The sequence below is a fragment of the Hominimerdicola aceti genome (genome assembly GCF_025567495.1).
In the GTDB taxonomy this organism is placed as follows: domain Bacteria; phylum Bacillota; class Clostridia; order Oscillospirales; family Ruminococcaceae; genus Hominimerdicola; species Hominimerdicola aceti.
Map to the genome: position 1 here is coordinate 288,358 of NZ_JAOQJZ010000001.1, position 115,343 is coordinate 403,700.

98 protein-coding genes and 1 other annotated feature (2 of these 99 only partly in view) are annotated in these 115,343 nt (G+C 42.9%); of the genes, 60 read left to right on the forward strand and 38 right to left on the reverse strand.

Annotated elements, in window-relative coordinates; translation table 11 throughout:
- The 14 genes from OCV57_RS01520 to OCV57_RS01585 form a co-directional block, all read left to right on the forward strand.
- Window positions 1-447, forward strand: partial view of a hypothetical protein gene (locus OCV57_RS01520; RefSeq protein WP_022287064.1) — the final stretch only. The gene continues 888 nt to the left of window position 1, outside the view; only the last 447 of its 1,335 coding nucleotides appear in the window; the start codon falls outside the window, past its left edge; it ends in the stop codon at window positions 445-447.
- A 21-nt stretch (window positions 448-468) separates the two neighbouring features.
- Window positions 469-1,173: a response regulator transcription factor gene (locus tag OCV57_RS01525; RefSeq protein WP_022287063.1), complete on the forward strand. Its 705-nt coding sequence runs from the start codon at window positions 469-471 to the stop codon at window positions 1,171-1,173.
- A 34-nt stretch (window positions 1,174-1,207) separates the two neighbouring features.
- Entirely contained in the window at window positions 1,208-2,713 is a 1,506-nt protein-coding gene (locus OCV57_RS01530; protein WP_117863256.1) for a HAMP domain-containing sensor histidine kinase, read from the forward strand.
- A gap of 29 nt (window positions 2,714-2,742) precedes the next feature.
- A complete protein-coding gene (locus OCV57_RS01535; RefSeq protein WP_267300277.1) occupies window positions 2,743-3,705 on the forward strand; it encodes a DUF1385 domain-containing protein in 963 nt (320 codons plus the stop codon).
- The gene (prmC, locus tag OCV57_RS01540; protein ID WP_267300278.1) at window positions 3,699-4,520 is read left to right on the forward strand and encodes a peptide chain release factor N(5)-glutamine methyltransferase; all 822 of its coding nucleotides are present in this window, start codon (window positions 3,699-3,701) and stop codon (window positions 4,518-4,520) included. The genes OCV57_RS01535 and prmC overlap by 7 nt, the downstream gene beginning before the upstream one ends.
- Window positions 4,521-4,634: 114 nt before the next feature.
- Window positions 4,635-5,885 carry a recombinase RecA gene (gene recA, locus OCV57_RS01545; protein WP_051706859.1) on the forward strand — a complete coding sequence of 417 codons (1,251 nt, stop codon included), beginning with the start codon at window positions 4,635-4,637 and terminating at the stop codon, window positions 5,883-5,885.
- Window positions 5,886-5,888: 3 nt separating this feature from the next.
- Window positions 5,889-6,509, forward strand: coding sequence for a regulatory protein RecX (locus OCV57_RS01550; RefSeq protein WP_117863259.1), 621 nt, complete (start codon window positions 5,889-5,891; stop codon window positions 6,507-6,509).
- Between the two features lie 11 nt (window positions 6,510-6,520).
- Window positions 6,521-7,369, forward strand: a complete 849-nt coding sequence (locus OCV57_RS01555) for a hypothetical protein (RefSeq protein WP_267300279.1) — start codon at window positions 6,521-6,523, stop codon at window positions 7,367-7,369.
- Between the two features lie 309 nt (window positions 7,370-7,678).
- Window positions 7,679-9,007 (forward strand): 30S ribosomal protein S12 methylthiotransferase RimO, encoded by a 1,329-nt coding sequence (rimO, locus tag OCV57_RS01560; RefSeq protein WP_117903626.1) that lies wholly within the window; start codon window positions 7,679-7,681, stop codon window positions 9,005-9,007.
- A 16-nt stretch (window positions 9,008-9,023) separates the two neighbouring features.
- A complete protein-coding gene (gene pgsA, locus OCV57_RS01565; protein WP_195387773.1) occupies window positions 9,024-9,602 on the forward strand; it encodes a CDP-diacylglycerol--glycerol-3-phosphate 3-phosphatidyltransferase in 579 nt (192 codons plus the stop codon).
- Between the two features lie 250 nt (window positions 9,603-9,852).
- Window positions 9,853-10,569, forward strand: a complete 717-nt coding sequence (cysE, locus tag OCV57_RS01570; RefSeq protein WP_325206966.1) for a serine O-acetyltransferase — start codon at window positions 9,853-9,855, stop codon at window positions 10,567-10,569.
- Between the two features lie 25 nt (window positions 10,570-10,594).
- A complete protein-coding gene (gene cysS / locus OCV57_RS01575) occupies window positions 10,595-12,010 on the forward strand; it encodes a cysteine--tRNA ligase (RefSeq protein ID WP_117927021.1) in 1,416 nt (471 codons plus the stop codon).
- A gap of 11 nt (window positions 12,011-12,021) precedes the next feature.
- Entirely contained in the window at window positions 12,022-12,903 is an 882-nt protein-coding gene (locus OCV57_RS01580) for a peptidylprolyl isomerase (protein WP_022287052.1), read from the forward strand.
- 467 nt (window positions 12,904-13,370) lie between these two features.
- Window positions 13,371-14,807, forward strand: coding sequence for a glycoside hydrolase family 26 protein (locus OCV57_RS01585; protein WP_267300280.1), 1,437 nt, complete (start codon window positions 13,371-13,373; stop codon window positions 14,805-14,807).
- A gap of 155 nt (window positions 14,808-14,962) precedes the next feature.
- Here OCV57_RS01585 and OCV57_RS01590 read toward each other — a convergent pair whose 3' ends face one another.
- The 8 genes from OCV57_RS01590 to OCV57_RS01625 all read right to left on the reverse strand — a co-directional run bounded on the left by OCV57_RS01590 (window position 14,963) and on the right by OCV57_RS01625 (window position 24,075).
- The gene (locus OCV57_RS01590) at window positions 14,963-16,555 is read right to left on the reverse strand and encodes an NAD(P)/FAD-dependent oxidoreductase (RefSeq protein ID WP_267300281.1); all 1,593 of its coding nucleotides are present in this window, start codon (window positions 16,553-16,555) and stop codon (window positions 14,963-14,965) included.
- A 60-nt stretch (window positions 16,556-16,615) separates the two neighbouring features.
- Window positions 16,616-17,887: a CdaR family protein gene (locus OCV57_RS01595; protein ID WP_267300282.1), complete on the reverse strand. Its 1,272-nt coding sequence runs from the start codon at window positions 17,885-17,887 to the stop codon at window positions 16,616-16,618.
- Window positions 17,875-18,756 carry a diadenylate cyclase CdaA gene (cdaA, locus tag OCV57_RS01600; protein ID WP_041337229.1) on the reverse strand — a complete coding sequence of 294 codons (882 nt, stop codon included), beginning with the start codon at window positions 18,754-18,756 and terminating at the stop codon, window positions 17,875-17,877. Before cdaA ends, OCV57_RS01595 begins: the two co-directional genes overlap by 13 nt.
- Window positions 18,757-18,918: 162 nt before the next feature.
- A complete protein-coding gene (locus OCV57_RS01605) occupies window positions 18,919-19,779 on the reverse strand; it encodes a YitT family protein (protein ID WP_267300283.1) in 861 nt (286 codons plus the stop codon).
- A 30-nt stretch (window positions 19,780-19,809) separates the two neighbouring features.
- Window positions 19,810-21,279: a DUF2130 domain-containing protein gene (locus tag OCV57_RS01610; protein ID WP_195220221.1), complete on the reverse strand. Its 1,470-nt coding sequence runs from the start codon at window positions 21,277-21,279 to the stop codon at window positions 19,810-19,812.
- Window positions 21,280-21,415: 136 nt separating this feature from the next.
- Entirely contained in the window at window positions 21,416-22,978 is a 1,563-nt protein-coding gene (gene hcp / locus OCV57_RS01615) for a hydroxylamine reductase (RefSeq protein WP_267300284.1), read from the reverse strand.
- 67 nt (window positions 22,979-23,045) lie between these two features.
- Complete coding sequence (locus OCV57_RS01620) at window positions 23,046-23,564, reverse strand: spore maturation protein (RefSeq protein WP_267300285.1); 519 nt, start codon at window positions 23,562-23,564, stop codon at window positions 23,046-23,048.
- Entirely contained in the window at window positions 23,551-24,075 is a 525-nt protein-coding gene (locus OCV57_RS01625) for a nucleoside recognition domain-containing protein (protein WP_267300286.1), read from the reverse strand. The genes OCV57_RS01620 and OCV57_RS01625 overlap by 14 nt, the downstream gene beginning before the upstream one ends.
- A 254-nt stretch (window positions 24,076-24,329) precedes the next feature.
- Here OCV57_RS01625 and OCV57_RS01630 point away from each other — a divergent pair, with 254 nt between their 5' ends.
- On the forward strand, window positions 24,330-24,578 hold the full coding sequence (locus OCV57_RS01630; protein WP_046440767.1) for an AbrB/MazE/SpoVT family DNA-binding domain-containing protein: 249 nt from the start codon (window positions 24,330-24,332) through the stop codon (window positions 24,576-24,578).
- A 110-nt stretch (window positions 24,579-24,688) separates the two neighbouring features.
- Here OCV57_RS01630 and OCV57_RS01635 read toward each other — a convergent pair whose 3' ends face one another.
- The 10 genes from OCV57_RS01635 to OCV57_RS01680 all read right to left on the reverse strand — a co-directional run bounded on the left by OCV57_RS01635 (window position 24,689) and on the right by OCV57_RS01680 (window position 35,017).
- On the reverse strand, window positions 24,689-25,552 hold the full coding sequence (locus OCV57_RS01635) for a glycoside hydrolase family 25 protein (protein ID WP_267300287.1): 864 nt from the start codon (window positions 25,550-25,552) through the stop codon (window positions 24,689-24,691).
- Complete coding sequence (locus OCV57_RS01640; protein WP_022288277.1) at window positions 25,524-25,982, reverse strand: RrF2 family transcriptional regulator; 459 nt, start codon at window positions 25,980-25,982, stop codon at window positions 25,524-25,526. Before OCV57_RS01640 ends, OCV57_RS01635 begins: the two co-directional genes overlap by 29 nt.
- Window positions 25,983-25,998: 16 nt before the next feature.
- Window positions 25,999-27,099 (reverse strand): RNA polymerase sigma factor RpoD, encoded by a 1,101-nt coding sequence (rpoD, locus tag OCV57_RS01645; RefSeq protein WP_022288278.1) that lies wholly within the window; start codon window positions 27,097-27,099, stop codon window positions 25,999-26,001.
- Window positions 27,100-27,141: 42 nt separating this feature from the next.
- Window positions 27,142-28,905 (reverse strand): DNA primase, encoded by a 1,764-nt coding sequence (gene dnaG, locus OCV57_RS01650; protein WP_267300288.1) that lies wholly within the window; start codon window positions 28,903-28,905, stop codon window positions 27,142-27,144.
- Between the two features lie 23 nt (window positions 28,906-28,928).
- A complete protein-coding gene (locus OCV57_RS01655) occupies window positions 28,929-29,924 on the reverse strand; it encodes a deoxyguanosinetriphosphate triphosphohydrolase (protein ID WP_267300289.1) in 996 nt (331 codons plus the stop codon).
- Between the two features lie 119 nt (window positions 29,925-30,043).
- Entirely contained in the window at window positions 30,044-30,664 is a 621-nt protein-coding gene (locus OCV57_RS01660; RefSeq protein WP_041337241.1) for a YigZ family protein, read from the reverse strand.
- 55 nt (window positions 30,665-30,719) lie between these two features.
- Complete coding sequence (rpmE, locus tag OCV57_RS01665; protein WP_022288282.1) at window positions 30,720-30,920, reverse strand: 50S ribosomal protein L31; 201 nt, start codon at window positions 30,918-30,920, stop codon at window positions 30,720-30,722.
- Window positions 30,921-31,343: 423 nt separating this feature from the next.
- Window positions 31,344-32,006, reverse strand: a complete 663-nt coding sequence (gene pyrE / locus OCV57_RS01670; protein ID WP_041337243.1) for an orotate phosphoribosyltransferase — start codon at window positions 32,004-32,006, stop codon at window positions 31,344-31,346.
- Between the two features lie 45 nt (window positions 32,007-32,051).
- Complete coding sequence (locus tag OCV57_RS01675; RefSeq protein WP_267300290.1) at window positions 32,052-34,304, reverse strand: beta propeller repeat protein; 2,253 nt, start codon at window positions 34,302-34,304, stop codon at window positions 32,052-32,054.
- A gap of 11 nt (window positions 34,305-34,315) precedes the next feature.
- Entirely contained in the window at window positions 34,316-35,017 is a 702-nt protein-coding gene (locus tag OCV57_RS01680) for an ABC transporter ATP-binding protein (RefSeq protein WP_178086268.1), read from the reverse strand.
- Window positions 35,018-35,166: 149 nt separating this feature from the next.
- On the opposite strand from OCV57_RS01680, the gene OCV57_RS01685 reads away from it, so the two are divergent.
- A complete protein-coding gene (locus OCV57_RS01685; protein ID WP_267300291.1) occupies window positions 35,167-35,703 on the forward strand; it encodes a nitroreductase family protein in 537 nt (178 codons plus the stop codon).
- 212 nt (window positions 35,704-35,915) lie between these two features.
- Here the strand turns inward: OCV57_RS01685 and OCV57_RS01690 are convergent, their stop codons facing one another.
- The 3 genes from OCV57_RS01690 to glgB form a co-directional block, all read right to left on the reverse strand.
- Window positions 35,916-36,914, reverse strand: a complete 999-nt coding sequence (locus OCV57_RS01690) for a GGGtGRT protein (protein ID WP_022288287.1) — start codon at window positions 36,912-36,914, stop codon at window positions 35,916-35,918.
- Between the two features lie 15 nt (window positions 36,915-36,929).
- Complete coding sequence (locus tag OCV57_RS01695; RefSeq protein ID WP_022288288.1) at window positions 36,930-37,622, reverse strand: iron-sulfur cluster assembly scaffold protein; 693 nt, start codon at window positions 37,620-37,622, stop codon at window positions 36,930-36,932.
- A gap of 119 nt (window positions 37,623-37,741) precedes the next feature.
- Window positions 37,742-39,526, reverse strand: a complete 1,785-nt coding sequence (gene glgB, locus OCV57_RS01700; protein ID WP_267300292.1) for a 1,4-alpha-glucan branching protein GlgB — start codon at window positions 39,524-39,526, stop codon at window positions 37,742-37,744.
- Window positions 39,527-39,713: 187 nt separating this feature from the next.
- Here glgB and OCV57_RS01705 point away from each other — a divergent pair, with 187 nt between their 5' ends.
- The gene (locus tag OCV57_RS01705; protein ID WP_022288290.1) at window positions 39,714-40,274 is read left to right on the forward strand and encodes a TetR/AcrR family transcriptional regulator C-terminal domain-containing protein; all 561 of its coding nucleotides are present in this window, start codon (window positions 39,714-39,716) and stop codon (window positions 40,272-40,274) included.
- Between the two features lie 120 nt (window positions 40,275-40,394).
- Here the strand turns inward: OCV57_RS01705 and OCV57_RS01710 are convergent, their stop codons facing one another.
- The 3 genes from OCV57_RS01710 to galT form a co-directional block, all read right to left on the reverse strand.
- Window positions 40,395-42,914, reverse strand: a complete 2,520-nt coding sequence (locus OCV57_RS01710; RefSeq protein ID WP_267300293.1) for a YfhO family protein — start codon at window positions 42,912-42,914, stop codon at window positions 40,395-40,397.
- Entirely contained in the window at window positions 42,901-43,713 is an 813-nt protein-coding gene (locus tag OCV57_RS01715; protein WP_267300294.1) for a PIG-L family deacetylase, read from the reverse strand. The genes OCV57_RS01710 and OCV57_RS01715 overlap by 14 nt, the downstream gene beginning before the upstream one ends.
- Before the next feature lie 62 nt (window positions 43,714-43,775).
- Window positions 43,776-45,281 (reverse strand): UDP-glucose--hexose-1-phosphate uridylyltransferase, encoded by a 1,506-nt coding sequence (gene galT, locus OCV57_RS01720; protein WP_267300295.1) that lies wholly within the window; start codon window positions 45,279-45,281, stop codon window positions 43,776-43,778.
- 287 nt (window positions 45,282-45,568) lie between these two features.
- Window positions 45,569-45,802 (forward strand) — a binding site (T-box leader).
- Window positions 45,803-45,890: 88 nt separating this feature from the next.
- Between galT and OCV57_RS01725 the strand changes: the two genes are divergently transcribed.
- A complete protein-coding gene (locus tag OCV57_RS01725) occupies window positions 45,891-47,561 on the forward strand; it encodes a 2-isopropylmalate synthase (RefSeq protein WP_267300296.1) in 1,671 nt (556 codons plus the stop codon).
- Between the two features lie 87 nt (window positions 47,562-47,648).
- Here the strand turns inward: OCV57_RS01725 and ppk1 are convergent, their stop codons facing one another.
- Together ppk1 and OCV57_RS01735 are read right to left on the reverse strand one after the other, a co-directional pair.
- Window positions 47,649-49,793, reverse strand: a complete 2,145-nt coding sequence (ppk1, locus tag OCV57_RS01730) for a polyphosphate kinase 1 (RefSeq protein WP_267300297.1) — start codon at window positions 49,791-49,793, stop codon at window positions 47,649-47,651.
- Between the two features lie 167 nt (window positions 49,794-49,960).
- Window positions 49,961-50,242 (reverse strand): hypothetical protein, encoded by a 282-nt coding sequence (locus OCV57_RS01735; protein ID WP_117923088.1) that lies wholly within the window; start codon window positions 50,240-50,242, stop codon window positions 49,961-49,963.
- Between the two features lie 310 nt (window positions 50,243-50,552).
- Here OCV57_RS01735 and OCV57_RS01740 point away from each other — a divergent pair, with 310 nt between their 5' ends.
- The 9 genes from OCV57_RS01740 (at window position 50,553) to OCV57_RS01780 (ending at window position 62,594) form a co-directional block, all read left to right on the forward strand.
- Window positions 50,553-50,996 carry a MarR family transcriptional regulator gene (locus OCV57_RS01740; protein WP_022288297.1) on the forward strand — a complete coding sequence of 148 codons (444 nt, stop codon included), beginning with the start codon at window positions 50,553-50,555 and terminating at the stop codon, window positions 50,994-50,996.
- 9 nt (window positions 50,997-51,005) lie between these two features.
- On the forward strand, window positions 51,006-51,200 hold the full coding sequence (locus OCV57_RS01745) for a DUF6472 family protein (RefSeq protein WP_022288298.1): 195 nt from the start codon (window positions 51,006-51,008) through the stop codon (window positions 51,198-51,200).
- A 517-nt stretch (window positions 51,201-51,717) separates the two neighbouring features.
- Window positions 51,718-51,954 (forward strand): hypothetical protein, encoded by a 237-nt coding sequence (locus OCV57_RS01750; RefSeq protein WP_267300298.1) that lies wholly within the window; start codon window positions 51,718-51,720, stop codon window positions 51,952-51,954.
- Window positions 51,941-52,543, forward strand: coding sequence for a signal peptidase I (gene lepB / locus OCV57_RS01755; RefSeq protein ID WP_022288300.1), 603 nt, complete (start codon window positions 51,941-51,943; stop codon window positions 52,541-52,543). The genes OCV57_RS01750 and lepB overlap by 14 nt, the downstream gene beginning before the upstream one ends.
- A 122-nt stretch (window positions 52,544-52,665) precedes the next feature.
- A complete protein-coding gene (locus OCV57_RS01760; protein ID WP_267300299.1) occupies window positions 52,666-58,338 on the forward strand; it encodes a Cna B-type domain-containing protein in 5,673 nt (1,890 codons plus the stop codon).
- 34 nt (window positions 58,339-58,372) lie between these two features.
- Window positions 58,373-59,959, forward strand: a complete 1,587-nt coding sequence (locus tag OCV57_RS01765; protein ID WP_267300340.1) for an isopeptide-forming domain-containing fimbrial protein — start codon at window positions 58,373-58,375, stop codon at window positions 59,957-59,959.
- 131 nt (window positions 59,960-60,090) lie between these two features.
- A complete protein-coding gene (locus OCV57_RS01770) occupies window positions 60,091-60,945 on the forward strand; it encodes a class C sortase (protein WP_394804260.1) in 855 nt (284 codons plus the stop codon).
- The gene (locus OCV57_RS01775) at window positions 60,935-61,915 is read left to right on the forward strand and encodes a Cna B-type domain-containing protein (protein WP_267300301.1); all 981 of its coding nucleotides are present in this window, start codon (window positions 60,935-60,937) and stop codon (window positions 61,913-61,915) included. The genes OCV57_RS01770 and OCV57_RS01775 overlap by 11 nt, the downstream gene beginning before the upstream one ends.
- Window positions 61,916-61,958: 43 nt before the next feature.
- Complete coding sequence (locus OCV57_RS01780) at window positions 61,959-62,594, forward strand: sortase (protein ID WP_267300302.1); 636 nt, start codon at window positions 61,959-61,961, stop codon at window positions 62,592-62,594.
- 39 nt (window positions 62,595-62,633) lie between these two features.
- Here OCV57_RS01780 and OCV57_RS01785 read toward each other — a convergent pair whose 3' ends face one another.
- Entirely contained in the window at window positions 62,634-62,810 is a 177-nt protein-coding gene (locus OCV57_RS01785; protein ID WP_195246244.1) for a hypothetical protein, read from the reverse strand.
- Between the two features lie 349 nt (window positions 62,811-63,159).
- Here OCV57_RS01785 and OCV57_RS01790 point away from each other — a divergent pair, with 349 nt between their 5' ends.
- Window positions 63,160-63,837, forward strand: a complete 678-nt coding sequence (locus tag OCV57_RS01790; RefSeq protein ID WP_046440726.1) for a TVP38/TMEM64 family protein — start codon at window positions 63,160-63,162, stop codon at window positions 63,835-63,837.
- Between the two features lie 46 nt (window positions 63,838-63,883).
- Here OCV57_RS01790 and OCV57_RS01795 read toward each other — a convergent pair whose 3' ends face one another.
- From OCV57_RS01795 to OCV57_RS01805, 3 genes are read right to left on the reverse strand one after another with little or no spacing between them, the layout of a single operon-like run.
- Window positions 63,884-64,480 carry a manganese catalase family protein gene (locus OCV57_RS01795; protein WP_118159827.1) on the reverse strand — a complete coding sequence of 199 codons (597 nt, stop codon included), beginning with the start codon at window positions 64,478-64,480 and terminating at the stop codon, window positions 63,884-63,886.
- The gene (locus OCV57_RS01800) at window positions 64,480-64,743 is read right to left on the reverse strand and encodes a spore coat protein CotJB (protein ID WP_195387745.1); all 264 of its coding nucleotides are present in this window, start codon (window positions 64,741-64,743) and stop codon (window positions 64,480-64,482) included. The genes OCV57_RS01795 and OCV57_RS01800 overlap by 1 nt, the downstream gene beginning before the upstream one ends.
- Window positions 64,727-64,969 carry a spore coat associated protein CotJA gene (locus tag OCV57_RS01805; RefSeq protein ID WP_117876544.1) on the reverse strand — a complete coding sequence of 81 codons (243 nt, stop codon included), beginning with the start codon at window positions 64,967-64,969 and terminating at the stop codon, window positions 64,727-64,729. Before OCV57_RS01805 ends, OCV57_RS01800 begins: the two co-directional genes overlap by 17 nt.
- Before the next feature lie 313 nt (window positions 64,970-65,282).
- Here OCV57_RS01805 and OCV57_RS01810 point away from each other — a divergent pair, with 313 nt between their 5' ends.
- The 6 genes from OCV57_RS01810 (at window position 65,283) to OCV57_RS01835 (ending at window position 70,858) form a co-directional block, all read left to right on the forward strand.
- Window positions 65,283-66,485: an ABC transporter substrate-binding protein gene (locus OCV57_RS01810; protein WP_022286763.1), complete on the forward strand. Its 1,203-nt coding sequence runs from the start codon at window positions 65,283-65,285 to the stop codon at window positions 66,483-66,485.
- Window positions 66,486-66,705: 220 nt separating this feature from the next.
- On the forward strand, window positions 66,706-67,587 hold the full coding sequence (locus OCV57_RS01815; protein WP_041337265.1) for a branched-chain amino acid ABC transporter permease: 882 nt from the start codon (window positions 66,706-66,708) through the stop codon (window positions 67,585-67,587).
- Between the two features lie 143 nt (window positions 67,588-67,730).
- Window positions 67,731-68,750 carry a branched-chain amino acid ABC transporter permease gene (locus OCV57_RS01820; protein ID WP_081856082.1) on the forward strand — a complete coding sequence of 340 codons (1,020 nt, stop codon included), beginning with the start codon at window positions 67,731-67,733 and terminating at the stop codon, window positions 68,748-68,750.
- Window position 68,751: 1 nt separating this feature from the next.
- On the forward strand, window positions 68,752-69,510 hold the full coding sequence (locus OCV57_RS01825; RefSeq protein ID WP_267300303.1) for an ABC transporter ATP-binding protein: 759 nt from the start codon (window positions 68,752-68,754) through the stop codon (window positions 69,508-69,510).
- A 13-nt stretch (window positions 69,511-69,523) separates the two neighbouring features.
- On the forward strand, window positions 69,524-70,234 hold the full coding sequence (locus OCV57_RS01830) for an ABC transporter ATP-binding protein (protein WP_022286767.1): 711 nt from the start codon (window positions 69,524-69,526) through the stop codon (window positions 70,232-70,234).
- A 12-nt stretch (window positions 70,235-70,246) separates the two neighbouring features.
- Window positions 70,247-70,858, forward strand: coding sequence for a cytidylate kinase-like family protein (locus OCV57_RS01835; RefSeq protein WP_138338869.1), 612 nt, complete (start codon window positions 70,247-70,249; stop codon window positions 70,856-70,858).
- Window positions 70,859-70,917: 59 nt separating this feature from the next.
- Here the strand turns inward: OCV57_RS01835 and OCV57_RS01840 are convergent, their stop codons facing one another.
- Entirely contained in the window at window positions 70,918-72,297 is a 1,380-nt protein-coding gene (locus OCV57_RS01840) for an NAD(P)/FAD-dependent oxidoreductase (protein ID WP_022286769.1), read from the reverse strand.
- 105 nt (window positions 72,298-72,402) lie between these two features.
- On the reverse strand, window positions 72,403-73,770 hold the full coding sequence (gene mgtE / locus OCV57_RS01845) for a magnesium transporter (RefSeq protein WP_267300304.1): 1,368 nt from the start codon (window positions 73,768-73,770) through the stop codon (window positions 72,403-72,405).
- A 435-nt stretch (window positions 73,771-74,205) separates the two neighbouring features.
- Here mgtE and OCV57_RS01850 point away from each other — a divergent pair, with 435 nt between their 5' ends.
- Window positions 74,206-75,450: an adenosylhomocysteinase gene (locus tag OCV57_RS01850; RefSeq protein WP_138338875.1), complete on the forward strand. Its 1,245-nt coding sequence runs from the start codon at window positions 74,206-74,208 to the stop codon at window positions 75,448-75,450.
- A 152-nt stretch (window positions 75,451-75,602) separates the two neighbouring features.
- Window positions 75,603-76,049, forward strand: coding sequence for a putative ABC transporter permease (locus OCV57_RS01855; protein WP_267300305.1), 447 nt, complete (start codon window positions 75,603-75,605; stop codon window positions 76,047-76,049).
- Between the two features lie 186 nt (window positions 76,050-76,235).
- Here OCV57_RS01855 and OCV57_RS01860 read toward each other — a convergent pair whose 3' ends face one another.
- Together OCV57_RS01860 and OCV57_RS01865 are read right to left on the reverse strand one after the other, a co-directional pair.
- On the reverse strand, window positions 76,236-77,204 hold the full coding sequence (locus OCV57_RS01860; protein WP_267300306.1) for a glycoside hydrolase family 113: 969 nt from the start codon (window positions 77,202-77,204) through the stop codon (window positions 76,236-76,238).
- Window positions 77,205-77,207: 3 nt separating this feature from the next.
- Window positions 77,208-78,059: a methyltransferase domain-containing protein gene (locus OCV57_RS01865; protein ID WP_267300307.1), complete on the reverse strand. Its 852-nt coding sequence runs from the start codon at window positions 78,057-78,059 to the stop codon at window positions 77,208-77,210.
- 149 nt (window positions 78,060-78,208) lie between these two features.
- Here OCV57_RS01865 and OCV57_RS01870 point away from each other — a divergent pair, with 149 nt between their 5' ends.
- From OCV57_RS01870 to OCV57_RS01915, 10 genes are all read left to right on the forward strand, one after another.
- Window positions 78,209-78,358, forward strand: coding sequence for a hypothetical protein (locus OCV57_RS01870; RefSeq protein ID WP_181979654.1), 150 nt, complete (start codon window positions 78,209-78,211; stop codon window positions 78,356-78,358).
- Between the two features lie 54 nt (window positions 78,359-78,412).
- Window positions 78,413-81,070 carry an alanine--tRNA ligase gene (gene alaS, locus OCV57_RS01875; protein ID WP_117923100.1) on the forward strand — a complete coding sequence of 886 codons (2,658 nt, stop codon included), beginning with the start codon at window positions 78,413-78,415 and terminating at the stop codon, window positions 81,068-81,070.
- Between the two features lie 62 nt (window positions 81,071-81,132).
- Window positions 81,133-81,474, forward strand: coding sequence for a histidine triad nucleotide-binding protein (locus tag OCV57_RS01880; RefSeq protein ID WP_022286776.1), 342 nt, complete (start codon window positions 81,133-81,135; stop codon window positions 81,472-81,474).
- Between the two features lie 63 nt (window positions 81,475-81,537).
- Entirely contained in the window at window positions 81,538-83,535 is a 1,998-nt protein-coding gene (locus tag OCV57_RS01885; RefSeq protein WP_267300308.1) for a ComEC/Rec2 family competence protein, read from the forward strand.
- On the forward strand, window positions 83,504-84,562 hold the full coding sequence (gene holA / locus OCV57_RS01890; protein WP_041337271.1) for a DNA polymerase III subunit delta: 1,059 nt from the start codon (window positions 83,504-83,506) through the stop codon (window positions 84,560-84,562). The genes OCV57_RS01885 and holA overlap by 32 nt, the downstream gene beginning before the upstream one ends.
- Before the next feature lie 3 nt (window positions 84,563-84,565).
- Window positions 84,566-85,189, forward strand: coding sequence for a ribonuclease M5 (locus OCV57_RS01895; RefSeq protein ID WP_267300309.1), 624 nt, complete (start codon window positions 84,566-84,568; stop codon window positions 85,187-85,189).
- Entirely contained in the window at window positions 85,182-86,570 is a 1,389-nt protein-coding gene (locus OCV57_RS01900) for an MBOAT family O-acyltransferase (RefSeq protein WP_267300310.1), read from the forward strand. Before OCV57_RS01895 ends, OCV57_RS01900 begins: the two co-directional genes overlap by 8 nt.
- A gap of 20 nt (window positions 86,571-86,590) precedes the next feature.
- Complete coding sequence (locus OCV57_RS01905) at window positions 86,591-87,688, forward strand: DHHW family protein (protein WP_267300311.1); 1,098 nt, start codon at window positions 86,591-86,593, stop codon at window positions 87,686-87,688.
- Window positions 87,689-87,797: 109 nt separating this feature from the next.
- On the forward strand, window positions 87,798-88,886 hold the full coding sequence (gene pyrB, locus OCV57_RS01910) for an aspartate carbamoyltransferase (RefSeq protein ID WP_041337276.1): 1,089 nt from the start codon (window positions 87,798-87,800) through the stop codon (window positions 88,884-88,886).
- A 208-nt stretch (window positions 88,887-89,094) separates the two neighbouring features.
- The gene (locus OCV57_RS01915; protein ID WP_022286783.1) at window positions 89,095-90,105 is read left to right on the forward strand and encodes an N-acetylmuramoyl-L-alanine amidase family protein; all 1,011 of its coding nucleotides are present in this window, start codon (window positions 89,095-89,097) and stop codon (window positions 90,103-90,105) included.
- Between the two features lie 69 nt (window positions 90,106-90,174).
- Here OCV57_RS01915 and OCV57_RS01920 read toward each other — a convergent pair whose 3' ends face one another.
- Window positions 90,175-90,474: a hypothetical protein gene (locus OCV57_RS01920; protein ID WP_242989570.1), complete on the reverse strand. Its 300-nt coding sequence runs from the start codon at window positions 90,472-90,474 to the stop codon at window positions 90,175-90,177.
- Window positions 90,475-90,668: 194 nt separating this feature from the next.
- On the opposite strand from OCV57_RS01920, the gene OCV57_RS01925 reads away from it, so the two are divergent.
- From OCV57_RS01925 to OCV57_RS01945, 5 genes are all read left to right on the forward strand, one after another.
- Window positions 90,669-91,664 (forward strand): LacI family DNA-binding transcriptional regulator, encoded by a 996-nt coding sequence (locus tag OCV57_RS01925; protein WP_267300312.1) that lies wholly within the window; start codon window positions 90,669-90,671, stop codon window positions 91,662-91,664.
- A gap of 87 nt (window positions 91,665-91,751) precedes the next feature.
- On the forward strand, window positions 91,752-93,212 hold the full coding sequence (locus tag OCV57_RS01930; protein WP_267300313.1) for an alanine/glycine:cation symporter family protein: 1,461 nt from the start codon (window positions 91,752-91,754) through the stop codon (window positions 93,210-93,212).
- Window positions 93,213-93,448: 236 nt separating this feature from the next.
- Entirely contained in the window at window positions 93,449-94,876 is a 1,428-nt protein-coding gene (locus OCV57_RS01935; protein WP_267300314.1) for an ABC transporter substrate-binding protein, read from the forward strand.
- A gap of 177 nt (window positions 94,877-95,053) precedes the next feature.
- On the forward strand, window positions 95,054-95,761 hold the full coding sequence (locus OCV57_RS01940) for a response regulator transcription factor (protein ID WP_267300315.1): 708 nt from the start codon (window positions 95,054-95,056) through the stop codon (window positions 95,759-95,761).
- A complete protein-coding gene (locus tag OCV57_RS01945; RefSeq protein WP_267300316.1) occupies window positions 95,736-98,213 on the forward strand; it encodes a sensor histidine kinase in 2,478 nt (825 codons plus the stop codon). Before OCV57_RS01940 ends, OCV57_RS01945 begins: the two co-directional genes overlap by 26 nt.
- Window positions 98,214-98,301: 88 nt before the next feature.
- Here the strand turns inward: OCV57_RS01945 and OCV57_RS01950 are convergent, their stop codons facing one another.
- The 3 genes from OCV57_RS01950 to OCV57_RS01960 form a co-directional block, all read right to left on the reverse strand.
- Window positions 98,302-100,824 (reverse strand): heavy metal translocating P-type ATPase, encoded by a 2,523-nt coding sequence (locus OCV57_RS01950; RefSeq protein WP_267300317.1) that lies wholly within the window; start codon window positions 100,822-100,824, stop codon window positions 98,302-98,304.
- A 14-nt stretch (window positions 100,825-100,838) separates the two neighbouring features.
- Window positions 100,839-101,168, reverse strand: coding sequence for a metal-sensing transcriptional repressor (locus OCV57_RS01955; RefSeq protein WP_022286791.1), 330 nt, complete (start codon window positions 101,166-101,168; stop codon window positions 100,839-100,841).
- A gap of 166 nt (window positions 101,169-101,334) precedes the next feature.
- Window positions 101,335-102,717 carry an LCP family protein gene (locus OCV57_RS01960; protein WP_046441454.1) on the reverse strand — a complete coding sequence of 461 codons (1,383 nt, stop codon included), beginning with the start codon at window positions 102,715-102,717 and terminating at the stop codon, window positions 101,335-101,337.
- Window positions 102,718-103,081: 364 nt separating this feature from the next.
- Here OCV57_RS01960 and OCV57_RS01965 point away from each other — a divergent pair, with 364 nt between their 5' ends.
- From OCV57_RS01965 to OCV57_RS02005, 9 genes are all read left to right on the forward strand, one after another.
- The gene (locus OCV57_RS01965; protein WP_022286793.1) at window positions 103,082-104,710 is read left to right on the forward strand and encodes a CTP synthase; all 1,629 of its coding nucleotides are present in this window, start codon (window positions 103,082-103,084) and stop codon (window positions 104,708-104,710) included.
- A gap of 181 nt (window positions 104,711-104,891) precedes the next feature.
- Window positions 104,892-106,928 carry an ATP-dependent DNA helicase RecG gene (recG, locus tag OCV57_RS01970; protein ID WP_195220279.1) on the forward strand — a complete coding sequence of 679 codons (2,037 nt, stop codon included), beginning with the start codon at window positions 104,892-104,894 and terminating at the stop codon, window positions 106,926-106,928.
- An 87-nt stretch (window positions 106,929-107,015) separates the two neighbouring features.
- Window positions 107,016-107,582: a hypothetical protein gene (locus tag OCV57_RS01975; RefSeq protein WP_022286795.1), complete on the forward strand. Its 567-nt coding sequence runs from the start codon at window positions 107,016-107,018 to the stop codon at window positions 107,580-107,582.
- Between the two features lie 287 nt (window positions 107,583-107,869).
- Window positions 107,870-109,066: a type II secretion system F family protein gene (locus tag OCV57_RS01980; protein ID WP_046441446.1), complete on the forward strand. Its 1,197-nt coding sequence runs from the start codon at window positions 107,870-107,872 to the stop codon at window positions 109,064-109,066.
- Window positions 109,067-109,168: 102 nt separating this feature from the next.
- Window positions 109,169-110,653, forward strand: coding sequence for a pilus assembly protein PilM (gene pilM, locus OCV57_RS01985; RefSeq protein WP_267300318.1), 1,485 nt, complete (start codon window positions 109,169-109,171; stop codon window positions 110,651-110,653).
- Window positions 110,654-110,655: 2 nt separating this feature from the next.
- Complete coding sequence (locus OCV57_RS01990) at window positions 110,656-111,378, forward strand: type II secretion system protein M (protein WP_267300319.1); 723 nt, start codon at window positions 110,656-110,658, stop codon at window positions 111,376-111,378.
- Between the two features lie 147 nt (window positions 111,379-111,525).
- Window positions 111,526-113,730 carry a hypothetical protein gene (locus OCV57_RS01995; protein WP_267300320.1) on the forward strand — a complete coding sequence of 735 codons (2,205 nt, stop codon included), beginning with the start codon at window positions 111,526-111,528 and terminating at the stop codon, window positions 113,728-113,730.
- A gap of 17 nt (window positions 113,731-113,747) precedes the next feature.
- Window positions 113,748-114,557, forward strand: a complete 810-nt coding sequence (locus tag OCV57_RS02000) for a type II secretion system protein (RefSeq protein ID WP_041337284.1) — start codon at window positions 113,748-113,750, stop codon at window positions 114,555-114,557.
- Window positions 114,558-114,575: 18 nt separating this feature from the next.
- Window positions 114,576-115,343, forward strand: the beginning of a protein-coding gene (locus OCV57_RS02005) for a prepilin-type N-terminal cleavage/methylation domain-containing protein (protein ID WP_267300321.1). 1,050 nt of this gene lie beyond the right edge of the window; only the first 768 of its 1,818 coding nucleotides appear in the window; its start codon is at window positions 114,576-114,578; its stop codon lies off the right edge, out of view.

A 115,343-nucleotide genomic window follows, 5' to 3' on the forward strand; every position in this document is an offset into this window, starting at 1 on the left:
GACGGTGATGTGGAGATACCGTCAACTTCGCCTATGGTGGGTTATGAAAACGCTGTGGCAGACGAAATGCTCTATATGACTACATGGAGCGTTTACGAGGATTTTTATGATCTGAAAACAAAATACACAGGCTATTATGCCATATCTGACGGATATTTTGTAACGTTCCCAAAACGCTGGAACAGTTCTGTTACGGTGAAAAAGGACAGCGACACAAACGAGCTTGTTTTCTATAAATACACGGGAGATATAAACGAGAGCAACGAGGAGATAATGCGTATCGCTGTGTCTTCAAAGAATGATTCGGAGGATTATATCTCTGACGGATATGAGCTTATCGACAGCAAGGGTCAGCTTGATTATTTTGTGAAGCTTCCTCTTGACAGGCGTGAAAAGCTCATACCGACTATTGACGAAATTCAGAATAATTTTTACATAATAAACTGATCTTGGAGAGGAGTAAATGTAATGAAAAGAGTTTTGGTTTGCGAGGACGAAGATTCAATTAGAGAATTTGTGGTCATAAACCTTGTAAGAAGCGGTTACGAGGTAGTTGACGTAAACTGCGGTGAGGACGCTCTCAAAGCCTATGACGAAAAGGACGGCGGTTTTGACGTTGCTCTGCTTGATATTATGATGCCCGGCATCGACGGAATGCAGGTGTGCAAGAAGATAAGAGAGAAAAGCAACACTATCGGCATTATCATGCTTTCGGCAAAATCACAGGAAATGGATAAGATATCATGCCTTATGAGCGGTGCTGACGATTATATCACAAAGCCGTTCTCTATTTCTGAGCTTATTGCAAGAGTTGACGCTGTTTGCAGGCGTGTAAATCGTTCAGGCTCTAAGCCTGAGGAGGCTTCACAGATAGTTTCAGGTCCATTTACCCTTAATCTTAAGAGCAGAACTGTTTTCAAGAACGGTGAGCAGATAGACCTTACACAGGTGGAGTATCAGATAATGGAGTATTTCTTCAAAAATCAGAATACTGCACTTGACCGTTCAAGTATACTCAATCACATATGGGGAGAGAGCTATTACGGCGACGATAAGATAGTGGACGTGAATATCAGAAGAATAAGAATGAAGATAGAGGACGAGCCTTCTAATCCTAAGTATATCCTTACTATATGGGGCTTTGGCTACAAGTGGGCAGGCGGCTCTAACTGAGCTGTGAAAACATGATGAACGGAGTTTTTATCAGTTGAGCGGAAAAAAAAGAAAAAGCGGCAGACTAAGTATCACACAGCACTGGCTGAGGAACAACCTCGGGGTGGTCGTGGGAATACTTGTGGTGCTTGAAATACTGCTTATCGTGGTGGTGAGAAATTATTACTACAGTTCCACAAGGCAGTATCTTACATCTAAAATGAAGATAGTCACCACGGCGGTAGTGAACGCTTCAGGTGACGAGCAGACTAACTATAATTCTCAGATACGCTCCCTTGTGGAAAGCTATGACGAGAAAGACAAGATAGAGCTTATGGCTATCAAGACCGACGGTGAGGTCGATGTTACATCATCAGGCTTCTCTCCCTCGGAGAATGACAACATGACCGATTATGAGGACGCAAAGAAGTCCGACACGGGAATAGGCACACAGATATATGAGCTGTCAACAGGGGAAAAGGTCATGGCGATAACATCAGTCATATCTCCGAAGGGAAGCGAATATGAGGCACTGAGAATGTTGTCTTCCATGAAAAATATCGACCATCAGATCTTTATTATGTCTATGATAATCACGGCTATCGTTGTGGCTGTCATAATGCTCATGTTTTTCTCGGGAATGTTTTTTATCAAATCTATCGTTTTGCCTATAAGAAGCATAAACAGCATAACAAGGCGGTATGCTACGGGAGATTTCAGCGAACGTCTTGAAAAGAAACGAAATGACGAGCTTGGCGAGCTTTGCGACTCTATCAACTACATGGCGCAGGAGCTTTCTAATACAGAACAGATGAAGAACGAGTTCATATCCTCTGTATCTCATGAGCTGAGAACTCCGCTTACCGCTATAAGGGGCTGGACGGAAACTGTTACCAGTATGTATGAGGACAAGGAAACCTTCAAGAAGGGTATGAGGGTCATCACAAGTGAAACGGAGAGGCTTTCGCAAATGGTCGAGGAGCTTCTTGACTTTTCCAGGATACAGGACAACAGACTCACGCTTATTATGGATACTATAGATATTCTTGCGGAGCTTGGGGAAACTGTGCTTATCTATCAGGAGAGGGCCAAGGCGCTTGGTATAACACTCAATTACTACGAGCCGAAAATGCTGCCGTTTGTTTACGGCGACAAGAACAGGCTTCGTCAGGTATTCATAAATATTGTGGACAACGCTATCAAATACTCCAACAAGGGCGACACTGTATCGGTGGAGGCTTATGAGGAGGACAATGAGGTATGTATTTCCATTTCCGACACGGGTATGGGAATATCAAAGGAAGACCTGCCAAAGGTCAAGACGAAATTCTTCAAGGCAAACCACACAAGACGTGGTTCGGGAATAGGTCTTGCGGTGGCAGACGAGATCATTCAGCGGCATGGCGGTACGCTGGAGATAAACAGTGAGCAGGGAGTAGGTACAACAGTGATGATAACGCTCCCTTGTATCGAGCAGAAGAAAAAGCCTGACAATCAGGCAACTGTAGACGTGGAGCTTATTTCTTCTGAGCCTATCGAAAACAACGACAACGTGCAGTAGACGCACACACCGCCTTGAAAGGAAAGAAAATGAGCAGTAAAGCACAAAGCAAGGAAAAATTTAAGTCAAAGATCGGTGGACAGGCTGTTATCGAGGGCGTTATGATGCGTGGCATCGATAAGGCGGCTATGGCTTGCCGTCTGCCTGACGGCACCATAGACCTGGAGGAGTGGGCTATAAAGGGCGGGAAAGATACGCCTTGGTACAGGAAAACGCCTTTTGTGAGGGGCATTTTCAGCTTCCTTACTTCTCTTATAGACGGCTACAAGTGCCTTACAAGATCGGCTGAAAAGCAGATGACGGAGGACGATAAGGAGGAGCAGACCAAGTTTGAACAGTGGTTGGACGATAAGCTTGGGGAAAAGCTCGGTCCTATCATCACGGCGATATCTATGGTGCTGGGTGTGGGTCTGGCGATATTGCTGTTTATGTATCTGCCGTCGGTTGTGTCTAAATTCATAAGCAAGTTCGTTCATCTGTCGGCATTCGGAAAGAATCTTATCGAGGGAATACTGAAGATAGCTATATTCATAGGCTACACGGCTTTGACTGCTCTTACTAAGGATATAAGGCGTACATATGAGTATCACGGTGCTGAGCACAAGACTATTGCTTGCTATGAGCATGAAGAAGAGCTGACGGTTGAGAATGTGAAGAAATACACACGTTTTCACCCACGCTGCGGAACGAGCTTTATTTTCCTTGTGCTGTTTATAAGCATTTTTGTAAACACAATATTCAGAGTATCATGGGCAAGCATTTTTCTGAGAGTTGTTATAAAGATAGCGCTTCTGCCTATCGTTACGGGTATTGCTTACGAGCTTATAAGGCTTGCGGGAAAATATGACAATATTTTCACTAAGATAATCTCTGCACCGGGTCTGTGGATACAGAGGATAACTACAAGCGAGCCTGATGAAAGTCAGATAGAATGTGCTATAGCGGCACTGAAAGCTTGTATACCTGAAAATAAGGAAGATGACAAATGGTAAAAAAGGAACTGTTTGATAAATGCGTGGGACTGCTTGAAGAAAGCGGTCTTGGCGAGAACGCTGCTTGCGAGGTCACATGGGTGTTTGAAGATGTGGCTGAGGGGGAGGATATCACTCCTGAGCAGGAAAAGCGTATAAGCGACATTGTCACACGTCGCTGTGAGGGCTATCCTTTGCAGTATCTCCTTGGACAGTGGGAGTTTTATGGTCTGCCTTTCAAGGTGGGCGAGGGCATGCTGATACCACGTCAGGACACGGAAACTATTGTTGACACGGCTTTGAAGATGTTTGCAGGCAAGAAGGATATCACTGTTATAGACCTTTGTTCAGGCTCGGGGTGCATTGGTATCGCCCTTGAAAGGAAGCTTGACTGCGGTCGGGCAGTGTGTGTGGAGAAGTCTGAAAAGGCGGCAGAGTATCTCCGTGAGAATATAAGTCTGAACGGCTCGGGGGCTGAGATAGTCATGGGCGACGTTACAGACGAAAAGCTTGTGGAGGATATGCCTGAGGCTGACCTTATAGTGTGCAATCCCCCTTATCTCACAACAGAGGACATGGACGCTTTACAGCGTGAGGTCACTTTTGAGCCTGCGGAAGCTCTTTTCGGCGGTGAGGACGGCTTGGACTTCTATCGTGAGATAGTTCGCAAGTGGAAGAAAAAGCTTAAAATCGGCGGCGTTATGCTCTTTGAGATCGGTATCGGTCAGGAGGACGAAGTAATGCGGCTGATGATACAGCACGGCTTTAAGAACGTGAGATGCAGGAAAGACTTGTGCGGTGTTTACCGCTGTGTTTCGGGCATTTATGAGAAATAGTACGAAAATTTGTACATATAGATAAATTGCGGTTACTGTACAGACAAACGGACAGTTAGTGTGATATGATATAGATACGGATAAAACACCGATAAGATAGGGAGGTCATATAAAATGGCGATAGACAAGAAGAAAAAAGAAGCCGTTAAGACGGTAGTAAAAATAACTGACGCAGAGGAAAAGAAAAAGGCTCTTGACACAGCGATAGCATATATTGAAAAGCAGTTCGGCAAGGGTGCGATCATGAAGCTTGGCGAGGCTAAGGCTATGGATATTGAGGCTATACCGACAGGCTCAATGACCCTTGATATGGCGCTTGGTATTGGAGGAGTGCCGAGAGGAAGAATTATTGAGATATACGGACCTGAGTCATCAGGTAAGACAACGGTCGCACTTCATGTTATCGCAGAAACACAGAAAATGGGCGGAGAGGTAGCTTTTATCGACGTTGAGCATGCTCTTGACCCTGTTTATGCAGGTCAGCTTGGCGTTGATATAGACAATATGCTTGTTTCTCAGCCTGACAGTGGTGAGCAGGCTTTGGAGATAGCCGAGGCTCTGGCACGTTCAGGTGCTATCGACTGTATCGTTATCGACTCGGTTGCGGCTATGGTAACAAAGTCTGAGATAGACGGTGAAATGGGCGACACTCACGTTGGTCAGCTTGCAAGACTTATGTCTCAGGCTATGAGAAAGCTCACATCTGTTATCGCAAAGTCCAATACAACGGCCATATTTATCAATCAGGTCCGTGAGAAGATAGGTGTTATGTACGGAAACCCTGAAACTACTCCAGGCGGACGTGCTTTGAAGTTCTACGCTTCTGTAAGAATAGAGGTCAGACGTGGAGAGCAGATAAAGAACGGCTCTGAGGTCATTGGTAACAGAACAAAGTGCAAGGTGGTAAAGAATAAGGTAGCACCGCCGTTCAAGGAGTGCGAGTTCGATATCATGTACGGCAAGGGTATCTCCCGTGTGGGCGAGGTGCTTGACATGGCGGTCGATCTTGATATCGTTAAGAAGGGCGGAGCTTGGTTCAGCTACAACGATATGAAGCTTGGTCAGGGACGTGACAACGCTAAGGAGTTCCTGCTGAACAATCCTGATATCATGGACGAGATAGAAGCCAAGATAAAGGAACATCAGGCGGAGCTTGTGCTTGCGGCGCAGAAAGATAAAAAGGCCAAGAAGCTTGAAGAAAAGGCTAACGCAGGTGCGGCGGCTCAGAGTGCAAATGAGGATATGGCTGCTGACAAGCCTGAGAAGAAGATACGCAAGGCGGCAAGCGACAAGTCTGTTGTGGCAAAGCCTGAGGAGGACTTCGAGGAGTTCGCTCCTGTTGACATAAGCGAGCTTGGTGACTGATAAATGCTTAAAATAACGGGCGTTTCAAAATACAAGGGCAGTACATACATGATAGAGTTCGAGGAGGGCGAAACGGCTTTTCTCAACTACGAGATAGTGTCTGCCTATGGTCTGAGAGCAGGGCTTGATATGCCTGAGTCTGCTTGGGAGAAGATAGTTTTTGACAACGAGTTCAGAAAGGCTAAGGAAAGGGCTTTGTATCTCCTTGATTACAGGGACTATTCCTATGTGGAGCTTTATAAAAAGCTTGAAAAGAATTACAGTGAGGAGATATGCGACGCTGTAATGGATAAGATGCTGGAGCTTGGGACGGTCAACGACAGGCGGTATGCTCAGGGGCTTGCGAGGACTTATGTGGAAGTGCGTAAATACGGATATTACCGTGCTTATCAGCAGATGAGACAGAAAGGGCTTACGAAGCCTATAATAGAGGAAGCTCTGGAGGAATACAGCGAGGGTACATACGAACGGCTGTATGAACTTGTGGAGCGAAAGTATCTCAGATATCTTGACGGAGAAAAGGGTGACATAAAGGTAAAAAACGCCCTTGTGCGTTTGGGGTATTCATACGACATAATAAAAGAGGTGCTTGCTGACATAAAACAGGAGTACGGCGACGAATAAAGGAGCAAAGAATGAAAAAGATCATTTTTGCGGTGGCTATACTGAGTGCGGCGGTCATGACAGGCTGTTCGCTGAGCTTTGACGGCACAGACAGCTCTCAGCCTGCGGAAAATGTTCAGGGCAGTGAGAACGCTGTGACAACGCAGGGAACTGATACGGAAAGCGAAGAAGCCGCTGACCCGCTTGAAGAGGCAAAGGACGTTGCGGCAATGTATCTTAAAGCCGCAAACGCTGAGTTTGACCAATCAATGGTTAAGCTTATGACAGACGATTATGCCGCTGACTATGAATATATGAAAAAGAACATGGGCGGCGACAATGAATACGGTGAGGACGAGCAGATAAGCGGAGTAAGATATAGCTTTGACAAGGATAAGTGCGGCTTTATCGACAAGGTGAACATCTCGGAGGAGTATTCAAAGGCGGCTGAGCTTTATGTGACCATAGCTTATGACAGCTCTGAGGGAGAGGTCACGTCATCGCAGTATATTCTTATGGTGCTTGATAAGGACAATGATTGGAAAGTTTGCTTTGCAGGCTCTAAGGCACAGGCTTACGCAGACGGCATAATCACTGACGAAAACTCGGAAAAGGCTGAGGCTAACGCTCAGGCGGTATATGAGGCGGCAGAAAAGGCGGTCACGGAGCTTTCAAAAGACAAGAGCTACAAGTTTGAGTACATGAACTACATTTCCACAGAGACGGATAAGTTCATAGAAAAGATAAAGGAACAGCTTCCTGAGGAGCTTAAGGATACATATTTCACTGTTTTTATTGATGAAGGAAAGCTTGATTATGTTGTTTGGTCGCAGGAAGCAGGGTCAGAGATAACTGTTACTTACCCTGAGAAGAAAAACTGACGGTGCAAAAGTGCTTGACAAAATAAATGGCGTGGTGTATAATATAGGTAACCACGAGATTGATCGTGTTCACAGTGACACACAAATGAAACCCCCGAAAGTTGCAGCTTTCGGGGATTTCTTTTGGGATCATGCCGGACTTACTTTCTGTATGCTTTTGGCTTTGTGGAAATTTCATAAATATTTTGATTTTTGTCATACAATAGTGACTAAAAGGGCTTGACAAAACTGTGTAAAAGTGAGATAATAAGATAGATTATTGTGATACTTTATGCCGTCCATTGGCGGTGTAGGATTGGAGATTTTTTCATGGCAACTAGAGTGGGAATGGTTTCTCTCGGATGTCCTAAAAATCAGGTGGACGCTGAGCATATGCTCTATGATCTGCGCAAAGAGGGTTTTCAGATAGTTTCTGACGCAGCCCTTTCTGATGTGGTCATTATCAATACCTGTGGATTTATCGAGTCGGCTAAACAGGAGGCTATAGACACTATACTTGAGTTCTGTACTCTCAAGCAGGAGGGCAGGATAAAGGCGGTAATAGCTACGGGCTGTCTTGCTGAAAGATACCGTGACGAAATGAAAAAGGAGATCCCTGAGCTTGACGCTGTTGTGGGAATAGGCTCTAACGGAAAAATTTGCGATATCATAAGAGAGATACTGCTGGATAAGCAGGCAGTCTGTTCTTATGGCGCAAAAACTGAGCTTTCCATGGAGGGCGGAAGAATTATTTCTACTGAGCCTTTCTATGCATATATAAAGATAGCCGAGGGTTGCAGCAACAACTGCACTTACTGCGCTATCCCGTCTATAAGAGGAAAATACAGAAGCAGACGCATGGAGGATATCGTCAAGGAAGCCAGATGGCTGGCTGAGAACGGCGTTACGGAGCTTGTAGTTGTGGCGCAGGATACAACACGCTATGGCGAGGATATATACGGCAAGTCTATGCTCCCTGAATTGCTCACTGCACTTTGTGAGATAGACGGCTTCAAGTGGATAAGAACGCTTTATTGCTATCCTGAGAGGATAACGGACGAATTGCTGGACGTTATCGCTAAAGAGGACAAGCTTGTAAAGTATCTTGATATGCCTATACAGCACTGCAACAAGACCATACTTAAAAGAATGAACCGCCATGGGGACAGAGAGACTCTTACGGCGCTTATAAAGAAGATAAGAGAAAAGATACCGAACGTTACGCTGAGGACAACTCTTATCACAGGCTTCCCAGGGGAAACTGAGGAACAGTTTGAAGAGCTTTGCGAGTTTGTAAAGGAAATTCGCTTTGAAAGGCTCGGCTGTTTTGCTTACTCGCCTGAGGAGGGTACGCCTGCGGAGAAGTTTGAAGATCAGGTGCCTTTAAAGGATAGAGAGCGCAGAGCGGAGATAATAATGGAAGAACAGATGATTATTTCCGACAGCCTTAATGAGGCTGCTCTCGACAGCGAAGTCGAGGTGGTTTGCGAGGGCTTTGACAGATATGCCGAGTGTTACTACGGCAGAAGTCAGGCGGACGCACCTGAGATAGACGGAAAGATATTCTTCCTGAGCGAGGATAAAGTTAGGGTCGGCGAGTATGTCAAGGTAAAAATTGACGATACTATGGATTATGACCTTATCGGCTCAAAAATGTAGATGAAAGGAATTTGATATGAACCTGCCAAATAAACTTACAGTGCTTAGAGTAATATTGATACCGTTTTTCCTGCTGTTCGTGCTGCTTTTCAAGATACCGCATCACATGGTGTTTGCGCTTATCGTGTTCGCTGCGGCTTCAATTACAGACTGGTTTGACGGCAAGATAGCAAGAAAGCACAATCTTGTTACAACATTCGGAAAGTTTCTTGACCCGCTTGCAGACAAGCTTCTTGTTATGACGGCGCTTATCTGCTTCACATTTGAACGTTGGATAGACCCTGTTGCGGTGGTACTGATACTTGCGAGAGAGTTTATGGTAACGGGTCTTAGACTTGTTGTGGCTAGCGAGGGCGTTGTGGTCGCAGCAGGAATATGGGGCAAGCTGAAAACTGCTTTCACCATGGTTGCTCTTATTGCTATAATGGTGCTTCAGATAATTAATGATACGCCAAAGGGTAGTCCTAATTACACATGGGGAACACCTGTGTTTATCGTAAACGAGATACTCATTTGGATAGCTGTTGTGCTGACAGTCATTTCTGGCGCAGTTTATCTTAAGGGATACTGGAAGTATATAGATTCGGGCAAATAATGTGGCCTGCCGACGTGTTGCGGCATATGATAACTTAATATATAAATGCGTATCAGCAAGAGTAGCTGTAAGGTAATTTTCAGAGAGGAGCCGTTTGGTGCAAGGCTTCAAGGACTTTCAGTGAAGTGCGGCTGACAGCAGGGAGCGAACAACGGCGAAAGCTTAGTATTCCTCTCCGTAGGGTCTGCGTTAAAGATATTGAGCTGTACAAAATTTTGTGCAGGAAATCGGAGTGGGACCGTAGATCATAATCTGCCTCCGGAGTGGTGAAACGCCATTCCGGAGGTTTTTTCTTAGAAAGGGAGAGATAGATATGACGATTTTGGAAAATATAAAGCATGATATTCAGACTATAAAGGACAGAGATCCTGCGGCAACTAGCACGCTGGAGATCCTCACATATTCGGGGCTTCACGCTGTGGCTTTTTACAGGGTGTCGCACTGGTTCTATGTTCACAAGCACAAGGTCATCGCAAGATGTATTTCGCAGTTTGCAAGAATGTTGACAGGTATCGAGATACACCCAGGTGCTAAGATAGGCAAGGGTCTGCTTATCGACCACGGCTCGGGTGTTGTTATAGGTGAGACCGCTGAGATAGGCGATTACTGCCTGCTGTATCAGGGCTGTACCCTTGGCGGAACAGGTAAAGACCACGGTAAAAGACACCCGACTCTTGGAAACAATGTTATGGTAGGGTGCGGTGCAAAGGTGCTTGGACCATTCACTGTGGGGGACAATGCAAAGATAGCCGCAAATGCGGTAGTTCTTGAGCCTGTGCCTGCAAACTCAACGGCTGTGGGCGTGCCTGCAAGGATAGTTAAGCAGAACGGCAAGCGCACCTGCGACCTCGATCAGGTGCATATCCCTGACCCTGTGGCTCAGGAGCTTTGCCAGACAAGAATACAGATAGCTAAGCTGGAAAAGAGAGTGGCTGAGCTTGAAAAGATTGGAAAGAAAGAGCAGTAAAATATAAGGAAAGAGGTAAAGATAAATGAACATTTATAACACGCTTACTCACAAGATCGAAAAATTTGTACCAAACGAGCCGGGCAAGGTGTCAATGTATACCTGCGGTCCTACAGTTTATCACTATGCCCATATCGGCAATCTGAGAAGCTATATAATGGAGGACGTTTTGGAAAAGTATCTCCGCTATGACGGTTATGACGTAAAGAGAGTAATGAACATCACTGACGTTGGTCATCTTACTTCTGACGGCGATACAGGCGATGATAAAATGCTCAAGGGCGCAAAGCGTGAGCATAAGACTGTTATGGAGATCGCAAAATTCTACACTGACGCTTTCTTTGAGGACTGCAAGAAGCTAAATATCAAAAGACCTGACGTTGTTGAGCCTGCAACGGGCTGTATTGGTGATTTTATCAAGGTGATATCTGCTCTTATGGACAAGGGCTATGCTTATGAGGCAGGCGGAAACATCTATTTTGATACTTCAAAGCTGAAAGAGTATTATGTTTTCCACAATTTTAATGAGGAAGATCTTGAGGTCGGCGTTCGTGAGGGCGTTGAGGAGGACACAAACAAGCGCAACAAGGCTGACTTTGTACTGTGGTTCACAAAGTCTAAGTTCGATGATCAGGAGCTTAAATGGGATTCTCCTTGGGGCGTTGGCTACCCTGGCTGGCATATCGAGTGTTCATGTATCTCCATGAAGCATCTTGGCGAAAGACTTGACATTCACTGCGGTGGTATCGACAACGCTTTCCCACACCACACAAACGAGATAGCACAGTCTGAGGCTTATCTTGGTCACAAGTGGTGCAACTACTGGTTCCATATCCTGCACCTTAACACAAACAGCGGAAAGATGTCAAAGTCTAAGGGCGAGTTCCTTACTGTTTCACTGCTGGAGTCAAAGGGCTATGACCCACTGGTATACAGATTTTTCTGCTTGCAGTCACACTACAGAAAGTCACTTGTTTTCACATACGAAAACCTTGACAACGCAAAGACTGCATACAACAAGCTCACTGCAAGGATAGCACAGCTTATGGCTGACAAGAAGCCTGACGAGGTGGTGGAGCTTGAGGATTTTGAGAAGTTCAAGGGTAGCTTCAAGGCGGCACTTGATGACGATATAAACACTTCAAATGCTATCACTGTTCTGTATGACGTTCTTAAAGCTGACACTAACAATGAAACAAAGCTTGCCCTTATTGAGGATTTTGACAAGGTGCTTTCACTTGGTCTGATAGAAGCTGCAAAGAAGCTCAGTGCTGACGGTGAAGAGGATATCCCTGAGGAGGTCAAGGTGCTTGTTGAGGAGCGTAAAGCTGCAAGAAAGGCTAAGGACTTTGCAAAGGCCGACGAGCTGAGAGATAAGATAGGCGAGCTTGGCTATATCGTTGAGGAAACAAGACAGGGCACAAAGATAAAGAAAAAGTAAAGGAGCTTTAAATGAGCAAAAATAAACAGGATCTGGGTCCATACCGCAGAAAACAGTTTCAGACGTATTTTCAGTTTTCACTTATAGCAATTTGCTTTGTTATAATCTTTGTTCTCTTTTACGCCTGCACTGGCAGCAGCAAGAACGATATAGACTATACTGATGCAAAGGTGATACAGATGGACGAACCTGCCGATGACAGCCCTGTGGTGGTTTTTGAAACAAATAAGGGAACTTTCAAGGCTGTGCTTTTCCCTGATGAAGCACCGAACTATTGCAAGTTTTTCACTGGACTTGTGGAAAAGGGCTATTATGACGGCACTTATGTGAGCATGGTGCAGGACGGTGTGTATTTTATAGGCGGAACAAAGCAGGCTGACGGTCAGACAACTTCTGACACTGACACTACTACTATCGAGGCGGAGTATTCAAAAAACCTGTGGCCTTTAAAAGGTGCGCTTTGTGCATACACGCAGGAGCAAGGTCACTTGTTCAGCAAGAAGAAGGTTTCAAACAGCTATCTTCTTTTTGTGGATAACTATGACCTTACCGAGGAGGAGCAGGCGGAGCTTGACAGCAAGCTTGCAGACAGCAACAATATCCCTGAGGATATCACCGATGCTTTTGAGAAATATGGCGGTGTGCTGAATTTCTCTCAGCAGTATACTGTTTTCGGTCAGGTATATGATGGCTTGGATATTTATGACGAGATATGCGGTACTGATGTGGCTGACTCTGAGACGCTGAAGCCTAGGGAGGACATACAATTCACAAAGGTGTATATGTCTACCTACGGAGAGAATAAAAACAGCAATGCTTTTGCAGGCAGTGCGGATAGTTCTGAGGTTTCTGAGAGTGCGGTCGACAGTGCAGACACAAGCTCGGAGATGTAAATTAATCATATCAATTAAAGCGAACGGGTGTATGCCTGTTCGCTTTTTATATTCACTGAAAATTCATTATTTATTTGTTTATTTCACTATAAATTTGTATTAAGCTCTGCTATACTACTCTTTAGAACATAAAGATTTTAACATTGTTTTCGTATGAATCAAGGCTTAAAATCAGAAGATTTTATACTTAATATAAGAATATGAAACATAAATTTTATTATATTAGACATGACGCTTATATTGTAAATTACATTAATAACGTTGGCCGAGCCACAGTTCTTGACTTTATGAGCTTATTGTGGTAAACTTAAAACCAAGTCCATGTGTGAAAAAATTTCGGCAGTGCCTGAATTTTATGTGCGTTGAGCCGAGAGTTGAGCTTTCAAGGGTATTGGACGATATTAACGAATTTTTTTTGGTAACAGAATAGGCAGGAAAGTCCTGTCTTTAAAATAGGAGGAAAATTTATGAGCGAATACAAGATCTACTCATTGCATATGGGTAAGGCAAAATGTGCTGTTGATTTGGGTGATGGCTCTGAGCGTGGAGAGTATGTAAATCAGGATTACATTCTCAACAAAATGGGCAGACCACACAGAAGCATAAGCCTTATGTACTGCTACTATCCGCTGGATAAGGAGTTCCCTGGAAGAATTTCTGAGGTAATGAAAGACGAAGATGTTTCTTTTGCATGGGATTATCCATATGATGATTATTTCACATACAAGGGCGGTCTTGAGGGCAACACAGAGGGCGAGCCTTTTACCTTCATGAGAGATGTAAGACGTCATGGACAGGACGTTACACTCACACTCACAGTTGACCCACACGTTTCAGACGAACAGCTTATCGCTATCGCAAATGACCTTAGACCTTTCGGCAGACTTCTTCTTAGAATAAACCATGAAGCTACAGGCAACTGGTTCTCATTCAACAAGAGATGTACTTATCAGGAAGTTGCTGATTTCTACTGCCGTTTCAATAAGATACTTAAGGAATATGCACCAAACGTTTCTACTATTCTTTGTATCGGTGGCATTGAAGATCTTAACAAGAACGAGATCGAAAAGGAAGCAGAGTTTTCACAGGCTGTCAAGGAGACAGACATCTGGTCTGTTGACAAGTACATGGCTCTTCACTGGGGTTGGCCTTATGACGTTGCTGAAAGAGGCGGCACAAGCCACAGCAGAAGCAATGTCAAGGACATATACAATATGACAAAGCGTTCTTTTGAGAGATTCAAGGAGATAAACGGAGGCGTTACAAAGCCAATGGTAATGAGCGAGTTCAACGCTGACGGTGATGTTACAGGTCCATACGATCAGGCAGCAATGGTAAAGGAATTCTGCGATATGCTCAAGGCTGACGGTGAGGACTGGTTCTCAGGATTCACATTCTATCAGTTCAGAGACAGAGGACGTCTTGGTCTTGAAATTCAGGATCCTAACTATGCTGACTGCGGTATCGAGCAGCCTGTTATGAAGACATACAAGGAAATTATCCACGATGATTTCTTCAAGCCTACAATGACAAGAGGCGACGAGGTTACACTGCCATGCACGCTTCGTTGGGGCGGTTCTGAGGACGCTGAGGGTCTTGAGATCCCTCTCCACTTTGAAAAGAATCCACACTTCTGCGAGGTTACATTTGATGATGATTCAAACATCATGATGGAGATAAACGGCAAGTGGTTCTATAAGTCACCTGAGGCAAAGACGATCGACCTTATGGCAGCTTTCTTTGAGAAGCCGCTGGAGGGTGAGGCTGACCTGACTCTCAGACTTTTTGCTCCTCCTGCAAGCGGTGAGAATGATCTGTCTATTGAGGACGGACTTATGAACAGCTACACAGAGATCAAGAAGCTTCCTGATATCCGTATCAGATTCGAGCCAGTTGAGCTTTAATTTCAGACATAATTTAAGGGACGGTTTTGCCGTCCCTTTTTGTGTGATATTTCGGCTTATACAAACGAGTGTAGGTAAACGGGCGAACAGTGTTCGCCCCTACAATAAAAAGCCATTTACTGTACGAGTTTTTGTACAGCAAACGGCTTTTTTTGTTATTTATCACACGGTGCTTGTCTTGCCATTATCTGCATTGCGGCTTTAAGACCGTCAACGGCGGCGGACATTATGCCTCCTGCATAGCCTGCACCCTCGCCGCAGGGATAGAGATTTTCCACGCTCAGGGAAACCATATCTGCGTTTCGTGTAATGCGAACAGGGGAGCTTGTACGGGTTTCAGGTGCGGTGAGCATTGCACCTTTATCGCCGAAGCATTTCATTTTTCGTGAGAAATTCTGCAAGCCGCCCTCCAACATATCCGTCACGAATTTAGGGAATACATCACGAAGCTCTGTCGCCTTACAGCCAAGTGCGTAGGTGGGTGAAACTGTGCCTGCTATTTCAGGCTTGCCATCAAGAAATCCGCCAACTGTCGTGCCTGCGCCTTTATATGAGCCTGTGAGAGTATAAGCTTTTTGCTCTATAGACCGTGCGAAAGCCACTCCGTCAAGTGGGCAGTGACCAAAGTCGTCAGGGGTAACGGCCACGACAACTGCAGCGTTTGCGTTTTCACCGTCACGGGCAAACTCGCTCATGCCATTTGTGACAGTGCCTCCGCTTTCAGAAGCTGACGGCACAACTGTACCGCCTGGACACATACAAAAAGTGTAAACACCTCTGCCGTTTTTATCACGCCATGAAAGCTGATATTCACCCTTTGGAAGCAGTGGATTGCCTGCATGGTCACCGTATAAGCTTTCGTCAACAGCCGCCTGCTTATGTTCTATTCTTGCGCCAACAGAGAACGGCTTGGGCTCTAGAAAGATGTTTTTGCACTGCAAAAGCTCAAAAGTATCCCTTGCGGAATGACCGATAGCAAGTATAACGGCAGACACTTTTTCGTTCTTGTCACCTGCTGATATAGTCTGCACTTTTCCGTTAGCGATAGCCAGATCAGTGAGGGCAGTGTCAAATCTTACCTCGCCCCCAAGCTCTATTATCCTTTTTCGGATAGCCGTGACGATATTTCGCAGATTGTCAGTGCCGATATGCGGCTTAGCTTTTGTGAGGATCTCTTTCGGCGCACCGAAATCCACGAAACGTTCAAGAACATATCTGCAAAGAGGGTCTTTTATTCGTGTGGTGAGCTTGCCGTCAGAAAATGTGCCTGCACCACCTTCACCGAATTGCACGTTGCAATTGGTGTCAAGCTCGCCTGTGAGCCAGAATTTCTGTACCGATGCAGTACGTTTTTCCATTGAGCTGCCACGCTCTAAAATAATCGGTCTATATCCCTGCTCGGCAAGGGCAAGCCCTGCGAACATTCCTGCTGGTCCAAAACCTGCAATGACAACTTTGCCCTCTGCTTTTTTTGTGGATATGACAGGTTTGTAAACACTGCGCTCAACATAGGTCAGGGAAGTGTTCTTCTCACAAAGCTTCTTTTCAAGGTCGGCACTGTCAAGTGTCACGAAAACTGAGTGGACAAAGTGAATGTCGTTGCGCTTTCGTGCATCAAGAGAGCTTTTGTGTATCTCGCAGTCTATGGCGTGCTTTGAGGCACTGCCTAGCTTTTTCAGAGCGGCGGAGATAACTTCCTGCTCTGATGCGTTAAGGGGGGAACTTATTTGATTTACTATTATTGGCATATATCCTCCTGCGTTTTTACCGAAAAATCGGGACGAATAGATCGTCCCGATAAAATTCTATTAGTCTGAAACAACTATCTGTATCTCGTTTTTGCCGAAACCCCAAACGTTGTTGTAGGTCGGTGAATAGATTATAGCCTCTCGAGCATAAGAACCAGAGTCAATTATGTCGCTGAGATTGACCTCAGCGTATAAGTCGCTGTCTTTAAGATTGTTTATCACATCTTCAGGACCGTAGACCTTGACGTTTGTGAGCTTTTTTGTTTCTATCTCAGTGGACTTGCCTGACGGCTTGCCCGTTGCGATGATATGGTCTGATGTTATGGTGAACTCCTTCGAGGTGTATCCCTTTGAGTCAAAGGATACACGAACGTTTTCATCGCCATTCATATTGATCTCACCTGAGTTGAGAGGGATCTTGAAGCTGAACACCTTTGCAAGGTTTATCTCTGAAAGTTTTATGGAGCCGATAGTGAGCGTTTCTGTATCTGAGTCGTCAAGATTTGGCGATACCACAGAAATCTCTTCCTCGGAAAGCTTCAGTGGCAGTGAGTTGACATCAAAATTATCCGTACAATTAGAGATATCTACCTTTAGCTTTGCTGTCTTTTTCTTGTAGATAACAAAATTCACATCGACAGACTTTGTATCCTTGACTTCTATTTTAGATGGATCAACAACGTTGTCGTCATCGTCATAGAATACGATATCCTGTGTGTTGATAGTCGTGTCCTCGGATATTTTCTTTGATTTTGAGATCTGTGCCACTGCTTTGCTTATGTTGTCAAGGTCATTTTTCGGACCTTCAACTGTTATCTCGCTTGGCGATGTGGTAGTTTCTTTAAGGATATAGCCCTCCTCAGCGCTTATGAGCGGGGCTTCTGCGGTGAGTGGGATAGTCTTTGTGGTAAGTCTGTCAAACTCCACAGAAACAGTGTCAGGGTTGACAGAAACTACAGTTACCTTGTCGGTGGAATGTGATGACTTGACATCGATGTCAAGGTCGTAGGTACCCTCTTTTGTTACGTCATCAAGATTGACAGTTGCCACAAGATCTGCGGCAGTATAGCTGCCTATCTCATAGTTCATGCCCTTTATCTCAACATCTACGGAGATATCCTTATAGTTGAGTGCGGAAAGTCCTTTTTCTTTTGCCTGCGTTCCGTCAAGTGAGAACACAACAGGAACGTTTGTTATAGTCTTGTTTATTGTAGGATACTGAGTGATAGAAAGAGCAAACCATATTATTACAGCTATGATTATGGAAAGTATCCTCAAACCAAAGTCTGCACCATGGCGATTTTCTTTTTTAGCCTTTTTTACTTTTTCCATTTTGAAATCACCCTTCCTGCAAAAGAATTTTCTCTAATGGAATTAGCGTCCTTTTCAGGCAAAAGACGATTGTCCAGAAGTCTTTTCAGAGAGTCTTTTGAATATCCTCTGGTAAGCTCTCCGTTTTCGGCAACTGAGATGTTGCCTGTTTCCTCAGATACCACGACGACTATTGCGTCAGAGTTTTCGCTCATTCCGATAGCTGCACGGTGTCTTGAACCGAGTTGTTTGTTTATAAGTTCGTCTTTCTGCGGTCTTGGCAAGAAACAGCCTGCCGCAAGTATTATTCCGTCTCTGATTATTACAGCACCATCATGGAGCGGTGTATTCGGGAAGAATATGTTTCCGAATATCGCTGTTGACGGTATGCAGTTGAGTATCGTTCCTGTAGCTATCTGTTCCCCAAGCTTTGTCTTTCTCTCACAGATTATAAGCGCACCTGTTTTGGTGGAAGAAAGACTTGCGGCAGAATCACATATAGCGTCAATAGCTTTTTTCCAATGTTCGGTGTTGTCGTCAGAGTCACTTGAGCTAAAGAAATTAAAGCCACCCAGACTTGTTCGTCCAACCTTTTCAAGAACACGTCTGAGTTCAGGCTGAAACATTATGATAAGAGCAAGGAAGCCCCACTGGAAGCAGATCCTTAGCAAAAATCTGATAGTTTGCAAATTAAAGAATACTGCAAGCAGGTAGCAACCTATAAGTATAAGGATACCTTTTGTGAGCTGCTGCGCCCTTGTTTCGCGAATAAGCTTTATGCCGTGGAATATCAGAAAGGAGAGGATAGCAATATCGACAATGTCATTAAGACCTATTGATGTAAAAACGCCCCAAATAGCGTTTATAACATAAGCGATACTGTCAAGCATAGTTCACACCCTTTCGATAATTTCTGTAAATGTAATGAAAAAAACAAAACAAATACAGATGATTTTATATATATTAATAGTATATCATATTTTTTCGCAAAGTACAAGGGTTGAACAAGATTTTTTTAATAAAAAGCGGACCTTTTTCAGTCCGCTTCTGTATCAGCTCTCTTTTGGCAGATAAAATCTTCCTGAGAGTTTTTGTGTTTTTACTTCGTTTATGAAGGCTTTCGGATCGGCTTCTTTTACAGCGTGTATGACCTTTTTGGTCTGTGCCGCTGATACTACTGAATAGACGATCTGTCTTTCGCAGTGTTCATAAGACCCCTCGCCGTCAAGTATGGTCGCGCCATGCTGGCTCACTGCATAAATAGCGTCTGCTATCTCTTTGGGCTTGTTTGTTACGATAAGCAAGGTGCTTTGCTGGAATTTTTTGTAGAGCATATGCAAAACGGTTGTTGAAGCATATTGAAAGATGATAGAATACAGTGCTTTGTCCCAGCCAAACATAAAGCCTGCAACGCACAATATGACCGCATTGAAGCCAAGTATAACATTGAAGGTGTCCATATTGCTTTTCTCTGAAAGATAAATGGATATAAAGTCAGTTCCACCTGATGTTGCGCCACGATTAAGGCAGAGGCTAATGGCAACGCCGTTTATCATTCCTCCAAAGATGCTTATGAGAAGTACGTCCTGGGTGATTATGTGATTGGGGATAAGGTCGGTGAAAAAGCTGTTGAGCAGTATCATCACGCAGGAAAAAGCTGTGAACTTTTTGCCGATAAATCTGAAACCGATATACACGGGGATTATGTTCAGCGTTATGTTTATGATGCTGAACTGAAGCATTATGCCTGCAAGCTGTTTCACTGCACGCTGTATGAGTATGGACATTCCTGTCATTCCGCCTGGGTAAAGACCGCCTGTGTTTACAAAGGTCTTTGTGTTTAGCGCCATTAGAAAGGCGGCGACAGTCACGGCGATAATTGTGAAAATGTCTTTTCTGATATCTTTTTTCATGGCTTTGCCACTCCTTTCATATATCAGCAATTATTCTCCTTTAAGCTCGGCAAATTTTTTCTGCATGGTAGGGTTATTTTTGGTAAGGCTCTTGATAGTGAGAGCGTCAGCCTTTTTGTTTGCAAGGCGCAGATTGTTTTCCGATGAAATAAGATTTTCTTTTATCTTTGTGAGATGTGCTATAGACTTGTCTATTTCTGTGATAGCTTCGCCAAAACGTCTGCTTGCAAGTTCATAGTTTCGGGCAAAGCCCTCCTTGAAAGTGTTGATGTTTTGCTCAAACATTGTTATGTCGATATTCTCGTTGCGTACCTTTTCAAGCTCTTCCTTATAGGAAAGGGTATTCATGGCGGCATTTCTCAGTATGGTGATTATCGGTATAAAGCACTGAGGTCTGACTACATACATTTTATCATAAGCATATGAAACATCTGTGATGCCTGCGTTATAAAGCTCGCTGTCGCTTTCCAAAAGTGAAACAAGTACAGCGTATTCACATTTTTTCTCACGCCTGTCCTTGTCAAGCTCTTTGAAGAAATGCTCGTTCTTTTTCTTGGTGGAGGTGGTGTCCTGCTCGTTTTTCATTTCAAACATTATGGATATTATCTCCACACCATTTTCATCACATTCGCGGTATATAAAGTCGCCCTTGCTTCCTGAGCTTGCGTCGTTATCCTTGTCAAAATAAGCGTTTCTGAATGCGGTAGCTCTTATCTTGTTGAACTCGTTCATGCAGTGCTGTTCAAGGCTCTCGCCTACCATTTTTGTAGACAGACGGCTTTTTAGGTCTTTGTAGTATGCGATAGCTTCGTCCTTACTTTTTATCTGTGCATTAAGCTCTGCAATAGTGGAATTTTTCTCACTTTCCACTTTTGAAAGTGCAGTGGTAAGCTCCAAAGCCTTTTCAGTATCCTTATTTTTGATATCCGTTTCAAGACGTGTTATCTCCGCTTTATATTCATTTTCTGACTTTTGCATTTGCAGAGTATGCTCAGAATTGAGCTGCTGTATCTGCATATCACGCTGAGATATCTCCTGCCTGAGCTTGTCCTTTTCGCTGTTGAATTGCGATCTTGCTTTCTCCACAGCCATTGATATGGCAAGTTCTTTTTCTGTGGTCATAGATTTGGTCTGAGCGGTAAGCTGTGCGATAAGCTTTTCGTTTTGACTTATCTGCTCCTTTAGCTGCTCAAGCATTTTTTCATATTCGGCTCTTGTGCTTTCCTGAGCCTTTGTGACAGCAAGTGTCTTTTCACTCTCACCGTTAGCCGCAGCCGCTTTCAGCTTTTGTATCTCCATATCCTTATCATTGACAGCCTTTGTATACTTGCTGTCAAAATCAAGCTTAGCAAGCTTCAAAGCCTTGTCTTTTTCGTCAGCCACACGCTTGTCAAGCTCTTTATCAAACTCAGCCGTTTTTACCTGTGCCACGATAGCCGCATAGCCCTGTTCATCAACTTTGAATACCTCTCCGCAGTGGGGACATTTTATTTCAGACATTTTATGTACCTCCGATTTCTTATTTTTTCTTTAATATGATTATACCATATTTTATTCCCTTATACAAGAAATGAAGAAGATTTTTTTACGACAAAAACGCAGGAACGTATTACCACGCTCCTGCGTTTGCGGCTTATTAGCCAAGTATTCTCTTTATATCTTCTTCGGGGGTGCTGATAGGAGTAAGCTGAAATTTATCCACTAAAACATCAAGCACTCCCTTTGAAACGAATGCAGGGAGGGTCGGTCCGAGGTAGATGTTCTTTATGCCCAATGAAAGCAGGGTGAGAAGTATGCACACTGCCTTTTGCTCATACCATGAAAGCACAAGTGTCAGCGGCAGATCGTTCACGCCGCAGTCGAACGCCTCGGCAAGTGCAAGGGCTATCTTTATGGCTGAGTATGCGTCATTGCACTGTCCGCAGTCAAGTATTCTTGGTATGCCGTCGATAGTGCCGAGATCCATATCGTTTATGCGGTATTTTCCGCAGGCAAGAGTGAGGATAAGGCTGTCAGGCGGCGTGAGCCTTGCGAAGTCGGAATAGTAACTTCTGCTCGGTGACGCACCGTCACAGCCGCCTATGAGGAAGAAGTGCTTTATCCTGCCCTCTTTCACAAGGCTTATTATTTTTTCGGCATTTGACAGCACTGCGTTGTGTGCAAAGCCTGTTGTTACTGTGTGACCGCCGTTCATACCTGTCATTTCTCTGTCCTCGTCATAGCCGCCGCACTCAATGGCTTTTTCTATAACAGGCGTAAAATCCTTGTCGTCGCCAATGTGCACAAGCTCAGGATATGACACGATAGAGGTGGTGAAAACTCTGTCGCAGTAGCTTTGACGGACAGGCATTATGCAGTTTGTTGTGAAAAGTATCGGTGCAGGGATATTGTGAAATTCCGTCTGCTGATTTTGCCAGCCTGTGCCGAAATTGCCCTTTAGCTGCGGATAGGCTTTGAGCTTTGGATAACCATGGGCAGGGAGCATTTCACTGTGAGTGTAGATGTTCACGCCCTTGTCTTTGGTCTGCTCAAGGAGAAGTTTCATATCGTGCAGGTCATGACCGCTCACGACGATAAAAGGCCCTTTTTCAATGGTCAGTGGAACTTCTGTAGGGACAGGGTCGCCGTATGCGTCAGTGTTTGCAGCGTCGAGAAGTGCCATACATTTCAGGTTCACATTGCCTGTTTCAAGCACCAGCCCCAACAGCTTTTCAGGGTCGTTCTCACTGCCTATGGCACGCAGAGCCTTGTAGAAAAAGCTTGTCACCTCGCTGTCAGTTTTGCCAAGTGCCTGTGCGTGATAAGCATACGCCGCCATACCCTTTATTCCGAAGAGGATAAGTGATTTCAGTGAGCGGATATCCTCATGATCGTTCCACAGTTTTTTCATGTCGTAGTCATCAAACTTCTGAGAGTTGATGCGGTTTCGCTCAATGTGTATCTCCTCTGTGAGCTGTTTTATGGTGACATTATTGAAGTTCACGTTCGTGATAGTCGTAAAAAGCCCTTTGAGTATGAGCATATCTGTTTTTTCAGTTGACGAGCCATTTTCTGCGGCATTTGCAAGGGCGATAAGTGCACCGATAAGCTCGTCTTGATAAACTGCTGTGTCGGCTTTTTTGCCGCATACGCCTACTTTTCCGTCACAGCCTGTGTTGTGTGCAGTCTGCTGACACTGGAAACAAAACATATCTTTCACTGGTAAGACCTCCGTATATTTGTGATAGGTCTATTATGTACCGATATGTGAAATTTATTCCTGCGTTTTATGAGAAAAACAGCCTAACAGCCAGTGCAGAGAATACAAATCCCATAAGGTCTGAAAGGCACGCCGCTGCAAATACCGAGGGATAAGCCTTTTGTTTTATGGCTGAAAAATATACTGCTATGGTGTAGAATGTCGTTTCCGTTGACCCCATTAAAACGCTTGCTACACGTCCGCTGTAGCTGTCAGGGGAAACGCTTGAAAGAATGGTTTCAAGGCAGGCGAGTGCGCCGCTCCCTGAAATGGGTCTGACTATGGCAAGGGGTATGCACTCTTCTGGAAAGCCTAGAAAAGTGGTCACAGGTCGGAGCAGTTTTGCTATAATATCAGCCGCCCCTGATGATGTGAACATTCCAACTGCTGTCATAAGCAGAATTAGCATTGGTATCAGCCCCACGGCGATTTTGAGGTTTTCAGCCGCACCCTCGCAGAACACATTCACTATATCCACCTTTTTCACAAGCCCATAGCAAAGTATAAAAACCATAAGCGCAGGCACGAAAATGTCACCGAAATTCATGGCGTTCGTCCTTTCTGAGGTTGAGGGCATAGACCATAAGACAGCCTGTGGTCACGGAGATAAGGGAGGAGAAAATGATAGCAGGCGTTACGTCAAAGGGGGATACTGCACCATGTTCAAGGCGCATTGCCGCAATGGTGGAGGGGATAAGCTGAATGGAAGCCGTGTTAAGCACCACAAGCATAGAAATGCACTTCTTTCGTGCCGTGGGCGGAAGCTTCTGCATGGCTTTCACTGTGGCTATGCCTGAGGGTGTGGCGGCATTGCCTAATCCTAAAAGGTTTGCGGTCAGGTTCATTGTCACAGCATTCATGACCTCGGGGCAGTGTGCGGCATCTCTGAATAGTAGCCTTGTGACAGGGGATAGCATACGGGCAATGACCGCTGTTATGCCAGCCTTTTCACATATCTTCATAAGTCCGCCCCAAAGACACATCGAGCCACTCAGGTATATGACAAGCTCCACCGCTTTGTTACAGCCTTCAAGAGAAGCCGCTGATACTGCTGTCATGTCGCCTTTAAGAAAACCGCATAACAAGGCGGATAGGGACAATATCACAATTATTACGCTTAATATAATTAACACTCCTTTCGGTTAGTATTCATATCAAGTTAATATATAAAAAACTTTGACAATAAGTGTGAAATTTTGGTGATAACGCTTGACAAATGTAATTATGTTTGTTATAATATGTTTATCATAAGATTTATGTTAAATGAAATACTATTTTTGTGTTTCAAATTAATTTAAAGGGGATTGATTTTATGAAATCTACAGGAATTGTAAGAAAAGTTGACGAGCTTGGAAGAATAGTTCTTCCTATCGAGCTCAGAAGAACCTACGACCTTGCTGTTAAGGACGCTATCGAGATCTATACAGATGATGACAAGATCATTCTGAAGAAGTTCCAGAGAACTTGTATCTTCTGCGGAAGCGGTGAAGAGTGCGTTGAATACAAGGGCAAGACAATTTGTGCAGCTTGTATGGCAGAGCTCAAGGGCGAGAACAAGTAATTACATATTTGTAGTAATATTATGAAACAGACAGGACGGACATGAAAGTGTTTGTCCTGTTTAATTTTATGTATGAAAAAAAGCGTGTATGCAAAAACATACACGCTTTTTCATATTATAAGTTTTTTGAAATCATCTTCGCTGCCATTAAATACCGTCATGTGGAGATATTCGCCGCTTTCATAGAATGAGAATTTTACACGGTTGGTATAAGTCCAGAACGTCCAATCCATATCCTCGTCAGGCTTTGAAAACAGGCTCTCATACCATATCTTGTCCTTGTTAAATCTGCTGTCTGAAGCAACGATGTTTTTGTACGTCCGTTCTGTGCAGTATATGACAGGTCTTACGCCGTATTGCTTTTCTATCCTGTCGCAGAAGTCTGCAAGGTTATCTGCGGCTTCGTAATAGTCAGGGGGCAGAAGTCTGTAAAGTCCTCTCAGTCTTACCTCCACTGCAGGGATAAGCCTGCCGCTTAGATCATCGCCCACAGCATTTATGAAATGCTCTGCCTGCTTAGTGCCGTCAGTATCAAGCTCAAGCACATGATATGCTCCCACTGATATATCAGTGTCCTTTGAGCCGTTCCAGTTGTCACGGAACGCACCGTCCTCAAAGGTAGTGCCTTTGGTGGCTCTTATATAGGCGGTCTGGATATTCTGCTTAGCAAAACTCTTCCAGCGTATCTCGCCCATTGACTCTGTTACAACAGGTCCTCTTATTGGATAGTCACGCTTTTTCGGCTCATTGAACCACAGTCTGCCTGTATACAAAAGCACCGCAAGGTTTATCACAAGCACAACTGCACACAGTATTATCAGCCGTTTTACGAGCTTTTTCAGAAATCTGTGACGTGGCTTTTCTTCATCGTAGACCTCGTAATTTGTGTAGTTTGAAAGGTCACGATCGTCATACTCGCTGTCTATTTTGTTTATAGCTTCCTTGTCAAGCTTGAATTTCTTGCTGCGTTTCATTAGCAGTATCCTCTCGGTTAAATTCCTCAGAATTTGCGATAAGCTCCGCAAAGGTATATGTGTCAAGCTTGTTCCTTACCATTTCAGATATCTCGTTAAAAGCTTTCTGATAACAGCAGATACCGTCTGCACCTCTGTTGCAGGTGCAGTCTGGGGAAAGACATCTTGAAAAATAATATGTACCCTCTATGGCTTCAAGAACGTCTTTCAAGGTAAGCTGTGCAGGGTCTTTATTTATGATATAGCCCCCCTGCGTGCCTTTATATGACTTCACTATATCAGCCGCAACAAGCTTTCTCAGTATCTTCAGCGCAAATCGAAGTGTAACGCAGGCATCATTGGAAATGGTCTTTGCGTCCATTTTGTCTTTTTCGCGGCATAGAACGGATACTATTCTTACTGCGTAATCCGCCTCAAGTGTTATAAACATTTATTTCCTCCGAAACTTAGTCAAGATAATCTCTTACCTTGTTGCTCCTGTTAGGGTGACGGAGCTTTCTGAGAGCCTTAGCCTCTATCTGACGTATTCTCTCACGGGTAACGTTGAACTGCTGACCTACTTCTTCAAGAGTTCTTGAACGTCCGTCCTCAAGACCGAAACGCAGTCTGAGCACCTTCTCTTCTCTCTCTGTAAGAGTGGAAAGCACCTGATTTATCTGCTCTTTAAGAAGCACAAGTGAAGCGGCTTCTGCCGGAGCCGGAGCGTCATCATCAGGGATAAAGTCGCCAAGATGTGAGTCCTCCTCCTCGCCGATAGGTGTTTCAAGAGAAACAGGGTCCTGAGCGATACGCATTATCTCTCTTACTCTTTCAACGCTCATATCAAGCTCTTTTGCTATTTCCTCAGGTGACGGATCATGACCGTTCTTGTGGAGAAGCTGTGAGGATACTTTCTTTACCTTTGTGATAGTTTCTACCATGTGTACGGGTATTCTGATAGTTCTTGCCTGATCGGCGATCGCTCTTGTTATAGCCTGTCTTATCCACCATGTGGCATATGTGGAGAATTTGAAGCCCTTTGTATAGTCGAATTTTTCAACGGCTTTGATAAGACCCATGTTGCCTTCCTGGATAAGGTCAAGGAAGCTCATTCCTCTGCCCACATATTTCTTTGCGATAGAAACAACAAGTCTGAGGTTTGCTTCTGCAAGTCTTTTTCTTGCTTTTTTAGCGTCCTTTTCATTGCCGCTAGACATCTTTTCTGCAAGCTGTATCTCCTCCTCGGAGGTAAGAAGCGGCACTCTGCCTATTTCCTTAAGGTAGATCTTGACCGGGTCGTCGATAGCGATCCCGTCAGTTGAAAGGGAAATATCAACGCCGTCCTGATCCAGATCGTCTTCTGGGTTTACCATGTCGAGGCTGTCGTCGGTGATGATATCATCAATTATCTCAATGTTATTTGCGGCACAGCTATCATAGAAGCTGTCCATTTGCTCGACGTCATAGTCGAGCTTTTCAAGAGCGTCAGTTATCTCTTTTGTAGTGAGCTTGCCTGTAGTTTTGCCGTGTTCCATAAGGTTATCAAGTATCTGTTTCTTGTCTGTCATTTCAAACACTCCAATCTCAATTTTTACATCGGTTGATCTTTGCTAATTCTTTTTGCGCATTTCTTCAAACTTTTTGAAGAAGTCATCGTCGGATATATCCTCCTGTTTCTCCTTCGGCTTGTAGTTTAAAAGCACATTTATATAATCCTCAGCGACCTTGGCGTCAATGCCCAGTTCACTGTATTTTTCCAGTATCTCCGTTATCTTACCCACTTCCTCGGGTGAAAATTCACCATTAAAAGATGATACAGAGCAATCCTGCAAATCGGTTATCTTGCTCGTCAGGCTTTCGTAAACACGCCTGTTGAAGCTGGTAACGAATTTGTCGGGCGGAAGCCTTTTGAGTACATCTCCGCAGACGTCATGATTATTGTAGAGATAATATATGATACCCGCTTCGGCGGCGGATTCTCGTCTGTGTTCATTGGCTTCGGGGTTTATGGTGTCACGCTTGTCAGCGAAGGTTATAGTGCGAGTCCATTCCTTTTTGCTATACTGATAGCGACGGTTTTTAAGTATAGCATTAAGTTCTGCATTGACAGTTGTGATGCTCACATTCTGTTCAGCCGCCACCTTTTTTGCGTATATCTCACGCTCAGTAGGGGAGCTTATATCCGCAAGGACTTTATAGGCTTTTTTGAGATAATCTATCCTGCCTATATCAGTGTCCATATCAATGCCGTCTTTGCATTTTTCTAGCTCAAACTCTATTGCACCGTCTGATTTTTTCAGCAAATGGCGAAAGTGGTCTGCTCCGAATTTGTTTATGTACTCATCAGGGTCTTTTGCACCGTTCATTTTTATAACGGTGGTTTTAAGACCGGTCTCACCGAGAATTTTTATTGCTCTCGTTGTGGCTTTCTGACCTGCGCCATCTGCGTCATAGCATATGACAACGTTGTCTGCATAGTTGGATATTATCTTCGCCTGCTCAGGGGTGAGCGCAGTTCCGCAGGAAGCTACGGCATTCTCAAAGCCTGCCTGATTAAGGGAAATTACGTCAAGATTACCCTCGCACAGAAGAATGGTCTTATCTTTCACTGCGGCGTTTTTGGCGAAGTTCATGGAGAAAAGAAATCTGTTTTTTGAATACACAAGGGTATCTTTTGAGTTAAGGTATTTTCTCTTATCGTCAGGTGTGAGCGCTCTTCCGCCAAAGCCCACTATATGACCTGCAAGGTCGATAAAAGGAAACATTGCACGATTTACGAAGAAATCGAACGTATTTCGGGTATTCTTCTGTGAACGTGAGATAAGCGAGCCTTGCTCCAATTCTTCCTCGGTGAAGCCCTCAGAGAGCATATAGCTTTTCAAGGCAGACCAACTGTTTGGAGCATAGCCCATTCCATATTTCTTTATGGTTTCAATACTGAGCTTACGTTTATTTATAAGATAGTCAAGACATTCCTTGCCCTGTGGTGTCTTTAGCTGATGATAGAAAAACCTTGCGGCTGTTTTATTCATTTCATAGAAGCGCTTTCTGGTATCGGTGCGCTTGCTGTCATAGCCGTTATCCTCCGGAAGCGGCACTCCGCCACGTTCTGCAAGGAGCTTGACAGCTTCCCAATAGTCCAGATTATTGTACTTCATTGTAAAAGTGATAACATCTCCGCCTGCTCCGCAGCCAAAGCAGTGAAAATACTCTTTGTCAGGGTGAATATGGCAGGACGGTGTTTTTTCGTTGTGAAAAGGGCAGAGGCAAACATAATCTCTGCCTGTTCTTTTGAGGGTGACATAGCTGCTCATGACCTCTGCGATAGGGTTGGCAGCTTTAAGTCTTTCTATAAAATCTATAGGCAGCGGCAAATTTCTTCCTCCTTGGGTATGCGCTAATACTTTGTCCACCCCAATGGGATAAACAGATTTTTAAAGGTCTCAATGGCAAATCCGTCTGTCATGCCTGATATGTAATCGCAGATAGCACGGTCAATTCCGAACTGATAGGCGAGATTCATATAAAAGGCAGGCAGCTTTTCGATATGATGAACATAGTAGTCATAGAGCTTTGCTATCATGTCTTTAGCCTTGACTTCTTCTGATTTGCACTTTGGATTTGTGTACACAAAGTCAAACATAAATCTATGCAGTGCAGTGTAGGCGTCACTCACTTCGTCGTCCATATGCAGGCTTTCGGCTCCGCCCTTGATAAGCGAGGTCACAAGAGTGGTTATCCTCTCAGACTTGGATCCGCCAAGCACCTTGGTGATATTTTTCGGGATATCCTCCTCGGTCATAATGCCTGCACGAACGGAATCGTCGATATCGTGATTTATATAGGCGATAACGTCTGCAAATCGCACAACATAGCCCTCTTTCGTGTCGGCTATCATGTTAGTGTGCTTTAATATTCCGTCACGGACTTCTTCTGTGAGGTCAAGACCCTTGCCGTCTTTTTCCAAAATATCCACTACACGCAGGCTTTGCTCATAGTGGTGAAAGCCGTCAGGGTTAAGCTCGTTGAGAGCCCTTTCTCCTGCATGACCAAAAGGCGTATGACCAAGGTCATGACCCAATGCGATAGCTTCGGTGAGATCTTCATTGAGCCGCAAAGCCCGTGAGATAGTTCGTGCGATCTGACTTACCTCAAGTGTATGAGTAAGTCGTGTTCTATAATGGTCGCCTGCAGGGGACAGATAGACTTGAGTTTTATGCTTCAGCCGTCTGAAAGAGTTGCAGTGAAGTATCCTGTCACGGTCACGCTGGAAACACGTCCTCAGCGGACAAGGTTCGCAAGGCTCTTTACGCCCTTTTGAATCAACAGACAAGCAGGCGTTTTCGCTCAGAAATTGTTTTTCAAACAACTCGGTTTGTTCTCTCGGCAGCACAAAAATTCCCCCTTACAGTATATAAAACATACTAACTCTATATAATATATACTATAATAGTTCAAAAAAGCCTTTATTTTTACATAAAGGCTGAATGTTTTTGTATAATCGCACAAATTTCACGCAAAATCGGCAAGAAGATTTGTTTCTTCTGACAATTCAAGCTTGCCGCAGGATATATCCGTAAGCTGTTTTTTCAGCTTGTCTGAAAATTCAGACTTCACAAGAAACGCAAGATCTACAGAATCGGCAAAGTCCTCTTTTTCCATTATCACGCCATATTCAGGCAGCGCATAGCTAACCTTGCCATAAAGTGTATAGTCGCAGGAAAAGGATATTCTTGAACACTCACACATTTTCATTTTTCTTGCAGCGTTCACCGCCATTGAACAACCCTGAGAATAGGCTCTTGTAAGACCGCTTGCCCCCAAAAGTATTCCACCGAAATATCGTGTCACCACCACACAAACGTCTGTAAGCCCAGATTTGTTTATTACATCAAGCACAGGCACTCCGCCTGTACCCTGTGGCTCGCCGTCGTCGCTGTATCGTGAAACGTTACCCTCTCTCAACACATAGGCATAGACGTTGTGCCTAGCCTTGCGGTTTTCGGCTTTTATCCTGTTTATAAATGCGACAGCCTCATCAGCGGTGCTGACAGGTGCGATATGCCCGATAAATTCGGACTTTTTCTCCGTAAAGCTCGCCTGAGCTTCCTCATAGATTGTTGTATATCCCATTTGGTTTCCTCATATAAAAGAAAAAAGGAACGGAATTATCCGTTCCCTTTGAAAATTAGTCAAGATTAAATCTCTTCTTGAATCTGTCAACACGTCCGCCTGTATCTACGAGCTTCTGCTTACCTGTGTAGAATGGGTGGCACTTAGAACAAATTTCAACCTTGATATCCTTCTTTGTAGAACGAGTATGGATAACATTACCGCAAGCGCAAGTAATTGTTGTTTCCTCATACTTTGGGTGAATTCCTTCTCTCATTTGACTTCCTCCTTCCAAACTAAAATTATGACTCATAGAAGCCCATCATTTCAGTTTAGACAGTAGTTCTATGTAGTATTTATCAATATGCTGAACAAATCAGCTTTATTATTATACCATTATATACGTCACTTGTCAAGCACTTAACACTTTTTTTACATTTATCCTGCTCGTTTCGACAAAACAAAAAGGCAACCCATTGGCTGCCCTTTGCTTGTGTAAAAATTTTGGAGAGGATGAAACGAGCTAAGAGTTTAATCTTAGTGTTTACATTCTTTTTCTTTCTCTGTTCTACATTACATATTATAGCCTTTAGGGGCTGTAACTTCAAGAACAGACAAGTTACATTTCACTACAATACTGTTACAAATTATTTCAATTTGTAACTTTAAAATAACCTTAAATTTTCCTCAAGCAGGCTTATTATTCGTGGTCAACTCCGTATGCTGCACGGTATTCCAGCATTTTGTCAAGATACTCTTTGCCCTCAACAACACCGTCCTGAATAGCCTTGATGATATCGTTGATGTTTACGATAGAGTATACCTTTACGCCAAAGTCTTTATAAGCCTGTTCAACAGCTGAAAGGTCAGTATCCAGTGCCTTTTCCATTCTGTCAACTGTTATCACCATGCCTGTTACGTTTACGTCTGCGGCACTTTTGAGCTTTGGCATTGACTCTCTGAGAGCCTTGCCAGATGTCATAACATCGTCGATGATTATTACCTTTTCTCCGTCTGCAAGCTTCTTTCCAACGAACATTCCGCCCTCGCCGTGATCCTTAGCTTCCTTTCTGTCAAAGCAGTAAGAAACGTCAATGCCATACTTTGTTGCAAGTGCGATAACGGCTGAAACAGCAAGAGGGATACCCTTATATGCAGGTCCGAAAAGTGTTTCAACAGGTATTTTGTTGTCAGCTATGCAATCAGCGTAAAAGCCGCCCAGCTTTGCAAGCTGTTCGCCTGTTTTATAGTTTCCGCAGTTGATGAAATATGGAGCTTTTCTGCCACTTTTAAGAGTGAAGTCGCCAAATGTGAGAACTCCGCTGTCTACCATAAATTTTATAAATTCTTCCTTGTAGGTCATATTGAACTTCCTTTCAATTATGTTATTTTGATTATACCACATTTTTTACGGCTTTGCAAGGTTTTTTTGTCTGCCGAACATAAGTCCGTGAGAGCCTGTGGCAAGGCAGAAAACGCCGTGTTCTCGCATATCTCCGCATATTGAGTGTATAACGCCGTATTGCTGTCTATCGGTATTTATACGTGCGAAGCTTTCGCCCAGATCATCAGAAATAAAAAAGCCGTATTCGCCACTGATATTTCCTGTGACATACATTGCAGGAGTTTCCTCAAGTCCTTTTCCAAAGCCTATGCAGTTTATCCTGTCCTCAGGGAGAATATCACTTATACCCACGCTGTCACTCTTTATCTCAAAGCGGTAAAGTCCCTTTATGCCGTTTGCAAGCCAGAATACTCCGCTTTTATCTGGCTGTCTTGAAAGCTGATAGTGAGCGTATCGTGGACACTTTATGTCCGCTTTTATGGACACTTCTCTGAAAGTTGCACCTTTGTCACGGCTGATGTAAAGCCCCAGATTTTCTCTTTCTGCTATGGCGAAGAAAAGATCGCTGTTGTAATAGTCCGAGAAAATTTTTACGTTGTGTTCATCTGCTAAGTTTCCACTGCTGTCCGTAAAAATGGACTTTTGCCATGTTTTGCCCTTATCGTCGGTATAGCAGACAGCCTTGTTAGAAAAGCCTCTGCCGCCTGCAACAGCCCACATTATGCGTTTGCCGTCGGCAGATATCGCTGTCCAACCTGAGTCTACATTAGGCTTTTCGATGTTGTCAAGCTTTTGGTCTATAAACTCAGAAAGCCCACGGGGCATTGGAAGTCTTTCCCACGTTGAACCGCAATCTTTGGATAAGATCAGACCACCTTTTGTTTTGCCCGTCCAGTTGCCACGGGGAGTTGCGACGATGTATTCGGGGTCGCTGAGGGTGAGATCAGCATTAAGGCAGGTGATGTAGCGGTCGCCATTTTCGTTTGCAAAGGAATTTTCACACTCACTGTCATAATCTTCAAAGGCAAAGCCACCAAGGTCGCCAATGATATCTATAATGCGATTCCTGCCATGGGGAGTGGTGTATACATTAAGGTGAACAGTTTCCTCTATGCCCTCGCAGAATGGTTTGACAAGCACATCTCCGCTTGCAAGACCTGTTATCATGAACAGACCTGTTCCTGTGTTAAACAAGGCTGTGTCGCTGTCAAAAGGTGAAAGCTTTATGTCGCTTATCCAGTGGACACAGTTTCCGCCGCCGTTGTATCGTGGTTTCATGTATGGGATATTCCAATCGAAGCGGCTATATTCAAGACCGTTCATTATTATCTTCCAGCTTTCACCGCTATCGGTGCTTGTATAGATTATATCTCCGCCATTTTTTCGGCAGACAGTTGATAGCAAAAGCATTTTGCCGTTGGAACATATTCCGCTGTAGCCGCATGGGATATGGTCCTCGGGGGTGATGTCTTTGTCAAAAACAGTCACTCCATTTTCAATGCGGTATCTGTATACCTTGCCACCTGAAAGCGAGCCTGTGTCGCAAGCATAAGCACCCATGCCACCGTAGAATACTTCTCCGCTTGAAGCAAAAGTGATGTATATATATCTGCTGTCGCTGGTGATACGCTGTGGCACGAAGCCATAATAGGAGGAGTTTTCGTACTTCACATGGTCTGGGGCGGTGAGGGGAACGAAGCTTTTCAAGCCGTCAGTGGAGTAATACAGAGTGTGACCTCTTGTTACACCGTCAGGTGAGTTTGCTTCACCTGAACAGCCTGCGATAAAAAGTTTGCCCTCACTGTCTGTCCATATAAGCGAGATGTTTTTCTCACCAAACAGGTCTATGCTTTGCCAGCTTTCGCCCATATCCTCAGAATAGATAATTCCTGCGGTCTGAGAGCCGAAATACAGCCTGCCGTTTTTGTAAATAAGTCTGTCACCTGTTGCTCTGCCAACTTCGTTTCCATGAACGCTACATGGGATAGGCTTTTGTGTGATATTTTCACCCTTATCAGAAGATATGCAGATATAATTTGAGCGTTTATCTCCGCAGGTGAAAAACAGCTTATTTGGGTCGTTTTCGTCAAGGGCTATTGCAAGGGGATAGGTCTGTGCAGGGTCGTCTGCGGTAACTTTGTCTGCCAGATACGCCCAAGTTTGTTTATCAAAGTCATAGCGGTAGATACCACCGATGTCGGTGCGTATATAAAGCGTTTTGCTGTCGGTGGGGTGGAAAGTGATACCTGTCACAAAGCCGCCTCCGCCTATTTTCAGATTGCCATATTCGTATTTGACAGGTGAAAGAAGTTTCATATATTTCTCCGTTACCATTCGATAGTAGAAACGTCAACAGGGTCTTTGTTTATCTCAACTTTGTCTACCTTGCTGTTTTTGACGGTTATAACTCTGTCAGCCATTGGTGCGATAGCGGAGTTGTGGGTGATGACTATAACTGTCACACCGTCATTTCGGCAGGTATCCTGCAAAAGTCTGAGGATATTTTTACCTGTGTTGTAATCAAGAGCGCCCGTTGGTTCGTCGCAAAGAAGAAGCTTAGGATTTTTCGCCAATGCTCGTGCGATAGAAACACGCTGCTGCTCGCCGCCTGAAAGCTGGGAGGGGAAGTTGTTCATTCTGTCCTCGAGTCCCACTTTTTTCAGCACTTCTTCAGGCTTTGAGGCATGTGCGCATATCTGTGTGGCAAGCTCTACATTTTCCTTAGCAGTAAGATTATTCACAAGGTTATAGAATTGAAAAACAAAGCCTATGTCATATCTGCGGTATGTTGTGAGCTGCTTTTTATTAAAAGTGGCAATGTCCTTGCCGTCAACAAGGATCTTGCCCTCGTCGCAGGTATCCATGCCGCCGAGCATATTAAGTATAGTAGTTTTTCCTGCACCGCTTGCGCCTACTATAACAGCAAATTCGCCTTTTTCTATCTCAAATGAAACACCGTCTGCGGCATTTATGGTTATCTCGCCCATTTTGTATCTTTTATAAACGTTCTCGAATTTTACAAAGCTCATAGTCTGCACCCCCATATTGTCTTTACGTTATTGTATCACAATAATATGAATATTTCAAGGGCTTTTGCTACTTGAAATGGTGGAAGTGATATGTTATAATTGTATCTGAAATAGGCGTGAGCCTCACATTTTGACAAGGAGAGATATAAATGGAATTTCAGAAGCTTATTGAAAGCAGAAGAAGCATAAGAAAATATGACGGCAGTAAAAAGGTAACAAAAGAGCAGATAGAAACGCTCATAGCTGCGGCAACAGAGGCACCGTCATGGAAAAACTCTGAAACTGCAAGGTATTACTGCGTTCTCAGCGACGAGATGACAAAGAGGGTAAGAGAGGAGTGCTTGCCTGGATTTAACAGAGAAAGATCTGAAAATGCGGTGCTTCTTGTAACGACTTTTGTACATACAAGAGCAGGTTTTGACAAAGAGGGTGATCCTGATAATGAAGTCGGCAATGGCTGGGGTTTTTACGATCTTGGTCTGCACAATGAGATACTTCTTCTCAAAGCGGCTGAGCTTGGCTTAGGCTCGCTTGTAATGGGTATCAGGGACGGAGAAAAGCTTCGTGAGGTGCTTGAAATACCTGAAAGCGAGATCGTAGTATCAGTTATAGCCGTTGGCTATCCTGCAGAAGCCCCTGCCAGACCTAAAAGGAGAGCTGTTGAGGATATTGCAAAGTTCTTTTAATATGGGAGTTATGCAGTTTTTTTAGCTTTTATTTGTGATATTGACCTTCCTGCGCTTTAGTTTGGTCATTAGACCTTTCTTACAGCATGGGGAGGTCTTTTTGTGCATAAAAATAAGGCGTTAGAACAAAATCTAACGCCTTACTGATATTCTTTTGAACACGAAGTCTTATCGTTGTCCACATTACAAGATTTGTGAAGTAGCTTAAAACCTTACTTCATAGCCTCTTCAACTGCAACTGCGCAAGCAACTGTAGCACCAACCATTGGGTTGTTGCCCATGCCGATAAGACCCATCATCTCAACGTGTGCAGGAACTGAAGAAGAACCAGCAAACTGAGCGTCGCTGTGCATTCTTCCCATTGTATCTGTCATACCGTAAGAAGCAGGACCAGCAGCCATGTTATCTGGGTGCAGAGTTCTACCTGTTCCTCCGCCTGAAGCTACTGAGAAGTATTTCTTGCCCTTCTCAAGTCTTTCCTTCTTGTATGTACCTGCAACTGGGTGCTGGAATCTTGTTGGGTTTGTTGAGTTACCTGTGATAGAAACGTCAACATTTTCCTTCCACATGATAGCAACGCCTTCTGTAACGTCGTTAGCACCGTAGCAGTTTACCTTAGCTCTCAGACCGTCAGAGTATGCCTTGCGGAATACTTCCTTAACTTCGCCTGTGTAGTAATCCATTTCAGTTTCAACATATGTGAAGCCGTTGATTCTAGCGATGATCTGTGCAGCGTCCTTGCCAAGACCATTAAGAATAACTCTCAGAGGCTTTGTTCTAACCTTGTTAGCCTTCTCAGCGATACCGATAGCACCCTCAGCAGCAGCGAATGATTCGTGACCTGCGAGGAATGCGAAGCACTCTGTATCCTCTTCAAGAAGCATCTTGCCGAGGTTTCCGTGACCAAGACCAACCTTTCTCTGGTCAGCTACAGAGCCAGGGATACAGAAAGCCTGAAGTCCCTCACCGATAGCAGCAGCAGCGTCAGCAGCTCTTGTGCAGCCCTTCTTGATAGCGATAGCGCAGCCTACTGTGTAAGCCCACTTAGCGTTCTCAAAGCAGATAGGCTGAATGCCCTCAACGAGCTTATAAATGTCAAGACCCTTAGCCTTGCATACGTCAGCACACTCTTCGATAGTGTTGATACCGTACTGATTGATAACAGCAAGGATCTGCTTTTCTCTTCTCTCATATGATTCAAATAAAGCCATTGTAACAAATCCTCCTTATTCTTTTCTTGGGTCAACGATCTTAACAGCGTCAGCTACTCTACCGTACTGACCCTGTGCTTTCTCAAAAGCAGTGTTAGCATCGTCGCCAGCCTTGATGAAGTCCATCATCTTGCCGAAGTTTACAAACTTGTAGCCGATGATCTCGTCATCTTCGTTAAGTGCAAGACCTGTAACATAGCCGTCTGTCATTTCAAGGTATCTAGGACCCTTTGCAAGTGTACCATACATAGTACCTACCTGTGAACGAAGTCCCTTACCAAGGTCCTCAAGACCAGCGCCTACTACAAGACCGCCCTCAGAGAATGCACTCTGTGAACGACCGTAAACGATCTGGAGGAAAAGCTCTCTCATAGCTGTGTTGATAGCGTCGCAAACGAGGTCTGTGTTAAGAGCCTCGAGAACTGTTCTGCCTGGAAGGATCTCTGATGCCATAGCAGCAGAGTGTGTCATACCTGAGCAGCCGATAGTTTCAACGAGACATTCCTGGATAACGCCCTCTTTTACATTAAGTGTCAGCTTGCAGCAGCCCTGCTGTGGAGCACACCAGCCGATACCGTGTGTAAAGCCTGAGATATCCTTGATTTCCTTAGCTTTTACCCACTTTGCTTCTTCTGGAATTGGAGCTGCACCGTGAGCAACGCCCTGAGCGATAGGGCACATTGTTTCAACTTCGTGAGAATAAACCATTATTTACATAACTCCTCTCAAATGATTTTGGTGTAAATGTTGTATATTACATACACTCATATTATAACGCATATTTCGCCATTTTGCAATAGTATTTTATGATTTTTAATATTTTTTTCTCATTCTGTGGTAATTATAACGCTGCTGAGAGGTGCGAGTCTGAGTGGCAGCTTATAGTTTGTGGTATAAAGACCGCTGTTTATGCAGTTTGATCCACTATAAATATCACGGTCAGAGTTGAGAAGCTCTTTGTAGGCTCCGTTTTGCTCGACCTTCAGGTTATAGTTCTGATAGCTTCCGGAAAAATTGAACACCATATAAAGCGTCTTGCCGGAAGGGTCGCTTCTGCGGTAGGCATAAATGCACTGATTTTTGTTGTCTGCGTCTATCCAGCGGAAAGATGTGGAATTGTAGTCGGACTTATACAGTGCAGGCTGTTCAAGATAAAGCTTGTGGAGTGCTTTCACATACTCGTGTAATGAATCGTGTATAGGATATGTGAGCAAATTCCAGCCAAGCTCTTTTTCATCACGCCATTCAAGATATTCGCCAAGCTCGTTGCCCATGAAGTTGAGTTTCTTGCCAGGGTGAGTGAACTGGAAAGTATACAGTGCCCTTATGGTAGCAAACTGCTCCTGCTGACTGCCGAACACCTTATCCACCATGGTTTTCTTGCCGTGAACTACCTCGTCGTGGGAATAAGGAAGAATGAAAAGGTCATTATAGAAATAACTCATGGAGAAAGTCATTTTATTGTGATGATTTCTGCGTTCAAAAGGCGGAGTCTTTATATAATTGATGGTATCGTTCATGAAGCCCAGATCCCATTTATAGTCAAAGCCAAGACCGCCGAACTCAACAGGGGCAGTTACCTTTGTGTAGTTTGTGGAATCTTCTGCGAAAAGCATAACGTCAGGGTGCATTTTCTGAATGGCGTAATTAGTGTTCTTCAAGAACCATATACCGCTGTCGTTCACTGCGTCATCAGTGTGGCCGTGACGATATATAAGGTTTGCAACTGCGTCATATCTCAATCCGTCAACATGATATTTTTCTATCCAGAAATTAACTGAGGATTTTACGAAGCTCAGCACATGAGGCTTTGTGTAGTCAAACAGGGCAGTACCCCACTCGGAGTATCTGTCATACTCATTGTCGCTTTCAAAGAGGAAGCTTCCGTCATATATGTGCAGGGCATAGAAATCACGGACAAAATGTACGGGTACAAAGTCCAGAATAATGCCGATATTTTCCGCATGACAAGCGTCTATGAACTTCATAAGCCCTCTAGGGTCGCCGTAACGGCTGGTTGCGGAGAAATATCCCGACACCTGATAGCCCCATGAGCCGTCATAAGGATATTCTGTCAGTGGCAGAAGCTCGATATGGGTATAGCCCATTTCCTTTACATAAGGTATGAGCAGGTCTATCATTTCTTCATAGGTGTAAAAGCGGTCGGTTTCTTCTTTTCCCTCTTTTATGCGCCACGAGCCGAAATGCACCTCATATATGTTCATAGGCTTTTCATAGCATTTGTCACGCTTTGAGAGCCATTCTTGGTCATTCCAGTTATAGCTGTCGATATCATACACCACAGACGCATTTTTCGGTCTTACCTCGCTGTACACCGCAAAAGGGTCTGAGCGGTAGTGCTTTTCAAGAGTAGGCGTTGTGATAACATACTGATAAATGTCACCCTCTTTTGCAGGGCGTTCAACGCTCCATACCCCACGTTCATCGCATTCCATAGGGATAATATCTCCATTCAGGCAAAGCTCTACCTTCCTTGCATGGGGCGCATAGGTGGAAAATCTTATGCCGTTCTCTATTTTTACTGCCCCAAGGGCTTCATACGCTCTACAGCTTTGACCATTTATAAATTCTGTGATGATATTGTTTTTCATGCCGTTTCCCCCTGTGAAAAATATGATAATGATAAAATATTTATAAAAAGTTATTGAAATTTCATAAATTTATGATATAATAAAAGTTAGCGCAAATTGTCTGCTTTTTTGACATTAATCCAGCTTAGTCTGATTTTTCCTCAAAAAAGACCTTTTGTCGTTATGAATCTGAAAGGAATGTAGTTAAATGTCAAGCTCTGCGATAACCAAAAGTGCTTTGTGTGATTCACTGAAAAAACTCTGCGAGCAAAAACCCTTTGATAAAATATCCATATCCGATATAACAGGTGAGTGCGGTCTTAACCGCCAGTCTTTTTATTACCATTTTCAGGATAAGTATGAGCTTTTGAGCTATATCTATCTTCACGAGCTTTTCGCTGACATCACCAAAGGCGTAAACTACGACAACTGGTATGAGCGTCTTGAAGGATTTCTCGTAAATATGCTCAAAGACAAGCGCTTTTACTCAAACACGCTAAAAAGCAACGAAAAGATATTTGAGCATTATCTTTTCAGAAGTATGCACAAGCTGTTCATCAGATTTTTCTATCACGCTGTTGCTATAACCAGAAAGCGTTCCGATAAGGCGAAGTTCTTTGCCGATTTTTATTCTCATGGCTATTGCGGAATAATAATAGATTGGGCAACGGGCGGAATGAGAGAAACTCCACATGACGTAATGCTGAAAATGCGTGAACTTGCATACGAAAATGTTACCATTGGTGAGGGATTCAGACAGAACCTTTGACAAAAGTCACACAATCACTCTGTTATTTTATCATATTTTATGTAATAAGTGAATAGACAAACCCAAACATACGACAAAAAAAGCGACAGATCCAGATTTCTGTCGCTTTTATTTTTTTTCCTACTTTGAAGCTTTTGATTTTCTTCTGTCAATAATAACGCATGCTATGAATATCAGCAAGCCTGCCCCTGAGAGAACTATGCCCTTGTGGAGCAACGGTGCGGTAAAGGTTATCTTTATGTTGTGGCTGCCCTTTGGTATCTTGAAGCCAAGGAATGCAGTGTCGGTCTTTTCACACTGTACCTCTTTGCCGTCGATCTCGGCGGTGAAGCCGTCGGTGTACGGAATGGAAATGGTGAAATAGCCGTCATTTTTAACGTCTATAGTGCCGTTTATCACATCTCCGTGAGAGGTCTTCTTGTCTATCATGAACGGGTCAACGTCACGCACAAGGCTGTCTTTGTCGATGACATAACAGCGAACGTTGGTTATCTCATACTTGCCGTCAGAGAAATTCACCTTAACGCTGTCTGCACTATAGTCCTGACCTGTGGTTATGACATATTCAAAACGTCTGTTATTATTGTAATACTTCCAATCAGGTGCAGTGAGCTTGTTTTTATTGCCGTTTATGGACACCCAAGCGTCCTTTCTGCCACCCTTTATATCGTTGTTCACATTGAAAGATACAAACATTATCTCATTGTTCGTGAGCGTTTCGGGAAGCGTTATCTCCTGAGTGAAAGGCTTTTTAGCGTCAATGGTGTATTTTCCCCATTCACGCTTTATCTGGTCGCACTCTGTAAAGTTGATGGAGCGTACCTTTTTTATATCAGATGAAAATGACTTTTCCGTCTTATCCTCAACTATTATATTATTGAAAAGAGCTTCCACTGAGTAAGGATAATTCAGGGAATTATATTCTTTTCTGCCGATAAGAGCATTGGTAGCATATCCGAAAGGCAGAACGTCATTGTTTTCATAAAGTGAAAGGCTTCCGCTCTCTTTTATCTTCTTGTAGCCTGACACTGCCTTTACCGGGTCGTCAGTGATAAGATATCTGTTTGAAAAATACATATCAGCAATAAGGCTTCGTGTCTGAGTGGTCAGGGAAGTGTTGCGGTATGAATTTTCGTTGTATATCTCGCTGTAATAAAATTTGTTGTAATCTTTATTGTGCAGTGAGGAATATATTGACATGGTGTAATAATCTGCATTATATATCATGTTCACTGTGTTCACTTCATCAACGCAGTTTGAAGTCCTCGATATCTCCTCTTGCGAGCCGACATAATCTGCAAGTGTATTCATATCACTGCTGTTATCATATTCAAGCTCTCTTAAAGGCACAAGTTCGTCTGCAAAGTTTGCATATACTGTGGATACCACGAGGCAAAGGGACATTCCTATATTAAGTATTAACTCTTTTTTGCAACGTCTGTATACAAACAGGCTCGACATAAGCACAACAAAGTCAAGGATAATATAAAACTCCACTTTTCTGGTGGTCTTGAACCAGAAAACTCCTGCTAATGCAACTAAAAGGGTTATCACTGCAAGTGGTTTAAGCTTTAGCTTTCCTCTTATTATATCAAAATAGGTGTGTCCGAAAAGGAGCATACCAAGAGGAAGGAAAGGTATAAGAACTTTCGGGTCAACATACAGTGTGCCGTTTAACATATAGACTATTATAGGGCAGGTGGCTATTACCATCATAACGATTCCAAGAAATCTTCTATAGCGTTGTTTTGAGAACACCGCCGATATTATGCTAAGCACTGTGAAAAGGCAAAGCCCCATTGAGTAGTGATAATAGAGCAGAAATTTCAAGTTTACACCTGGTATGAACGACTTGAGATCAACATGGCTGTTGCCTGCCTCTCTGCCGGAGAGCATACAGTGCAGTGTCGGCAGGATAAGCACGCACGCCATTATCACTGCCAGGATAAGCCTGAAAGCGAATGCTGTTCCGTCTTTGCAGAACTTCTTGAAAGTTGGCTTTTCATTTATTTTCAGCCAGCGATAAACGCCATACACTGCCATTGCCGCAAGACCCGACACTGCAAAGAAATAGCTTGTCATGAGCATCAAAAATGCCCAGAGCGTCACCATGTATTTTCTCTTGCCCTCAAAATAATCCTCGATAGCCATAAAACCTAAAAGCAGGAACGGCATATAATTCACGAACATTATGTGCCTGTGACTGTGGAAGATAAGGGGCGCTGAAAAGAGAAACACAAAGCTCAGTGCAAACGCTGTGTTGTCTGTGAATTTCTGCCGCATCCATATATAGAATATCCACAGGCTTGCTATAATGCCTATTATGGATACTATCTGTATATAGGTGGACATTTTCACAAAGGGCAGAAGGTAAGAAAAAAGTATTATAGGCGAATAAAGCCCATAATATGACAGATTATAGATGTTCTCACCACAACCTATGTTCGGGGCAAAGGAGGGAAAAAAGTCCCCTGTTTTGTAAAAGAGCTTTCTGAAATAATCAGGGATAGCATAGTGCTGTCCGCCCCAATCAAGCTCAGAGCCATAGGCGTATTTAAACCTTGTGAGCGCAAGGACAAACAGAAGATATATCCCCGTAAGCACACAAAGATGTATTATATTTTTCTTACTGAGCTTCATTCACAGCCACTCCCAGCGCAGTTGCAGTTTGTTTTTTCATTTCAGGGTGTTCGCTGTAGCGTTTATACAGCGTCCAATCCTCATAATAAGCCATATGCCACAGCTTGTCTACAGTTTTCTCCTGAGAGGTATACATATCCGCAAGCTTTTTCTTGAACTCGTATCTCTCTTTTGATATCTTTGGCAAAGTGTTGCCCACCACCTTCAGACGGCTAGCCTTGTAATACTTGCCAAAGCAGTAAAGGTCGCACTGGATATCGTTCTTATCGTATATCTCAGTGACGTAATTATGCACGTTTACATGGTGGATATGACCATATTCGCCTTTTTGATTATGCACAGCTATAAGCTTCCAATCCTTGCAGGTCATTATCTTTTCAAGATCAGATTCGATACCGTCCTTAACAAGCGCCCAATCGTCACGCTTACCCCTGACTTTATCAGGATATTCAAGCATTATACACTCGTTGCCCGAGGCAGTCACCACGTCCTTGAACTCCTGAGAACGCACCTTATTTCTTCCGTTTGTTACGCACACAACAAGATAGCCTTTATCATAAAGATGTCCTCCGCCCCAAAGCACTTCGTCATCAGGGTGAGCCACTATCATAAGCTTATCAGCCTTTGATGACGAAGCAAGCTGTAACTGTATAGCGGATATAGGCGTAACGTCATAAGCTTGATTGATCGTATCTCTTATATGCCTTTTGTAGCCTAAAAACCACAGTGTGCCTATAAAAATGACTATTGCCAGAATTATTGCTGTTTCCTTTATATGTCGTCTTGTAAATCTGAGCATAAAAATGCCCGCACCCTTGCAGGATCTCTCCTGCGAGATATGGGCGTTCACCTCTTTCTTTATTACTTGTTGTTCACATAGTTTATAAATCTTTCAAATGCAGCTTTTCCGTCTTTGTTTCTCTTATAAACGCCTGCATGTTCAAGCACCTTTGCGAACACGATGCCTATTTCTTTCTGCAAGACTTCGTGAACGTTCTCGGCTGTTATATTGTTTTTCTTTGATATCTCCTCAGCCCAATCAGCGTGCTTTTCTATCAGCTTGTCACGGCGTACACCCTCTGTTCCCTCTGTGACCAGAACCTGAGCAAGCTTCTCCATTTCGCCTTTAAGTCTTGACGGAAGCACTGCAAGACCCATTACTTCGATAAGACCGATATTCTCTTTCTTTATATGATGAAGCTCCTGATGCGGGTGATAAACGCCAAGAGGATATTCCTCGGTGGTGATGTTGTTTCTAAGCACAAGGTCAAGCTCATATCTGCCGTCCCTCATTCTTGCGATAGGTGTGATAGTGTTGTGCGGCTCGCCTTCAGTTTCAGCGTAAATGAACGCTTCTTCGTCGGTGTAGCCTCTCCATGCAGTGAGTATCTTGTCTGCAAGGTCAACGAGAGCGTTTTTATCCTCGCTGTTTATTCTGATAACTGACATAGGCCATTTAACGATGCCAGCGTCAACGTTCTCAAAGCCCTTGAAAACTATCTTTTCTTCAACAAGGGCTTTCGCCATTGCAAAAGTATAATGACCGCCCTGAAAATGTTCGTGCGAAAGGATAGATCCGCCAACGATAGGCAGGTCAGCGTTTGAACCTATGAAATAGTGCGGAAACTGTCTGACAAAGTCAAAAAGCTTCTCAAATGCCGAACGGTCTATTACCATAGGAGTATGCTTCTTATTGAAAAGGATGCAATGCTCGTTGTAATAAACATATGGGGAATACTGAAGTCCCCAGTCTGTGCCGTTTATTTTAAGGGATATAACACGGTGGTTCTGTCTTGCAGGGGAGTTCACTCGTCCTGCATATCCCACGTTCTCATAGCACAGCAGGCACTTAGGATATCCCGACTGCTTTGCAAGCTTTGCCGCCGCAATGGCTTTCGGGTCTTTTTCAGGCTTGGAAAGATTGATAGTTATATCAAGGTCGCCGTACTCTGTTGGAGCTATCCAGCGCATATCTTTCTTCACTCTGTATCTTCTTATGTAGTCCGTGTCCTGCGAAAGCTTGTAGAAATAGTCAGTTGCGACCTTTGCAGACTGGTGGTTGTAAAGTCCCCAGAACTTTGTGTCTATCTCTGACGGTCTTGGAGTAAGAAGCCCCATGAGTTTTGTGTCGAAAAGATCTCTGTATACAATAGAATTTTCTGTAAGGCCCTTTTCCACAGCGTAATCGAGAAGCTCTTTGAGAGTGCTTTCAAGATCAACGTTAGAAAACTCCTCCTCTGGTTCGTCATATTCCTCAAGGTCAAGGGCTTCAAGAAGCCTGTTTGTAGTATAAACTCTGTCGCTCTCCTCAATAAGTCCGCTTTCCAGACCATATGTTACAAGCTTTTTAATGCTTTCAAATATCATGTTATAGATCCCCTTTTGTACAAAAGTATGAGTGGTAACCCCCTCAGCCAGCATCTATTATTATAGACCATTGCTTATTCTTTGTCAACCGACAGACAGGCTAATTAAGATACTTTTAAGCATTTGAAAAGCGTAATAAGAATATTTTAAGATTATTTTGCAGAGGACGCCAGCCCCTACATTTAACGTCAGGGAAAACGATTTAGCATCGAATATTAACAAATTGTTAAATCAACAATTGTCCTATTGACAAAAGCGGGAAGTATGGGTATAATAAAAACAATATGATAAAGGCGTTGACAGGAACAAAAGCAAAGTTCTGACATTACAGAGAGCCGTCGGTGGGTGCAAGGCGGTATGCGGAATTTGTGATAACTCGTCCCCGAGCCTGAACGGTGAAATCTTATTAGCCGCTCACGGGTTCTCCCGTTATAGAGATACGCATTGATAGATGCGGCTGAGATATGCGGTGTGAGCCGTATATGAATGAGAGTGGTAACACGGCAAAGCTCGTCTCTCCTTTTTGGTAGGAGTGGCGATTTTTTTATGCCCTTTTCCACATCACTATCAAAATAATTATCGGCTTTATATTTATAAGGAGGATCTGACATGAAAAACGTAGAAAAGTATGAGAGAGGCTATTATATGCCTCCTGTAAAGTGCATGAAGTGGGCTGAAAAAGAGTATGTTGACCATGCACCAGCATGGTGTTCTGTTGACCTGAGAGACGGAAATCAGGCTCTTATCATTCCTATGAGCCTTGAAGAAAAGCTGGAGTTTTTCACAAAGCTCGTTGAGATAGGTTTTAAGGAGATAGAGATAGGCTTCCCAGCCGCCTCTGAAACAGAGTATGAGTTCTGCCGTACACTTATTGAGAAGAACATGATACCTGATGATGTTACTATTCAGGTGCTCACACAGTCAAGAGAGCATATCATAAAGAAAACATTTGAAGCTATCGACGGTGCAAAGAACGCTGTTGTCCACCTTTATAACTCAACATCTGTTGCACAGAGAGAGCAGGTTTTCCGAAAGTCTAAGGAAGAGATAATCAAGATAGCTACAGACGGTGCAAAGCTCTGTAACGAGTATAAGAAGCACGCAAAGGGCAATATCGTATTCGAGTATTCTCCTGAGAGCTTCACAGGCACAGAGCCTGAGTTTGCAAGAGATATCTGTAACGCTGTTATCGACATCTGGCAGCCTGCACCTGATAACAAGGTCATCATCAACCTGCCTGTAACAGTTGAAATGTCAATGCCTCATGTTTATGCTCAGCAGGTAGAGTATATGTGCGACACTCTTCACAACAGAGAGAACGTTATAGTTTCACTTCACCCACATAATGACAGAGGCTGTGCAGTGGCAGACTGCGAAATGGGTCTGCTTGCAGGTGCTGACAGAATAGAGGGTACTTGTTTCGGCAATGGTGAGAGAACAGGCAATGCCGATATCGTTACTATCGCACTTAATATGTACACTCACGGAATTGACCCTAAGCTGGACTTCTCAGATATGCCTGCACTGGTAGAGCTTTACGAGAGAGTTACAAGAATGAAGGTTTATGACAGAAGCCCATATTCAGGCGCACTTGTATTCGCTGCATTCTCAGGCTCACATCAGGACGCTATCGCAAAGGGCATGAACTGGAGAAAAGAAAAGAGCTGTGACAAGTGGACAGTTCCTTATCTTCCTATCGATCCGCATGACGTTGGCAGAGAGTATGACGGTGACGTTATCAGAATAAACTCGCAATCAGGCAAGGGAGGAATAGGCTTTATCCTCCAAAATCAGTTCGGCTACGATCTTCCAAAGAAGATGAGAGAGGACTTTGGCTATAAGGTAAAGGCTGTTTCAGACCACAAGCACAAGGAGCTTATGCCTGATGAGGTCTACAAGATATTCAAGGACGAGTACCTCAACAAGTGCGCACCTGTTGACATTCCTGAAGCACACTATGTTCAGAAGCAGAACGGCACTATCTGCGCCGCTATCACAGCTTCAGTAAACGGCGTAACAGACGATCATACAGCAGAGGGTAACGGACGTCTTGACGCTGTGGCAAATGCTATCAAGCAGGCTTTGAAATTTGATTTTACCGTGGAAACATACACAGAACACGCTCTTGAAAGAAAGTCAACATCTGAGGCTGTTTCGTATGTTGGAATTTCCTGCGGTGATAAGATGTATTGGGGCGTCGGCAGACACTCAGATATCATCGTATCTTCTATCAAGGGACTTGTTTCAGCTATCAACAACGCTTTTGCAGATAAGAAGTAATGAATAAAAATTTAAGGGACAGGCGAAAGTCTGTCCCTTTTTTTGTACAAAAAAATGCAGCCATATAGAATATGACCGCATTGTATATTATTTCTTTTTTCTTCTGAAAAGCCTTTTGAGCCAGCCTAAAAAGCCCTTTTTCTCCTTTTCAGGCTCGACAGCCTTTGAATCATTAACAGGAGCAGGCTTTGGTGCATTGGCGTATGCTTCAGCGTAAAATCTGCTTTGTGCGTCAATGGCGATATCTCCACGCTCTGCACGGACATATTTTCCGTCAGGCTGCATTATCCTTGCTTTTACGTTGTCTTGCATCTGGGTGTCAAAAATATCGAGGACACGTTTTTTTACTTCTTCACTGAGGATAGGTGCGGCGACCTCAACTCGCCTTGTGGTGTTTCTTGTCATATAGTCTGCGCTGGATATGTATACCTTTTTGCGAACACCTGTGCCGAAAATATATATCCTTGCGTGTTCAAGATATCTGCCCACTATTGAGCGTATCTGCACATTGTCAGTAACGCCCTCCACGCCTGCCACAAGGCAGGATATACCTCTTATAACAAGCTCTACCTTCACGCCTGCCTGAGAACATTCTATTATCTTGTCCATAAGCACCTTATCAGTAAGAGAATTGAGCTTTGCGGCAACATATCCCTCACCGCCTGCTCTTGCAATGCTTATCTCATTATCCATAAGCTCCACTACCTTATTTTGCAGACAGTGGGGAGCGACCATAAGTGCCTTTGAGCTTTCCACAAGCTCGCCCATTGACAGCGTTCTGAACACCTCGCAAGCGTCCTGAGCAATGTCATTGTTTGATGTCATAAGGCAAAGGTCGGTATAAAGTCCTGCGGTCTTTTCGTTGTAGTTTCCTGTACCCACCTGAACAGTGTACTTTACGCTGTCGCCAACTTTTCTTGTAATAAGACAAAGCTTTGAATGGACTTTAAGTCCCTGCGGACCATACATTACATGACAGCCTGACTCCTCGAGAAGCTTTGACCACCCTATATTGTTTTCCTCGTCAAAACGTGCCCTCAGTTCCACAAGCACAAGCACGTCCTTGCCATTTTCAGCGGCGTTGCACAACGCCTTTATGACCTTGGAGTTCTTCGCCACACGATACAAAGTCATCTTGACAGACGTAACGCTATCGTCCTTTGCCGCCTCGTCAAGAAGCCTGATAAAAGGCTTTATGGACTCATAAGGATAGTGCAGAAAAAGATCCTTTTCGTCTATCTGCTCTATCATTGACCTTGACGGGTCTATCATCGCAGAGGGCTGAGGCTCCTGCTTCGGAAAAAAAAGCTCTTTTCTGTCTGCCACCTTGTCAAACACAGCGAACACATAGGACATATCAAGGGGAGTTTTCTCCACAAAGACTTGCTTTTCTGAAAGCTCCAACCTTGAAAGCAGTTCGTTTAGCACAGTGTCGGATATTTGCTTTGAAAGCTGCAATCTCACAGGGCAAAGGCGTTTACGCTTGTTGATAAGCTCAGACATATTTTGTCTGAAATCAAGTTCCGAGTCAAAGCCCTCGTCAACGTCGATGTCGGCATTTCGTGTCACTCTCATAAGAGCCTTTTCTTCTATTTTATAGCCCTCAAAAGCCTTGTCAGCATAATGGAGAATAAGCTCTTCTACAAGGATATAGTTTATGCACCCTTCGTCAGCAGGAAGAAAGATCACACGCTGGAATTTCTCGTTACAGCTAACTATACCCACTGTGACGGCAGATTTTGAAGCGAGTTTTGCGACCGCATAAATACTTTGATTTGCAAGAAACGGGAAAGGGTGTCTTTTATCGATAATAAAGGCATTAAGAAACGGCTTGACCTCATAGGCATAATAGGCTTCAAGAAATTTCTTATCCTGTTCAGTGAGAGCCTTTATGTTTTTATGTACTATATTTTTTAGCTCCAGTTCCTCGCAGATAGCTTTGTATGTCTTATCTTTTACTGGTATAAGCTCATGAACACGCTTAAATATTGCAGAAAGCTGTTCAGATGGACGCATTTTGGACTTGTTGTCTTTATGATCGTCGTCCACAAGCGAGGAATCATAGAGCGAGCCCACACGCACCCTAAAAAACTCGTCAAGATTGCTTGCAAATATCGACTGAAAAAGCAATCTTTCAAGAAGCGGTGTAGCACTGTCCTGAGCTTCTTCAAGAACTCTCTCGTTAAATTTAAGCCATGATAACTCTCTGTTATCGTAGACCTTGTTATTCATATTCTTATTTCTCCTAACTCCTATCGTAAGAAAGGCATCTTATATCATACTGTATTATTATACCGCCAAACGAATATGATGTCAATGCAGGTGCCGTAAAAAGCTTGTAAAATCGCCATAAAACAAAAAAACTCCCGCCCGAAGGCAGGAGCAGGTCGTCTTGAAGATCAGATCCCGATATATTCCTTAGCGGTCTGGCATATATTTGCACAGTTATTCGCAAGGACGCTGTTGTCTTGTGGCAGATTGGGCAACATGATAAGCCAAAAAAGAATGAACACCATTATGAGCATAAGCGTAGCACCAGTCAAAAGTATCAAAGCGGCTGAACGCTTTGATTTCAGTGTTGTATGTACGTCGCTGCACAATTTTTCGGCGGGCTGTGCATTTTCTTTTTCCTCGTTAGGAATACGTTTTTCTTGCTCTTTTTTACACTCAGTACACAACATATACTTTAAACCTCCATAATCTATTTTTACTTCATTAACTATTATACCACATTCTTACCGTCTTGTGTTAAGCTGGCAGCTATAATTTACAGAAATTTCGACTAAACTTTTTGTAAATTGGTAAAACTTTAAAACTTGTCATGCGCATATAATCTATCTTCATCAACAAAACCCCTAAAAGAATGACTTAACAAAATCAAATATTGATATATTTCTGCTATTGACAAATGATAAGCGTATGTTATAATTACTGTGTGTGGAAAAATCAACGAAAATATGTTGTAATTAGCTTTATGTGGAGGAAGTAAAAATGGTAGACAATGTACGTCGTGAATGTATCATGTCAATGTATGAGATATACCCTCTCAGCAGAAAATTGGTATTTGATACGTTTGATAAGAAAAAGTATGATATAACAAGAACTCAGCAGATAATAATGCTGTCACTATGTATTGAGGGAACGCTCACAATGTCACAGCTTGCAAGCAAGATAAACACTTCTAATGAGCAGGCAACAAGGGCTGTGGCACAGCTTGTTGACAAGGGCTTTGTTATCAGAATGCAAAACCCCGATAACCGCAGAGTTATCAACATCAGGCTCACTGACGAAGCTATGCGCTTTATGGAAAAGATGAAAAACGAGATACTTGATGATATACTTGGTAAATTTTCCAGTGTCTCAGATAGTGATATGAAAAAAATGAAGGACGCACTTGTATTTATAAATAGTATACTTAAAAAGGTGCTTAAATAGGAGGCTGTTATGACAAAGGCGAAGAAAATAGTCAGCCGTTGCGAAAGCTGTGTGAATTACGTTTTTGATGAGGATTGTGAATGTTACTGCTGCATGGTCGATCTTGACGAGGACGAAGCATACAGATCAATGAGCGACAGCGAATATAGCTGCCCTTATTACAGGCTTGATGATGAATATGCTGTTGTGAGAAAGCAAAATTGATGATAGATCGGTGAATCCATGAAATTTGCCGATTTTTTCTTGCTTTGTTGAACGCGTAAAGTTCGAAAGCTTGTCAATATAGATGTGTAAAGTTTGTTTGCTTTGCAGTGAACATTTGTCGCTAAACAAGGACCAATCTGGGGTTGAATTAATATTTGGCTAATGATAGAAAGTTATTTATCAAAGTTTACAAAATATTAATAAATACAGTATTAGTATACAATGTTAAAATATTGACTATGCAGGTTGCTATAATCAAAACAGGAAAGATTTTTTGGGGGAAAGTTGCAATTAGCGTAAAAACGCAGGTTTAGTATTGTTTCATGTTCAAGGCTAATAAATATGCCGTTTTATCATCTGCCGGCACTATAAAAATGATAAATCAATATTGTGTAAACTATCAGTATATTTATATGTAATAAAATACAAATATGATATATTGTGGGATTGACAAATGGAAAATCAAGTGATATAATACTTGTAATTATATAGGCATACTGCGTCGGAGGTGAGGCTTTTGAAGGATAAGGCGCTTGAAAAATTGTCAAAAAATGAGCTGCTTGAGTTAATGCTTTATCTGCGAAAAGAATATGATAAGCTTAACGCAGAGAATGAAAAGCTTCTTCAAAAGCTCGAAGATAAAAAAAGTATCACTGACCGACTTGACAGGCTGGAGCGGCAGGTAGCTGCACTGACAGGTCACAAGCTGGTTGTTGAGCAGCCGGTAGCGGAGGAAGATCATGGCAGCAGATAGCAAGAACGAGGTGTTAAAAAAACCTGAGCTTCCTGATGTCCAGACACTTGAGCGGGTGGTAAAAAAGCATCATGAAAGGCGGGAATATCTGAGGATACTCCGCAGCACCGTGGCGTCGCTTCTTGTTGTGGCAGCGGCAGCAGTGATCATATCAATGTTATTTTTGCCTGTTTTGAGAGTAACGGGTACAAGTATGACGCCGACTTTGCATGACGACGAGCTGGTGGTGTGCAGAAAGCGTGGAAGCTTTCAGAAGGGCGATATAGTTGCGTTCTATTATAACAATAAGATACTGTTGAAACGTGTTATCGCTACAGCAGGAGATGTGGTGGATATCAAGGAGGACGGTACTGTTATCGTCAACGGAAAAACCTTGAATGAGCCGTATGTTGACGGCAAAGCTCTGGGAGAATGTGATATCGAGTTGCCTTATCAGGTGCCTGACGAGAGAATATTCGTTATGGGCGACCACAGATCTACGTCTGTTGACAGCCGTACAAAGAGGATAGGCTGTATTGCTGAGGAAGCAGTGCTTGGAAAGGTCTCACTGAGGATATATCCTTTTAAAAGGATAGGCACAGTGGACTAGCGTTTATCATAAATAGTGTATAAATTCGGAGGGAGTGATCCGTTTTGCAGAATTTTAACGGTAAAGTTCGGCAATAACTAAAAGAAAATGAAAGGAAAAAACGCAGCCGCTTGTTCGGTGTGGTGCTGTCTGTAGTTATGACAGTGTCGGTGCTGGCAAGTCTTGTTATGCCTGCAATAAGTGCCACTGAGGGTACTTCCGTGGCAGGTGGAGATGTTTCCTATAACGGCGGAAGCTATTCTTATAAGGATGCGAATAGCGTCACGATAAAATCCTATGATGCGGTCGGTTCAGGAAAAGACCAATCTAAAAAGATCGAATTCAATGTAGAATTTGATTTTGACAAGGGCGAAATGACCAATAGGTATATTTATTTCCCTATCGACGATAATGTTAGCCTGCCCGAGGGCGGTATACCGTCAGACGGAACCTGGGGCGATGTCGAGGATACTCACTTCGATGAAGGACATGGAATTTCAGGTAAGTACAGAGTCGACGAGATAGATGGAAAGAAGTATCTTTTTATTGAGTTTGACGAGCGATATCAACATAAAAATGAGAAGGACGCTATAAGCGGTAAGGCAAGCTTTGAGGGTAATGTAAAGCGTAAGGATACAGATACAGGTGATAAGACCACTGTTGAGATAGGCGGTCAGACGGTTGAAATAGACGGTTTTACTCCGCTCACTATGTCTGCCATAAAGGACGCAAGCGAAACTGCTGACGGAGTTAGGTGGACTATCACAGTGGACAATCCTGCAAAGAAGCCTCTTGACAGGATCGAGGACGAGCTTTTTAAGGATGCCGTTGACGGAAGCTTCACTGTTTCACCTGAGGGTGCAGGAAGCTATGACGCGTCAAGCGGAAAGTTTGTTTTCAGCGATGGATTCAGCGAAGAAAATGTTACCATAAGCTACACGACTCCATATCCTACAAGCGACCCGAATTTCGTTATGTCAGGTAAGGTGGAAAACAAATCCACCACATATGATAAAGACGGAAATGGAGTAAAAGCAGATAAAACTATTTATTCTGAGTCAAAGAAGGATAAGATCTCAAAAACAGGCAAGAATGTTGACTACGACAATAACGAAGTCACATGGGAAATTGTTGTAAGCAACCCTAGCGGTGCAGACCTCAAGGGCTATCACCTTTATGATGAAGCATTCCCTGATGCAAAGCCAGGAAGCTTTGCACTTAAAGCTGATGATGGTTCAGATGTAAAGTACACACTTAATGGAAACACGCTTACGTTTGACGATAAAACAACAGCGTCAAAAATTACTATCGAGTATGTGACAGCTATCGATCCTGACAAGGCGGAAACTACAAATACAGTTAAAATGCAAAGACCTGATAAAAGCCAACCATGGTCTGATATCACATCAAGTGAAACTGTTTATAATAGGTATCAGATATCAAAAAGTGGTTGGATAGATAATAACACGTTAGGTATACTCAAATGGGAAGTAACTGTTAAATGTAATGACAAAAATTCTACCCTTAAAGGCAAGACAATAACTGATAATATGCTTAAAGCAGGACAGATTGTCAGCATAAAGGTTGGAAATGATACCTTTGATGCAACAGTTGCAAGTGACGGTGAGCTTGTTTTGCCTGACAGAATAGGTGACAATAACGAGGTAGTTATTTCCTATGAAACAAAGGTTGCTGACTATGATCTTGGCGACCCTGACAGCAATGGAAATTATGCAGTGAAAAATACTGCAGGTATTGACGGATTCCATTCTGACAAGACAGTTTATTATAAGCCTGTAAACGAGAAGTCAAAAACAGTTCTTGACATTTCTCAGGACGGAAGCAGTGTTACATATAAGTGGCAGGTAGAGGTCAAGCAGACAAACGGTTCCTTTAGGGGCAAGACTATAAGCGATATAATGAACGCTACGTCAAATGATGGCAAGTCAATAAAGAGCGTTCTTGACACTGATTCCATTATCATGTATGTTCAGAGAAATGGAACAGGAAGCTATGAACCGCTTGACAGTTCAAATTACACTGTAGTACCTAATGACGACAACACTTCGTTTGAGATAAAGTTCAATGATAGTGAAGAATTTGACAATATAAACCTTGTGCAGATACAGTATAGCAGTACCGTAGATGTAACAGGTCTTGACGAAGGTACTATTATAAATGTAAATAACAAGGCTACTTATAAAGGTGAAATATTCGAGCCTAGTGCAGATAAGACTAAGTTTACTATAGGCGACAGCTCCAAAGCGCCTTATGAAAAGTATGACGCTGCAAGCAGTGTAGCAGGCGACACAGTGCATGATCTTAGCAGCCTGCCTGTTGTTACTGTAAATGGTGTTGAGTATTACAGGTTTGATTGGCGGCTTGATATCAACAAGGACGGCACTTATAAGCGTAACGATAATGTCGAGATCGTGGACACGCTTCCGGCGGGAATGATATTCTACGAGAACAAGGATTATCTCAAGTATTCATTTGGAAATAGTTCTGATAAGTATGATTTTGCACAAACAAATCAGTTTGAATATTTCTATGATAAGACAGCCAATACAGTAACTTTCAAGACTGCATGGAATCAGCAGGACGCTTGGACAGCTTACTACAGTACACTTGTAAAGGTCGATGATGTTAAGAATGGTGTTTACAAGAATGGTACTGCAGCGTTCAAAAACACAGTTCAGGATAAAGCTGGAAAATATCCGGAGAGAAGCCAGACGCAGACAGTTAAGGAAAAGAACTTGAAGAAAACTTCTTCTCCGAAGTCCACCGGCTGTGAGATAACTTATACCATTGATGTTAACCCTAAAAAGCTTAAATGCTCAACAAACGGAATGATAACTCTCAACGATGTTATCAAGTGCGGAGGCACGGCTGTAGTTAAGACAAAGGACGCTCAGGGTAACATTCAGACAAAAACGGTAAGCATAAATGGCAATTCCGCTGTTGACATGGATCTGAAGTCTATCAAGGTATTTGACGCAGATACGGGTGCAGAGCTTGCTGTGAGTGATTACAGTTATGTGATATCAGATCCGGAGGCAGTTGACAGCACAGTTTCTTGCAGTGCAGATGTTATTACCAACGAAAAGGGCAAGTTTATCGCTAACTTTATTCCAAGTGAAAGTATTGTTGGCGCTAAGGGTACTATTGATCTAACTTTGCCTGAAGGCTACGAAAACGGAAATATAAAGAGTTACTATGTGGCTTATGGCTATATGGACGGCAACAGCTTCAAAGAAGTAAAAGCCTTTGCCAACAAGAAAAACGAGTGGTCAGATTTTGGCTCAAGCATATCCGTCCCTGTGGAAGAGGTTTCTTCTGAGAAGGCGGGCGGTGTTTTCAGAGTCGAATATGAATACAGGGATGGCAACGGCTTTTCAAACACTGAAGTCAGCAATGAAAAAATGCTTTCAGCTGTAAAGTGTTCCGCACTGACAGCGAAGACACGAGATTTTGTAAAGAAGCTTGAAATAAACGTTCCAGATCAGCGTCACCTGAAATTAGTTTACGTTTATACAGGAAGTCCTGCAAATGATGAGGACGCTGAGAACGATGGCTATAAAGTCCATGTGTTCAATAATATATCATTTGACACAAACGGCTCTGCTGTAAATGACAGTGAAGATAATGATTCCGAGTTTGAGTTGATAAATCAGTCAAAGGCGTCATCAACAACTGTTGAGCCATTTAAGCTTATGAAGGTAGACAGCGGAGACTATAGTATTATGCTTAAGGCTTCTTTTGAGATCTACAGATACACTAAGCTGGAAAATGGCACATACGATTGGCTCCCGGCAGTAGATTTCAAAGAAAATGCTGCGAAAGACAGAAAATCAGTTATCTGGGGAAGTTCGGCGCAGGATAAGGCGCAGACATTCAATGTAAATGCTGACGGGTCATACAACCTTGACCTTGAACCTGCCGCAGGCACCGGAAATACTGAGGGTCATCTTTATAAGCTTATAGAAAAGCAAAGTCCAGAGGGTTATCTTCTTGACGAAACTCCTATATATTTTGCTTTTAAAGTGCGTCCGGCTGTAGTTCCAAGTGAAGTCGGTGAGGACGGATATCAGTTCGTGAAGAACGGAGATATGTTCAGAGTAACAAATCTGCTGAAAGAGTTTAAGATAACTGCAAGCAAGGTTTGGAGCGATGGAAACGGCAATCATTCGGCAGAGAGCGTAAAGTTTCTTCTTGGCTCGTCTACAACTAAGGTTTTAAGCGGTGTTCCAGATGATATTCAGTGGGGCAGTGCTGAGGTAACTCTTAACGAAGCTAACAATTGGAAACATGAGTGGACAAAGCTTCCTGGATATACAAAGGTCGGCAATGATTACAAGCAGCTTTACTACTATATCAAAGAGATCGATCTTGCAACAGGATATGAGGCTGTATACAGTGCAACGGCAATGAGCAAAAACACTGATGTTACAGTTACGAACGTCAAGGGACTTAACATTACGAAGGAATGGCGTGATGAGTTAGGAAACAAGCTTGCTGACAGTGAGCTTCCTGCCGGTATCGACAAGATCGAGGCAGATGTTTATGAGTCCTCTGTTGCACCAAATTCAGCCTCAAGAGTGAATGGAGATAACGGAATACCAACAGATTGCAAACTTATAAAAACTGTTTCTCTGGAAAAGTCTAAGAATTGGACGGTAACTCTTGACGGCCTTGACAAGGACAAGTATTACTATGTTCTTGAAAAGAATATACCTGACGGCTTTGGCGTTACGTATACTTATTCAAATAACGGCAGTGCCACGGGCTTTGATACGATCGTCAATACCAAGAACCCGCAGAAGGTAGAAAATATGGATGTTCGCCTGCAAAAGGCATGGTCTGACGGCGATAGCAATACCCATACCAATGATAAGGTAACGTTCAATATCTATAGGTCAACAAATAAGGCTGACGTGCCTGAAAAATATAACAAGTTTACAGGCACAATGGATAAGGGACAGAATGTTAAATTCAAGATCCTTACAAGCAATGGTACAGAAATGGCTCAGAACGGAAGCTTTGCCTCTGAGTATGCCATGTATGGCTCGGCTAAGTTCAGTTTTGATATGACAAAGTCATGGATAAATATCGGTGAAACTGAGGGACGTGTTAGAGTTCTTGACAGTTCAGGAGCTGTTCTGGCTGACATCTATAAGTCAGGTGAAAATTGGGTGGACGGCAAGGCTATACCTATATGGAGCGGTGATAGCAAGTATGTCAGCGTTAGTGATTACGTTACACCGTCTTGGGACAAGAGTCAGTTTGTTCTAAATCTGAATAATATCACTTCAGATATTACTGTTGAAGTTACACTTAAGGGCGATAGTGGCTGTTCATACGCAGTAACAGCTAATGATCTTGGCACACCTGAGAAGACGAACGTTACACCTGTTCCTAATAAAGATGCGACACCTAGCGGTGAAGTATTCTTGTGGAAGCAGATAACGCTCACGGCTGATAACAACTGGTCAAATGCCGTTTCTCTTGAAAAAAATGACATCAAGGGCAATAAGTATTACTATTGGTTTGAGGAGATAGACGTGAACGGTCAGCCGATAATCACATCGTCATACAAAGCTTACTACAGATACAATGGCTCAGAAAATGAGAATTGCATTGATATGACAAAGAACGGTGATCAGTATGTTCAGGTCTATAACAACTCTGAGGAAACTTTGGGAGAGCTGCCTGAAACAGGCGGCATGGGTGTTATCCCATTCGTGGCAGCAGGCGGAACAGTCACTGTTGCTGCAACAATACTTTTAGTTACAAAGCGTCGCAAAAAAACGCTGTAAATAATCAAATATGAAAGGATAATTAATTGTGAAGATGAAGAAATTCGCAGCTCTTGCTGCTGCAACAGTTATGTCAGTTTCAGCTATTGCTGCAACATCAGCATTCGGAGTATTTGCTACTACTGATGCTGGCGTTAATAACATTGTTATCAAGGATTCTGATACAAACAGAGTATATAAGGCTTATCAGATCTTTGACCAGGCATCTGCAACAAATACTATCAAGTGGGGCAAAGGCATTAATGGCGATGCTCTGCTTACCAGCCTGAAAACTTCTGGTCTTAGCACTTATATGTCTCAGTTTGACAGTGCCGAGAGCGCAGTAGACGTTGCAAAGATAATATCAGATGCAGATCATTGGACAAAGGAAGATACTGCAAAGTTTGCAAAAGCCGCTTCTGCCTGCATCATCGACAATAAGTCTGTAACCGCCTATGAAGATAACGGTGAGTACACTATTCCACTTCCAAATGCTGGCTATTATCTCGTTGTCGATGCAACAGAAAATAATGGTGTTGATAAGGCTAACTCAGCTCTTATCCTTAACGTTTCAGGCACAACAAACGTTACTCCAAAGAAGACGAAGCCAACACTTACAAAGCAGATCAAGCACAATGAGAATGACTCATGGGGCGATGTTGGCGACAACGCAATTGGTGACGATGTAGAATTCAAGATCACAACAACTATACCAAGCGATGTATCAGCTTATGACAAGTATACATACACAGTTCGTGACCAGCTCAGCGAGGGTCTTACATTCAATAATAACCTTACTTACAAATACTATGACGCTAGCGGCAATGAGATCACTCCTGTTACAGTAGGTCCTAACACAACTGTAGGTGTTGATGATCCAAGCACTGCTGATTTCAAAGAGACATTCTATGTTACTTTCGATATCAAGGAGCTTCTGAAAAAATATCCAAATGTTGATAAGATCGAAACTCTCTATTCTGCTAAACTCAACGAGAACGCTAACGTTGTAACAGGTACACTTCCTAATTCAAAAGACAATAACCCTAACACAGCTTATCTGACATATTCAAACAATCCTCAGGACACAACAGGTAAGGAGAAAGGTGAAACACCTAAGGTTACAGTTTATGACTGGACATTCTCACTTGTTGGTAACAAGGTAGACGAAAAGGGCGAGCCTCTTGCAAATGCTGCATTCCAGCTTAGAAATGTTCATGGCGATGCTATCAGACTTGTCAAGATAGAAGACAATGTTTACAGACTTGAGATTGGCGATGAGGCAGGCTCTGTAGATACTATCTGGACAGACGCAACAGGTAAGTTCACTATCAAGGGCATTGATGATCAGACAACTTACAAGCTTGTTGAGACAGAAGCTCCTGCTCAGTATAACAGAGCTGATCCATATGAGTTCAAGTTTGACACAACATATGATCCTGCTAATACGCTTCAGTCCATTCGTATGCTCGACGGCACTGATTCAGGCACAAGCGGTTCAACAGTTAAGATCATAAACCAGAAGGGCGGCTCACTTCCAACAACTGGCGGTATCGGTACTCAGATCTTCTACGGTGTAGGCGGAGCTATCGTACTGGGCGCAGGTGTGCTTCTCATTGCTAAGAAGAGAGCTAAGAACGACTAATTTTTGAATTTATTTTACCTTTGTCCTGCCGATCTCGGTCGGCAGGCATCAGGGAGGACTCCATGAGGAAGAAAAGCGGTAAATCAACTACAATTTTATTGGTCTTGTTATTGCTTGTGGGGCTCTCCGTGATGTTATATCCAACAATAAGCGATTGGTGGAATTCAAAAACGCAAAGCCGTGCGGTGGCGACTTATCAGAAAGCGGCAAATGACCTTTCTGACAAGGAGAATGAAGAGATACTCAGCCAAGCCAGAAAATATAATGAAGAGATAGCAAAGCTTGCCCGACCTTTTGTGGATTATGATAAGGTCAAGGGCTATGAGGATATCCTGGATATCACGGGGACGGGTGTTATGGGCTATATTTCCATTCCGACTATAAGGGTGGAGTTGCCTATTTATCATGGCACAAGTGACGGCGTGTTAAATGTCGCTGTGGGACATCTGCAGGGTTCGAGCCTGCCTGTTGGCGGAGCTGACACTCATTCGGTAATTTCTGCACATAGAGGTCTGCCGTCGGCAAAGCTTTTCAGCGACCTTGATAAGCTTGCAGAGGGCGATGAGTTCACTATAACAGTGTTGAAAGAGGTCTATACATATGAGGTCGAGGCTGTTTATATAGTTCTGCCTAATGAAATGGATAAGCTGAACATTATTCCAGGTGAGGATCATGTTACGTTGACTACCTGTACACCATACGGAGTCAATTCTCACAGGCTTCTTGTTCGTGCAAAGAGAGTTGAAACTGCGGACGATACAAAGAGTGTTTCAAAAATAACGGCAGACGCTGTTCAGCTCGATTCTCTTGTGGTCGTGCCTTTTGTAGCAATACCATTGTTTGTGGTACTGCTTGTGTGGTGGTTTGTGGATTCAAAACGCAAAAAAATCTCTAATGATGAGCTTGTGGCAATGCTAGATAAGCCAGAGAGTGACGATAATGTTGAAAATCTACCTGATAAGGAGAGTAGCAAAGATGAAACTTAAATTTTCTCAGCTTGCAAAGGCTGTTTTGTGTACGGCGGCAATGGCTGTTTCAGCCTTGGGAAGCATGACGATCTCAGCTTTTGCAGCGGATAATATCAATGTGGATATAGTGTGCAAAAATGATACAACGACTGTTAGTAATGCCGAGTGGAGCATATATAAGGTCGGTGAGCGTAAAGAAGCTGACTTTGTCCTTACCGGAGAGTTCAGCGATTATCCTATAGATATGTCTGATTTTACTGACGCTTCAAAAATGCAGGCTGTCGCTGATACTCTCGACAACTACGCAAAAACCGATGGCATAACACCAGTTTCAACAGGCAAGACGGACGCAAACGGTGAAGTAAAGCTTTCTGCTGATTCTGTGGGTCTGTATCTTGTTTCAGGCAAGAGTTTTGAAAACACAACAGCTAAGTTTACACCTTCTCCGTCACTTATCGAGATAGATAAGGATATCGTGGCTGAGGGTCAGATAACAGTTTACACCAAGTTCACATACGAAGAGATCCCAGCAGGGGACAGTGATTATGGTGTAAGAAAGTCGTGGATAGTTCCTGATGGTCAGGAAAAGCTCATACCTGATAGTATCAAGGTGGAGATATATCGTGATGGCAAGCTTTTCGATACTGTTACTCTTGACGCTGACAACAATTGGGAGTATTTCTGGAAAGATGATACTGCGGCTGAGTGGACAGTTAAGGAGATAGATATTCCTGCCAACTACACAGTTGTTACCAAAAACAATGACAAGCTGTTTCTTATAGAGAACACATATAAGTCAGACAGTTCGAGTAATACAGATAGTAGTTCAAGCACACCTGACAGCAGCTCGTCAGGCTCTGATTCATTAAGCTCAACGCCTGACAATATACCACAGACTGGTTCGCTCAACTGGCCGGTGCCTGTACTTATAGGCGGTGGAGTTATCCTTATCGCGGCAGGCTGGAGAGTAAGCAGAAAAGAGAAATAAAGGCGAAACCACATAGGCTCGACTTTACAACAGGAGAAAAATAGTGACTAAAAAAAAGCTAGGACTTTTGTTGATAATAATGGGGATAATGCTGATAGCGGCGGCATTATCCCTTAATTATTACAACTATTTTCATGAAAAGCAAAGTAATAAAAGGATGGAGGCTGTGCTGAGTGACCTGAAAACGCAGATCTCAGACAGTGCAGGGGATAGCGACAGCAGTTCACCCTTTGACATTTTTGACGATAGTCGATCCATGGACAGCGAGATAGATGACCCGGATAAGGATATCGTGCTTGACGGCAACTCATATATAGGCTTGATTTCATTCCCGACACTGGGGCAGGAGTTTCCTGTGACTCGTGGCTGGAGCTATGCTGCAATGAATACCGCAGCTTGTCAGTACAGCGGCAGACGTGTAGACAATGATCTTATAATCTGCGCTCACAATTACACAGGCTTTTTTGATAAGCTGGATAAGCTCAGCTCAGGTGACGAGGTTATTTTCACCGATGTTTATGGCAGAGAATTTAACTATACTGTCACAAACAGCGAACTGCTGAGCGGCTGGGATTCGCCATCGCTCATAAAAGGTGGTGGCAGCGACTGGGATCTGACCTTGTTCACCTGCACATGGAGCGGTTACAGCAGAGTGACTGTAAGACTTGTTTATTCATAAATATATCAAAAACGCACAGAGTTCTACACCCTGTGCGTTTTATATTCCTGCGGCAAGTCTTATTTTTTTTATATCAAAAGTTTTTAGTTTGTCATCGTATATGCAGTGTCGTCTTGACTTTCTTGGGTGGCGGCGTGTATAGTCAATGGCTTCTTCAAGGTTGTTTGTTTGAAAAACTGGACGTTTCATTGCTTTGTTGTATACTGTGTATCTCATAAAAATACCTCCCAAATAATTGTTATAATTAATTATAACATTAATTGGTACGTTGGTCAATAGCAATATTGTACAAATTTAACCTATTAATCAGATATACATAAATTAAAACAGAAATCGACTTGTTTAAGAACAATTCACGACATAAGACGACATAATTCTACTTATAAAAATTATAGTGATAGTGGGATATTGTGCAAAAATGAGAATGGTTGGTCAATTTGACGAACGATAAAGTATAAATTTGTTTTGACAGCGAAAGTTGTAACACAGTTTTCATTGATTGATAATTAATTGAACATTCAAATATGGTATAATACCCTAAAGAATTGGAGAGAAGCGAGGAGTTATGGATAGCTTTGTGCGAAAATATGGAAGATATGTACCCTTTGCTTTAACTATTATCATAATATTTTGCTGTGCTCTTTTTCTGAAAGACCATGAGTTTTCTGAGATACTCAGTTATTGCCCGGACAATTTGTGGCTTGCCGCATTTGTTATTCTGGGGTTTTATGGATTGAAGTCTTTGTCGGTGGTATTCCCACTTGCGGCTATTTTTGTGTGCGTGGGTGCAATATATCCGTTCTGGGTGGGCATTTTGTTGAATGTAATAGGACTATCGGTGTGTTTTACTGTTCCTTATCTTGTGGGAAGAATATCTGGTGGCGATATCATGCGTGTTATTGAGATGAAATATCCTAAGGCACGAAAGCTTGTAAATTATGGGCATGACAATAATCTGTTCGCCTCCTACATTTCAAGGGCAGTGGTGGTTGTGCCGGGCGACCTTGTTTCAATGATACACGGCGCACTGCGAATGCCTTACAGACCATATCTTCTAGGCTCGATAATGGGAGTGATGCCTGAAATGCTTGTGCAGACATATATTGGAGCACAGTTGAAGCATTTGACAATAAAATCAGTGCTTGTGATGATAGCACTCATAGCCGCAACGCTGGCTTTTTCGCTGATACTTAATAAAAAGGTCAGCAGGAGCGGCAAGCAGATGGACAAGGAAGATTTTTGATATATGTACAAAAAAGCGGACTGATAACAACAGCCCGCTTTTTTTATTATTTGTCAAAGCTAGGATTGAAAGCGTAGAAATTTTTGCTGTCAAGCATATCCTGAATAAGTCTTAGTCCTTCGCCGAAGCGCTGATAGTGGACTATCTCACGTTCACGAAGAAACTTGATAGGGTCACGGACATCAGGATCGTCAGCAAGCCTGAGAATGTTGTCGTAGGTCAGGCGGGCTTTTTGCTCAGCAGCAAGGTCTTCGTGTATATCAGCAATAGCGTCACCGGTACTTTGGAAGATTTCCGCAGAAAATGGTACACCAGAGGCGGCTATAGGGTAAACGCCTGTAGTGTGGTCAACAAAATAGGTGTCAAAGCCACTGTCTTTTATTTCCTTGAGGGAGAGGTCACGGGTCAGCTGATAGATAATAGTGCCGATCATTTCGATGTGGGCAAGTTCTTCCGTGCCGATATCGTTGAGTATTGCCTGCACCTCACGACAGGGGGCTGAGTAACGCTGATTGAGATAGCGAAGCGCTGCACCAAGTTCGCCGTCAGCCCCACCAAGCTGCGAGATAATGACCTTAGCCAAAGCAGGATTAGGGTTAGCGATCTTAACGGGGTATTGCAGCTTTTTTTCATATTGCCACATTAGTCAGCACTCCTTTCCCACGGAAAAGGTGATGTTACCCATTCCCATTTCTTGGACGAATTGTTCTGCGTGATCGTCAATGGTCCGTATTTCTCATTGTATTGAGCAATAAGCTTCTCTTTTTCTGCCTTGTGTCGTGCAAAATATGCCAGACCATCTCTGCAGGTAGGGTGGCTGTCGAGGTAAAGATTAGCCTCTACAAGGGCAAAGCTGCACGCCTGTATCTTTCTAAGAAGCCTCTCCTTTTCACTTAGTATGGGCATTCTTTACAGCCTCCTCTCCTATAAAAGGTTTGTCTATGGACGGGAAGATAGTTCCTCTTGAAAGTCCTACATCTGCCTCATAAGGCTTCTCCCACATCTGAAAAGGCACATATGCCATTGCCAGCGGCGTGTCCTCAGGAAATCTTCCTTTCGGAAAAGGGCAGGCAGGTGTGTTATCCTCTGTGTCGTCAGCAAGTATCCTGCCTAACGACAGGTTGTCAAACATATCCAAATAAGTTCACTCCTTATGTTGTCTGAATCTCATATACCACAGGTTTCGTGTGGCTGTTTTATCATATGCAGCTTATAAGTCAGTGGTGTATGTATGCAGGATATTATAAAAAAACTTGCAAATCGTTCATTGAAAATACACAAAATTAATTTTCTGTGAACGCGCATATTGTTTGTAACAATAAACATAGTTTAAATAACGTTAAATTTGTAAGATTTAATATTGACAAATCGGGCTTCTGCGTGTTATATTAATACTATTGAAAAAAGCATATGCAGTGACATATGTGATCGAAGGAGAGATTATTATGAAAAATGTCAAGAGAATTCTTGCATTAACAGTTTCGGCTGCCCTTGCAGTTTCTTGCTTTGCAGGTTGCGGAAACGGTGCAAAAAAGAACAGCGATACTATCGTTATCGGCTGCAGCGGTCCGCTCACAGGTGACGCTGCACAGTACGGCGTTGCTGTTAAGAATGCTATCGAGCTTGCTGTCAAGGACGTAAATGACGCAGGCGGAATAAACGGAACAAAGCTCTCATACGTTTTCGAGGACGATGAGGCTGACTCAGGCGATAAGGCTGTAAATGCTTATAACGCACTGAAAGACAATGGTATGCAGGTAATGGTCGGAACAGTAACAACAGGTTCTTGCCTCGCAGTTATTGAAAAGACAAAGCAGGATAACATCTTCCAGCTCACACCTTCTGCTTCAGCTCAGGACGTTATCAAGAACGATAACTGTTTCCAGGTTTGCTTTACTGACCCTAACCAAGGTAAAGGTTCTGCCGACTATATCGCAGAAAACAAGCTTGCTACAAAGATAGCTGTAATTTACGACAGCTCTGACGCTTATTCATCAGGTATCTTCAACACATTCAAATCCGAGGCTGAGGCTAAGGGTCTTGATATCGTTGCAGAGCAGTCATTCACAAAGGACAGCAAGACTGACTTCTCAGCTCAGATAAGCGCAGCTAAGAATGCAGGCGCAGACCTCGTGTTCCTGCCTATCTACTATCAGCAGGCTTCACTTATCCTTACACAGTGCAAGTCAGCTAACTACAACCCAACATTCTTCGGTTGCGACGGTCTTGACGGACTTCTTTCTATCAAGAACTTTGATACTTCACTTTGCGAGGGCGTAATGCTCCTTACACCATTTGCTGCCGACGCTCAGGATCAGGCAACTCAGGACTTCGTTAAGAAGTATAAGGACGCTTACAACGGCGAAACACCTAACCAGTTCGCTGCAGACGCTTATGACGGCGTAATGGTACTTGCAGAACTCATGAAGAAGGAAGGCATCACAGCTGATATGTCTGCTTCTGATATCTGCGATAAGCTCAAAAAAGCTATCTCTGATAAGGACTTCTCATATGACGGACTTACAGGTACAGGCATGAAGTGGGGCGAAGACGGTGCCGTATCTAAGGACCCTAAGGCTGTTATCATCAAGAATGGTGCTTATTCTGCACTGACAGCTGATGACATTGCCGCTTCTACTGCTCAGTAATAGCTGAAATGAAGTGCGTACAAAAAGTACGCTTGATATGAAAAAAACCGGCAATTGCGAAAAATTGTCGGTTTTTTTGATTTATTTTATTAAAATGTGTTGCAAAAACTACGGGGTTATGTTATAATTTATTGTATATTGTGTTTATGACAAGGACAGATGTAATATATGTGATTACATCTTGTGCTTTGTCTATTCCAAAAGGAAGGAATGTTTGTATATGGGTTTTCTTAATAACCTCATCAACGGAATAAGCCTCGGCAGTATATACGCAGTTATAGCTTTGGGCTATACGCTTGTATACGGTATTGCCAAAATGCTTAACTTCGCACACGGCGATGTTATTATGGTGGGCGGATATGTTATATTCACCTGCATGACCACATGGGGACTAAACTCTTGGCTATCTATAGTTCTTGCAGTTATTGCCTGCACACTTCTCGGTATAGTCATCGAAAAGGTGGCGTATAAGCCGCTCAGACAAGCTACTTCGCTTGCGGTGCTTATCACTGCCATAGGCGTCAGCTACTTTTTGCAGAACATCGCACTGCTTATATTCGGTGAAAAGCCTGTAAACTTTACATCAGTTGTAAACGTGCCGAGCATCAAGCTTTTTGACGGACAGATAGTTATTTCCGGAGAAACATCAGTTGCAATAATCGTATCTATACTCATTGTAGTTGGTCTTTCATTGTTCATCAACAAAACCAAGAGCGGACGTGCAATGCTTGCAGTATCTGAGGACAGAGGTGCAGCTCAGCTCATGGGCGTAAACATCAACCGCACTATCTCTCTTACATTCGCTATCGGCTCAGGTCTTGCCGCAATTGCAGGCGCACTGCTTTGCTCAGCTTATCCTACGCTTCAGAACACCACAGGCGCAATGCCTGGTATCAAAGCGTTCGTTGCGGCGGTATTTGGCGGTATCGGCTCAATACCGGGCGCTATGATCGGCGGTATCCTTATCGGTGTTATCGAGATACTTGGACGTGCCTATATCTCACCACAGCTTGCCGACGCTATCGTTTTTGCTGTTCTTATACTTGTGCTTATCATCAAGCCTACAGGTATCCTCGGCAAGAAGATAAGCGAAAAGGTATAAAAGTCAACTTAAAATTTTCGAGCAGACTTGCTTTGCAGTTCTGTTTTATCTGAAAGGATTGGTTTTTTGTGAAAAAAGAAGGGGCTAGCGCAAAAACAAAGTTTTTTAAGCCGCAGACCAGAAAAAGCTTTATCACATACGCAATGGTGATAGTTGCCTTTGTGGTAATGCAGATACTCAGCAGCGGCGGATATATCTCAAGTATGCTCACAGGACTTCTTGTTCCTCTGTGTGTATACTCTATACTTGCAGTATCCCTTAACCTGACAGTTGGTATACTTGGCGAGCTTAGCTTGGGTCAGGCAGGCTTTATGTGCGTTGGCGCATATACAAGTGCGATATTCTCTATCGTTACTTCTGAAACTATTGAAAATGTGTGGATCAGATTTCCTTTGGCTATCCTTATAGGCGGAATAATTGCCGCAGTGTTCGGCATACTTATAGGAATACCTGTTCTCAGACTTAAAGGTGACTATCTCGCTATCGTTACACTTGCGTTCGGTGAGATCATAAAGAACGTTTTCGCAGCACTTTACCTTGGTTATGATTCTAAGGGTGTTCACGTTTCTCTCAAAAGTCTATCAAACCTTAACCTTGAGCCTGACGGAAAGCTTATACTGAACGGCCCTCAGGGTATAAGCGGCACACCTAACGATTCTACATTCATTATCGGCGCTGTTATGTTGCTTATCACTCTTATCATTGCCTATAACTTTGTATATTCAAGAACGGGAAGAGCAGTAATGGCTATCAGAGATAATGTTATCGCAGCCGAGTCTGTAGGTCTTAACATCACAAAGTATAAGCTTGTTACTTTTGCGTTGACTGCATTCCTTGCAGGCTGTGCAGGTGCGCTTTATTCTCATAACTTCTATACGCTCCAGGCTTCTAAGTTTGACTATAACCTGTCTATCCTTATCTTGGTATTCGTTGTTCTGGGCGGTATAGGCAGTATCAGAGGAAGTGTTATCGCAGCTATCGTGCTTGTTCTGCTTCCAGAAATGCTAAGAAGCATAAACAGCTACAGAATGCTTATCTATTCTATCGTCCTTATCGTAATGATGATAATAACTTCAAATGAAAAAACAAAGACTTTTATCAGTGCAAATACTGCTAAGTTCAAGGCTTTGTTCAAGCGTGAAAAAGTAAAGGAGGCTGAGTGATATGGCACTTCTTGAAGTAAAAAATCTCGGCATCTCATTCGGCGGACTCCGTGCAGTTGACGAGTTCAGCATAACAATAGAAAAAGGTCAGCTCTATGGTCTTATTGGGCCGAACGGAGCAGGAAAGACCACTATCTTCAATATGCTCACAGGCGTTTATAAGCCAACAGACGGCACAATCGTTCTTGACGGAAAGAACATTACTGGCAAAAACACTATCGAAATAAACCGTGCAGGCATTGCCCGTACATTCCAGAACATCAGACTTTTTAAGGATATGACGGTGCTTGACAACGTCAAGGTCGCACTTCACAATCATTATAAATACAGCACCTTTACAGGTGTGTTCAGACTTCCAAGATATTTCAAACTTGAAAAGGCAATGGACGCAAAGGCGCTGGAGCTTCTGAAGGTTTTCGAGCTTGACGATAATGCGAGTCTGCTTGCTTCTGGACTTCCGTATGGCGATCAGAGAAAGCTTGAGATCGCAAGAGCCCTTGCAACACAGCCGAAGTTGCTGCTTCTTGACGAGCCTGCTGCCGGCATGAATCCAAACGAAACAGCGGAGCTTATGGATACTATCCGCTTTGTAAGAGATAATTTTGATATGACGGTGCTGCTTATCGAGCATGATATGAGCCTTGTTTCAGGTATCTGCGAAAAGCTGTCTGTGCTGAACTTCGGTCAGCTCCTTTGTGAGGGTAAGACAGCGGAAGTGCTTAAAAATCCTGAAGTTATCACCGCATATCTGGGCGAATAAGGGGGTAAGTAAAATGGCAATGTTGGAAATCAATGATCTGCACGTCAATTATGGCATGATAGCCGCTTTGAAAGGTATCTCCTTTGAGGTAAACGAGGGCGAGGTCATTTCCCTTATCGGCGCAAACGGAGCAGGAAAGACCACCACTCTGCATACCCTTACAGGTCTTATCTCTGCAAAATCGGGTTCTATCAAATTCAACGGCGTGGAGCTTACTAAAACTCCTGCACACAAGATCGTGGAAATGGGTATAGCACACGTTCCTGAGGGAAGAAGAATATTCCAAAACCTCACAGTACTTGATAACCTTAAGCTTGGAGCATTTACAAGAAAAGACAAGGAGAATATACCGAAGGATATTCAGGATATATACGAGCGTTTCCCTAGACTTGCAGAAAGAAAAAATCAGATAGCAGGTACTCTTTCAGGCGGTGAGCAGCAGATGCTGGCAATGGGCAGGGCGCTTATGTCAAGACCTAAGATAGTTGTAATGGACGAGCCGTCAATGGGTCTGTCACCGATACTTGTGTCAACCATATTTAAGATAATCGAGGACATAAGAAAGAGCGGCACAACTGTACTGCTTGTTGAGCAGAACGCAAAGAAAGCCCTTGCTATCTCAGACAGAGCTTATGTTCTTGAAACGGGCAAGATAGTTCTGTCAGGCAAGGCGTCTGATCTTATCAATGATGAGTCGGTCAAGAAAGCATATTTAGGTGAATAGGAGTTGAGCTTTATGGCAAGGATCATAACCATTGCAAGGGGAATCGGCAGTGGCGGAAGAACTGTAGGAAAAATGCTGTCAGAGGATATGGGTATAAAATATTATGATAAGGAGCTTATAAAGCTTGCAAGCGACGAAAGCGGTATAAATGAACGCTTTTTCGGGCTTGTTGATGAAAAACTGAAAGGTTCTTTTCTGAGAAAGGGCGGAGTTTACAAGGGTGAGCTTCTTGACCCTGATGATCACGACTTTACTTCTGACAGAAATCTTTTCAATTATCAGGCGAAGATAATAAAGCAGCTTGCAGACAGAGAGCCTGCGGTAATAGTTGGCAGATGTGCTGACTATATCCTCCGTGACAGAAAAGACGTGCTTAAGGTTTTCATATATTCTGATATGGAAACTGCGGTCAAGAATATCGTCGATCTGTATGGTGTTTCTGTAAAAGAGGCTGTCAAGATAATCGAAAAGACAGACAAGGAGAGAAGCGATTATTATCGTCACTACACAGGCAGGGATTGGACAAATGCGAAAAACTACAATCTGTGTCTTGATACCAGCGACATGAGCTATGACAAGTGCGTTGATATCATTGAGGGATATATAAAGCTTCTTGAAGAGTAAGGCATAAAAAATAAAGCCGCATTGCATTTTTTGCAGTGCGGCTTTTGTGATATATGAAATCAGTTGAATTTTTCTGAAATAGTCCTTGCGGCAAATACTCCTGATGCAGAAGCCTGCGACAGAGAGTGCGTAACGCCTGAGCCGTCGCCTAGGACGTAAAGACCTTTGACAGCAGTTTCAAGGTTCTCGTCAACGTCAACTCTTGAATTGTAGAACTTGACCTCAACGCCGTAAAGAAGCGTGTCGATATTCGCCATACCGGGTGCTATCTTATCCAGAGCGTATATCATTTCGATAATATCGTCAAGCTGTCGCTTTGGGATAACAAGGCTCAGGTCGCCCGGAGTAGCTTTGAGAGTAGGGTTAAGGAACGTCTGACCAAAGCGGTGTTCATTTGTACGTCTGCCTGCAACAAGATCACCGAAACGCTGAACAAGCACTCCACCGCCAAGCATATTAGACAGCCTTGCGATAGACTCACCGTATGCGTTTGAGTCCTTGAAAGGCTCAGAGAATGTGTTGGATACCAGCAGAGCGAAGTTTGTGTTCTCAGTTCTCAGCGCAGGGTCAGCATAGCTGTGTCCGTTTACTGTGATGATGCCGTTTGTATTCTCGGTAACTACCTCACCGTATGGGTTCATGCAGAATGTTCTTACAAGGTCGCCGTATTTCTTTGTACGGTAAACTATCTTGCTTTCGTATACCTTGCTTGTGATATGCTCAAAAACAGCCGCAGGTATCTCAACACGAACGCCGATATCAACTCTGTTTGAACGCCTTTTGATACCAAAGTTGTCACATATCTCAGAAATCCATTTTGAACCGCTTCTTCCTGCCGCAACAACAGCGTTTGAGCAGTGATACTCGTCCTTGTCTGTGATAACAGTGAAGTCGTTCTCCTTGCCTGTTATACCCTGAACACTTTCATAAAATTTTATGTCTATCTTGTCCTTGACAAAGTCATAGATGTTCTGGAGTATCTGCATATTTCTGTCAGTGCCAAGGTGTCTTACCTGAGCGTCAAGGAGGTGGAGGTCATATTTCAGAGCCATTGCCTTGATGTCGGAAGAAGTTGTGGAATAAAGCTTAGCGTCCTGACCGCCCATTTCAAGGTTTATCTTGTCAACATACTGCATAAGCTCGATAGCCTTTTCCTTGCCGGTAAATGTGTAAAGGTCACCGCCGAAATTGTTTGTGATGTTATATTTGCCGTCCGACATTCCGCCTGCACCGCCGAAGCCGTGCATAATGGAGCATACCTTGCAGTGAATGCAGGACTTAACTTTTTTGCCATCTATAGGACACTTACGCTTGCTGACAGGTCCGCCCTGATCAATAATGCAAACTTTTATGTTTTTGTCAAGCTTGACAAATTCGTATGCCATGAATACGCCGGCTGCACCTGCACCGACAACAACTACGTCATAATTCTGAGCCATAACTATTTCCTTTCAAATCAAAATCCAGTTTATTTTTATCCATAAAACGGGCGGCCGCACCTTTGCAGAAGATAGCCTGAAAGGAGATAACCGCCATATTTTTTTCTATTTTATATCAAATACGATAGTAGCCAATGTGAAGAATATCAGTGTTGAGCAAGTGTCAACGATAGTGGTGATAAGCGGGGCAGCCATGATAGCAGGGTCAAGATGAAGCTTCTTGGCAGCCATCGGGAGCATACAGGCGATGAGCTTTGAAAGCACAACAGTTGCCATGATAGCCATACTCACCGTGAACGCAAGCTTGTAGCAATCCACAGATGTGTCACCGTGATACACAAGAATTATTCTTATAGCATTGACTATAGCAAGGATAACGCTGCAAAGAAGCGCGACTCTGAACTCTTTCCACATGACCTTGAAAAAGTCTTTCATTCTTATCTCACCAAGCGCCATGCCTCTTATAACAAGGGTCGAGGTCTGAGAGCCGCAGTTTCCGCCTGTGCCACTAAGCATTGACAGGAACGATACCAAAACAGGGACAGCCGCAAAAGCAGACTGATATTTGTTTACGATAGCACCCGTAAGGGTAGCTGACAGCATAAGTATCAAAAGCCATGCTATTCTGTTTTTCGCATGAGTGAAAACAGAGGTCTTGAAATATGAATCGTCACTTGGCGCAACGGCAGCCATTTTCGAGAAGTCCTCAGTGGTCTCCTCCTCGATAACGTCCATAGCGTCGTCAAATGTAACGATACCGACCATGCGGTTTTCTCTGTCAACAACAGGCAGAGAAAGAAAGTCATATTTTGAGAACATGGAAGCAACATACTCTTTATCCTCAAGGGTATCAACGGTAATAACGTTGTCCTCCATTATGTCCTCTATTTTATCGTTATCATCAGCAGTTACGATATCAAGCAGTGAAAGCACGCCCACGAGCTTTCTGTTCTCAGTGACATAAAGTGTATTTACAGTTTCCTTGACCATACCAACGTGTCTTATCCAATCCAGTGCTTCCTTGGCGGTGTAGCTTCTGTGAAGATAAACGTACTCGGTGGTCATAATAGAGCCTGCACTGTCTTTAGGATATTTGAGTATCTGATTTATCTGCTTTCTCGTTTCTGCGTCAGCAGACTTGACTATCCTTGCAACAACATTTGCAGGCATTTCCTCGATAATATCTACCGTATCATCAAGATAAAGGTCGTCAACGATCTCCTGAAGCTCCTTATCCGTAAAGGCATTGATAAGCATCATTTGTGTATCGCTGTCCATATAAGCGAAAACGTCAGCCGCAACGTCCTTGTTCAAAAGACGGAACAGCAACGGAAGCTCGTATTTCTCGACCTCGTGATCGTCATAAAACTGCTGCAAAAGAGCAGCCACGTCGGCTTCGTTCATATCCATAAATATTTCACGGATAGCCTTGTAGTTTCTTTTCTTTAACAGCTCCAATACTGTGTTAAACATAATGTTTCCCCCTAACAGCAGCGGTAATAAGCACAACAGTACAAATAATTGTACTTATACCAACTCTGTACAAATATAAGGATCTACCAAAACACAGATCGTCCTATTCAATTAAAATTGATATTTAGATCACAAAAAGGCTGCCACAAACGGGCGAGCCGCTCTGCAATCGAGGGGCGATCGTATTCTGACTGGCGTCGTCCATTTGTACACACTCCTTAAAAATCATGATTTATGCACGTTTTTACTATTCGCACACATAATATTATTATACGCTTACCTTGTTTTTTTGTCAAGAAATTGTTTAATTTAATTTTATGAACGTGCTGTAAATTTGCGAAGTATAATGAATTGCTTTTGACCTCTTGCCAAATGGGGAGAAATAGGGTATAATTATTATATGGATCGAATAATAAACCGAAAGGAATTGATAAAATGAGCGAAATAAGAGATGAAAGCTTGTGGGAAAGCGGTAAAAGAAAGGTAGAATGGGTAAGACAGAATATGTCATTGCTCAGAAGCGTCGAGGAAGATTTCAAGAGAGATCAGCCTTTTAAGGGGCTGAAAGTTGCACTTTCTATCCACCTTGAAGCTAAGACCGCTTATCTTTGCAAAGTCCTTGCAGCAGGCGGTGCTGAAATGTACATCACAGGAAGCAATCCGCTGTCTACTCAGGACGATGTTGCGGCAGGTCTTGTGCATGACGGCTTGAACGTTTTTGCATGGCATGGTGCAACTGACGAGGAGTATCACAGACATATATCCGAGGTAGTTAAGGTAGGCCCAAACATCATTATCGACGACGGCGGCGACCTTGTAAACCTTATCCACAATGAATACCCTGAGCTGATACCGAACGTTATCGGTGGTTGTGAGGAAACTACTACGGGCATTATCCGTCTTATTGCAATGAACAAGGACGGTCAGCTCAAATTCCCTATGATGCTTGTAAACAATGCAAAGTGCAAGTATCTTTTTGATAACAGATACGGCACAGGTCAGTCTGTATGGGACGGAATAAACAGAACAACTAACCTTATCGTTGCAGGCAAGAACGTTGTTGTTGCAGGCTACGGCTGGTGTGGCAAGGGCGTTGCAATGAGAGCAAAGGGTCTTGGTGCAAGCGTTATCGTCTGCGAAGTCGACCCAATAAAGGCTATGGAGGCTGTTATGGACGGCTTCAAGGTAATGAAAATGGTTGACGCCGCTAAGGTGGGCGACTTCTTCGTTACTGTAACAGGCTGTAAGGACGTTATTACTGAGAAAGCTTTCATGAACATGAAAGATGGTGCTATACTCTGTAACGCAGGTCACTTTGATTGCGAGGTAGACGTGGCTGGACTTAAAAAGCTGTCTGTTGAAAGCAAGCTTGCAAGAAACAATATTGACGGTTATAAGCTTCCGAACGGTAATTGGTTGTATGTTATCGGCGAGGGCAGACTTGTAAACCTTGCTGCAGGCGACGGTCACCCTGCCGAGATAATGGATATGTCCTTTGCTATCCAAGCCCTTTCTGCGGCTTATCTTGTTAAAAACAAAGACAAGCTTACAGACAAGATAGTTTATGTTCCTGATGAGATAGACAAGGAAGTTGCAAACAGAAAGCTTAAATTCTGGGAGCTTGAGATAGATAAGCTTACACCTGAGCAGGAGAAATATCTTAACAGCTGGCAGGTATAAAATATCATATTAGTACAATAAAACGGACAGCTTGGGTTGTCCGTTTTTTGTATCTTGAAATTGCCATAAATTTATTTTGTCTTCAAGGTTTTAAATCACTGATTTCTGTACATTTTAATATTAGGGCGATAAAAAAACAGGGCGGTGAGAATGTGGCGGCAAAGATGTATAAGATACTTACGCTTTTTTCAGTGGGCGCAATATGCTACGGCTTCATGGAAATACTTAACAGGGGATATTCTCATATCACAATGGGGGTGCTTGGAGGAACTTCAATGCTGGTTATCCATATCATGAATGGCGAGCGCAGGCGAGGAGTGAGCCTGCTGTCTGTGCTTACAGTGTCGGCAGCATTTATCACTGCCATAGAATTTCTTGCAGGAGAGTATCTTAACCGCTATCTCGGCATGGGCATATGGAGCTATGAGGAAGTGCCGCTGAATTTTGACGGACAGATATGCCTGCCATTTGCTTTTCTGTGGTTTGGGTTATCCTATATTGGTGTGCTTGCGGATAATTTTATACGCAGACATATTTTCAAGGAATACCCTGTCATTGTTAAACGAGGGAAAGAAAAAATACCTGCGGCGGTTGGATAACAGTACGATTATTTGTACTGCTCTGTATGTAAAAATATAATTAACTGGAGACCTCAGGTCGCCCCTACGAAAAAATTGTAAATATAGGGGACGGCGACACGCTTACATTCGCCCGTCATTCACCAACGCATATAAAAACAAATGGACTGTCTATCCAATGATAAACAGTCCGTATTTTTGTACATATCAATCTTTTGTGTACCACTTTTTCAGCACTTCTTCGCCAAGCTTGCCGTAAACTGTGAAGTCACGGTTCTCTTTGGCTTTCTCTATTGGCGGCAGGATAGCTTTCCAATCCCACCAGAAATAGCCGCAGAACCAATCCAGATCCCAAGTTGCTTCCATTGCAGTGTCGTAGAAATCTGCCTGCTCCTGCTCGTCAAGTGGCTTGTCAAGTCTGTCATGGAAATCCCAAGGATACTGCGTGCAGCCCTCTTCGTTTCGCACGCCTATCTCAGCGAACATTATAGGCTTGTTGAAATGCTTGTGAGCCTTTTCCAGTGAGCCGACAACTTCGTTCCAGCGACTGAGCATATGTTTCTTGCTTCTGTTCACACCGTCTGTAACAGGGTAGTAGCCTGAGATGCCAATGATATCCACGTCGCTGAGCCAATCGAAACGCTGTTCGTCGCCGTGATTGATGTTGTGCATAACGATACCGCTGTAGACCTCTCTCACCTGTGCAATAAGCTTTCTGCATCTGTCAGACTGCTTGTCCATTCCTGCCATTTCACAGCCTGTGCAGAGCATTTCACAGCCGAGCTTTTCTGCAAGCTTTGCATAGTGGAGCATGAAAGCTGTGTATGACTTGAACCACTTGTCCCAATATTCAGGGTTCTCAGGCGGAAAGTCTATCCTTGCACGCCATGAGCGGTCAAGGCAATCCACCATAGGCTTAAGGCAGACTTTAAGTCCCAGTGACTTTGCTTTTTTTATAGCGAAGGCAATGTCTTCGTCAGATTGTGTTCTCTCATAATCGCTGAAAACTCTTGTGCTTGCAAAGCTCTCCTGCAATGCGTTTACAGGGATACATATCCAGTTCAAGCCGTTTGAAGCAAGCCTTTCCATTGACTTTTCTGCCGCTTCCGTCTGAAAATCACCTCTCTTGGAGAAAAATCCCCAAGTATATCCTTTGCAGAAAATATCTTTATTCATGTATCAAAAACCTCTCTTTTTCGTAAATGTCCTGATAGAAAAGGCACAGGTAAGTTCAAGCCTGTTCACCTTTTTAAGCTTCTCCACCGCCTCGGCAGATGTTTTGTAGTAATACGGAGTCATTGTAAAAAGATTGAAAATATCCTCCTGACTTTCAAGCACCACAGGGTATTCAAAAATTATTTCCTCTGACTCGTCAAATTTATTAAGTCCGTATACATTGGGCTTGTTTTCGTAAGGCTTCTCATAAAGCACTTCTTTAAGCTCAAACAGATGTCTTGGGGACGGAGAAACTACCACAAGCTTTCCGCCGTCTTTCAGCACCCTTGCGTATTCGTCATTTGAAACAGGTGCAAATGTGCATACGATAAGGTCTGCAAATTTGTCTATAAACGGAAGCTGAAATGACGATGCCACTGCAAATTCGCAATTTGTGATATTTTCGCAATGTATCCTCGTCATGCAGTGGGCAACTGCCGCCTTTGATATGTCAATGCCGTAAAACTTCGCCTTTGGCAGTGCCTTGGCATAGTTCACAGTGTAAAAGCCCTCACCGCAGCCGCTGTCGATAATATAAGGCTGTTTCACATTTTCAAGCAGACCGCCCATTACCTCAGCCGTTTTCTTCGCAAGCGGCAGATAATAATCACGGTCAAGGAAATCCGTTCTCGCCTTTACCATTTCCGCATTATCCCCTGCGTTCTTAGGGTTTCTGCCCTTTGTGGTAAGCAGATTTACATATCCTTTTCTCGCAATATCAAAGCTGTGACCGTTCTGACAGTGCCATACGTTGTCAAGCTTTCTGAGCCGTTTTTTGCATATCGGACAAACATACATATAAATCACCCTGAACATTATAGCATTTCCCTCTGCTTTTAGCAATGGATATTTTATTAATAAAAAAGTGCTTGACAATCGTCGGGTTATGCTTTATAATATCAATATATGCAAAATGCGGTGACGGAATTATCCGAAACAGTGTCGGTAAAGAGAAAAGGCGGTGGGTGAAAGCCTTTGCGGCAAGTTCGGTGGCTAACCTGAGCGGTGCTGAAAACAGCAACGTATGCTCTGCGTTAAAGGGCTTCGAGTGGTCGGGCGATGAGTTCGGCAATTTGGGTGGTAACACGGAACTGTCGGTTTCGTCCCATGTTTAGGGACGAGCCGTTTTTTTATTTTGCGAATAATTTCATTTGGAAGGATCTGAATTTATGGAATGGACAGGACTTAACGAACTGCGTGAATCTTATCTGAAATTTTTTGAGAGCAAGGGCTGCTTAAGACACAAGAGCTACCCTCTCGTACCTCAGAACGATAACAGCCTGCTGCTTATCGTTGCAGGTATGGCGCCTCTGAAGCCTTACTTCACAGGTCAGGAAACACCTCCGAGAACAAGAATGACAACTTGTCAGAAGTGTATCAGAACCGGCGATATTGAAAACGTTGGTAAGACGGCAAGACATGGCACATATTTTGAAATGCTTGGTAACTTCTCATTCGGCGATTACTTCAAGAAGGAAGCCATTGCATGGGCTTGGGAGTATGTTACACAGGTACTCAAACTGCCAAAGGACAGACTTTATATCTCTGTTTATGAGGACGATGACGAGGCTGAGAAGATATGGCATGAAGACGCTGGCGTTCCAATGGATCATATCGTAAGAATGGGCAAGGAAGACAACTTCTGGGAGGCTGGAACAGACGGTCCTTGCGGTCCATGCTCTGAGATATATTTCGACAGAGGAGAGAAATATGGCTGTGGCAAGCCTGATTGTAAGGTCGGCTGCGACTGCGACAGATATATGGAGTTCTGGAACCTTGTGTTCACACAGTTTGAAAGACATGAGGACGGCACTTATACTCCACTTAAGCAGAAAAATATCGACACAGGTATGGGTCTTGAAAGGCTTGCTTCTATCATGCAGGACGTTGACTCTATCTTTGACGTTGATACAGTAAAGGCTATCAGAGATCACGTTTGTAAGATAGCAGGCTGTGAGTACGGCAAGGAGTACAAAAAGGACGTTTCTATCAGAGTTATCACAGACCATATCCGTTCTGTAACTTTCATGGCGTCAGACGGAATCCTGCCGTCAAATGAGGGCAGAGGATACGTTATGAGACGTTTGCTCAGAAGAGCTGTTCGTCACGGAAAGCTTCTCGGCATAAACGGACTTTTCCTCAAAGACCTTGTAAAAACTGTTGTTGACTGCAACAAGTGTGAGTATAACGAGCTTGAAGAAAAGTATGACTATATCGTAAAGGTGCTCACAACTGAGGAGCAGAACTTCAATGCCACTATCGACAGAGGTATGAAGATACTTGACGATCTTATCGCACAGATGCAGAAAGACGGCAAGACGGAGCTTGACGGTGAGAGCTGCTTCAAGCTTTCTGACACATACGGTTTCCCTATCGATCTTACAAGAGAGATCCTTGAAGAAAAGGGCATGACCTGTGATGAGGAGGGCTTTGCTGAGTGCTATGCAAAGCAGAGAGAAACAGCAAAGAACGCTCATGCTGCAACAAAGTATATGGGTGCAGACGAAACTGTTTTCCATAAGATAGACAAGGATTTCCACACAGAGTTCATCGGCTATGACAAGCTCGAGGGCGACAGCGAGATATCATTCATCACAACTGATGATGAGCTTATCGAAAACGCAAAGGCTGGCGATGAAGTATATATCGTATCTTCACAGACACCATTCTATGCAGAGAGCGGCGGACAGGTTGGCGATATCGGTACTATCGTTACAGAAAGCGGTAAGTGCAGAGTCGTTGACACCCAGAAGGTCGTTGCAGGCAAGTTCGCTCATAAGGCAGTTGTTGAAGAGGGCGAGATAGCTGTAGGTCAGAAGGCTCACTTCACTGTTGACAGAAAGACACGTTATGCTGTTATGAGAAACCATAGCTGCGCACATCTGCTTCAGGCTGCACTGAGAAAAGTTCTCGGTGAACACGTTCATCAGGCAGGTCAGCTCGTTGACGCTCACAGACTTAGATTTGACTTCTCACACTTCAACGCAATGACAGCAGAGGAGAAGCTCAAGGTCGAAGCACTTGTAAACAAGTATATCCTTGAAGCTCTTGATATAAAAATGGAAGAAATGCCTATCGCAGAAGCTCAGAAGCTTGGTGCTATGGCTCTGTTCGGTGAGAAATACGGCGAAACTGTAAGAGTTGTAACAATGGGTGACGGTGACGAAACAGCTTCTATCGAGTTCTGCGGCGGTACACATCTTGACAATACTTCAAGAATAGGTCTGTTCAAGATAATCTCCGAAAGCTCTGTAGCTTCAGGCGTAAGACGTATCGAAGCCGTAACAGGCAGAGGCGTTCTGGAGCTCGTTGAGGAAAGAGCAGCAACTATCCAGCAGGCGGCTGAAAGCCTTAAGCTTGCAAATCCACTGGACATCGTAAAGAGATGCCACACTATCATGCAGGAAGTCAAGGATCTTGAAAAGGAAAGAGACGCTTTGCAGGCTGAGATAACAAATCTCAAAACAAAGTCACTGTTCGATAATCCGTATGAGGTCAACGGCGTTAAGGTGGTCACTGCAATGCTCACAAATACAAGACCTGATATGCTCAGAAAAATGGGCGACGAGCTTAAAGCAAGAGAAGCTGACGCAGTTGCAGTTGTTGCAGGCGTTGACGGTGAAAAGGCAAACCTTGTTGTAGTTTGCGGCAAGAATGCTGTTGCAAAGGGTGCACACGCAGGCAAGATAGCAGGCAAGGTAGCCGCACTCACAGGCGGCAAGGGCGGCGGACGTCCTGACTCTGCTATGGCTGGTATAGGCGACAGATTCAAGATCGACGAGGCACTTGACAAGGTAAACGAAATAGTTGGCGAATTTGTAAAATAATATGGGCAAAGGCTGTGCAAAATGCTGTGCAGCCTACCCCTTTTTGAAAGGCGGAGAGATAAATGGAAGATTGTCTTTTTTGTAAAATTATTTCCGGGGAAATACCTTCAAAGAAAATATACGAGGACGAGCTGACATACGTTTTTGAGGACATTGCTCCTACAGCTCCGATTCATTATCTTGTTATCCCTAAGCAGCATATTTCAAAGCTTGACGAGATAACCCCTGAGAACAGTGCAGTTATCGCACATATCTATGAAGTTATCGCAAAGCTTGCCAAAGACCTCGACCTTAAGGACGGTTTCAGAGTTGTTTCCAACTGCGGCGAGCAGGCAGGACAGAGTGTTTTCCACATTCATTTTCATCTTCTTGCAGGCAGACCACTTGCTTGGCCAGCCGGTTAAAGAAATCAAACGGGCGGGTAAATTTCTTATCCGCCCTTAGTTTTAAGGGGGACGGCGGCAGTGATGAGAAAAAGCTGTTATATCGGCTTTTCGTATTTTGCAGGACTTTTTCTCTGTACCATTGGCTGGGGCAGGAACAACGCAGTTTTTTCACTTGCGTCAGCGTGTGTAGCCATTACAGCCTTTGCGCTTTTTAAGAGATACCGAAAGCATATAGCTCTCTGCTTTGTTTCGTTCCTGATAGCGGTGGGAGTCAATACCGCTTATACTCACATTTTCTATGATAAACTGACAGCTTTAGACGGAAAGACCGTCACAGTTAAAGGCGAGATAACCGACATAAGCTATACAGGCTCTGACACCTGTCGACTAAGTGTCAATGGTACTGTTGGGGGAGTAAAAGGCAGGCTGACCTTTTATGCAGATGACCTTGACTATGATTACTATGACAATATCGTGGCGACAGTAAAGGTCAGCAGGATAAAAGACAGCATCAATTTCAAATCAGAGCAGTATGACCGGCCTAAAGGCGTTTTTCTCCAAGGCTCGACCGCTGAAAGCATAGAAGTCACAGGCGGCGGAAACACCATTTTATGCAGTATAATGCACTATCGTGACAAGATGTTCATGTTGATAAACGATATCATAGGTGGAGATGAGGGCGGTTTTGCCGCTGCAATGCTCTGCGGAGATAAAACTGAGCTTTCAAAGCAAACGAAGCTCACGGTCTATCGTAGTGGCATAGGTCATATATTTTCCGTGTCGGGAACTCATGTGGTCATAATAAGTGCCATGATAGGCTGGTTCATGCAGAAACTAAGCAAGGATAAGCGTGTGATATTTGCCGTCCAAACTGTGGCAATGTGGGCGTTTGCGGTCTTTGCAGGATTTTCAGTATCCGTTGTGAGGGCGGCTGTTATGCTGACCTTGGTCACTGCCGCACCGCTCCTTTACCGCAGACCAGACCCTGCAAATACTCTCTGCCTTTGCGCTGTTGTAATACTCACTCTTTCGCCCTATGCGGCGGCGGACAGCTCATTTCTGCTGTCATTCACTGCAACATTTGTGATAGGCACGGTCTGCCCGAAAGCAGCGGCACTTGTAAAGGGCGAAGGCATTTTGTACAGCCTTGAACGGCAGGCAGTAAATGCGGTGACGATACTTCTTTGCACAATGCCTGTTCAGCTAATGTTTTTCAGTGAGATATCTCTTGTTGCACCACTATCAAATATCCTGCTGGTGCCTGTGTGTACCCTTGCTCTGGGTCTGACGGTAATAACTGCGGTAACAGGCGGTGCGGCAATAATAGCCTATCCTGTGCTGACGGTGGTAAAGTATCTTCTGAAAGTCGTTCTGTTTCTTGCTGAGCTGTTTTCAAAATTCAGCTTTGCCTATCTTCCTCGTGGAGTAAGACCACTTGGCATTGTAATGCTCGTTACCTGCCTTGTGCCTGTGGCGGTCATGTTTCTGAGAAAGTCAGTAAAGCTTGGGGCTTTTTGCACTGCTTTAATGCTTGTATGTTGGACAGCGGTGTATAATTTTTCTCTTGCTTTTGGAGGCTCGGTAAAGATAGTTGTAATGCCAAAAGGAAATGCAGTGCAGGCTGTGCTGTATGATAAAACAAAAGGTATGGTTTTCGATATGGGCAGTAAGGGCAAGCTCAACAGCGGTATGGAAAGCTTTTTGGAGCTTTACGGCATAAAAGAGCTAAAAGGCGCATTTATAGAAAGCGAACAGTATTACACTATAACGAAATATAACGAGCAGATGACTATACAACCTGACAGATTTTATATAAATGGCGAGCCTGATAATGACAGCGAACTGCCGTTCATGACAGGCGCACAGCTTGATTGGAACGGTGTTAAGATAGAAGCACTGGAGGGCGGCTATAAAATTACCACCGAGGGCTGTGTGGTCACTATAGAAAAAGGTTCTGTCACCATAAACGGCAGGAACCTTGACACAACAGATGAAGAATACCCATTGATGATAGATATGAAAAATTCGCAGATAAGGAGGACGGAATATGGCTTTGCTTACGGCTTCGGCTCTTGGTAAAACGATAAGAGAGAATGATATCGACAGCCTTTATTATTTTTACGGACATGATACAGCGGCACTTGAAAGCTTTACAAAAAGGCTTGTGAACAAGCTTTGCCCTGCTGACGCTCAGGTCATGAACTTTCATAAGCTTGACGGCAAAAATCTTGATTTTCCAATGCTTACAGACGCTTGCGAAGCTCTGCCTTTTATGGCTGAACGTGTGGTGGTGACTATAAACGACCTTAATATAGACGCAGTGACTAAGGATGATCTGGACGACCTGAAAAAGATCCTAGGCTCTCTTGGCGAAACCACCACAGTGATAATCTATGCCACAGGAGTTGACCTTTTCAAGAACAAAAAGTATCTTACAGACAAAAACAAGCGCTTTGCAGATTTCTGCGAAAAGCATGGCACTGTCTGCAACTTTGAATACAAAAGGGCTTCCGACCTTGGAAAGTCTATATCCACCTATCTTGCCAAAAGCGGCTGTACCATAACAAAAAGCAACGCAGAGTATCTTGCAAACCTCTGTTTGTGCGACACTGCATTTATCAGCAAGGAGCTTGAAAAGCTTTCGGCTTATGCAGAGGGCAGGGAGGTAACAAGAGAGGATATCGACTTGCTTTGTATCAGGCGTATCGAGTCGGACGGATATTCTCTTGCAATAAATATCCTCAGAGGCAATGCGGCAATGGTCTTCACACGTTTGCGTGAACTCGATGTGCAGAATTATGAACCATATGCTATAATAGGAATAATCGGCTTTTCCCTTGCGGATATCTATAGGGCGAAGCTTGCACGTTCCTCTGGCAGGAGCGTTGCAGACGTGGCTAAAGATTTTTCCTATGCGAAAAACAGAGAGTTTGCAGTAAAAAACGCCTATTCCGAGTGCGGAAATATCTCGGCGGAGCGTATAAGAAAAACGCTTGAGATACTTTCTGAAACCGACCTTATGCTCAAAACAAGGTCACGAGGAAAAGACGGAGATATGCTCACCCTCGAGCAGGGGCTTGCAAGGTCAATGGCGTTAAGGTGTTAGTAAATGGAAAAACTTAAAATATCAAGGGCAATAATCGTTGAGGGAAAATATGATAAGATAAAGCTTTCGTCCATAGTTGACGGCGTTATAATCGTCACTAACGGCTTTCGTATCTATAAAGACCCTGACAAGGCAGCGCTTATAAGATACTATGCTCAACATGGCGGAATAGCAATTCTTACTGACTCTGACACAGCAGGCTTTCGTATAAGAGGGCATATAAAGGGTATCGTCCCCAAAGGCGATATCGTGAACGTGTATGTTCCTGAGATATTCGGCAAAGAAAGGCGCAAAACAGAGCCGTCAAAAGAGGGCTTGTTAGGGGTCGAGGGCGTTCCTGCGGATATTATCAGGGAAGCCTTTGAAAAAGCAGGCATTATAGGCGAAAAGGTCGCAGACAGAGAACTCATGACCAAGCTTGACTTTTATGAGCTAGGTCTAAGCGGCAGACCCGACAGCAGCAGGCTCAGACAACTTGTGTGCGAAAAGCTGTCGCTGCCCCAAAAGCTCACTGCAAATGCACTGCTTGAAGTGTTGAACACAATGCTCGATAAAGACAGCTTGCAAGCACTCATAGAGGAATTGACCTCAGAAAACAATAAAGACAAGGAGAATAGCGTTGGTTAGTCTTGAATTTTTATATTTCTTTCTTCCTGTTTTTATGGGAGTATACGCTGTGTCAGGGGTGCGTTTCAGAAAAGCCGTGTTCCTGCTTGGAACAGTTGTGCTGTGTCTGTGGGTGTCCACATGGGGGATAATACCAATGGCGGTGTGTGCTGTTGTATCATACTTTTGCGGCAGGCTTATCCACCGCTTTGCAGACAAAAAAGGACTTAAAAGGCTATGGCTCATATTATCGGTGGCAGTAAATATGGCAGTGCTTCTTGTATTCATAAGAAGCGGTCACAGCAGCTATGACGTGACGTCTATATTCACAGGCAAAGGCGCAATGCTAAAGCTTTTCCCTGTGTGGGGAGCAGGCGTTTTCACTCTCCATGGCATCTCCTACTGCATGGATATTTATAGGAAAGAAATTGAGCCTGAGAAGAATTTTCTTTTGGTATCTCAATATATATGCTTTTTCCCATGCTTTAGCTGTGGACCGATACTCAGATTTTCGGATATGAGCGAACAGCTTAGAAAACCTGTCATAACCTCTGGAAAGCTTGCAGAGGGCATAAAGCTTATGCTTATAGGCTTTGCGGAGAAGCTTTTTCTGTCGGATCCTATGTACGAGATGTGGCAGCACATAAGGGGAGTAAGTACAGATTCGCTCTCCGCCGCTTGTGCATGGCTTGGGATAATAGCTTTCTCCTTTGCGTTCTACTATGAGCTTAGAGCTTATTCGCATATTGCACAGGGTATTGGTTCAATGCTCGGCTTTGAACTTCCTGATAACTTTGATCTGCCGTTTATGTCAGCAGGCTTTAATGAGCTTATAAAACGATTTGCCTGCACCTTTTATAGTTGGGTGAGAGATTATTTCTACAGACCTATATGTAGAAATAAAGACAGCGTTTGCCTTTGGGCATTGATACTGTCTGTGCTTGCAGGCTCGGTTTGGTATGGCTACGGCAGACACACAATGCTGTGGGCAGCGTTTATTTGTGTTATGCTTGGCATAGAATATCTCTTGAAAAATATTCTTGCGGCTGTGCCGACAGGTGTAAGATGTGCGGTGATGAATGTTCTGTTTCTTATAGGTCTGCCGTTTCTTGCGATAGACAGCCTGCCTTCAGCCTGCGGATATGTTGCCGCAATGCTCGGCGGGGGAAGCTTTGCAGGAGATGTTCTTGCATCGTATGTGATAAAAACAGGAGTTGTGATGTATCTTATCTGCGGCTTTTTTGCAACAGGTATCGGCAGATATCTCAAACGCAGGATAATGCAGCTCAATACTAATATAGTTTACATAATCGAGCCAATGCTCACTATAGGATTTCTGCTTATCAGTACAGCGTTTCTTGTGGGCGGAGGTAATTCGTCTATGAATTTGTTTGTGAGATAAAATGGGAGGAGTGAACATTAATGAAAAAGGCTGCTGATTATATCGCAGTAAGCGCATTTTTTGTAATAGTCATAATGTTTGCGGCATATACTCTCTTGATGGGCAGACATGGATCTGAAAGTGAAAAGGCAGACAGTTCAGATATAAGACATAACGTTCAGACCTATGTTAGCAGTAATTTTCCTCTAAGCTCAAATTGGAAGTCGCTCAGAACGACCATGTTTGTGATGACTGGTAAGAAAAATTTTGATAATATCTATATCCTTAAAAATCGTCTTGTAGAGATCACAGATTTTGATAAGGACAGGCTTGATAAAAATATCTCGCAGATAAATGAATTTTCAGAAAACACAGATACACCTGTATATGTTATGTTAGCTCCGACTGCCGCAGGTATCTATTCTGCTAAGCTGCCTGCTTATACTTCAAACACAGACCAGCGTGAAATGATAGATAATATCTATTATGACCTGGACAGCAGGATAGACACCATAGATACGTTTTTTCCTATGTATTCTGCAAGAAATAATTACGTTTACTATCGTACAGATAGAAAGTGGACTTCCTTCGGGGCGTATTTTGCCTATGCAGACGGCATAAAAGAGCTGGGTTTTGAGCCGGTCGTTCTGTCCAATTACGATCAAGAATATACCTCAAATTCTTATTATGGGGGACTTTACAGTGAACTTTGCTATAACAGCATAGGCGCAGACAGAGTGAACATCTTCCGTTCTAAGTATAAGACTACTGTGGATTCTGTGGAGCTTTACAGAGGAGATCAGGTGCTTACCTCAAAATCTGTTTATTTTAGATCTGCACTGAAAACAGCAGATAAAACGGCTATCTTCCTGCAAGGTGACAACTTTACTAAGGCAACGGTCAAGACAACTGCAGAGGACGCACCAAAGCTTCTTATCATCAAAGGAAGCTATGCCAATACCCTTGTGCCGTTTCTTACCCCACACTACAGCGAGATAACCTTGGTAGACCCTGACAAGCTCAAAGAGGAAGGCAAGACCCTTTCTGACGTGGCAGATACGAGTGCATATGACCAGATATTATTTATGTATGACTGCGACCAGTTTGCAGATGAAACAAATTTTGACCTGCTCAAATAATATGGGCTATGTACTTGAAAAAATGGAACAGATGTGATATAATAAAGAAAATGCCGTACAAGGAATGTGCGGCATAATGTATGTCTGAATATTTGAGAGGGTGTTTGATGTGAGTGAGCAAAAAAACAGACTTGATCTTATTGATCTTAATGACTATCCCGTATCTTGGTGGCTGAAACTTCTTGACCTCGGTCATAAGATAGTTCAAAATCCTGCCGCCTACAGCGAGGCTTGCAAGGGCAAGATAATGGGTACTCTTTTCTATGAGCCGTCAACAAGAACGCAGATGTCTTTCCAGACCGCTATGCTCCGTCTTGGGGGAACGATAATAGGCTTTGACAATCCTGCCACTTCTTCCGTTGCAAAGGGAGAGAATATCAAGGATACCACAAAGATAGTTTCCGGCTATGCCGATATCATGGTAATGCGTCACCCTACTGCTGGCTCGGTAAAGGCTGCGGCACTCACTGCTGATTGCCCTGTTATCAACGCAGGCGACGGTGGACACCTCCACCCAACACAGACACTTACAGACCTGCTTACACTTAGAGAAGAAAAGGGCAGACTTGATAACCTGACCATAGGCTTCTGCGGTGACCTTAAAAACGGCAGAACAGTCCATTCCCTTATTAAAGCAATGGTATGTTTTCCAAACAATAAGTTCATATTAGTTTCAACTTCTGAGCTTGCTTTGCCTGTGTATGTAAAGGATATCCTTGAAGCGGCAGGCATGGAGTACAAAGAAGTTACCGACCTTGAAGAGGTTATCGGTGAGCTTGACGTGCTATATATGACAAGAATACAGAAAGAGCGTTTTGCTTCTGAGGAGGAGTATCAGTCTCAGAGCGGAAATTACATACTCGATACAAGAAAGCTTTCAATGGGAAAGCCTGACCTTATAGTGCTTCACCCTCTGCCAAGAGTCGATGAGATAGCTATCGAGGTGGACGACGACCCGAGAGCAATGTATTTCAAGCAGGCAAAATACGGTATGTATATCAGAATGGCACTCATACTTACAGTTATAAACGGCGATGGTGCTTCGCAGCCGCTTATGAAGGGCAGAGTGCATAAGCACATTGATTGTTCAAATCCTAACTGTATCACTCACCACGAAAAGTATCTGCCACATTGGTTCAAAGGCGACGGCACAACGCTTGTTTGCGAATATTGTGACGAGAGAACATTGGTGGAATAAAATAAGAGCTTAATGGGGTAAACAAAGGCTGTGTCAGTCTTTGCTTGCCCTTTTTTATTGTGCAGATAGCGTATATTAATAGCCTTGTGATATGCAAAATCGTTAAAAGTAACGAAATTCTTACAATATGGTAACGAATAATCTTGAAATAATGTTGAGCGTGTGGTATAATTAAAATGGATAAATTTTTTACAGGAGCTTTGATCTAATGAATACACTTTCAGATGAGGAGTTTGAACAGATCTACGGACGAAAGCCTGTCAGAAGGGTGAAAAAGAAAAAAATATACTGGAACAGAATTATTATTGCATTGATAATACTTATCGGCATTGTGACTGGTCTGGTAAAGCTGACAGCCTTGGTAGTATCAAAGATCAAAGGAGACGACACGCAAAAAACAAACAAGGTATTGAATAATACATCTTCTGTCGCTGTGAAGGAGGACGCTTCTTCTGCTGAGGATAAAAAAGACGAGCCTGCGAAATATTCAAATATGGACTTTACAGTGTGTGTTGACGCAGGTCACGGTGATTATGACGGCGGCACAACTGACGCCTCAGGAAAAAGATATGAAAAAGACGATAACTTAAAGGTCGCACTTGAGGTGCAGAAATATCTTGAAAAATACGGCGTCAATGTGGTGATGATAAGAGATGATGACTCTTTCCTTGAGCTTGACGAAAGATGTGCAAAGGCAAATAACGCCAAGGCTGATATGTATGTTTCACTTCACCGAAACAGCTATGACGGTGATATTTCGGGCGTTGAGGTTTGGGTGAACAATTCTGAGCCTGAATATGACACAAAGCTTGCACAGAATATACTTGATGGTCTTGAAAAGGTAGGTATATCTGAAAATAGAGGAGTACAGTATGGCTACGTTGGCAATTCCGGTGTAAACTACTACATAAATGCCGACACTGTTATGCCAAGCTGTCTTGTGGAGCTTGGATTTATAACCGAGGATATCGACAATAAGCTTTTTGACGAACATCTTACCGAGTATGGACAAGCTATTGCTGATGGTATAGTTCAGACAGCTGTTGATGTTGGTCTTGTTGATGAAAGTGGCAAAAGACTTATGTCTGAGCAGCTTATCTCACCTGAGAAGCCTGTGAACAATAAGGATTCTTCATCTGCGGCTGACGCTATGACAACGCCGATGGAGACGGATTCTTCTGCTGACGTTTATAATACTCAGGAAAACGAGTGGTATTGATAACAAAAAATAAAAGCGAACACAGTTCGTTTCTGCTAATGCAGAGAAACCGTGTTCGCCTTTTTGTTGCTAAAGCTCTTTTCTGATGAGTTTGAATTTCTCAAATTCTTTCGTCAGGTCTGCCAGAACGTTTTCAAGACCCTTTTCAGAGTATTCTTCGTGATATTCTGCCACAAAGTCTGTTACCTCCGTGACGCACTTTGTGCCGTACCATACTCTGACATAAAGCTCTTTTTCATCTCCGAGAACAGGGTCTATGCGGTAGCTGAAATTGGTGTAATTGCTGCCAGACCAGGTGTTTTTTTCTTCAAAATAGTGAAATGTGGGTATATCAAAATAACCATGGAGCATTGCGTATTTTCCTTTCAAAAATCATTCGTTTATGATATTATAGCATATCACTGTTCCTTTTTCAAGCATTTAGTCTGCTTCTTAATTAAATTAACCTAAAAAACGTTTACAATTTTGTTAGGAATGTATATTGGAGAATTGTTCAAAATATGTTATAATTGATAATGGTATGACTATTTCAGCGGTATGCTGTCGCAGAAAGGATAAGATCTATGAGCATTACAATAAAAGATGTTGCCAAGGAAGCCGGTGTTTCAGTGGCGACAGTGTCAAGGGTTCTCAACGGAAGCTGTAACGTATCAGATGAGTCAACAAAAAAAGTCAATGAAACTATTGCAAGGCTCAACTATTCTCCGAATTTTCTGGGAAGAAATCTTAGAAAGTGCGAAACGAATGTTATTCTTGTAATTATGCCGACCTCTGAACATTCTCTTTATTCAAAGATAGTCATGGGTATGCAGGACTATGCAGGACAAGTTGGTTACGATATCATAACTGCAGTTTCCTATTCAACCTCGACCGCTGAAACAAGGCAGATGAATATGCTTTTTAACAGAACTGTTGACGGTGTTATCCTTCTTGGCACTCAGTATGATGCAGATTCACTTAATAAGCTCGCAGAGAATTATAACGTTGCTCTGTGCTGTGAGGGCGTGAAGGGCGCAAATGTGCTTACTGTCGCTGTTGATGATGAACAGGCTGCGTTTGACGCTGTCGCTACTCTTATCAAAAAGGGTCATAAAAGGATAGGCTTTATCGGAACGAACTCTTCGGCTATCTCCTCCACTGCAAGAGAGAACGGCTATATAAGAGCATTAAAAGAATATGGCATAGAGATAAAGAATGAATATATCTATAAAGAGTCCTATGACTATGACTGCGGAGGCAGAGCGTTTGAATATTTCAATGCACTTGCTGAGAAGCCTACGGCGATTTTCGCTGTGTCAGACTTGCTTGCTATCTCAGCAATGCACAAGGCAATAGATATGGGCATTGATGTGGGCAAAGATGTCGCCATAATGGGATTTGACAATATATCCATGTGTGAGTGGATAATCCCTACACTTTCAACGGTTGAACAGCCTTGCTCAAAAATGGGCGAGCTTGTTGTGGCAAAGCTTATTGAGAACATGAATAAGACTACTAAGGATAATCATTATTATACTGTTGACCATAGGATAATTCTAAGAGAGTCCACGGGCGACTAATTACTTTCGTAAAAATAGATAGGGGAGAAATAAGGCAGTTTTTCCGTGAAAACTGCCTATTTTCTGTAAGAAAGGATTTTTTAGGGCATGGAGAAATTTACAAAAATACTTGAAACGATAGATGGCTATGTCTGGGGCATACCGCTTATCGTACTCATTATGGCTGTGGGAATATACCTCACCTTTAGGCTAAGGCTTCTTCAGATATTCCACCTGCCAAAGGCTTTGAAATTTATGTTTCAGAACGAAAATGGTGGCAAAGGCGAGATATCGAGCTTTGCAGCACTATGTACCGCACTTTCCGCAACCATAGGTACGGGAAATATCGTCGGTGTGGCAACAGCCATTGGTGTGCTTTCAGGCGGACCTGGAGCGCTCCTCTGGATGTGGATAGCTGCTCTCCTTGGTATGGCAACAAAATTTTCCGAGGGCTTTCTTGCTATCAAATACCGACGTATGGACGCTGACGGGCACGTTTGCGGCGGACCATTCTATTACATAGAATACGGCATGGGTAAGAAGTGGAAGTGGCTTGCAAAGGTATTTGCGTTCTTTGGCGCTTGCGTTGGTCTTTTTGGTATCGGTACTTTCTCTCAGGTGAATGGTATCTCATCGGCAGTTCAGGCTTTCTTTGATCCTAAAAAGGAACATACAGTGAATATTTTTGGTGCTGACTATACATGGGCTGTTATAATCTCTGGACTTTTGATAACTATTTTTGCCGCACTTGTTATTATCGGAGGCATAAAGAGGATCTCAAGTGTTTCTCAGGTAGTTGTGCCTTTTATGGCGGTCGTTTATATAGTTGCTTGTCTTTCACTTATTGTTATAAACATTCAGAGGCTCCCTCACGCTGTTGCCCTTATTTTTGAACAGGCATTCAGCTTCAAGGCTGTCGCAGGCGGATCTCTTCCTACAATGTTCATTGCTATACAAAAGGGTGTTGCCAGAGGAATTTTCTCAAATGAGTCAGGTCTTGGTTCGGCACCTATCGCAGCCGCAGCCGCTCAGACAAAAGAGCCGGTAAGACAAGGTCTTGTTTCTATGTGTGGCACATTTATCGACACTATCATTGTATGTACTATGACAGGTCTTGCTATCGTAATGATGGGAAGCTACGAGGCTATCAACCCAGTAACAGGCAAGCCTTTTGAGGGCGTTGAGGTCACAAATCACGCTTTCCAGAACGGCTTCTCGTTCCTGCCGTCAATGATACCTGCATTTATTCTTATGGTTTGTCTTGTGTTCTTTGCTTTCACAACTATCCTTGGCTGGAACTATTACGGTGAAAGGTGTATGGAATATCTTTTTAACAGCAACATGAAGGTGGTCATGGTCTACAGATATCTCTATATCCTCGCTGTATTTATCGGACCATATATGACGGTTTCTGCCGTTTGGACGATCGCTGATATCTTCAATGGACTTATGGCACTGCCAAACCTTATAGCGTTGCTTGCTCTCAGCGGTGTTATCAGTAAGGATACAAGGCGTTATGTGGCGAAGTATTCCAGAGCAAAACGAATCAATAAGCTGGTAAGAGCGTAGATATCGTATTTTATATGAAGCGGAAACGGCTGAATGTTGTTTCCGCTTTCTTTATGCTGTAGGCTTAATCACCAAAAAAATGAATGATTATTTGTTGAAATCACCAAAAGTATTTAAAAGAATGTAACAGTGATTGTAACTTTGTTGACAACGATTACATTCGGTGATATAATAGCTATGTAAGAATCAAGGAAACGTTTTCTAATGAAAACGATCTGTTACGGAGGTTATATATAATGAAAAATTCCAAGCGTGTTATTGCCGGTGCAATGGCTCTCTTGTCAGCAGTGAGCGTAGCTTCATGCGGCAGCTCATCAGGCAGCGATTCAAGCAGCTCTTATGTTGATAAGGTAAAGGTAGCAAGCACCGACGATATTGCTACTATCCCTGATGGTTCGGAAAAAGAGTTGGAGTGGCTTTCTTATTTTGACATAAACCCAACTAAGAAAGAGCCGGAAAAGAGAACCGACCTTACTCTTTTTGAGGAAAAGGGCGGTAAGATCAAGTATTCTCAGACATCATCAATGAACAAGTATGATAAGCTCGCAGCAAGACTTATGTCTAACGATCCACCGGATATGTTCTGGTATGAGCAGTCTATGACATTCCCTGCAAACTGTATCAAGGAAATGTTCCAGCCTGTTGATGATATCGTTGATTTCGATAGTGCTATGTGGAGCGATGTCAAGGACGTTGCAGAGCAGTTCACTCTCAACGGCAAACACTTTGTTGCACCTATCAACTTCCTGCCAGGTTCTGTTATCACATATGATAAGTCTATGATAGACGCTGCTGGTCTTGATGATCCATATGAGCTTTATCAGGACGGCAAGTGGGATTGGAACGCATGGTATGACATGATGTCAGAATATGTTGAGGGCGCTGCTGCTGACGAGGAGAGATACGGCATAAACGGTTGGTTCGCACCATTTATCTTCCAGTCAACAGGTAAGACTCTTATCACATATGACGCTGATAAGGACGAGTATGTTTCAAATCTTAACGACGCTGACTTTGTAAGAGCATCTGATATGCTTTATGATATCGCAAAGAATGGTATGTACTATCCTGATTGGGTAGGACAGGCAGGCGACGCATTCAAGAAGAATATCCTCTTCTATGCAATGGGTCCATGGGCTTCTACTGGTACACATTCACCAAAGGACGGCGACAATTGGGGCGTAGTTCCAATGCCAAAGGATCCTAACTCTGATACGCTTTATACAACTATCGACATGAATGCGTATATGTGGGTAAAGGGTTCGACAAAGAATGACGCTATGAAGTGCTGGCTCGAGTGTGCAAAGATAGTTTATACTCAGGATACATATAAGGATATCGAGAAGGAGAAGTTCTTTGTAAACAATCCTAACTGGACAGAAGATATGTATAACGTAGCTTACGTTGACCTTGTTACAGACAAGTTCACTAAGATATTTGATCCTGGTTATGGCATCTCCACAACTCTGTCAGATAATGATGCTGCAACAAATGATACTAAGGAAGCTGTTATTCCTTATCTGTATACTTCAGTTATGAAGACAGATGAGAATGGCTCACAGTATACGTGGACACAGCTCAAAGAGCAGTATAAGGGTACTGTTGATTCAGAACTTAAAACTCTCAACGATCAGTATCACGCATATTTGGAAAAGAATAAGTAATACAACTTGCCATATAAAGACGGACGGAATTTATTTCGCCCGTCTTTTTTTGTTGTAATGTCAGAAAAAATGTGATATAATCATAGAGTACATTAAGATTTAATTAAGAATTATGTTGAGCTGTTTTTAAAGAATGTGGCTTATAATAATAAACGTAAAAGAAAGGATCGTGCCGATATGGAGATAAAGGAGCCTGTAATCCTTGTTGTAGATGATGATAAAGATATAGTGGGAGCTATCGCAAAGCTGCTTGAAATGGAGGGCTATAAGGTAATAAAAGCCTATGACGGTCTTGAGGCTTTGGAAAAGCTCACTGAGAACAGCATACAGCTTATACTCATTGACGTCATGATGCCTAAGCTGGACGGACTTTCTACAATGATGAAAATAAGAGCAACAGAGAATATCCCTATACTTGTGCTTTCCGCTAAATCTGAGGATACAGATAAGGTGCTTGGGCTTTCAATGGGCGCTGACGATTACATAACAAAGCCTTATAACCCTATGGAGCTTGTGGCAAGGGTAAGAAGCAACCTGAGAAGATATATGCAGCTTGGCGCTATCGACACGGCAAACAAAACGGATATTATAGAAATAGGCGGTCTGGAGCTTGACACTAAGGCAAAAAGCTTAAAGGTTGACGGAAAACCTGTCAAGCTCACCGCCACGGAGCTTAAAATTCTTGAGCTTCTTATGAAAAACGCAGGCAGGATATTTTCTGCCGAGGAGATCTATTCAAAGGTATGGAACGAGGACGCATATGCCGTTGAAAATACGGTAATGGTACATATTCGTCACATCAGAGAGAAAATAGAAATAAACCCTAGAGAGCCGAAATACTTGAAGGTGGTGTGGGGAATTGGCTACAAAATCGAGAAAATTTGAGCAGGCAGAATGGTTTAAGATATTCTCAGCTAAAAAGATGAGAATTATAGCATTTGTGCTTGCCTGCGTTATTGCAGGTGGCTTTTGCTTGTCTTTGGTGCTTTATGCTAACAGCCATGCTGACAGCAGCAGTAAGTCTTATCTTAAATCAGAAAGCTATAAGCTGGCTTCCAATGAAATGTATGAGGAACTGTGCGTTACAGCTTCGGCTTATCTCAGATATGTTGATGAGGATCGGAATTACACTCAGTCTAGACACCTGCTCAATGACTATCTTAATTATCTTGATTACAACCGCTATAAATACAAAAAGACAGAAGACGGTATACGGCTTGTAGACAGTCAGTTTGATTACTATGTGGGGATTACTCAAAATGGCGAAACAAGATATCTGTCAAATATAAAAGATATAGAAAATTATGACAGCGAAACGGATAAGATAAAAGCTTTTAAATCGTCGCACAAAAACTATATACTCCGCCGTGATAACGAGGTCATGAGCGACAGAACTTCATCAGGACAGATAGTTGACTACTATTACAATACAGCGGAGTATCAGGATAACGTGACCGAAGAGTTTTATGCCGACAATCTTGTGCCCGTAGGAGGGAGTTATTATGATAACTACGGCAGATATTTTTACAATTACGGCAATTATGATCCAATAGCTTTCTATAATGTAGACTCAAGATATAATGTTATTAAAGGTCTTGATTTGAAAAACGGTCTGAAATATTCCGACAGGCTTGAAGATGAAGAAATTGGTGACGATTATGACACTGATGACGGCAATGAATACTATGACTATGACAACGGCATATATTATTATGAGGACGATTACGGAAACACATGGGCAAAATGTGAAAACCTCTATGACCTGCCTGATTACAAAGCGACAGACAATGATGATTCAGGTATAACGGTATTCTTTGCACCGAAAGCTGAAAAGCTTACGGCAATGGAAAAGGAATACACCGAGGCTTTGAATGATATGTATCGTGCAAAGCTTTTTGTGATCGTTTTTGGCGTTATTGAATTTATGCTTGTGTGCTATCTGCTCCTGATCTGTGCATATAATGCAGAGCCTGAGAGCGTTGAACGCTGGAAGCAAGGCAATTTTCTAAAAAAAGTGCCAACGGAAGTTTACCTTATCCTAATGGTATTGGCTATTACATTTGCTTTTGTATTTGGCACCTGCTGGAATTATTATGTGAGCATTACCAAAAATATTTTTGACAATGCTTTGGCTAATTCCGTTTTCAGAAATATCCTTGCTGTAGCGTTGTTTGCATTGGCATATTTTGCAGGCTTCGGCTCGCTTATGGAGTTTGTTGGCAAGATAAAGACAAGAAGCATATTCAAAGAAAGCCTTATTTGCAGATTATGTAAGTTCCTGTGGCGCAAGTATAAGGAAACATCACTGTATCACTATTTTCATGGACTTCCGCTTGGAGTGAAACTATCCATAAGAACGATAGCCATAGGCGTTATACTGTTTTTGGAATCCGCTTATTATTCCAGTGCAGATGTTGAGCCATTCTTGCTTGTTGTGGCTTTGATACTGATGGTGTTAGATATCCGTGACTTCTCACAGCTTTCAAAGCTCAGCAAACAGATAGACAGCCTTGGAGAAGAAAAGCCTTATGAGGGCAAGATAAGAAAAACTTCGCCTGTGTATGCTGAATCTGAAAAACTCAACTCAGTTCAGGATAAGGTGAGAGAGTCTGTGGAGCAGCAGATACAGTCTGAACGTTTGAAAATAGAGCTTGTGACAAACGTTTCACACGACCTGAAAACGCCGCTGACTTCCATTATCAGCTATATCGACCTGCTTAAGAAAATGGATCTTGACGATGAGGCTTCGAGCTATGTGAAGATACTTGATAAAAAGGCGCAGAAGCTCAAAGGCATTGTGTCTGACGTTTTCAGCATAGCAAAAGCCACAAGCGGCGTTGATGTAAACCTAACAAAGCTTGATTTTGTGATGCTGTTAAATCAGTGCATCGCAGACGCAGAGGACAAGATAGCTGACAGTGGCAAGATAGTAAAGATAAACATAAATGCCGACAGCGCAATGGTAATGGGCGACGGCGACAAGCTTTACAGAGTGTTCCAAAACATTGTTGACAACGCTCTGAATTACTCTATGGACGGCACAAGGATATTCCTTGATGTGTACAAAAAAGCGGACAGAATAGTATTTGCCGAGAAGAACATTTCGGCAACGCCGATAAACTTCACAGAGGAAGAGATACTTGAAAGATTCGTGCGAGGGGATAAGTCGCGAACAGACGGCGGAAGCGGTTTGGGATTATCCATATCAAAGAGCTTCACGGAAGCCTGCGGTGGTATCTTCAATATCGAAATAGACGGAGATATGTTCAAGGCGATAGTCGAAATGCCGATAATTCAGGAGGATACGGTAGAAAAAACCGATGACAAAACGGAATAGTGTAAATAATAAAACGGTGGAGAATGACAAACACTCTCCACCGTTTTTACATATACGCAATTAATATGCGTGAGATAAAATATCTGCGTTATTTTATCCCCTTTACCTTATACCCTGCGTCCGTCACCGCCTTAGAAAGCACCTCGTCAGCCACGTCCTTGTCAAGTGTGATGTAAGCGCACTTGTCCTCAAGGGAAACATCTGCTGTAACGCCGTCTATCGCATTAAGCACCTTCGTTACTGTGCCTGTGCAGTGTGAACACATCATGCCGTCGATCTTCATTACCTTTTTCATTTTTCCGTCCTCCGTTTTAGTATTTATTTCAGCCTTTGCGGCTTTGTTTTCTCTGCCACTTTTAAAAAGATTGAGCCTTAACGCATTGGTCACAACGCAAACTGAGCTTAAACTCATTGCCGCTGCACCGAACATAGGATTGAGCTTCCAGCCAAGCAAGCCGTAGAATACTCCTGCCGCCAGCGGAATACCAAGCGAGTTGTAAATAAGCGCCCAGAAAAGGTTTTCCTTGATGTTCTTCATAACGCTCCTGCTGAGCTTGACAGCCGTAACAGCATCATTCAGATCGCTTTTCATTAGCACGATATCAGCCGACTCGATGGCAATATCCTGTCCTGCACCGATAGCTATTCCAACATCTGCCGTTGTAAGGGCAGGTGCGTCGTTTATTCCGTCGCCTATCATGGCTACCTTTTTGCCCTGCTCCTGCAATTCTTTGATTATCGTAGCCTTGTCCTCAGGCATAAGCTGTGATCTTACCTGTGAAATGCCAAGCTTTTTCTGTATTGCTCTAGCCGTTTTCTCATTGTCCCCTGTGAGCATTACAGTTTCAATGCCTGCCTTTTTAAAGCCCTCTATAGCCTCTGCACTTGTCTCTTTTATCTTGTCTGCAATGAACAGAATGCCTGCAAGCTTGTTGTCAATCGCTGCATAAAGTGGTATCTCACCATTGTCAGCGTGAGCATGAGCCGTCTCCTCAACCATCGATATGTCAACTCCGCTGTTATCCATAAGCCGCTTGTTACCGATAAGAACGTTTCTGCCCTCAACAACAGCCGATATACCACCGCCTGCTGTTTCTTTGTAGCTTTCAGCAGGAGAGAGTTCAATGCCATTTGTTTTGCAGTGGCCTGTAACAGCCTTTGCAAGTGGGTGTGATGAACCGCTTTCTGCCGAGCCACAAAGCTTTTTAAGCTCAGAAACATCAAAATCACCAAACGCTTGCGCTGAAATAAGCTCAGGCTTGCCTTCTGTGCAAGTTCCTGTTTTGTCAAGAACAACAGTGTCAATACTGTGAGCAGTTTCAAGGCTTTCAGCGGATTTTATTAGGATACCGAACTGTGCCGCCTTACCCGTTCCTACCATTATTGCAGTGGGCGTTGCAAGTCCCAATGAGCATGGGCAGGATATAACAAGCACTGATATTGCCATGTTAAGAGCAAATGCGAAGCTATAGCCAAGCAGCAGCCATACTACCAGTGAAATAAGAGCTATCGTTATAACTATAGGCACGAACACAGCGCTTATCTTGTCTGCAAGCCTTGCTACAGGTGCTTTTGAAGCGGAAGCGTCCTCAACGAGTGCGATTATCTGTGAAAGAGTTGAGTCTTTAGCTTGCTTCTCGCATCTTACCTTAGCAAAACCGCCAGCCGATACGCTTGCACTCATAACTCTGTCACCCACTGCCTTGTCTACAGGTATGCTCTCGCCTGTGAGTGCAGATTGGTCAACAGTGCAGTTTCCATCAATAAGAACTCCGTCACATGGCACAGACCAGCCAGCTTTGAGCAGGAATACATCTCCCACCATTACGTTTTCCGCAGGAACTTCCACCTCCTCGCTGTCACGGATAACAACTGCCGTCTTAGGCGCAAGGCTCACAAGCTTGTTCACCGCATTAGCCGTCTTGTCTTTTGAGCGAGCCTCAAGATATTTTCCCACAGTGATAAGTGTGAGTATCATGCCGCATGACTCGTAATATAGATTCATCATATACTCATGTGCCGAGCCAAGGTCGCCCCTGCCCATAAAGTAAGCCATTCTGTAAGTGCCGTAAACACTGTATATGAATGAAGCCGCCGCACCAAGAGCTATAAGGCTGTCCATGTTAGGAGAGCGATGGATAAGATTTTTGAAGCCGTTTGAAAAATAGTGAAAGTTTATTGCAATTATAGGCACTGTGAGCAAAAGCTGAGTGAGTGCGTATATCATCATGTTTTTGTGCCCTGCAAAAATAGGGGGGATAGGTATGTTCGCCATGTGTCCCATGCAAATATAGAACAGCGGTATCAAAAATCCAACCGACCACCATAGGCGTTTCTTCATCTTTTTACTTTCGTCCTGAGCCGCCGCAACAGGTGATGCAGTTTTGTTTTCTTTGTCGTCTATCTCGCTTGCTCCATATCCTGCACTTTCAACAGCATTTATGACCGCCTGAGCGTTAGTTATGCCCTCGTCAAGATCCACCGTCATTTTGTTTGCAAGCAAGTTCACGTTTACGTCCATTACGCCATTTACTTTACTCACGGCCTTTTCCACATGAGCCTGACACGCCGCACAACTCATGCCAGTTACATTGAATTTTAACTTTTTCATAGATATTTGCCTTTCTATTTAAGCTTTTTCATAAGCTCTAATACTTCATCGACAACTTCAGTGTTGCCACTTTGTATCTCCTCTGTCATACAGGTCTTCATATGTTCCTGCAAAATAAGATAGCCGAAGCTTTGCATTGCACTTTCAACCGCTGCAACCTGAATGAGTATATCTCCGCAGTAGCGGTTATCGTCAAGCATTTTGATAATGCCGTTTATTTGTCCCGAAACTCTGCTTAGCCTATTCTTTAGCTGTTTTATTTCCTTATCATCACGGGGAGTGTGCTTGTGCCTGCAAGTATCACAGCAGCCGCATGACAGTTCTTTATCATTTCTGTTGTCCATGTTTTTTTGCCTCCTTACTATATTAAATACCCTTATGGGGTATCTTTTGCTGCATATATATTATATACCCCTTATGGGTATTTGTCAACCATTTTTTTTATATTTTTTTGCATAAAGCAAAAAAATATCCGCCCCCAAAAAAGGAAAGCGGATATCAATTATTCAGTTAGTAGCCGTAATACCCAGTGTCATAGCTGTAGTTGTAAGCATTTTCTTCCTGATACTGCTTGATAGCTTCGTCAATGTTTTTACAACTGCCGTAAACTATATATTGAATGAACGCAGAGTTTGCGGCAAAGTCCGGATTAAGCACGTCCATGCTATAGATGACTTCGTTTGTGAAATAGCCGTCAGCAGGTATTCTAAGCTGCTGGATATCATATTTCATATAGTCAAAAGCATTGAGGAGCAGATTTGCGATCTCACCATCAGTAAGGTCTGTGTTTATCTCAGGAAGGACTTTGTTCAGAAGCTTGTCAAGCTGAACAAGACTGAGCTTCTTGGATTCGGTTATGATCTCTGAGATAACACGTCTTTGACGCTCGGTACGCTCATAGTCGGAATTTCCTACATATCTAAGCCTTGCAAACGCAAGTGCCTGATTTCCGTTAAGATGAAGCTTTACCTTATCCTCATCATTCTTGCCTGCAAATATGTCGTCGCTTATATAGTCAGTGCCTTTCTTATTTTTAAGGTATTTGTTCTGTTCAGCCATCGGCTTCTTCATGCCCTCGGCTTCAGCCTTTGACACTTCCATGTCGATACCACCTACAGTCTCAACTATATCTATAAACGAGTAGAAATTCACTCTTGCGTATCTGTCTATCTGGATACCGAAATAATCCTCAATACACTGTTCAAGATACTCACAGCCACCGTGCCAGTAAGCGCTGTTGAGCCTGTTGCCCTCGTCAAACTGCGCCATGTAAATGTACATATCACGCATAAGGGAGGTCATTGTAATAGTCTTGTTCTTGGTGTTTATGGAAATTATCATCATAACATCAGTATTTCCACGGCTCTCCTCTTCTGTATCACGGATATCCTCGCCAATGAGCAGAATGTTCGTTACATCCTCGCTGGATATCTTGGAGGACTGCTTTTGTAGCTGAGCCTTAAGCTCGTCCTCTTTTTCCTTTGCGTCAAATGTATCCGCCTCACTTGTAAGCTCGCTGGAATTTATAGGCGCTTTGCCTGAATTTATCTTGGTGTCTTTAGTTCTGTCAAGCATTCCTGTGTAGTGGAAAAACAGACCTACGATAATGGCAATTATAATAATGAATACTACAAATATTATTCCAAGAGCAATGCCCGTCTTTTTCTTCTTGCTCCAGCCTTTTTTCTTATTTGGCGTCTTATCCTGCTTTGGATCAGACTCATGTATCGGATCAGCTTTCTGCTGTTCCTTTGAGGGGATAGGTATGACCCCCGTAGGTCCGTTTGAGTTTGAAGCATCAAGTATCTTTCTATTTTCTATTGCATTGGATATTAGCGACTGTAAATCCTTATCTCCCTGAGTGTTGGAGGTGTTCTTGTTGTCGTTGTCCATAAAATAAACCTCGTTTCCGATTAAAGTCAGCAAGCCGGAAGTCTATAGCTCGTTTAAGCATAATACAATAATAGTATATACTATTTTACCTCAAATTACAACATAAATTTCGTACGAATTTGACTTTAAAATTACATCAATTTTTATAAAATCAAATAAAACCGCTTTAATTTATAACAATTTTACAAGAGATTATTGCAGCTATTTGATAATTTATAAAAAATTCAGAGAAAAATAGAAAAAACACTTGCCTTTTGTATAAAAATTTGTTATGATATTAGTAAGAGCGAAAAGGTGAGTTGTGTCCACATGATCTCACCTGATTTTTTTGTGTTTTATTTTTGATATATGGAGGAGAAATGATATGCCTACAAAATATGTCTTTGTAACAGGCGGTGTAGTATCAGGTCTTGGAAAGGGCATAACCGCTGCGTCACTGGGAAGATTGTTAAAAGCAAGGGGCTACAGCGTTACCATTCAGAAATTTGACCCGTATATAAATGTCGATCCAGGCACAATGTCACCTTATCAGCATGGTGAGGTTTTCGTAACTGACGATGGTGCGGAAACTGACCTTGATCTTGGTCACTATGAGAGATTTATCGACGAAAATCTTTCTATCAATTCAAATGTTACCACAGGTAAGATATACTGGACAGTTCTTAATAAGGAGAGAAGAGGAGATTATCTTGGCGGCACAGTTCAGGTCGTTCCTCATATCACCAATGAGATAAAGGATCGTCTTTACAGAGTAGGCAAATCAACTGACACAGATATAGTTATCACAGAGATCGGCGGAACAGTTGGCGATATCGAGTCCACACCATTTCTCGAGGCTATCAGACAGGCTTCTATCGAGCTTGGAAGAGAAAATTCTGTATTTATACATGTGTGCCTGCTGCCTTATATCTCGGGCTCAAAGGAGCTTAAATCAAAGCCTACACAGCATTCCGTAAAGGAACTGCTTTCTATCGGTATCCAGCCTAATATCCTTGTTCTTCGTTCTGAAATGGAGATACCTGAGGATATGAAGCAGAAGATAGGTCTTTTCTGCAACGTAAGAGCAGAGGACGTTATACAGAATCTTACAGCACCATCGCTTTATGAAGTGCCTCTCTGGCTTGAAAAAGAGGGCCTTGCAGATGTTGTTTGTCATCATCTTAAGCTTGAGTGCAGACAGCCAGACCTTAAAGAGTGGCAGGAAATGATAGGCAGAGTTCATAGCTGTAACAAGAAAGTAACTATCGGTCTTGTTGGCAAGTATGTTGAGCTTGAGGACGCTTATCTTTCCGTAGCAGAAGCTCTCCGTCACGGCGGTTTTGAGAACAGCGCAGAAGTTGATATCAAGTGGATACAGTCTGAAAATCTCAATGAGAACACTGTAGCTGAAATGCTCCACGGCTGCGACGGTATAATCGTACCGGGCGGCTTTGGTGACAGAGGAATCGAGGGCATGATCGAAGCTATCAAATATGCAAGAGAACATAAGATACCAATGTTCGGTATCTGCCTCGGTATGCAGATGTCTGTTGTTGAGTTTGCAAGACACGTTGCAGGACTGGAAGGGGCAAATTCTTCCGAGTTTGGTGACACTCCATATCCTGTTATAGATATAATGGATTCACAGAAGGATATCACAGAAAAGGGCGGCACGATGCGACTTGGCCTTTATCCATGCAAGCTTGCAGACAATTCAAGATGTGCTGAGATCTATTCAGCACCACAGAATCTTATCCGTGAGCGTCATCGTCACCGTTGGGAGTTCAATAATGAATACAGAAAGCTTCTTGAAGATAAGGGTCTTATGCTTGCAGGCCTTTCACCTGACGAAAAGCTTGTTGAAATAGTAGAGCTTCCAAAGAATGTACACCCATGGTTCGTTGGTGTTCAGTTCCACCCAGAGTTCAAGTCAAGACCAAACAGAGCGCATCCTCTGTTCAGAGATTTCATCAGAGCTTCTATTGAGTATTCTGAGTTTGGCGAGAAAATATAATAACATATAGTTTTTATCAAGGACAGATGATTTTTTCATCTGTTCTTTTTTTGTGCAAAAATGCAAAACGTGCAGGGAAAATGGCATAAATATGTATGATTTGAATAAAAGTCATTGACCTTTTATGTGATGTATGATATAATCGTATTAAGTGGAGTAAAAGCTGACAGGTGGTGAGGGTTTGTTAAAAGATCTTGAGAAACCAATAGAGTATCTAAAAGGCGTTGGGGAAAAGCGTGCCGAATGTTATGAGAAATTAGGCGTAAAGACAGTATATGACCTGCTTTGTCATTATCCGAGAAGCTATATCGACTATACCTCCCCCGTGCCCATAGCCGACGCACCAACTAACGAGCCTTGCATAGTAAAGGGCAGAGTAGTTAAAAAGCTCCCTGAAGCCCGTATTAGAAAAGGTCTGTCAGTGTACAAAGTCATTTTTACCGACGACGTCACCGACCTTGTAATAGTTATCTATAACAGCGAGTATATGTATAAACAGCTTGAAGTGGATAAAGAGTATTACCTCTGCGGCAGGATAACAGGAAACCTTGTGCGAAAAGAGATAAATTCTCCTGTGATACTTTCTGCCGATACGGAAGATAAAGTCCAGCCTGTCTATCACCTCACAGAGGGTCTAAGTCAGCAAATGCTCAGAAAAACAGTAAGGCTCGCACTGAATGTTTTTAATAAGAATATCTATGAGCCGCTGCCAAAAAGCATAATGCAAAGGTATAATTTCTGTTCTCTTGAATATGCTTTGGAGAATATACATTTTCCAAAAGATATGCACACCTGCGAGCTTGCGAAAAATCGCCTTGTCTTTGACGAGCTTCTTGTTTTGCAGCTTGGTATGCAGCTTATGAAAAGCCGAAGCCGTGAAAAAAGCGGCTTTGTGCTGAAAACGCAGGATATGGACAGCTTTTATAACGCTCTGCCTTTTATCCTTACCAACAGCCAGCAAACCGCCATAGAGGATTGCATCAGAGATATGCAGAAAGAACAGCCTATGAACAGACTCGTTCAGGGCGACGTTGGCTCGGGTAAGACCGCAGTTGCGGCAGGAGCGGCATATTTTGTGTATGAAAATGGCTGTCAGAGCGCACTTATGGCACCTACTGAGATTCTTGCAGAACAGCATTATGAAACCTTGAAAGGCTTCCTTGAACCGCTTGGCGTAAAGGTGGCACTGCTCACAGGCTCTATGACCGCAAAACAGAAAAAGCTTGTGAAAGAGGGGCTTGAAAACGGTGAATACGCCGTTGCAGTGGGAACACACGCTCTTGTTCAGCAGACAACGAAGTTCAAAAAGCTTGCCCTTGTCATAACAGACGAGCAGCACCGTTTCGGCGTTGAACAGCGTGCAGCACTTGCTTCAAAGGGTGAAAATCCCCATAAGCTTGTTATGTCAGCCACGCCTATCCCTAGAACTCTTGCCCTTATGATATACGGCGACCTTGATATTTCTGTACTGAAAGAGCTTCCTAAGGGCAGACAGCCCGTTGAAACATATGCCGTTACAGGAAAGCTTCGCGAGCGTGCTTTTAACTATGTGAAAAAATATCTTGACGAGGGCAGACAGGGTTATATAGTCTGTCCAATGATAGATGAAAGTGATATGGACTTGCAGGACGTTAAGACCTATGCTAAAAAGCTTTCTCAGGGTACGTTTAAAGATTACACTGTGGGACTTCTTCACGGCAGAATGAGCGGTGCTCAGAAAGAACAGGTCATGAACGACTTTAAGGAGCATAAAATAGACCTGCTCGTTTCCACAACAGTTGTGGAGGTAGGAGTTGACGTGCCTAATGCGGCAATAATGGTAATAGAAAATGCTGACAGATTTGGTCTTTCCCAGCTTCACCAGCTTCGTGGTCGTGTGGGAAGAGGTAAATATAAATCAAGTTGTATCCTCATTACAGACAACGTGAATGAGGAAAGCGTGAAAAGGCTTAAAATTTTGGGCAAGACTAACGACGGCTTTAAGATATCTGAGGAAGATCTTAAACTCAGAGGTCCCGGTGACTTTTTTGGAAGCAGACAGCATGGCCTTCCTGCATTGAAGATTGCGGATATGTCACAGGATATGGATATACTAAGAAAAGCACAGGAAGCCGCACAGCTTATCAGAAACGCAGACCCTAAACTTGAGCGTACAGAAAATATATATCTAAGAGAGCTTGTGGATAAACTCTTTGACAAAACTATGTCAGATAATTGAAAGATGTAAAGTTTGAAAACTTTATCGTGTAAGATGAGATGTAAAGCATAAAGACTTTATAAGCAAAAGAATAAAGCGGAGGTAATTATGGAGGCAATAAAATTTTTAAAGTACATTCTGTCGAGAATTGGGATAATGATCGTTCTTACGCTGTTTTCAGCCTTTGCAGGCATTGTGCTGATACCGGCTCTGGTTACGGTCTTTCCGTCAAGCACATCTGCTTTCAAAAGCTTTATGACAAATAGTAATGTAGACTCATTTATAGGCTTTGCGGTCATGCTTATATTTTTCCTAAGACTTTTTTATGACGACGGCAAACGCCATGCCGCATATGAAAATTGGAGCTGGGTCAATATTACAATAGTGTATCTTCTTATGCTTCTAGTGTATTTTATCCCTGCAATATTCAGGGATTCATTCAGTCAGGAGGGCAAGGGAGATATCTTCTATAAGGTGCTTTATTATCCGTGTATATGGCTGAATGAAGGCGTGGGCATGAACTACCTTGTAAGCGTGATCCTCGGCATAGGACTTCTTCTTGCAGCGGCCTATTGTTTCTATCTGATAGCCTATAAAGTGTATGTTCATAAGCATCCTGTCATTCTCAAAAGTATGAAATCTTTTAGTGCGGGCAAGACAGATAATAAAGTATAAATTGTATTATTTGAACATAAATAAGAGTATTTACTATCAGAAATCTGTATGAACTCGCTTTAAATGTTAAATACTATTTAAAATGTTAGTTTAATTATTCTATTTGTACAAATTCGATAAATTTGTGAAGATTATTTTGTAAATAAATTAACGCTTAAAAAGCACTCAATCACTTGCGAAAAGATGAAAATAATGTTATAATTATAAAAATGCGTTTTGTGTATTTTTAAAGTTTTTTGTTATGAATGCACAAAATGTATAAATAAGTGGAGGTGTATCTACATATTATGAAGAAATTTTCCTATGTTGCTAAGGATACCTCGGGAAAAACCATAAAGGGTATCTATGAGGCTGAGGATGCACAGGAAGTACTGGACAAGATCCACGAACAAGGTCTTTTCTGTATAAGTTATACAGAAGCATTGGGCGGTGCAGGCAAACAATCTGTGCACAAGTTCAATACTAAGGAACTTGCTTTCTGCTGCCGTCAGCTTGCGGCAATGATGACATCGGGTCTTACCATTGTTAAAGCGCTCGACATTCTCTATAAGGAAGAGGAGAATAAGGGTGCAAAGGATGTTTGGAGAAGCGTTTATGACGATGTTCAGAAAGGTCAGAGCTTTACCGAGGCCCTCGATACAAGAAGAGGAAGCTTTCCGGACTTTTTCATCTCAATGGTAGACGCAGGTGAGACCTCAGGTACGCTCGATATGACAATGCAGCGTCTGAGCGATTACTATGCAAACTCAAACAAGTTGAACAATAAGGTAAAGAGTGCGATGACCTATCCTATCATACTTGGCGTTCTTTGTATCGTCATGGTAATCGGTATGTTTACGTTCATCATGCCTATATTCGCAGGTCTTATGCCAGAGGATCAGATGCCTGCACTTTCTAAGGCTCTCTTCTCATTCAGTGACTTTTTCAAGGCAAAATGGTATATCATTCTTATCGTGGTCGTTGTTTTGATATTCGGTTGGATATACGCCTTGAAAGTACCGTCAGTCAGACTTAAATTTGACTACATAAAGATAAAGATGCCTGCCGCCGGAAAGCTTATGGTAAAGATCTACGAGGGTCGTTTCGCAAGAACTCTTTCATCACTTTATTCAAGCGGTATCCCAATGGTAGAGTGTCTTGAACGTTCGTCAAGAATACTTGGAAATGCTTATGTTGATAAGATGTTCATTCAGGTAGTTGATGAAGTTAAGCAGGGCGCACCGCTTTCAGCGTCACTTGCAAAAACAGAGATATTTGAAGGAATGTTTACTTCCATCATCTATGTCGGTGAGGAATCAGGTGCTCTCGATGAGATCCTTGAGAAAACTGCTGACTACTATGAGGAAGAAGCAGACGCAGCCGTTACAAGACTTGTAGGACTTATGGAACCATTGCTCATCGTGTTCATGGGTGTTGCGATCGGTCTTTGCCTTGCGGGTATCTTCCCACTGCTCTACGGTTCATTGTCAGGTCTGGAAAACTAAGGGTCTGCATTTTATGTTCGTTAATTTTAAATATCTCCTCTCCTTTAAAATGGAGAGGGAAGATATTTGTTTTGAAAAATAATTTAAGAGGTGAAGGAATAAATGCTATCATTTGATATTTCTGATAGACAAATCAACATTGTTAAAGGTGATAACTCCTCTAACAAGATAAGGATCGAGAGATCTTTGCAGGTGGACATTCCTGAGGATATGATCCTTAATGGTGAGGTCATCAACCTTTCAGGTCTGTCTGAGTTACTGCTCACTCAGATCAAGGCTGAGGATATGATGGATAAGGACGCTATCGTTACTTTTTCATCGAGCAACATCGTATTCAAGGAGCTTGTAGTTCCAAAGGCAAAGGGTAATGAGTTCCTGCTTATGGTACAGAACCATATGAGCCAGGAAATGGGTATCACAGATGAGTATTCTATCTCATATACAGTAGTAGGTGAAGCAGGCGAGGATAATCCTGGTGCAGTGAAGGTACTTGCAACAGCTTGCCCTAGTACGATAGTTGAAAGCTACAGAAAGCTTTATAACATTATGGGCATGAATCTCAGATCTGTTAACATCGGATGTAACTCTATCGCAAGAATCGTTCTTGCTGACAAGTCCAACATGGAGAAAATGCCACTGTTGGTTTGCCAGATCGATAAGAACTTCCTTGGTCTTACACTTTTTGAGAATGGACAGATGGCATTCGCCAGATACGTTCCTATCTCAGAAGAAGATTATGATTCTGACGATTATATCACTGAAGCTCTTAACGAGAACATCTTCAGAATGGAGCAGTTCAATAAGGCAAGAGGCGGTTCAGGACTTGAAAATGTTATTCTCTATGGCTTTATCGAGGACTACATCAAACTCGTTGACGCTCTTGACGGTCTTGATATAAAGGCTTCCGTTCTCGGTGTGCCTGCTCAGATCACAGGTTTCGAGAACTTCGAGTTTACAGTATTCGCTAATGCTATCGGTGCTCTCTATAAGAGAAACAAGGCAACAGAGAAGATCAACCTCCTCGAAGTCGATCAGTCCACAGGTAAGGGCGGCAACAGCGGAATGGGTTCGCTGCTCATGACAGGCGGTATCTTCGCTGCGGCAGCCGCAGTGCTTATCGCAGGTGCAACACTTGTTATTAATCTCAGGAAGAGTTCTATCGAGAAAGATATAGACAAGACTAATGATAAGATAGCTGTTTGCAATGAGAAGATCGCCCAGAACCAGATACTTCACAATAAGATGAAGATCATGCAGGATTATTCAAACTATGTTACATCAGCAAATGCAGCTCTTGAAACACTTCCGGTCGTGTCAAGTGAGATGTTTGACGACATCAAGGAAGCCCTTGGTTCTTTCAAGTATGAAGGCTTTACATATAACCTTGAAGCTGGTACAGTAACACTTACTAAGGTTGAGCTTGATGATCAGTCAGATGTAAAAACAGCAATCGATGCCCTTGTAGGTACAGGACTCTTCCAGGAAGATGTAGGATACAACGGATATTCGATCGGTGAAGAAGGCAGCTCAGGCGTAACGCTTGATTCGCTGACACTTTATCTTAAAGAAGAGGGCGAGGGTGAATAATTATGAAGTTGAATTATCGTGATAAAATGATTTTGATAGTAGTATTCGTACTACTTATAATTGTTGCAGGTTTTATGCTTTTTATTAAGCCTGCCATTGATGAGTGTAGTCAGGCAAGCAGTGATCTGGAGTCAGCAAAGGTACAGCTCAGCGAGCTTGAAGATCAGGTAGACAAGGATAAGAACCTTGCCGCTGAGATTCAGACACTTTATACAAGCACCTCACAGGTCGCAGCTAACTTCTATGATTATCAGGTAGCATACAAGGCTACTGATAAGGTTCGTGAGCTTTTTAATGTTGATGATGTAAAGATCAAAAACTCCAATATGACTATTTCATCATACGGCAGCACAGTTCTTTCGCCTTTTGCTTATGAGTCAACAGCAACAGCTACTGATTTTGACACTAAGGTAGATGAATACAATAATGCAAGCAAAACTGATTCATCAGCTGCAGACGCAAACACAGACGCAAACACAGATGCAAATGCAGCTGATACCAATGAAACAGCTGCACAGACAATAGGTTACTATAGCCTTAACATTCAGTTCAAAAGCTCGCTTTCAGGTTTCAAGAATTTTGCTGACAACCTGACGACAAACAACGAAAAGAGCATGGTAATCGAGAATGTTAACATTGAAAATGTCAATGAGAGCGAGATCTCAGGCTCTATGACACTGAATATGTACGTTCTGAAGAAGCTTGCTGATCCTTCTGCCAGCTAAGAGAAAACTATTTGGTAGGATAAGGAATATTTCTTATCCTGCCAATTAGTGCTATATAATGATTAAAAATTTTATATAAGTAATCAACCTGTGTAAAATGAAAAAAGTATAGCATAAGTGATAATAAAACTAAGAAAGGTGGTTAATATGAAGAATACTCCGAAGAGGAAACAAAGAAACAAACCCGGAGTCGTGCTTTTCACAGCGGTTGCTGTCATGCTCATGCTGTCAATACTTTTGACTGCAACTGTTTCTTTTGTTTCGGTAAATAGGACAAAAACAAATGATAACTATAAGAGCAAACAGGCTTATCTGACAGCTTCATCTACTCTTGAAAGCTTTATTAATCAGATACAGACTGATACTGCTCCAACTAATGATCCTACTGCAAAGGCTCAGCAGAAAAAGGCCATAGATAACCTTAAAAAGCTAGCAAGTGCTAATAGCGGAAAGGGTACAACTACTAATGTCAGCTATAATGGATCGAATGGTAAAAGCGATAATATCGGTACCACAAAGATAACTGTAGCACAGGAGGGTACAAGTGTTGCAAATATCGTTGTTACCTGTGAAACTACTTATCTGGGAAAAACTGAAAAGGTAGCAGCTCATATTTCCACGCAGTCAGTTACAAAGCCTGCCGAGTATACAAATACTATCGAGCTTGTTGGTAACGGCGGCGCAGGTTACGATAACCTTAACGTTATCGGTGATATGGCTGGTATCAATAATACCACTGGTAAGGTCTATAGATTTACAAACAATACCAGTATCTATGGCTCTTATCTTATGTATGGTTCTTTGGAGGTTTCAACTCAGCCTCTTATCATGCTCAAGCCTAGTCTTGTAGATGAAAAGCAGGGTTCAACTGTTACAATTTCTGAAAACCTTGATGTTTCAAATGAATTCCACATTAACTCCACAATGGCAAGAGCAGACGGATATAACTATGTTAATATCGGTCAGAAGCTTTCCACTTCAAACCATATGGACGTTGGTTCTTCAGGTTTTGATGTCGATTTGTTCTGTTGTGAAGCTAACATTGGCGGAAATGACTATACACAGTATGGTAACTTCTACGTTTATAAGGGCGCAGGTGCTTATAATGGCGATGCAACATTTGGTGCAGCTGGTCAGACGATCAATGGCTCTCTCTATGTCGAGGGTGATCTTAATGTCACAAAGTCACTTAAGGTAACAGGCTCTGTTTATGTTACCGGCACTATCACGGGTAAAGATAAGATTGTCTGCCAGGCTTCAAATATTCATGAAGGAGCTGTTCTTAGCAAAGCAGGTCGTGACGCAAAGCCACAGATACCTGTATCTGCTGATGCCTATGTATATTATCCGGAAGATTTCTTCATGAGCAATGATACTAATGTGACAACGATCTCTGAACAATATCAGGCTTTCTATAATGGCAAAAACACTAAAACTTTCAATACCTTTGCAAGCGATCCAAGCTATTGGAATAATGTTGACTACACGCTTACTGAGCTAATAGACCTTACAGGAACAGGAGCTAAGACTTCAGTTACAAGCCGCTACAAATTGAGAATAACATCAAGCTGTACATGGGCATCTGATCTTTCGTTCAATGATTTTGGCAATGGTTCAAGGATCCTTGTTGATGTTTCTGATACTTCAGGAGATATTGTTATAAGACTTCAAAATGGTCTTAGTCTTGATTCAAGCTGGTCTCCAACTATAGTTGTCAGAAATCGTTCAACTATAATTGATGCGACTACAGGTGACAGAAAATACAACTGCTATTTTGTTTCAGACTCAGGCAGTGCTATTACACTTAATGGTATCGACTCAGTAACAGGCAAGTCCAAGCATTCGGGTTCAAGCACATGTAACTATAGCTTTAGTGGCTTGAAAATATTTGATTATGACACTTATGTTCGTATGTATAACTCTGATACACTAAAAAATACTAAGGGTAATCCTGGTGCTCCACAGAGCAGCTTCATCCTTAATCCAACATCAGTGGACGTTGCAGGCTCTTACAGACCATCAAACAGCAGTATCATTTTCTTATTTGCTGAGAACACAACGCTTAGCGCCACAAACAACAGTTTCTTCCAGGGTTCATTCTACTCACCAGAAGCAATGGTTAATATAGCAACAAGTGGTCTTAGTGGACTTAATGTTACAGACTCAGCAGGCGGAAAAATGACCGTTCAGTGCTGTGCAGTCGGTGTTGTTATCGCAAACAGCTTTGGTAACGCCAATACAGCGTTCTATGTATACACTAAGCCTTCAACCACTTCTGTAATGCAGAATGCGAAGGGCGGTAAGGACGATTCAGCATTCGGATATACTCTTGACAGATATGATCACTATTAATTGAAAGGAGTATACTCATGAAAAAGAACAGCAAAAATAAAAAGGGTATGACTCTTGTAGAGGTCATCATAGCAATGGCACTTTTGTCAGGTATGTCAGCTATGCTTGTTACAGTTGCTGTAGCGGCAAAAAAACAGAATCTTGAAAACTACTACCGCAACAATGAAATGTATACTCAGGCAGTAAATGCCGAGCAGTATAATGATAACAAGACCGTCAATATGAACGAGTTGAAGGTAAACAAGTTCTCTTCAAGCGGCAAAACTACAAATGAGTTTGCCCTTGAGGCAGACTTTGGAAGCGGCATAAAGTTCAATACTACAGCCTATGGCTTTAAAGCAAAGCTTAATAATATTGATGAAGACGCAGGCTATCAGCTCAAATTTCTTCAGGGTAAGGACATAAACATTACGCCTAATCCTGAAAAGAGCGTTTACTGGGTAAAGTTTTATAACAATTCAGGGGCAGATATGAATTTCTATGCTCTTACTCCTGAGCTTACAGGCGGAAAGTTCTTTGATGTAAATAATAACTCATCAGGAAATTCACTTCTTATCCCTATCGGTGACGGTGGAAATCAGCAGTTTGGCGTTGTTCTTTCAGGCGTAACAGGAAGCGATTATTTCGGCTTCTCACAGTCATCTGATCTTTACAGCAGCGCTCCAACAGCCGATGCAGCTGCATTTAAGATCACAGATGCGACCTTTGACCATTATCTTGAAAAAGATGCGTCAGGTAAAGCTACAGGTTATGTAGTTATCCATTATATGGGTGGTTCTGATTACAAAAACCAGGCCGACTATGACGCTGCACAATCAACACCATAAGGAGGGAGGATCTTGAAAATGAATAAAAACCGCAAGGGTTTTACCCTTGTTGAGCTTATCGTTGTGGTAACGATTTTCGGCGTGATCCTCGGAGCTATCCTTAATATGATCAAACCTGCAAATAACGTTTATCATGACGCTGATGCAACAATGGAAAGCAATATCATAGGTTCAGGTCTTATAGACTATCTTGATGATGAGCTTAGATATTCGACCAATGTTCTTGTGCTTAAAGATTATATTGGTGTGCCTGATGTTTCAAACTCTGGTACTATCGGTGCAAGCGGTGTGACCTATTCAAACTGTATCGTTATTGACAATAATAATCTTCGTGGCTATAGTCTGAAAAACTATTCAGGCAACGACACGGATACAGCCGCAAAGAGAATGGGTGCAAAAGGCTGTATCCTCAATGTAGGTAAGGTAAATACAGAGGGCTTAAACTTTAATAATTCTGCTGTTGCAAGAGGCGTTGATTTTTACGACAATTATAAGTTTGATATCGGTGCAAGTATCAGCAAAATTGAGGAAATGTATACTCTCGACGTTTCTCTTACAGCTTATCAGCCAACATATGAGAACGGAAGCTATACTTTTACGAAAACAAAGTATAAAAAGGATGCAGCAGTAAATCTCACAAATATTAACATAGATGAAGGCGATTCATACAATGTTAATGACTATAAAGATTTCTCTGTAGCTCCTGATTATGTCACATATCCTCGGGCAACCACTGCTCCTGCAGGTTGCACAGCTCAGCAGGAAAAGTATTACAGCCTTGACGCT

What these genes read in the sequence shown, in the direction of transcription:
- OCV57_RS01525 (WP_022287063.1), top strand. Translation starts at nt 469, where the DNA reads ATGAAAAGAGTTTTGGTTTGCGAGGACGAAGATTCAATTAGAGAATTT.
- OCV57_RS01535 (WP_267300277.1), top strand. Translation starts at nt 2,743, where the DNA reads ATGAGCAGTAAAGCACAAAGCAAGGAAAAATTTAAGTCAAAGATCGGT.
- prmC (WP_267300278.1), top strand. Translation starts at nt 3,699, where the DNA reads ATGGTAAAAAAGGAACTGTTTGATAAATGCGTGGGACTGCTTGAAGAA.
- recA (WP_051706859.1), top strand. Translation starts at nt 4,635, where the DNA reads ATGGCGATAGACAAGAAGAAAAAAGAAGCCGTTAAGACGGTAGTAAAA.
- OCV57_RS01550 (WP_117863259.1), top strand. Translation starts at nt 5,889, where the DNA reads ATGCTTAAAATAACGGGCGTTTCAAAATACAAGGGCAGTACATACATG.
- OCV57_RS01555 (WP_267300279.1), top strand. Translation starts at nt 6,521, where the DNA reads ATGAAAAAGATCATTTTTGCGGTGGCTATACTGAGTGCGGCGGTCATG.
- rimO (WP_117903626.1), top strand. Translation starts at nt 7,679, where the DNA reads ATGGCAACTAGAGTGGGAATGGTTTCTCTCGGATGTCCTAAAAATCAG.
- pgsA (WP_195387773.1), top strand. Translation starts at nt 9,024, where the DNA reads ATGAACCTGCCAAATAAACTTACAGTGCTTAGAGTAATATTGATACCG.
- cysS (WP_117927021.1), top strand. Translation starts at nt 10,595, where the DNA reads ATGAACATTTATAACACGCTTACTCACAAGATCGAAAAATTTGTACCA.
- OCV57_RS01580 (WP_022287052.1), top strand. Translation starts at nt 12,022, where the DNA reads ATGAGCAAAAATAAACAGGATCTGGGTCCATACCGCAGAAAACAGTTT.
- OCV57_RS01585 (WP_267300280.1), top strand. Translation starts at nt 13,371, where the DNA reads ATGAGCGAATACAAGATCTACTCATTGCATATGGGTAAGGCAAAATGT.
- OCV57_RS01590 (WP_267300281.1), bottom strand. Translation starts at nt 16,555, where the DNA reads ATGCCAATAATAGTAAATCAAATAAGTTCCCCCCTTAACGCATCAGAG.
- OCV57_RS01595 (WP_267300282.1), bottom strand. Translation starts at nt 17,887, where the DNA reads ATGGAAAAAGTAAAAAAGGCTAAAAAAGAAAATCGCCATGGTGCAGAC.
- cdaA (WP_041337229.1), bottom strand. Translation starts at nt 18,756, where the DNA reads ATGCTTGACAGTATCGCTTATGTTATAAACGCTATTTGGGGCGTTTTT.
- OCV57_RS01605 (WP_267300283.1), bottom strand. Translation starts at nt 19,779, where the DNA reads ATGAAAAAAGATATCAGAAAAGACATTTTCACAATTATCGCCGTGACT.
- OCV57_RS01610 (WP_195220221.1), bottom strand. Translation starts at nt 21,279, where the DNA reads ATGTCTGAAATAAAATGTCCCCACTGCGGAGAGGTATTCAAAGTTGAT.
- OCV57_RS01620 (WP_267300285.1), bottom strand. Translation starts at nt 23,564, where the DNA reads ATGAATTTCGGTGACATTTTCGTGCCTGCGCTTATGGTTTTTATACTT.
- OCV57_RS01625 (WP_267300286.1), bottom strand. Translation starts at nt 24,075, where the DNA reads ATGACAGCAGTATCAGCGGCTTCTCTTGAAGGCTGTAACAAAGCGGTG.
- OCV57_RS01630 (WP_046440767.1), top strand. Translation starts at nt 24,330, where the DNA reads ATGAAATCTACAGGAATTGTAAGAAAAGTTGACGAGCTTGGAAGAATA.
- OCV57_RS01635 (WP_267300287.1), bottom strand. Translation starts at nt 25,552, where the DNA reads ATGAAACGCAGCAAGAAATTCAAGCTTGACAAGGAAGCTATAAACAAA.
- OCV57_RS01640 (WP_022288277.1), bottom strand. Translation starts at nt 25,982, where the DNA reads ATGTTTATAACACTTGAGGCGGATTACGCAGTAAGAATAGTATCCGTT.
- rpoD (WP_022288278.1), bottom strand. Translation starts at nt 27,099, where the DNA reads ATGACAGACAAGAAACAGATACTTGATAACCTTATGGAACACGGCAAA.
- OCV57_RS01660 (WP_041337241.1), bottom strand. Translation starts at nt 30,664, where the DNA reads ATGGGATATACAACAATCTATGAGGAAGCTCAGGCGAGCTTTACGGAG.
- rpmE (WP_022288282.1), bottom strand. Translation starts at nt 30,920, where the DNA reads ATGAGAGAAGGAATTCACCCAAAGTATGAGGAAACAACAATTACTTGC.
- pyrE (WP_041337243.1), bottom strand. Translation starts at nt 32,006, where the DNA reads ATGACCTACAAGGAAGAATTTATAAAATTTATGGTAGACAGCGGAGTT.
- OCV57_RS01675 (WP_267300290.1), bottom strand. Translation starts at nt 34,304, where the DNA reads ATGAAACTTCTTTCACCTGTCAAATACGAATATGGCAATCTGAAAATA.
- OCV57_RS01680 (WP_178086268.1), bottom strand. Translation starts at nt 35,017, where the DNA reads ATGAGCTTTGTAAAATTCGAGAACGTTTATAAAAGATACAAAATGGGC.
- OCV57_RS01685 (WP_267300291.1), top strand. Translation starts at nt 35,167, where the DNA reads ATGGAATTTCAGAAGCTTATTGAAAGCAGAAGAAGCATAAGAAAATAT.
- OCV57_RS01690 (WP_022288287.1), bottom strand. Translation starts at nt 36,914, where the DNA reads ATGGCTTTATTTGAATCATATGAGAGAAGAGAAAAGCAGATCCTTGCT.
- OCV57_RS01695 (WP_022288288.1), bottom strand. Translation starts at nt 37,622, where the DNA reads ATGGTTTATTCTCACGAAGTTGAAACAATGTGCCCTATCGCTCAGGGC.
- glgB (WP_267300292.1), bottom strand. Translation starts at nt 39,526, where the DNA reads ATGAAAAACAATATCATCACAGAATTTATAAATGGTCAAAGCTGTAGA.
- OCV57_RS01705 (WP_022288290.1), top strand. Translation starts at nt 39,714, where the DNA reads ATGTCAAGCTCTGCGATAACCAAAAGTGCTTTGTGTGATTCACTGAAA.
- OCV57_RS01710 (WP_267300293.1), bottom strand. Translation starts at nt 42,914, where the DNA reads ATGAAGCTCAGTAAGAAAAATATAATACATCTTTGTGTGCTTACGGGG.
- OCV57_RS01715 (WP_267300294.1), bottom strand. Translation starts at nt 43,713, where the DNA reads ATGCTCAGATTTACAAGACGACATATAAAGGAAACAGCAATAATTCTG.
- galT (WP_267300295.1), bottom strand. Translation starts at nt 45,281, where the DNA reads ATGATATTTGAAAGCATTAAAAAGCTTGTAACATATGGTCTGGAAAGC.
- OCV57_RS01725 (WP_267300296.1), top strand. Translation starts at nt 45,891, where the DNA reads ATGAAAAACGTAGAAAAGTATGAGAGAGGCTATTATATGCCTCCTGTA.
- ppk1 (WP_267300297.1), bottom strand. Translation starts at nt 49,793, where the DNA reads ATGAATAACAAGGTCTACGATAACAGAGAGTTATCATGGCTTAAATTT.
- OCV57_RS01735 (WP_117923088.1), bottom strand. Translation starts at nt 50,242, where the DNA reads ATGTTGTGTACTGAGTGTAAAAAAGAGCAAGAAAAACGTATTCCTAAC.
- OCV57_RS01740 (WP_022288297.1), top strand. Translation starts at nt 50,553, where the DNA reads ATGGTAGACAATGTACGTCGTGAATGTATCATGTCAATGTATGAGATA.
- OCV57_RS01745 (WP_022288298.1), top strand. Translation starts at nt 51,006, where the DNA reads ATGACAAAGGCGAAGAAAATAGTCAGCCGTTGCGAAAGCTGTGTGAAT.
- lepB (WP_022288300.1), top strand. Translation starts at nt 51,941, where the DNA reads ATGGCAGCAGATAGCAAGAACGAGGTGTTAAAAAAACCTGAGCTTCCT.
- OCV57_RS01765 (WP_267300340.1), top strand. Translation starts at nt 58,373, where the DNA reads ATGAAGAAATTCGCAGCTCTTGCTGCTGCAACAGTTATGTCAGTTTCA.
- OCV57_RS01770 (WP_394804260.1), top strand. Translation starts at nt 60,091, where the DNA reads ATGTTATATCCAACAATAAGCGATTGGTGGAATTCAAAAACGCAAAGC.
- OCV57_RS01775 (WP_267300301.1), top strand. Translation starts at nt 60,935, where the DNA reads ATGAAACTTAAATTTTCTCAGCTTGCAAAGGCTGTTTTGTGTACGGCG.
- OCV57_RS01785 (WP_195246244.1), bottom strand. Translation starts at nt 62,810, where the DNA reads ATGAGATACACAGTATACAACAAAGCAATGAAACGTCCAGTTTTTCAA.
- OCV57_RS01790 (WP_046440726.1), top strand. Translation starts at nt 63,160, where the DNA reads ATGGATAGCTTTGTGCGAAAATATGGAAGATATGTACCCTTTGCTTTA.
- OCV57_RS01795 (WP_118159827.1), bottom strand. Translation starts at nt 64,480, where the DNA reads ATGTGGCAATATGAAAAAAAGCTGCAATACCCCGTTAAGATCGCTAAC.
- OCV57_RS01800 (WP_195387745.1), bottom strand. Translation starts at nt 64,743, where the DNA reads ATGCCCATACTAAGTGAAAAGGAGAGGCTTCTTAGAAAGATACAGGCG.
- OCV57_RS01805 (WP_117876544.1), bottom strand. Translation starts at nt 64,969, where the DNA reads ATGTTTGACAACCTGTCGTTAGGCAGGATACTTGCTGACGACACAGAG.
- OCV57_RS01810 (WP_022286763.1), top strand. Translation starts at nt 65,283, where the DNA reads ATGAAAAATGTCAAGAGAATTCTTGCATTAACAGTTTCGGCTGCCCTT.
- OCV57_RS01815 (WP_041337265.1), top strand. Translation starts at nt 66,706, where the DNA reads ATGGGTTTTCTTAATAACCTCATCAACGGAATAAGCCTCGGCAGTATA.
- OCV57_RS01820 (WP_081856082.1), top strand. Translation starts at nt 67,731, where the DNA reads ATGGTGATAGTTGCCTTTGTGGTAATGCAGATACTCAGCAGCGGCGGA.
- OCV57_RS01825 (WP_267300303.1), top strand. Translation starts at nt 68,752, where the DNA reads ATGGCACTTCTTGAAGTAAAAAATCTCGGCATCTCATTCGGCGGACTC.
- OCV57_RS01830 (WP_022286767.1), top strand. Translation starts at nt 69,524, where the DNA reads ATGGCAATGTTGGAAATCAATGATCTGCACGTCAATTATGGCATGATA.
- OCV57_RS01835 (WP_138338869.1), top strand. Translation starts at nt 70,247, where the DNA reads ATGGCAAGGATCATAACCATTGCAAGGGGAATCGGCAGTGGCGGAAGA.
- OCV57_RS01840 (WP_022286769.1), bottom strand. Translation starts at nt 72,297, where the DNA reads ATGGCTCAGAATTATGACGTAGTTGTTGTCGGTGCAGGTGCAGCCGGC.
- mgtE (WP_267300304.1), bottom strand. Translation starts at nt 73,770, where the DNA reads ATGTTTAACACAGTATTGGAGCTGTTAAAGAAAAGAAACTACAAGGCT.
- OCV57_RS01850 (WP_138338875.1), top strand. Translation starts at nt 74,206, where the DNA reads ATGAGCGAAATAAGAGATGAAAGCTTGTGGGAAAGCGGTAAAAGAAAG.
- OCV57_RS01860 (WP_267300306.1), bottom strand. Translation starts at nt 77,204, where the DNA reads ATGAATAAAGATATTTTCTGCAAAGGATATACTTGGGGATTTTTCTCC.
- OCV57_RS01865 (WP_267300307.1), bottom strand. Translation starts at nt 78,059, where the DNA reads ATGTTCAGGGTGATTTATATGTATGTTTGTCCGATATGCAAAAAACGG.
- alaS (WP_117923100.1), top strand. Translation starts at nt 78,413, where the DNA reads ATGGAATGGACAGGACTTAACGAACTGCGTGAATCTTATCTGAAATTT.
- OCV57_RS01880 (WP_022286776.1), top strand. Translation starts at nt 81,133, where the DNA reads ATGGAAGATTGTCTTTTTTGTAAAATTATTTCCGGGGAAATACCTTCA.
- OCV57_RS01885 (WP_267300308.1), top strand. Translation starts at nt 81,538, where the DNA reads ATGAGAAAAAGCTGTTATATCGGCTTTTCGTATTTTGCAGGACTTTTT.
- holA (WP_041337271.1), top strand. Translation starts at nt 83,504, where the DNA reads ATGGCTTTGCTTACGGCTTCGGCTCTTGGTAAAACGATAAGAGAGAAT.
- OCV57_RS01895 (WP_267300309.1), top strand. Translation starts at nt 84,566, where the DNA reads ATGGAAAAACTTAAAATATCAAGGGCAATAATCGTTGAGGGAAAATAT.
- OCV57_RS01905 (WP_267300311.1), top strand. Translation starts at nt 86,591, where the DNA reads ATGAAAAAGGCTGCTGATTATATCGCAGTAAGCGCATTTTTTGTAATA.
- OCV57_RS01915 (WP_022286783.1), top strand. Translation starts at nt 89,095, where the DNA reads ATGAATACACTTTCAGATGAGGAGTTTGAACAGATCTACGGACGAAAG.
- OCV57_RS01925 (WP_267300312.1), top strand. Translation starts at nt 90,669, where the DNA reads ATGAGCATTACAATAAAAGATGTTGCCAAGGAAGCCGGTGTTTCAGTG.
- OCV57_RS01930 (WP_267300313.1), top strand. Translation starts at nt 91,752, where the DNA reads ATGGAGAAATTTACAAAAATACTTGAAACGATAGATGGCTATGTCTGG.
- OCV57_RS01935 (WP_267300314.1), top strand. Translation starts at nt 93,449, where the DNA reads ATGAAAAATTCCAAGCGTGTTATTGCCGGTGCAATGGCTCTCTTGTCA.
- OCV57_RS01940 (WP_267300315.1), top strand. Translation starts at nt 95,054, where the DNA reads ATGGAGATAAAGGAGCCTGTAATCCTTGTTGTAGATGATGATAAAGAT.
- OCV57_RS01950 (WP_267300317.1), bottom strand. Translation starts at nt 100,824, where the DNA reads ATGAAAAAGTTAAAATTCAATGTAACTGGCATGAGTTGTGCGGCGTGT.
- OCV57_RS01955 (WP_022286791.1), bottom strand. Translation starts at nt 101,168, where the DNA reads ATGGACAACAGAAATGATAAAGAACTGTCATGCGGCTGCTGTGATACT.
- OCV57_RS01960 (WP_046441454.1), bottom strand. Translation starts at nt 102,717, where the DNA reads ATGGACAACGACAACAAGAACACCTCCAACACTCAGGGAGATAAGGAT.
- OCV57_RS01965 (WP_022286793.1), top strand. Translation starts at nt 103,082, where the DNA reads ATGCCTACAAAATATGTCTTTGTAACAGGCGGTGTAGTATCAGGTCTT.
- OCV57_RS01975 (WP_022286795.1), top strand. Translation starts at nt 107,016, where the DNA reads ATGGAGGCAATAAAATTTTTAAAGTACATTCTGTCGAGAATTGGGATA.
- OCV57_RS01980 (WP_046441446.1), top strand. Translation starts at nt 107,870, where the DNA reads ATGAAGAAATTTTCCTATGTTGCTAAGGATACCTCGGGAAAAACCATA.
- pilM (WP_267300318.1), top strand. Translation starts at nt 109,169, where the DNA reads ATGCTATCATTTGATATTTCTGATAGACAAATCAACATTGTTAAAGGT.
- OCV57_RS01990 (WP_267300319.1), top strand. Translation starts at nt 110,656, where the DNA reads ATGAAGTTGAATTATCGTGATAAAATGATTTTGATAGTAGTATTCGTA.
- OCV57_RS01995 (WP_267300320.1), top strand. Translation starts at nt 111,526, where the DNA reads ATGAAGAATACTCCGAAGAGGAAACAAAGAAACAAACCCGGAGTCGTG.
- OCV57_RS02000 (WP_041337284.1), top strand. Translation starts at nt 113,748, where the DNA reads ATGAAAAAGAACAGCAAAAATAAAAAGGGTATGACTCTTGTAGAGGTC.